This is a genomic window from Streptomyces sp. NBC_01384 (assembly GCF_045040035.1).
In the GTDB taxonomy this organism is placed as follows: domain Bacteria; phylum Actinomycetota; class Actinomycetes; order Streptomycetales; family Streptomycetaceae; genus Streptomyces.
Window position 1 is genome coordinate 229,352 of sequence record NZ_CP109560.1, and the last position, 114,573, is coordinate 343,924.

Here is a 114,573-nt window from a genome sequence, read left to right on the forward strand (position 1 = left end):
CCGCCGGTGCGCCAAGTTCGGCCAGGCCTACGCGAACGGACTGCGCCGCCGCCGTCCCCGGCCCGGGGATAAATGGCATCTGGACGAGGTGTTCATCAAGGTCAACGGGGAGCTGAAGTACTGAGCTTCCCCCGGTGTGTGGGAGGTACTGATCAGCTGGTCAGGGCGGGTTGACGGGGTTTCAGGTTCGTTCGTTTGGCCGTTGCCTGGTCGGCGTAGTGCTTCTCCTCGAATTCGACGGGGCTGAGGTAGCCGAGCCGTTTCTGGATGCGCCGGGAGTTGTAGAAGCCGTCGATGTACTCGAAGAGCGCGAGGTTGGCCTCGGAGCGGGTGGTGAAGGTGCGGCCGCGGATGCCTTCGGTTTTGATGAGCATCCAGAGGTTCTCCGCGAGGGCGTTGTCGTACGAGTCCCCGACCGAGCCCATGGACGCCGCAACTCCCGCTCTCAGTAGGCGAGTTGTCAGCTTCACGGACGTGTACTGACAGCCGTGATCGGCATGGTGCACGAGTTGTCCGGGCTTGACCTCCCGGCTGGCCAGGGCGTACTCCAGTGTGGTGAGGACCAGGTCGGCGTCCGCGCGGGCGGAGGTCTCCCAGGCCACCACTCTCCGGGAGAACGCGTCCCGGATCGCCGAGAGCCACAGCGGCCCTTCGCCGGTCGAGATCATCGTGAGGTCGGTGACCCACAGCCGGTTCGGCGCGGGCGCGGTGAAGTCGCGCTCGACCAGGTCCGGGGCGAGCGTGGCCTTGGGGTCCCGGCGAGTGAAGCCCTTCTGGCGCGGGCTGATGCCCGCAATGTCGGCCTCGCGCATCAGTCGCTCGACCCGTTTGCGGCCCACGTGGACGCCCTCGCGCCTGAGGACGGCGTGGACGCGCGGCGAGCCGTAGATCCCGCCCGAGCCGGCGTGGATCTCCTTGATCTGCTCGGTCAGTTCCGCGTCGCGGCGCCGGTGTTCGCACGGCTCGCGTTCGGCACGGCGCCAGCGATAGTAGGTGGAGGAGGCGATGTGCAGTTCCCGCAGGACGGGCTCGACCCCCAGGCGTGGATGCTCGTCGAGGAGCGCCGTCACCTGGGCCGGGTTGGGTCGAGCTGGGCCGCGAAAAAAGCCGAGGCCGTCCGCAGTACCTCGTTCGCCCGCTTGAGCTGGGCGTTCTCCTTGCGCAGCGCGGTGAGCTCCGCGCGTTCGTCGGTGGTCAGCCGATCGTCGCGCTCGCCGGCGTCGGCCTCGGCCTGGCGGATCCAGCCGCGCAGTGCCTCCGGGTGCACACCGAGATCGACGGCGAGCTTCTTGATCTGGGGCTTCGGGTCGGAGGTGCGATACATCCGCACCGCACGCTCACGCAACTCCAGCGAGTACTTTCTGGGGGCAGCCATGGTCGATGTTCCTCTCATGAGTCCCATCTGACCCTCTGTCAACTCACTCCGCATCTCGGGGGAAGCTCATACCTGTGGCGGGCCGTCGACCAGGACGGCAACGTGCTCGACATCCTCGTGCAGAACCGGCGGGACAAGGGCGCGGCCCGGCGCTTCTTCCGCCGTCTGATGAAGAGGACGCGTGCGGTGCCGCGGGTGGTCGTCACGGACAAGCTGCGTTCCTACAGCGCGGCCCACCGTGAGGTCATGTCCTCCGTCGAGCACCGCTCGCACAAGGGACTGAACAACCGGGCCGAGAACAGCCACCAGCCCACCAGGCAGCGTGAACGCGTGATGAAGGGCTTCCGCAGTGTGGGCGCGGCCCAGCGGTTCCTGTCCGCGTTCAGCGGCATCTCACCCCACTTCCGACCCCACCGCCACCTGATGACAGCCTTCGACCACCGAGCCGAGATGACCATCCGCTTCGCCATCTGGGACCAGATCACCGGCACTGCCAGCCGGCCCGCCACGGCCTGAACACAGGCCCGGACCGCAGACCCACCACACCCCGACGCACCATCAGACAGTCACGCACCCAACAACGTGACAACGCCCCTTGAGCCCCTACCGAGTCCGGCTGGGGTTTCGCCGCCTCCGCGCGAAACTCCCGAGGCTGTCGCACGACTTCCGCATGAGGGGAGTCAAGAGCGAGTTTCGGCTGTGTGGTTGAGGAGCTTGTTGAGGTTGTGGACTGTGCCGAGAAGCTTGATCTCGGTGTCCACTCTGTCGGTGCTCCGGTAGTTAAGGTGACGTCCGAATCGTTGGAACAGCTGGGCGAAGCCTGGCTCCACCAAGGCGCCACGCCGCTTGTAGAGAGTCCGGCCCGCAGGGGTGTCCAGCCGGTCGGCCATCTCGCGCTGGCCTGCGGGAATGGTGCTCTTGTCTTGTGGGACGGGGCCGCTGTCCGATCCTTCCCGGGCCACTGCGACGAGCAGGGGCAGGCCGGCGAGTGCTTCGAAGTTGGCGGCGGAGGCATATCCGCAGTCGGCGAGCCATGCCTGGACCTCGTTCACGATCCCGGCCGCGATGCAGTTACGCTGGATCTGCGTGACCATGGGGACGAGGGCCGTCATGTCGGAAGGGCTGTCCTGAATTTCGATCGCGAGCAGTAACTGGTTGCGTGCACAGGCGAGTTGCAGGTTGTAGCCCTGCAGGTAGCCTCCGCGTTTGCTGAGCATCAACCGCGAGTCGGGATCACTCAGGCAGGCACGGGACTCCGGTGAGGGGACCGGCCGCGGATTGCGGGCCCGCTCCAGCCAGGCCCGCGCCTTCACCAGCCTGGCCCGCTGCCGGACGAGGGCGGTCTTGTGCTCCATCGAGACCGGCGGGCGGCCGTTCGCCCCGCGGCGGCCTGCTGTCAGGTCTGCTGCCGCCCGCGCTTCGTACTTCCTCAGCTTCTCCTGGTGAGCAGCGGTCTCCGCGGCCAGGCGCTCCTTCGCCCGGGCCACCATCCGCTCCGCGGCCTCGACCTTGATCCTGATCTCGCCTGGTGAGGGCAGGGCTCGGTCATACACCTTGTCCCGGGCCGACCGGGCCCGCGTGAGCCGGTCACACAGGCGGGACAGACGAGGCCAGCCATCTGACCCGGTACCGCTCTCGGTTCCTTCGAAGTCGTCGGCCTCGACGGTTCGCGCATGCTCGAGTGCGTCCTCCAGCAGCGCGTCGATCTCGCCTTCGCACTGGGAGATGATCGCCTCAAGGCGATGCAGGCGCCGGTTGGAGTCGCGGGATGCGTTCGCGTCCATCGGTGAGCCGTCCACGGCCACTGCCGAGAGATCCACCAGACCGTGCCGGTCGCACAGCGCGAGCACCTGCACGAACATCGACTTCAAAGCAGCACGGTGGCGCCCGACGAACCGCGCGATGGTGGAGTGATCCACTCTGCGGTTCGCGGTGATGATCCGGCAGCCCACATCATCCCAACAGGATTGCTCGATACGGCGGGTGGAGCGCACTCCCTTGCTGTAGCAGTACAGGATCAGCGCGACCAGGTTCGCCGGAGGGTAGGCCGCCCCTCCCTGCCCGTCGGTGCGATAGCCGCTCTCGAACGCTGAAAGATCGAGTTCTCCAACGACGTCCAGCACCTTCCAGCACAGGTGCTCGGGAGGCAGCCACTCCCGGACATCCCGCGGCATCTCGAGGTCACGTTCACGGTCGCACAACAGGAAGTTCCGCCCCACGAGCCAAGATTCCAACACCCGCGTGAGAGCCGGAACCGAACATCAAATCGCTCTTGACTCCACCCATGTGGAAGTTGTGCGACAGCCTCTCCCCGCGATCACCAAGCCGCCGAAACCCCGGCCCGCAGGGCCCGGCCGCCCCAAAGGCTCACGGAACAGACCGAAACATCCCCGCCCCACCTACAGACCCCCGACCAGCCCCTGTCCCCCAGAGTGACCGGGAACTCAAAATGCAAGGAAGCCGAACGCGTTGCGGGCGACGAGCTTGATCACGCGGTTGATCCCTTCGCTCTTGGCGTTGCTGTGTCCGGTATCGATGAACGCGGCGACCTCGGGCCACCAGCGGTCGACGGTGGCGGCGAGGGTACGGACTTCGGGGATGTCGGCGTCCGCGCACCAGGTGAGGAACTTCCAGCGGGCGTTGCCAACTTGGTGGCGGTCGGCTCCGGTGCGGGCCAGGGCGAGGAGGGTGCGCAGGTTCTCCTTGGCTATCCAGGCCGTCAACAGTGTCTGCCCCATCTTCCCCTCGCCCAGGAGCGTGTTCCACATCGTGGCGAACTGGTCGTCGGTGAGGTCCTCGCGGCCCAGCAGAAGCCGCCGTCTGGCCTTCCACTCCGGGTCGCTCGCCCGTCCGCGCCGGCCGCGGGTCTCGGCGGTGGCGCGGCGCCTGACCATGGACAGCATCTTGTTGGCGAGCTGGACCACGTGGAAGTGGTCGACCACGACAGTGGCGTGCGGCAGGCCGATACGGATCGCGGCGCGGTAGGTGGCCGACATGTCGAGGGCGATGTGGCCGATGCCCCTTCTCCAGTCCAGGTCGGTGGTGGCGAGCCAGGCCAGGACGTCGGCGACGGTGCGGCCCTCGACCTGTCCGAGCAGTCCGCCGTGACCGAGGGCGTCGACGAAGCCGGTGTGCCACCGGTCCCGGGTCAGGCGCCACTTGCCGGTATCCGCATCCCGTTCCCAGCGGGGCCGTCCGCGCCGGGTCTCGTCGATGCCCAGGACTGTGACCTGCGGCAGTGGTGCCTCGGCGACGTCGCGGGCCTGCGTGCGGAAGGCTTCCATCACGGTCGGCCAGGACAGATGCAGATCCCGCGCGGCCTGGATGACCGTGGAGCCGGCATCGCGTATGCGGCGCCCGGCCGCACCCCGCAGCCGGGCGGTCAGCCTGGCACCGGCCGGGATCTGCGGGATCTGCTCGGTGAAGGACCGGCGAGGGCAGCCGGCCTCGCGGCACCACCAGCGGCGCTTGTGCCAGCGCAACTCCAATCCGCTCTCGCCGTAAGGGAGATCGCGCGGGCGGGTCACCGCCGAGCCCTTCACCCGGGTGGCGAACACCCCGCAGGCCGGGCAGGCCCTGGCTGTCTCGTCGGCCGTGACCAGGTGAACTCGGCGCCTTCCGTCGGCCAGCCGCTCAACCCGCGCGACGGACACCCCGTCGAGGTCGAGCAGCAACGTCGTATCGTTGAGCAAGCCCGTGGCTCCTGCATGATCGTTCTGCGTCGAGAACAGGGATGATCACGCAGGTCCACGGGCATCCTGCATCCGGGGCCGTGCCCGAATGCGTCACGACAATCGGCCGGGTGTGGTTCGCTGCTGGGGTGACTCAGGACTTGGAGATCGTCGCATTCGAATCCGCCGAGGCATTCCAGGCATGGCTCGGCGAGAACCACGCCGTCTCGTCCGGCATCTGGCTCAGGCTTCGCAAGAAGGGCCCCGGAATCGTCGCGCTGGACTACGCCCAGGCGCTCGACGTGGCACTCTGCTACGGCTGGATCGACGGCCAGAAGGCCAAGTTCGACGACCAGTGGTGGCTCCAGCGGTTCACCCCGCGCAAGCCGCGCAGCAAGTGGTCCAAGGCCAACCGGGACAAGGCGGCCGCCCTGATCGAGCAGGGCCGGATGCATCCCCAGGGGCAGGCCGAGGTCGACCGCGCCAAGGCGGACGGCCGCTGGGAGGCGGCCTACGACGGCGCGAAGACCGCCACGGTGCCGGACGACCTCGCGGCGGCCCTGACCGCCGACCCGGCCGCGGCGGAGTTCTTCGAGACACTGGACCGGCAGAACCGCTACGCGATCCTGTACCGGGTCCAAGACGCCAAGAAGCCCGAGACCCGGGCGCGCCGGATAGAGAAGTACGTAGCGATGCTGGCGAAGGGCGAGAAGCTGTACCCGTAGTCCCGGAGAGGGACCGCAGCCGTGTAGTGCCCCGGGGGCCCGGCGCGCCTGCGGCCCCGGCCGCAGCCACAAAGTGCCCTCACTGAGCGTAACGAAACGTCAGAGGCCCTGAGCAGGCGCACCGCTCAAGATCGAAGACCCAGATAAGGGGCGCCCTGCCGGAAGGTTCCGTTCCCGGGATCCACATCGCGATGTGCGAGCGGCTGGTGCCGAGCAGCTCGTCGGCGCCGACCTCGGCCGCAACGCGCACGAAGGCAGCGGCGACTTTCGGCTGCGCCCAGCGGGTTTCCGCGATCACAGCGGCCAGTTTCTCGTTCCGCTCGCGCCTCATCGTGCGCCCCTGTCCACAAGACGGTCTTTGACGGGTTTGACGGCATCGCCGACCGGTCGGGGATACCAACCCACCGTGATTCACGGTTCGCTCAAGGTCAACGAAACCATGAACGTCTGACCACGGCTGGGACAGGCCTTGGGCGCCTGAGAAGCCTGCCGCACGCGGCTTGTGCCGTACCCACCGACGGACCGCCGCTTTTCGTCCGGGGCGGGCGAAAGATGTGCGGCAGGGGGTGGTGCGCCGGGCCGGAGCGGGGCATGTTCCTGCGGATCCTGGCGGGCCCCCTGGGCATGGGGCCGTGGTGGGTGTGCTCATTCCGTCCCAGACGGAGGAGTGCTGCTGTCGTGGCACTCGTGTGCGGTGAGGGACTGGCAGGCCTGGCACAGTTCGTGCCGCCCCTGGAAAGTAATCACGCTTCCCCAGCCGTAACACAGCTCGTATCCGGCGGCCAAAGCGGTGTTGGCGCGGGGGTTGGAATCGGGAGCGGCCATCGCTCCGTAGGTCATGAGTTCTCCTGGCGTCGAGACTGTGCCGGTGGCGCACACCCTTGCTACACAATGCCCACTCCATACCGTTTCATGCCCGATTATGCAGACTTTATGACCGTTTTGCCTGTAGGTAGTGGCAGCCGGGCTCGCCTACGGCCAGGGATTCGACCCCTGAAGTGGTGCTGCGGCGGGGCGGTCGGCCGGTGGCCCAGGAGGTCAGGACGCCGATGGCGGCGAGGACAACGGACTGACATGCGCGATGAACGTGGCCCTTGCCACCGCGTGCCGCACCGGCACCCCGTTCACCACCGACCGCCACTTCCGCATGATCCGCCCCTGCCGGCCACACCGCCTTCCGACTCCCCGCCGGAGGGCCTGTAGCCAACCGACCCGTCCCTGCCGACGGGTTCGAAGCTGGGGATATGGACGGGCGGCAGGGTAGTGTTTAAGAGCATTTGCCTGATTTGCGGAGCCGTCCGTCACCGCTTGTACAGGTCCGCGAGCTATAAGAGTGAGTAGGAGACGAGTTGGCACCTGGGGCAGCCAAAGCCGGGAGTCACTCTCAGCCGTCAGGGCTGAGCTTTCCTGCCGCCTCGTACAAAACGCTTCGGGGCGCGGAGACACTGACGCTGGCCCTCAAGGCCACCGAGTGCCTGGATGGCCGGGGCGCGTTCCTGCACTGGTGGGACCCTGCTGCTCGCCGGCTGCGCCTGATTGCGGCCAGCGGGTTGGCCGCAGAGAGCGCCGAGGCGTGGGCGGATCTGTCCGATGAGCAGGACGTGGCGCCCGTACGCGCCATGCGGCGCGGTCACTATGCCTGGGTGGCCGGGGACAGCCTGGGTATGGGGGCGGCCGGCACGGCAGCAGTGCCCCTCCTCGGCGCCGACGGGCCGGTTGGTGTGCTGTCCGTGATCACGGCAGGGCCCGGCGAGCCGGAAGAGGCACAGCGATCCTTTCTGCGGTCGGTGGCGGGATGGGCCGCTGCGCGCCTGGAGGACTTGCCCAGCACGCCACCCGTCCGTCGTTCGGTGGCCGGCTCTGAGCGGACGGTCCGGATGGGCAAGCTGACCTCGGCGCTCGCCGAGGCCGTCACCTCCCGGGAGGTCGTGCAGGCCGTCGCGGCGCACGTCCTGCCCCCATTCGGCGCCGACGGGCTCATAGTCTGGGTGTTCGAAAGCGGCCGACAGCATGTGGTCGACTCCGCCGGATACACACAGGAATTCCTCAGCCTGCTTGACGGGCTCGCGGTCACCGACTACCCCGTGGCCGCCGACGTGTTCGGGACGTGTGCTCCCCGGTTCATCGAATCGGCCGCAGAGTACTGCCAACGCTATCCAACACTGAAACCCATACCGGCGTCGTCCCAGAAGAACGCGTGGGCGTTCCTGCCCATGATCGCCTCCGGGAACGCCATCGGCATGTGTTTGGTGTCCTTCACCCGGCAGCGCTCCTTCACCGACGAGGAGCGCACGCTGCTGACTGCCTTGAGCGGTCTGGTCGGCCAGTCGCTGGCGCGGGCCCGCTTGTACGACGTGGAACACGCCCGGGCACAGGAGCTGCAGCGTGGCTTGCTGCCCCGGACACTGCCCCGCTTGCCTGCCGCCTGCGCTGCCGCACGCTACCTGCCTGCGGGCCGGGGCGAGCAAGTCGGTGGCGACTGGTACGACGTGATCCCGCTGTCCGCCGACAGGGTCGCCATGGTGATCGGCGACGTCATGGGACACGGCACCCCCGAAGCGGCCACCATGGGCCAGCTGCGCACCGCGGTGCGCACCCTCGCCGACCTGGACATACCCCCTGCCGAGCTGCTCAGCCGTCTCAACGACCTGGTCAGCGACCTGAGCGAGGACTGCTACGCCACCTGCCTGTACGCCGTCTTCGACCCGACCACCCGGATATGCTCGTTCTCTCTGGCCGGTCATCCCCCACCGGTCGTCGTCCATCCCGACGGCACTGTCCACAGGCCCGACCTGACCGCCGACCCGCCACTGGGAGCCGCCGAGCCACCGTTCGAAACGCACCAGATGCTCCTGCCCGACGAGAGCCTGCTGGTCCTGTACACCGACGGACTCGTCGAATCCGCCACCCGCTTCATCGACCAAGGACTGGCCCGACTGCAACAGGTCCTCGCCCAGCACGCGGTGCCCACCTTCACGGCATCCGACGAGGACGACGACGTCCGGCGCCTGGACGACCTGTGCGACACGGTGGTCTCGGCCCTGCTGCCCGACCATGGCCGGACGAACGACGACGCAGCGCTGCTGATCGCCCACACGCGGGCCATCCACGCCAGTGACGTCGCCTTCTGGATCCTCCCGGAGGATCCCCGCGCGGCCAAACAGGCCCGCGAACACGTCCGAAACCAACTGGCCGCCTGGGAACTGGACGAGCTAGCGATCACCACCGAGCTGCTCGCCAGCGAACTGGTCGGCAACGTGATCCGGCACGCCAAGGGCCCCATCCGCCTGCGCCTGCTACGCAGCCGCTCGCTGACCTGTGAGGTCTACGACGGCAGCCTCAGCACCCCCCGCATCCGCCACGCCGCCCACACCGACGAGGGCGGCCGCGGCCTGCAACTCGTCGCCGCCCTCTCCAAACGCTGGGGCGCCCGCTACCACCACGACGGCAAATGCATCTGGACCGAACAAGACATCCCGCACCGCGCCGCATGACGGAACTCGAACACAAAGTCCAGACCGGAAAAGCTCACCAAGGACCAGCTCACGCGGCCCGCCGAACCCGGACTCAGCTGACGAAGCCGCGTCGTCGCGGGCGGCGCCGTGATCATCGCCGGCATCGGCTTCGCCGGTTCCTACGCCGCGGTCCGCGCTCTGGCCATCAGACATGGTTTCGGCACCTTCAGTTACGTCTTCCCCATCGGCATCGACGCGGGCATCTGCGTCCTCCTCGACCTGCTCCTGGCCTGGAGCCGCATCCCCTTTCCCTTCCTGCGCCCCACGGCCTGGCTCCAGACCAGCCGGCCACCGTCGTCGCCGCCCGCCGGCGCGGTGTGCTGCCGCCCGTCGACCAGGACGAGAACGAGGAGCTGGTCGGCGCCGCAGAAGCGGCCCGGATCCTCGGCTACAGCAACGCCGACAGCTTCTTCAGCGCACTCGGACACGGGCTCCTGCCCGATCTCGAGCAGCCCGACGGGTTCGCCTACCGCCGCGGCAGCGCCGGCCGCCCCCGCCAGCAGAGGCGGAAACGCTCCCACCTCGACGCCCTGACCACAGCGCACCGAACCGCATCGCGAGCGGGATACCGTAAGACCGCGGCCTCTGGTCGAAGGGATCGACGAACTCCCGGCGGGCCAGACGCCGCACGATGGCCGGTATGGAGAGGCCAGCCCGGGCGTCCAGGAGCGTGGTTGCCAGACGGTAGGTGCCCTCGAAGTTGCTGCCATCGATGCAGGTGACGCTCACCCGGGCTTCGATGATGCGCACCGGCACGCCGCCGATGACTGACAGGTAGGAGGAGTCGGCGAGCGCCTGGAGGACGGGTGGACGCCGGCGCTGGGAGATGCGGCCCAGGACCTGTGCTCCGGTGGCGTGCACGGCGGCGAGGAAGTCGTTGCCGTCGAAGCCCCGGTCCCACAGCACCAGCATCTCGGGGCCCAGATGGTGCAACAACCGGGTGGCGTAGGAGGTCTCGCCTTCCCGGGTGGGGCCGAAGACCGCTGCGATCACGGCCCGGGTGCCCGTTTCGACCAGCGTCATCAGCTCGACCTGGGGATAGCCGCCGTGCGGGCACCGCCCCAGCCAGCCCCGGTTGCGTTCGCTGTCCGGCACCTTGATGGAGCTGCAGCCGTCGAAGGTCACCGTCCGATACGGGCCGAACCGCACCCCCGGCCTGGTCGGCTGGGCCAACGGCCCGGCCAGCACCTCGAACAACGCCCGCACCGGCGCGCTGCCGACTCTGCGGCGCAGATCACGGAGCGCTTTCGTGCTCGGGCAGACGATCACCATCCCCGGCAGGCCGACGGTCAGCTTGTCCCAGACCAATCGATAGCCGATCTCAGGGAACAGACACATGGCCAGAAGGAAGTAGACGCCGACTCGCGAGGGCAGATCACGCAACCGCCGCTGCACGGTCCTGGTCTCGGACAAGACCGCGTCGACCAGCTCGAACGGCATGACCGGCGTCAATTCTCCCAGATGTCCGGGAGCGAACCGGCCGGCGGCCACACTCACCGTACGGGTGATGTCCGTCAGCCCCGATGGCGAGACACAATGAACAGGCAACGGAGCTCCTCGCGGGACAAGCTGTCCTGGACGACTGCCCGTACCAACGAGCTCCGTTGTTCTACGTCAGGAATCCTTCAACGCCCCTTGCGTGACCTGCGAGAACGCTAACTACCCGGCATTGGGGGAACTTCAGCCGCCATTCTCCGAACTACTGAGGTTGAACTCGTGGTGTCGTGTGGATGGTCAGGTCAAGGGAGCCGCGTGGCCCGAACCGAGACGGCTATATGCCCTCGGTTGTTGGCTGACTCCTTCAGCCAGGACGTTCCCGGTTCAGCAAGTGGTCACCGCGCCGCATAGGCGCCGCCGTTGACGTGGATCACCTGGCCGGTCAGATGGCCGGAATCGGGCCGGCCGAGGAAGAAGATCGCCTCCGCGATCTCGTTCGGGGTGCCAGGCCGCCGGTTGAACGCGGCGGACACCCGTGCCGCGACCCACTCCTCGGACACCGTGCCGGCGAAGAACTCGGTGTCCAGAGTGACCCCCGGTGCCACGACGTTGGCAGTGATCCCGCGGGAACCCAGCGTCCTCGCGGTCTCGACGTTCCACGCCTCCAGGGCAGCCTTGGCTGCGCCGTACGAACCGGATCCCTGCTTGGCAGCCACCGAACCGACGGTGACTATGCGTGCTCCGTCCGCCAACCGCGGCTTGAGCGCCTCAGTGACCAGGACCGTGGTGAGCACGTTGGCCTCGAAGTTGGCCCGCCACGCGTCGGCCACGCCGGCAAGGTCGCCTGCGGCGACGGGCGGACGGCGACGGTCGGTGTTGCCACCAGCATTGTTGACCAACACGTCGATGGTGGTCGGCAGCTGGTCCAGCGCCGTCTGAACGGCGGCCGGGTCGGCGGCGTCGAACGCTGCGTGGGTCACCCCCAACCGCTTGGCGGTGGTGGCCAACACGTCACTACGTCGACCTGTGATCGTGACGTCGTGCCCGGTCTTAGCGAAAAGTTCTGCGGTGGCGGCGCCGATGCCCGTCCCGCCACCGGTGATGACGACGCTGCGCTTCGTCGTAGGGGTCATGGGTCAGAAGTCTCGACTCTGAATGTTCGAGATGTCAATAGATATTCGAACATCTAGGACCACTTCGAAGTTGTGTATCCTGCCGTCCATGTCAACCAGTGCGAAGACCCGCACGGACGAGGTGCACGCTCGGCTGCGGGCCGACATCCTCGCCGGTCGCTTCGCGCCGGGCGAGCGGCTTAAGTTCACGCCGCTGTGCCAGGCCTACGACGCCAGCGTCGGGCTGATCCGGGAGGTGCTCAGCCGGCTGGCCGAGCAGGGATTGGTGCTGGCCAACCCGCAGGTTGGTTTCCAGGTCACGCCGATCTCCGTCGATGACCTACTCGATCTGACCCGGACGCGGACGGACATCGAGTGCCTGGCCCTGCGGCGTGGCATAGAGCGGGGCGACATGGCCTGGCGTACCCGGCTCGTTGCGACCCATTTCATCCTTGCCAACACGCCTCGCCGCGACGTGTCCGCTCCAACCCGCGTCACCCCGGCGTGGGAAGCCGCCCACGCGAACTTCCACGACGCCCTGGTCTCCGGGTGCGGCAGCCCTCGGCTCTACGCGATCGCGAGGGCACTGCGGGACAGCGCCTGCCTCTACCGCCGCTGGTCGGAAGCGATCGACCCGTCCGACGCCGCGCGCGATCCTGCCCAGGAGCACGCCACCATCTTTCAGCACGCGATCGACGGCGACGCCGACTCCGCCGTTGCCGCGCTGGCTGCGCACATCGAGCTGACCACCACGTTGATCGTGGCCTCGCGCGCCCCGTTGTGAGCCGGAGTGCGGGGTTCCAGGTGATCTTCCTGACGAGTAGATCCTTCTCGCGCCAGGGCGACAGTCTCCACGCCAACACCGCACGCCGCGTCCAGGACGCCACTTCCGGCGGGCAGTCCAGCGAAAACGGCCGCATGCTGCTGAAGGAAGACTTCTCAAGTCATCCACTGCGGCGGGAGCAGTCATGGATAGTCCTCCGCAAGGCCGGGCTCGCCTACGTGACCAGCGATCACTACGAGAGCTTCTATCAGCTGCCTAACTGGACAGGGCGGCTTCAAGTTCCCGGTAGGAGTGGGCTGTCGGTGATGCCCCAGATCCAGAGAGCGTGTTCGGGTGCGTCCCGGATCGCTCGGGTGGTCTTGGCGATGTTGTCCGCTCCCAGCAGCCGCAGCCTGCCGATGGCCAGGTTCCGCAAAGTGGCCATCGCCCGCGGCGCGCTGCCGGTGTGGGCGGTGGAGGCGTCCTCGGCGAACACCACATCTCTGACATGGTGGCTGGAATTTTCGATTCCCCAGTGGCCGCGAACGTATCCGCCCAGGTCGGCAGGGCTGGCCTGGTGGGTATCGAGGCTGGTGACGGCGTAGACGGTCTCCCGGGTCTGCTGCTTGCCGTTCTCCTGGCGGCGCCGGTGGATGCGCAAGGCCAGCCGTGCTTCCGGGAAGGCGATCCCGCCCAGGTTCGCCGCGACGGCCATAATTTTGATCGAGCGGGACTCCCGCCGCCCGTGCCCGGTGCCCGAGACGGTGTGCGCTACGGGCACCTGCTCCCACGGCAGGGCTTTGACCTGGGCCGATGCGGTCGGCTGATTTCCTTTGATCACCGCGATGTAGTGGGCTTTCTTCTCCTGCACCAGCCAGCGCACCTGGTCCTTGACGCTGTGCAGGGCGTCGAAGGTGACCACGGTGCCGGCCAGGTCGAGTGGTTCCAGCAGCGGACGGAAAGCGGCCGTCTCGTTGGTCTTGGCCCCCACCTCCCGCTGGGCCAGGGTGACGGTGGGGGCGTGGGTGACAGCGGACAGCAGGTGCCGGTGGCGCTGCTGCCGGTGCGCGGAGCCGGACAGCGCCTTGCCGTCCACCGCGATCGCCGGCCGCAGCGCAGAGCCGGTGCCGATGAGCGCGGTGTGGTCGCGTTCGGCCAGGTAGGCGCCGATCGCGCTGTCCAGGGCATCGCCGTCGAGGGCGGCCAGGAGCCGGGTGAGGGTGGAATGGGACGGCGCGCGTCGACGTCCGGGCAAGTGCCTGCGGATGCCGAGTCGTTCCAGCACCGTGGTGGTGGCACGCTGTCCCCACTCGGTGATCTCGGTGATGGTCCGGGCGCCGGAGACGACTGCGCAGGCGCAGACCAGCAGCAGGCCGGCCAGGGGATACCACCGCCCGCGGCGCGAACGCGGGTCGGGTACGCGCTGGAGGTGGGCACGCAGTCGGCCGGTGTCGTGCTGGTGCAGGGGGCCCAGTTTCGCCAGGACGGCAGGGATCGGGGAGGATGGAGCAGCGGGCACGGGACCTCGATGTGATCAGCTGGCGTAGACACCCTGATGATCACCGGTCTCGTGCCTGTGCTGTTGCCACGTCAACTCCCACTGGGTGCGGACGATCTACGCGATCCCGGAACTTGCAACCGCCCTGACTGGAAGTGAGAACTCGTGATAGTTGAAATCGATGGCGCGACAATTCATACCGAGAGCGATCTTCATGAGTTCTTGTCGCGAGCTCTAGAATTCGGTCCCCACCATGGAGCCAACCTGAGCGCTCTGTGGGATCGACTGTCGACGGACGTAGAACGACCGATCGAGATCGTCTGGAAGGAGTCAGAGCTCAGCAGAATGGCGCTGGGTGAAAGTAAATTCGAGAGGATTCGCGATCTCCTTCTCCGAGTTCAGTCACGGGATGAATCCTTCGGATGGTCCGATCGATTCTCCGTGACATTCGAATAGCACCTGACATGCCCCACCGGATTCCGAACCCGATGGGGCACCTCGGCTGGCGCAGCCCGCAGTGCGACCCGGGCCAGGTCCACGCCGGACACCTGGAGGGCCGCGCCGCGCGGTCCCCTCGGACGGCGGCGGCACCGGCAAGAGTGACGGCAACGACTGACGACCGGGAGCCCTGACGCGCTGACGGATGTGCCCATCGCGGCATGCCTGGGCTGGCGGTCCATCGCGGCCAGCAACACCTGCCCGGCGAAGCATCAACCAGCCTGCTCAAGCCAAACACCGAACAGTTGAAGACCCTGCGATGTACAGCGCACTGATCTGATCCGCTCACCCGCCCGCGAACAGTTCCGAGCTCGCCTATTCGTCCTCAGAGAACCAGCCTGGGGAGGTTTTCGCGGACGACGCGATGTGGATCAGGACGAGGATGTCAGGCACCTTTGCCGTGCGGATCAGGATGGGCCGCCGCCCCCGCAATGAGACGGTGGCCACGTCCTGCGCGACACCGATCTCGTCGATCGTCGCCCACGGCAGCGTCTCGTTCCGGTACACCAGGCCCGCCGTCGGGGTGGCTGTCAGCGGCCCGAACGGCACCGCCTTGCCCGAGCGCAGGAGGCGGACGAGTGCGGGCGTGCGCCCGGCGGTGGCCAGTTCCCGCATGATCCGGCCGGGCCCGGTGTTGCGCAGCTCACCGTGCCGCAACAGGGTCCTGCCGTCGGCGACCAGCCGGTAGAGGTCCCGCAGCGGGCCGGTCGCGTTGGGGCCGGTGCGCGTGATCTCCCAGTACAGCTGGAGGTCCTCCCAACGCGCCGACAGCGCGATGCGCCCCGAGCTCTTCGTGGCCACGATCCCCTCGCGGTACAGGTAGAACGCGCGGTTGCGCTTGATCCGCTCGCCCAGCAGCACCAGCCAGACCGAGATCGCCAGCAGGGGAATCGCGACCGGGACGGCGGCGGCGTCGCCCCCGGTCGCCCCGCCGAGAACGGTGCCGAGGAAGCTGATGCCGAACACGCCGCCGTACACGCGGCACTGTACTAACAGGATTCGGTTGATCGCCTGTGGATACCGCCCGATCAGCGCGCCCAACTCGCGGTCCTCGACCGCGCTCGCCACCTGGGGCGGGATGTCCACAGCCATCTGAGACGCCCTTCCCGCGGCCCGTGCGACCGCCGCCACCGTCCATGATGTGCGGGATCGGCCCGCACATCCAGAGCCGGTCCCGCGTCATCGCAATATTCTGCTGATCCGCGCCGCGCGACCTCGCCGCTCAGCCCGGATCCACCGGCGTGATTCCGGTGTGGGGCCTTGACTCCGGAGTTTGAACACGTCTATGCGGCTCGGGTCAGGGTAGTTGAGGACTGGCAGGGCTACCTGGACGAGCAGAAGGAGACCAAACAGGCGATCACCTTGATCCAGCACGTCTCGGCGATCCGCAGACTGCACCAGTTCACGGCGGTGATGACCGGCGGCGGGCTGACCGCGGACCCGTGGCCCGGCAAGTCCGACAGCGAGGTCGCCGAGGCGGTCCACTCGGCCGACCTGGCGACGCCATCGGTGGCGCCACAGACATGGTGGCCCCTGCTGAGGGCCTCCTGGGCCTACATCGACCGGTTCGCTCCGAAGATCCTCGACGCGCGGGACGAACGGGCGGAGGCTTCCCAGCAGCGGGGTCCGGTCGGCACGGTCTACCTGGAGTCCGACGAGATCGACGCCATGCTGACGCGCTGGCTCGACGATCCCGCCAACCTCGTCCCCGTCCATGCCGAGCCCTCATGCTCCGCAAGACGATGTCGGTCATCACAAGCATGCAGCCGGACGGCGAAATCGCCCTGGACATCCAGCTCAAGCACGCCGCCCGCCGGGCCTTGGCCAACCGGGTCACCGCCGGTTACGGCAAGGCCGATCCGCAGTGGGCCAAGGAGTTCGACAACCAGCTCCAGCTGGCGGCCGCCCGCAAGCTGGGCCACCTCCTCAAGGCCCGCGGGCAGGGCGAGGAGGTGGCCATCGGGCCGGGGGCGGCCCGGTTCCAGGCGGGGTTGGACAACGTCCTCGCGACACTGGGCTCCGACCCGGTTCTCCAGGCCCAGATCGCGGATGAACGCCTCCAGGTCAGCCTCCTGCGGGACGAGTTCGCCGATCTTCACCTCGGGACGGTCAACCACTGCCTCTGGCAGCCGTCCACGGCCGAGTGCCAGAAACAGCTGCCGGTCGAGCGGAGGGGCGAGGCCCCGCTGATCGGGGCCTGCCAGCCCGCGAAGTGCCGAAACTCGGTGCTGACGCGTTCGCATGCCCCGATCTGGCTGGCGGAGGAAGGCGACCTGCGGGAGGTCCTCGCGAGGCAGAAGCTGTCGCCACCGAGGCGGTAGTTGGTCACGGCCCGGCTGGCTGAAGTCCAGACGGTGACCGCACAGTTCAAGGAAGGGGAGGGTGATCTGTGATGGCCGTGTCTGCCGCCACGGAGGCGAAACTGCGGGAGGCCATGGCCCGGCTGGGCTGCTGGCCGGCGAGCCCCTGCACACGGATGGTGCCCTGACCAAGGAGAACCTCGCCCGGGAGGCGAAGGTCAGCCATGCGGGGTCTTCGAATTTAGTGGGGGTGCGCCTCCCGTCGGCTCCGCCGAGTGGTTGCACAGCGTGAGCGCAGGCGTTGGTTCTCTCGGTTCCTGAAGCCGAAGGCGTTGCGCGCTTCGAGCTTGATGAGGCGGTTGTTGCCTTCGGAGGCGGCGTTGGTGATCCCGGTGGTCAGGTAGGTCTCGATGCCGTCCCACCACTGCTCGACGGTCTCGGCAAGGGTGACGAGTTCGGGCAGGTGGGCGTGGTCGGCGACGTGGGAGAGGAAGCGGTGGCGGGCGGCGGAGATCGCGGAGCGGTCGGGGGCGTGGTGGGTGCGGCTGACGGCCAGGTGGAGGAGGTCGCGCAGCAGTTCCTTGGCCTGCCAGGCCGCGTAGATCTGCCGGCCGTAGGTGCCCATGTGGTCCAACTCGGCCTTGAGTAGAGCGAGTTGGTCCTCGCTGAGGTCCTCTTTGTTGCGGCGCAGGAGTTTGCGGACGGTGTAGATGCCGTCGCCCTTGCGGGCTCGGCGGCCGTGTTGCTTCCAGGTGAGGCGTCGGCGCAGGTCGGCGAGGTGGCGCTGGGCGAGTTGCACGATGTGGAAGCAGTCCACGACCACGGTCGCGTGCGGCAGGGCACGCTGGACGGCGGCGCGGAAGGTGGAGCACAGGTCGATGGCGACGTAGCGGACCTGCTCGCGCCAGGTCGCGGGCTGGGAGGTGAGCCAGTCAGCGACCGACGCCGCGTTGCGGCCCTCGACCTGGCCGAACAGGCCGCGTCCGCCGATCGCGTCGACGAAGCCGATGTGCCAGGCGTCCGCGAGGAGTTCCCACTTCCCGCTGGCCGGGTTCTGCTTCCACGCCGGCTTGCCCCGCCGGGTCTCGTCGATCCCGATCGCCGAGGTCGCGGGCGGGGTCTCGGGCAGGGCTTTCGCAGCGTAGTTCTCGAAGCAGTGCTGCACGATCGGCCAGCTCAGGTGCAGGTCGCGGCCGGCCTGCACGACGGTGCGAGAGCCGTCGCAGACCGCGGCCCCCGCCGCCCGGCGCAGGGTTGTGGTGGTGCGCATCCCGGCGGGGACCGCGCGGATCGCCTCGGTGAACGAGCCGCGTGGGCAGGCGGGTTCGGTGCAGCGCCAGCGCGCTTTGCGCCACCGGATACTCACCGGGCGCCCACCACAGGGCAGGTGCCTGGGTCGGGTGGTGCGGTAATCCTTCAGCCGGGTGGCGAAGACCCCGCACGAGGGGCAGGCCCGGGCGGAGTCCTCGGCCGTGACGACGTACACCGTCGAACCACCCGATCCATCGTCCTTGACCTTGATCACACTCACCCCCTCCAGCCCCAGAAGTCGCGTGGCCGCCTCGTTGGTCCCGGTATCGTCGATGTTCAAGCCCGTGGGGTTTCATGATCGGTTGCGTAGAGAACAACCATGATCACGAAGACCCGCGGGCTCCTTGCGTCCGGGGTACCGCCACCCCAACTACCTCACGCAGAGTGACCGGCGAACCCGCCCGTCACCGCCGCACCCCCATCAAGTTCGAAGACCCGCCATGCGTCCGTCCACCGGGCCGAGGAGGTCCTGGCCGAGTGGGACGCCAAGGTCGCCCGGCCAGTCCTTCGCACCCCGGGAGAAGTGCAGCGGGACGAGTCGATCGCCGAGCTTCGCAGGAAGCTGCGGGAGGCCAAGGCCCAGGTCACCGAGGTCCAGGGCAAGCTGGATGCGCTTGGCACGGTCGCCGCGAACCTTTACCACGAGAACCTCGCGCTGAAGAAGAAGCTCGGCAGTCGTCGACGTCTGGCCTCCCTTCCGGCGCCCGCCGCGGAGCCCGACCCCGTTCGAACGGACGGCTGAGCACACAGATCCGTACGCGATGGTGCACGAGGCAGTCGTACGCGGCTGGGGACGTTCGCCGGTGCTTTCCCCCCTCGAGGAGGGGGAAAAGTCGTCTCAGGCGGCGATTCCGAGTTCGGTGCGGGTGCGGTGGATGAACTCGCGGACGGCCGGCTCGCGCCGCCAGGGGGCGAGGGCGGTGTTGAACTCGCGGACGTAGTCCTTGGCCCGGGAGGACTGGACGCGGGCGAGGATGTCGACGGACCGGTTCCCGAGGTCCAGGCCCTGGTCGAGGTCGCGGGCCTGGAGATGGGCGGTCCCCACGATCGCCAGCCGCATCCCGACCGAGCGGGTGAACACCCCGGACGGCATCGCGGCGGCCCTCTGGTTCCAGGCCAGGGCCGCCTTGGGGTTCTTCAGGTCACGGAAGACCTCGGCGGCGTCCGCCGACAGCCTCGCGTGGTGATAGAAGTCGATCCAGGCGGGCTCAGAGCCGCTGGCGGCGTCAGCCTGGCCCAGGAGGTCCTCGGACGCCGCCAGGGCCCGTGAAGCGGCCCTGGCATCCCTCTCGCGGGCATGAGCGCGGGCCTCGATCAGCTTGGTGAACGCCAGCACCCGAGGGGCGGCCTGGCCCTTCGAGCGTTCGAAGGCGCCCTGGGCCATATCGACGGCCTCGGAGCCGAAGCCCCGCAGCAGCGACTGCATGGCCATGGTGGTCAGCACATAGCAGCCGAGCTGGACGTCTCCGCCAGCGCGGGCCAGGCGGAGTGCCTGGATGAAGTGCCGCTGGGCGACATCGTGCTGGCCGACGTCGAAGGCCGTCCAGCCCGCGAGCCGGGACAGCTCGGCGGTGACGGAGAACAGGTCGCGGCCGACGTTGTCGGAGAAGGAGCCCCGCAGCAGCGGGGCGGCCCGCTCCTGAAGGCAGACGGTGACGGAGTTGGCCTTCCAGTTCCCGCCGCCGTATTTGGAGTCCCAGCGGCGGGCCTCGTCGGCCGCGTCCCTGAGTTCGTCCAGGTCCGCCTTGCCGACCTGCTTGCCGCCGGCGAGGTCGGCGGCCTCGTCGGCGGGGGTGACCAGCCAGCGGGTCACGGGGGTGGTGAACGCGGACACGGCGAAGCCGGATCCGGTCAGGAAGTCGCGGCGGTTCACGAAACTCCAGAACGACGTGGCCACTCGGACCGCATCAGCACGGTCCCGCGGGAAATCCAACCCCACATCGGCGTCCGGTGTCTCCGCATCGCCCATACCGATTTCAGACAGAGACACGGGCCGCCCAAGTCGCTCCCCGAGGGCCTGCGCGAGGAACGTGGGCACCGGCCACTTGGGGATCATGCCCCGCTGGCACCAGTTCGCGAGCGAGGTATGCGAGTAGTCCGTCTCCATCCCCGCGTGCTTGGCGAGCTGGTTGACCCGCAGGGCCAGGGACTTGTGGCTCGCGCCGCAGGTCTCGATGAGCCGGGCCAGGTCCGCGTTCGGCGGACGCTTCCGACGGCTGGTCGACGCCACCCGATTCCCCTTTTCACCAGGCCAGCAACAGGGCTGCTGACGAGGAAACGCCATGGGGCCGGTCCGCGTCGACTGGGCATTTTCAGTCGTACGCATTCCGGCTGGGCACGGAAAGCCAGTCCGGCTTCCCGCGTCTTGAGGCACTGAGGGTATTGCCCTGCGGACCCTGGGTGAACCTGCTTCGCAAGTTGTGAGCCCCCCTGCGAGCCCTCCCCGCCACCCGGGCCGACCGGTGTGATGAGGGCGCAGGCCGCCGCCGGGACGCCAGGAAGGGCTCCCGGCGGAGGCCGCCGCCAGGCACCACGACTTCACGCTCGGGGGTGAACCAGATGTGCGGAATCGCAGGACTGGCCGGAGGCGACGCCATCCGGCACGAGAAGACCATCGCCGCGATGGGGGCCATGCAGCACTACCGCGGCCCGGACGGCACCATGCACGCCGCCGCCGGCGACGGGCGGGCGGTGCTGGCCATGAACACGCTGCTGATCGTCGACCCGCAGGCCATGCCCGGCCCCTACCTCGACCGGGCCACCGGGCTCCTGCTGGCCTTCAACGGGGAGATCTACAACTGGCGGCAGCAGGCCGCCGCCTGGGGCATCGAAGTCCACGACCGGGAGTCGGACGCCCACTTCCTGCTGCGGGCCTGGGCCAAGATCGGCCCGTCCTGCCTGGACGGCCTGGACGGCATGTTCGCCCTGGCCCTCTACGACCCGAGGATCGCGAAGCTGTTCCTGGCCCGTGACCGCCTCGGGGAGAAGCCGCTTTACTGGCGGCTCGACGGCGGACGGCTCGCGTTCGCCTCCGAGGTCACCACCCTGACCCGCTGCGGGCCGGCCCCGCTGGTCTTACGGCCGGAGGTGACCGCGATCGAGACGCCCATCGGGGTCGACACCCCGTTCCAGGGGATCCAGCTGCTGGCCCCGGCCGCGCTGCTGACCTTCGACACCACCACCAGCTCGATCGACCAGATGACCTGGTGGCACCTGGAGGACCGGGCCCCCTTCACCGGCACCTACAACGAGGCCCTGGCGAAGTTCTCCACGATCCTGGCCGAGCAGATCCCGCTCAGGTCGCCGGACTGCGACTTCGCCCTGCTCCTCTCGGGCGGGCTGGACTCGGCGGTGCTGGCCTACCTCATGCGGCCGCCGGTCTGCGTCACCGTCCGCTACCGCGGCCAGGACCGCCTGGACGAGTCCTCCACGGCCGCGGTGATCGCCCGCGACATCGGGGCCGAACTGATCGTGGTCGAGCCAGACCACGTCGACTTCACCACCGCCCTGCCGCACATGATGCGGGCCCTGGACTACCCGATGGGCAACGCCAGCACCTTCTCCGAGCACATGGCCTGCCGCAAGGTCTCCGACCTCGGTCTGCGGGTCGTGATCGGCGGGCTCGGCCCGGACGAGTTCCTGATGGGCTACGTCCGCCAGGCCCTGGTCCTCTTCGGACCCGAGGCCGTGCTCGGCGCCGGGATGGACGCCTACCGGCCGCTGGCCGCCAAGCTCCTGCACGCCGCCGACGAACCCCTGGACCCGGCGGAGGCGGTTACCCGGCTCATCCTGCGCGGCCCCGACCCGCAGGGACGCGTCCGTGACCTCGTCGCGGACGCGTTCGACCGGGCCGGCGGGGACCTCGCCCGCGGCCTGACCCTCGCCGACCTCGCGACGGCCTGGCGCCCGCTGGTGATGACCAGCGACAAACTCGCCTCCGCCTACGCGCTGGAGCGCCGGTCCCCCTACCTCGCCCGGGACCTGGTCGAGCTGTCCTACCGGCTGCCGACCGACTACAAGATCACGGATCCGGCCCAGGGAAAGCGAATCCTGCGGGACGCCGCGAAAGCGCTGGGGCTGCCGAAGGAGGTCTGGGCGAGCCGGGACAAGCTCGGCTTCGCCTCCCCGGTCCCCAGCTGGCTCAACGGGCACCTGACGAGCTGGGCCAACGAACAGATCCACGCAGCCCTGGCCGAGGCACCCCCGGCATTTCGCCCCCTCCTCGAGGGGGGTCTGAACCCCGGCGGCCGGTTCGACCGGACCCGGATGCAGGCCCTCATGGCAGCCGCCTGGTTTTCTGACCAGACGGTGAGGGCTGCCGCATGATCCCCAACACCCTTACTACGGTGGTCGGATGCACTCCGACACCCCAACCGGCCAAGAGCCGGCCGCCGCCCGCGGAGCCGTCGCGATCATCACCAACCGCCGCGGGGAACTCCTCCTCCACCTCCGCGACGACCTGCCCGGCATCGCCTGGCCCGCCCACTGGAGCCTGCTCGGCGGCGGTGCCGACCCCGGCGAGAGCCCGGCCGAAGCGATCGTCCGCGAGCTCGACGAGGAAGCCGGACTGCCCGCCCGGCAGCTGACCGAGCTGTTCGAGACCCTCGACGAACACGGCTCCGGGCAGATCATTACCTTCTTCGCCGCCGCCTGGGACGGCGACGAGAGCACCCTCCCGCTCAGCGAGGGCGTCAAGCTCCAGTTCTTCGCCCCCGAGCACCTCGACATCCTCACGATCCCCCCGTTCATCCGGGCCGGGATCAACCGCCATCTGGCCGCCCGGCCCTCCTGACCACCCCGCCCTTCCGGACGGGGCAAGGGTGGGGCCGCCCGCGGCGGCCCCACCCGAAGGGACACCCCGCTCATGAAGATGACCGTCATCGGATGCGGCTACCTCGGTGCCACCCACGCGGCCTGCATGGCCGAGCTCGGCCACGAGGTCCTCGGCATGGACTCCGACATCGACAAGGTCGCCATCCTGGCCTCCGGCAAGGCGCCGTTCTTCGAACGCGACCTCGACGCCCTGATCGCCAAGCACACCGCCACCGGCCGCCTGAAGTTCACCGCCTCCTACCAGGAGGCCGCCGCCTTCGCACCTGCACTTCATCGGCGTCGGCACCCCCCAGCAGCCCGGCAGCGAAAGCTACGATCTCTCGCACCTGTTCGACGCCACCCTCAAGCTCGCCCCGCACCTGAGCACGCCAGCCGTGGTCGCGGTCAAGTCGACCGTCCCGGTCGGCACCGCACCCCGCCTCGCCGAACTCCTCCAGGCCGCCGCCCCCGCCGGCGACCTCGTCGAGGTCGCCTGGAACCCCGAGTTCCTCCGCGAGTCCTTCGCTATCGACGACACCCTCCGCCCCGACCGCCTCGTCCTCGGCTTCCAGAGCGCCCACTCCTGGGCCGAGAGCCTGCTGCGGGAGGCATTCGCGAAGATCATCGACTCCGGCACCGCGACGATCGTCACCGGCTGGGCCACCGCCGAGCTCGCCAAGGGCGCCGCGAACTCCTTCCTCGCCACCAAGATCTCCTTCATCAACGCGATGGCCGAGGTCTGCGAGAAGTCTGGCGCCGACGTCACCGCGCTCGCCGACATCCTCGGCCACGACCACCGCATCGGCCGCCACGGCATGCGCCCCGGACTCGGCTTCGGCGGCGGCTGCCTCCCCAAGGACCTCCGCGGCTTCATCGCCCGCGCCGACGAACTCGACGTCGAGGACGCCGTCGGCATCCTCCGCGAAGCCGACGCCGTCAACACCCGCCGCCGCCAGCACGTCATCGATCTCACCCACGAGGAAGTCGGCTCCGACCTGCGCGGCAAGCGGATCACCATCTGGGGCGCCGCCTTCAAGCCTGAAACCGACGACATCCGCGACTCCCCGGCCCTGGCCGTCGCTCAGAAGCTCCACGACCTCGGCGCCTACGTCACGGTCACCGACCCCCAGGCCCTCGACAACGCCCGCAAGCTCCACCCCGAACTCGACTACGTCGAAGACCCGATCGTGGCGGCCGAGGACGCCGACCTGGTCCTGCACCTGACCGAGTGGCACCAGTTCTCCCACCTCGACCCCAAGCGGCTCGCCACCCGCACCACCAGTCGCAAGATCATCGACGCCCGCGGCACCCTCAACACCGACCAGTGGCGCGAGGCCGGCTGGCTCATCCGCACACTCGGACGCGCCTGACCGGGAAGGCCCTGGAGACGCGGGTGGCCCGCCAGCGATGCTGGCGGGCCACCCGCGTTCTGGACCTCTACGAGTCGGAGACTCGCCGCCCGTTCATCCACTCCACCGCGGCCGTCTCCTCGCGGGGCAGCATCGCGTTGACTTCTGGACCGAGCCAGCTGAACCATTCACGCTGATCATCAGTGAGCGGCCCCTCTGGGCCACGCCAGTCCGAGACGAAGGCCAGCAGGCGGGCGGCCAACACGTCCGGCTGGAAGCCGCCGTCGGGTTCTGGATCCCACGGACCGACTCCTGACACGACGAACGGCAGACCACCTTCGAACGGCTCCGCCCGGTCTTGCAGACCGAGCCGGAAGGCCGCCGCATCGCCGTAACCGGCGTCCGCGATGGCCAGCGGCACCTCGATCCCCCACGACCGGGTCTCATCGAGCATGTCGAGGGCGAGCTGCCACTTCTCCACATGTCCGGTGCCGTCGGGGATGCCACACGCGGCGCGGCGGGCGACCTTGCCCGGATCGGCCTGCGCGGATCCGGGATCCCAGGTCTTTGGCAGGAACAGCCGCCAGTCGACCGCCGCCGACGCGTGGTCCGAGGCCAAGTGCAGGGAAACGCCCACCTGGCAGTTGGTGACCTTGCCCGCGGTGCCGGTGTACTGCCGCGACACGCACGCCGAGGCGTCACCGTCCTTGAGGAACCCGGTGTCGTCGAAGACCACGGCAGTCGGCCGGATCGCTGCCTCCGTCATCCACGCCAGCCGGGCGCGAACATGGGCCGGATCCCACGGGCTGGTGGTCACGAAATGGGCCATGGCCTGGCGGTTCCCGTCCTGCCCGAGTCGCGCTGCCATCGGCTCCACCGACTTACGCCGCCCGTCGGTGAGCAGTCCACGCAGGTAGACCTGCCCCCACCGACGCTGATCGTCGCGCGCGAACGGCTCGAAGATCTCCGCCGCGAAGCCTTCCAACTCACCACGTACAGACGCAATTTCATCCGGTGTCACACACACTCAACGCCACACCGAACCCAAAGGACACGCACCACCGCAGCCGACCTGACCAAGCCCTACTAGGGCGCGTATCTGGTTTCGATCAATCTGCCGGATCTGGCCCGCGCGGTGGGGTGGATCCGGTAGATCGTCGTGTATGACGCGTGCGCAACTGACTGATGCCGAGTGGGCGTTGATCGAGCCGTACCTGCCGGTCGGCGAGCGGGGTCCGTACCCGGAGCGGCTGCGGCAGCAGTTCGAGGGAGTGATCTGGCGGTTCAGGGCGGGTGCGCAGTGGCGTGAGGTGCCGAGTGAGTTCGGCGCCTGGACGACTGTGTCCAACCGGTTCCGGCAGTGGCGGGACGCCGGGGTCTTCGAGGCGCTTCTGGAGGGGATGATCGCGGAGGCCGCGAAGCGGGGTGAGGTGGACTTGTCCCTGGTCAGTGTGGATTCCACCACCGCCCGGGCTCACCACGACGCTGCCGGGATGCACCTCGGTCAAGAGGTCATGGCCGCCTTGGAGAAGGCGGCCGCCGAGGAGGAGAATGCCCGCCAAAAGGGGGCAGTCCGGAAGGACAAGACGGGCAGGGTGCTTTAGCTGATCCCGAGCGGGAGGAACGGCGACGTATCCGGCGCCGGCACAAGGCCCGCCTGAAAGCAGCCCTGCTCGGACGCTCGAGGGGCGGGCAGACCAGCAAGATCCACGTCGCCGCCGACCGCAAGTGCCGCCCGCTGGTCTTCGTCCTGACCGCCGGCCAGGCGGCGGACAGCCCGCAGTTCATCCCGGTACTCAAGAAAGTCCGGGTGCCCGGGCCGGTCGGCCGCCCCCGGACCCGGCCCGACGCTGCTGCCGGCGACAAGGCCTACTCGTCCCGCGGCAATCGCTCCTACCTGCGCAAACGACGCATCAAGGCGGTCATCCCGGAGAAGAAGGACCAGGCCGCCAACCGCAAGAAGAAGGGCAGCCGGGGCGGCCGGCCCGTCAGCCACGACACCGCGCTCTACAAAGAGCGGAACACAGTCGAGCGTCTGATCAACAAGCTCAAGGCGTGGAGAGGCATCGCCACCCGCTACGACAAGACACCCAAGAGCTACCTCGCCGGAGTCCACCTGCGCGGCTCGATGATCTGGATCAAGGAGCTCGCGCGGGCCACCCCTTGATCAAAACCAGATACGCGCCCTAGTGTCCTGCGCCAGTAGTTGATCGTTAGTTGTGTGTGACTTCTGCTGCTGGTGCGTCAGTTCCTCGTCGGGGCCCGAAACTGGAGCCGTTGCTGCTGTCTGATGACGAGCGGGCGGAGTTGGAGCGGTGGACGCGTCGGGCGACATCGGCCCAGTCCCTGGCTCTGCGGGCGCGGATCGTGCTGGCGTGTGCGGGGCCGGAAGTACCGCCGATTGTCACGGTCGCCCGAGAGTTGCGGGTGACCGCGGACACGGTCCGCAAGTGGCGGAGGCGCTTCCTTGCCGAGCGGCTGGACGGACTGGTCGACGAGCCCCGGCCGGGCCGACCGCCCACCATCAGCGTCGATCAGGTGGAAGCGGTGGTGGTCACCACGCTGGAACAACTGCCGAAGAACGCCACTCACTGGTCCCGGAAATCGATGGCGCAACACAGTGGTCTGTCGAAGTCCACGGTCGGCCGGATCTGGCGGCAGTTCCAGCTCAAGCCGCATCTGGCGGACACCTTCAAGCTTTCGACCGACCCGTTGTTCGTGGAGAAGGTCTACGACGTCGTGGGCCTGTACTTCAACCCGCCCGAGGGTGCGGTGGTGCTCTCGGTGGACGAGAAGTCGCAGATCCAGGCCCTGGACCGGTCCCAGCCCGTGCTGCCGATAATGCCGGGCATGCCCGAGCGGCGCACCCACGACTACGTGCGCAACGGCCTGACCACCTTGTTCGCCGCCTTCGACGTCGCCACGGGTGAAGTCATCACGGCCCTGCACCGCCGGCACCGGGCCGTGGAGTTCAAGAAGTTCCTGATCAGGATCGACAAAGAGGTCCCCGCTCACCTGCAGATCCACCTGATCGTCGACAACTACGGCACCCACAAAACCCCTGCGATCAAGGCCTGGCTGGCCAAACACCCACGGTTCGAGCTGCACTTCACCCCGACCGGCTCTTCCTGGATCAACCAGGTCGAGCGGTGGTTCGGCTACCTCGCCCACCAAATGATCCGCCGCGGCGCACACAAGAACATCCAGGCCCTCGAAGCCGACATCCGCGCCTGGGTCAAGGACTGGAACGAAGACCCCAAGCCGTTCATCTGGACCAAGACCGCCGAAGAGATCCTCGACTCCCTTGCCCGCTTCTGCCGACGGATCTCTGGCGCAGGACACTAGGCACGTGGACGACGTCCTCGGAGGCGTGTTCCAGCCGGGCGCCGAACTCGTGGATCCGGCCTCTGACATTGATCACCCGCGGGGACACAGGGCCCAGGCCATGCCCCCGCTATGCCTCGTACGGCAGCAGCTCAGGTCGCTTCGGCGCGCGGTCGTCGCCGGACTGCAGCGCGACCAAGCGGCGCTTCGAGGCGCACTCGCACATCGCTGTCGTAGTGCTTGGGGTGGACGTCCTGCGCCTCGGTTGGCCGCGTCGTCGGTACGGATCAGGTGGTACGTGCCGTGGCGCCGTTGATCAGGCCCCACCCGTAGTCACCGCCGATGAAACCGCCCCCGATCTCGTTGATCTCGGTCTTTCCGTCGTCGGTGACGCCGATGAGGAGCACGTCGGTGCCGCACCGCTGCGCGGCGACGTTGCGGATGCCGCTGCCGTAGGTGAGGGCGTGCCACCCGCCGGTGTTGTAGCCGCCCCACGACACCTCGGTGTTCTGGTACGCCGCGTCACCGAAGACACCGAAGAACGCGAACTCCTGGTAATAGGTGGGGGCTACGGAGATGTCCGTGAGCACCCCCTGATTCGTGAACATCTGGGCCCAGGGCGACCAGCCGGACCCGGGGCTGGTGGCGTTGACGGTGGTCTGCCGGCGGTGGAACGGGGTGCCGTTGAAGTTGAAGCCGTCGACCTCGATCGTCCCGTCCGCGTGGGTTCCCGCGACGATCTTGTTCAGGAGGCCGTCCATCTGCTGCCAGCCGTTCCAGTTGTCGACCGAGGGCTGCAGTTGGGAGCGGGTGAAGATCGAGCCGGAAGAGTTGGTGCCGAAGATCTGGAGGGTTCCGTTCTGGTTGCGCGCCACGGAGATCGAATTGAGGATGCCGTCGATGTTCCTCCATGCCGACCACCCGCTCGATCCGGGACTCGTCTGCGCGCGCGAGTAGATCAGCCCGTTCCGGTCAAGGGCGAACAGTTCGATCCGCCCGTCGGCGTTGGCCGCCGCCGCCACGGACGTCAGTGGTGCGGGGGTGTCGTAGTCGGCGGTCCAGTCCGGGGCCGGTTGCCCCGGGACGATGTGGGTGGTGTGCAGCCCGCCTTGCGCGTCGTCCCGGATGCCCGTTCCTGCAGGTCAGACCCGGCGCCCGCCGCCTCGGCCGCCGTCGCGCCATTCGCGCCAGTCGACCCCTCCGACGTGCTGTGATGAGCCTCACCGCAAACATGAGGGCCCCCTCGAGTACGCTGAGCAACGTCGAACATGAGGGTCCCCTCCGGATGATCCTCACAGTTCGGCACCCGGCCGATCCGGATTCCCCGGATCACGGACAGGACGGCCGCCCGGTCAACGGAATCGCGGCACATCACAAGGAGATGACCATGAACAAGTGGACCAAGCGCGTCTCGACCGCTGTCGCTTCTACGGCGCTGGCAGGCGGAGCCCTTCTCGGAGTCAGCGGCACGGCGTCAGCGGCGACGACCTCGGCGCCCGGGGAGCACACGCAGTCCGCGATCACCGCCTTCGCCACCAGCGGCGACCGCGCGGACCGATACCAGAGCGCCCACCACGAGGCACAGGACGACAGCTGGGGCGCACCCCGCGGCTGGTACACGCACGACGACCGCCAGGGCCACTACGGGGAAGAGCGCTGGAACGGTAGCCACGTGTACGTCTGGGACGGGTACCGCTGGAACGAGGCGACCACGTACCGCGTCAGCGCCGAGCGCTGGCACCTGGACCAGGTCGCGTGGTACGCGGACCAGCGCTGATGCGGCCGCAGGCCGGCACGGTCGGTTTGACCGGCCGCAACGACGTGGCTTTGGGCTGCACCGTTGCGACTCGTCAAACCGACCGCTCGCCGAGCCGAAATCGAGCTCGAGCCGGTGACATCGCCCCCCGGCTGAACAGGGACAACACGCGGGAACCGTGTGGGCTGCTCCCGTCCAACGGCGCTTCCGGCTGCGCCGGCGGTACCGCCACCCCCGCGCCTCGAAGCACGCGGGGAGCGATCGCACTGCCGGGCGAGCGAGAACGTGGAAGTGAGGGACAGTGAGATCGATCAGAACCGTGGCACACGAGCTGCCCGTGCAGCTCGTCTTGTCGCACGACCTGTCGGTGTCGATACGTGCAGCACTGCAGTACGACGCGGATGATCCCTATGCGGTGCGTGCCGTCTTCCACACCCCGGACCAGAGCGGAACGGTCGAGTGGCTCCTCAGCCGCGACATGCTGGCTCAGGCTCTGAGCGAGCACACCGGGCACGGAGACGTGCACATGTGGCCGACCGGCGGCTCGGGACGCGATGTGGTGAGCATGGCTCTTCGTTCTCCTGCGGGATCGGCCCTGCTCGAGTTCCCCGCGCAGGGCGTGGAATCCTTCCTGCGCGAAACCTGGTCCGTGGTGCCGCCGGGGACCGAATCCAGCCGACTCGACCTGGACGCCAAGCTGGCACGGCTGCTGGCGGAAAACTGAACGCCATCCCCTGAATGGTGACGCCCCTCGCAGAACTGAGGGCCCGGATGCCGACCGCGGCACCGGGCCCGCCGCATGCCCCGCTGTATGGCGCGTTGCCCAACTTTGTATGCCCCGTTGCCCGACGTCGTCAGCCGCGGCTCATGCCTCCTCGCGGCACTCGCGGCACTCCTCTTCGGGGCACTCGAGAGTGGTGAGGGTCTGGTCGACCTGCCGGGCGGTCAGCGGAGGCTCCGGCAGCTCATGGGCACACTCGGCACGGAACCCGTCAAGCAGCAGGTGCAGGTGGCGGCGCCAGGCGTTGGGGGCGACAGCACGGGTGGCCTGGATGATCCCCACCTGGGACCAGATCACGAAAGTGATGTCCTCCGGAGTGACGTCGTCACGCAGGACGCCCTGCTCCTGGGCGTTGCGAAAGATCTGAGCAAGCCGTTCCTTCGAACGCTCGAACATTCCCCTGCCGAGCGCATGGACCGGCAGGCGAGCCGAGACCAGGTCATTGAAGGCGCGGTCACAGGCCTGCAGTTCGCAGAACTTTTCCAGGTAGTGGCAGAACCCTTCCCAGGCGTCGTCCATGGCTGCAGCCTCTTCGGCTGCGGCCAGCAGATCCGTGAACTTCGCGGTGAAGAGCTCTTCGACCAAGTCGAGCCGACTGGGGAAGTGACGATAGACCGTGCCGATCGCGACGCCCGCCTCGCGGGCCACACCCTCCAGGGACGCGTCCAGCCCCTGCTCGGCGAAGGCCTTGCGGGCAGCGGCCACGATCGCGTCCCTGTTGCGCTGCGCGTCGCGGCGCAGCGCCTTGGCCGGCGCCTGGGGCGCGGACGGAACGTGCTGGTGACTCATGCATCCAGGCTAACATGAGGGGACCCTCGAATTAGGTTGTAATCTTACTCACGGTCCGGACGGAACGTGGTCCAGAAGCACGCACGCAGGGCGCACCGAAGACGACGAGACTCCGGCACGGGCCACTAGCTAGCTAGTTCCGTAAAAGCCTGCACTGCAGGTCCGGGCCAGGTGCCGGGCGGCTGGTGTCGCGTACCAGCGGGTGCAGCCGCGCGACCGGCAGCGAGTCCAGCCCGGCCGCGGAGTGCCAAGTTAACTTGACACTTCCTCCCGTCGTCGGTCATCGCTGGCTGTTGCGGGGATGGCGTTGTCGATGAGGACGGCGGCGATGGCGGCGGCGGTGGGGCGCGCGACTACAAGAAAGCCGTCGCCGCGCGGCTCGCCGACACCGCCCGCGAAGCCGGCGCCGCCGACCCTGAACGGCTCGGCGAGCAGCTCGCGCTGCTCATCGACGGCGCCGCGGCCCGTACCCGGGTTCTCAATGCCGACGCCTTACTGGGATGCGGGGTGCTGGGGGTCGTGGAGTTCGACGGCGGCGGCGATGTAGGGGCACAGGGGGGTGGTGGGGCGTCGCCGAGTACCTGCGCCGGTTCGACCCCTCCGTCCTGTCCGGCGTGTTCGACCGCACCGACCTCACCCCCCGCGAACGGCTCCTCGCCGCCTTCGACATCCCCGGCGAGATCACCGAGGCCCAGTTCGACACCTGGTTCGGGCTCAACGCCCGCGGCACCCTGTTCACCGTCCAGAAGGCCCTCCCGCTCTTCAACGACGGCGGCTCCATCCTCATGACCGGCTCCAACGCCTCCCTCGGCGCCTTCCCCGGCTGGAGCGTCTACGCCGGCAGCAAGGCCGTCCAGCAGGCCTGGGCCCGCGTCTGGCTCAACGAGCTCAAGGACCGCCGCATCCGCGTCAACGTCCTGACCCCCGGCCAGGTCGCCACCGCCAAGCAGGCAGAACTCTTCGACGAGGCCACCAAGCGCCAGTTCGAGTCCCTCATCCCCCGCGGCCAGATGGGCCGCCCCGACGAAATCGCCACCGCCGCCCTCTTCCTCGCCTCCGCCGACTCCAGCTACGTCAACGGTATGGAACTCGTCGCCGACGGCGGCACCACCGCCATCTGAACCGAACAACCCACAACCAGGGCAGGGCATCTCATGAGCAACATCAGCATCATCGGCACCGGAAACATGGCCCGCACCATCGGCGCGCGGGCCATAGCGGGCGGCAACACCGTCGAGATCATGGGCCGCGATCAGTCCAAGGCCGCGGACCTGGCCAAGGCACTCGGCGGCGCCACGACGGGAGAATGGGGCACCGCCCCGGCCGGGGACATCGTCATCGTGGCCCTGTTGTACGACGGTGTCGTGCCGGTCGTCGCCCAGTACGGAGACGCTCTCGCGGGCAAGGTCATCGTCGACATCAGCAATCCCTTCAACTCCACGTTCGACGGGCTGGCCCACCGCGAGGAGACCTCGATCGCGCAGGAAGTCGCCAAGGCGGCCCCGGCCGGCGCCAGCGTGGTGAAGGCGTTCAACACCGTCTTCCGCCAGGTCCTGGAGAAGGGTCGGCCCGACGTCTTCATCGCTGGTGATAATGCGCAGGCCAAGGCAAGTGTGGAGGCGTTCATCGAGAGCCTCGGGATGCGACCGCTGGACGTCGGCGGCCTGAAAATGGCGCACTGGCTGGAGGGAGCGGGCGTGGTCACGGTGGGCCTCGCCAACCACGGGGTGGGGAACTTGGACTTCGCCCTCAGCATCACCGAACTTCCCGTCTGAGCAAACGGTTGACGGATTACCGAAAGGACTCGCCAAGTGAGCCCGTGGCGAGTCGGTGGGGTAGCGGTCCTGCACGTCCTTCTCGAAGGCGAAGATCACTTCCGTCAGGTCGATGACCGCTCCGTCCAGACGTGCCCGGCCGCCTCCAGCCCCCGGGCCGCCAGGCAGCCGTCGGTGAACTCGGCAAGCAGCCTGATCACGCGCGTGTAGGCCTGGCTGTTCGTCAAGGCCGTAGCCCGGTGGTGGGCGATCCAGGCGTGCGCCAACTGGGCGACCAACTGCGAGCACCGATAGTTCCCCGGGCGGATCACGCGCCGCATGGCCGTGCCCTTGGGATTGGTGTAGATCAGCTCACGCGTCCCGATCCGGGACACCTGCCTGCCCCGCTCACGCGGCTTCGCCGCCTACCGGGTCCGGCGTTCTCCTCGTCTGGGCATCAGACCGCCTGCCGTTCTGCCAGACGGCTCGCGTTGTCGGCGTAGGTCTTGTTCTGGTCGTTTCACTCCGCAATCGCCCTCGCAACCAGCAGGTTCGTCCGCCGGATGTAGCGCAGAGACCGCATCGTGGAGCTGGCGTGTCCGAGCAGCCGCTGAACGATCAGCAGATCGTCGAGGTTGGCGTGTTCGGCCAGCAAAGCATCCTGTCCGCCCTCGGCGATCTTCTCGGCGAGGGCGGACAGGATCATCTTGGTCAGGATTTCCAGCACGATCACGGCGTTCGCCGCCTTCTCTGGCAGCATCTCGACCGCGCACCCCCGGGCATCAAACCCGCCCTCACTAACGTGGCGAAAGGAGTGCCGTCGGCCGTTCCATCGCTGGCACCACTCTGAGGCGGTAGGGATCCCGGTCAAGTCGACGAATAGAAGTGTGTCCTGGACGGCAGTCATCAGCCGCAGGTCCATCCTCCTGGTAGCGTCTTCAGCCGAGCGGCAACACGCGTCAACTGTCTGCAGAACGTCTTTCGTATTCGGGGTGCTGTCTTTGCTGTTCGAGGCGGCGAACCAGTCGTATGTGCCACAGCTGGTGCCAAAAGAGCTGCTCAACGCGGGATACGCCCGTGTGCAACAGGCCGACGCGGTGGCCGGCTCGTCCGGCCCTCTGATCGCCGGGGTACTGATCAAAATCATGGGAGCGCCGCTTGCCGTGCTGGTGGACGCCCTCAGCTATCTGATATCCGGCCTGCTCCTTGCTTCGGTGAAGGCGCCCGACCCCGTCCCCGATCTCCGCATCACCGGCGTCACCAACATCGCCGCCGCCAACCGCCACCACGCCCGCGACCGCACCCGACCACTGGCACTACTCGGCATCATCTAACGACTTTGCCGGGGCCCTGGGTGTCCATCGCACTACTCAAGGTAGTGGATGTGGTCTCCCGGGGATACGGGCGGCGGCTGCTGCGACGGTTGCCAGGTCTTCGCTCGAGAAGCCGGCGCGACTCAGCACCGCCAGGGATTTGTTCGTTGCCAGCGTGCACAACGCCAGCTCTGCCGCCTCCTGATCATCGGCCCCCGCCGCCAGCAACGCCTGCTCCAGCATCGCCCGCAAACCGTCGATCATGGCGCGGACCATCGCCCGGCCCTCCGCGTCGAGGGCCGGGAACTGCGTTGCCGACACCGTGAGCAGGCAGCCATCCGGGACCGTCGGGTCGGCGATGCGGTTCAGGGTGACCTGCAGGTAGGCGGCCACAACGGCGCTCGGGCTCGGGTGGGGGCCGGACAGTGCCTGGTCGTACAGCGGGTGGTAGGTCTGCGCGTACCGTTGGAGGCTTTTCCGGAAGAGGGTGCTCTTGTCGCCGAAGGTGCCGTAGAGCGAGCTCCGGCCCAGGCCCGTGCCCTCGGTCAGGCGGTCGATCGAGGCCTCCGAATAGCCCCAGCGCCAGAAGACGTGCATCGCGCGTCGTAGCGCCTCGTCCACGTCGAATTGCTTGCGGCCCGCCATGGTTCGTCAGCCTACACATCTTGCACCGATCGTTTCAAGATGAGTATGGTCGTCGGCATGAAAAGTTGCACTGATCGTTCCATGATGAGTACGGCTGACGGCACGACAAGCTTGAGTTCGCTGCGGCTGCCCGACGGGTTCACCGACGTCTTCACTAGCCGGCTCGTGGAGCTGAACGGGCTGCGGCTGCACGCGGTCACCGGCGGGGAGGGCCCACCGCTGCTGCTGGTCGGCGGGTGGCCACAGACCTGGTACGCCTGGCGGGAAGTGATGCCCGCGCTCGCCCGCGAGCACACCGTCGTCGCCGTCGACTCGCGCGGGGCCGGGCTCTCCGACAAGCCCGACGACGGTTACGACGCCGGCACGCTGGCCGCCGATCTGGCCGCTCTGATGGCCGCGCTCGGGCACGACCGGTTCGACGTGGTCGGCCACGACATCGGCATGTGGACCGGATACGCCCTCGCTGCCGATCACCCCGAGCGGGTGGGCCGGCTCGCCGTCGTCGACGCCATTATCCCCGGTCTCACGCCGACCCCGTCGGTCTTCAGCCCGGCCGCGGTCAACCAACGGCTCTGGCACTTCGGCTTCAACCGGCTCACCGACCTCAACGAGGAGCTGGTCCGGGGGCGGGAGCGGCTCTTCTTCGGCTACCAGTTCGCCAAGAAGGCAGCCACCCCGGACGCGATCCCCGCGTACGCCGTCGACGTCTACGTCGATGCGATCGTCGCGGATCCTCGCGGGCTGCGGGCGAGCTTCGCGTACTACCGGGCGCTGGACGAGACGATCGCGCAGAACGAGCAGCGCAAGAAGACCCGGCTGACGCTGCCGGTGCTCGCCATCGGCGGCGCGCGGTACAGCGGCGCGATAGTCGCCGAGACGATGCGGCTGGCGGCCGACGATGTCACCGGGGTGGTCCTCGACGATTGCGGCCATTACGTGGCCGAGGAGCAGCCGGCGCGGTTTACCGAGATCCTGGAGGACTTCCTCGGTGGCAAACCGATAGCAGGCGTGCCGCACGGCTGACACATTCGTGGCGGAGTTTCGCCATGTCTGTCTTGCGCCCCCACTCATTCACGTTGCGGCGCCTCCCGCGTGCCAAGAATCGACGGCGATGCGTATGCCGTCGGTGGTGCGCGAGGAAGAATGTCGATGTCCACAGTCAGCTACCGCAGGGTCCCGGCCGCGATGATCGCGGCGTTGCTCCGCGCCGGCGCCGCCCCACCGTCCAAAGTCGACAAAGCGATGCGACAGGCCAGCGGGCGATCACCGTCGACGGCAAGGCGTTACGCGGATCTCGCACCGTCGACACTGCCGCCCGGCACGTGATGGCGGCCTGCGATCAGGTCACCGCCGTGGTCCTTGCCGACACTGACGTCGACGGCAGGACCAACGAGATCACCCGGTTCCGGCCGCTGCTGGACCAGATCGGAGACCTCGCGACACACCGTGATCACCGCGGACACGCTGCGCTGCCAGCGCGAGCACGTCATCTACCTCGCCGAACGCGGCGCACGCTGGATCCTGACCGTAAAAGGCAACCAGCTCCACCTGCATGCTCAGCTCGCCGCCTTGCCCTGGCGGGCCGTTCCGGACGCCACCAGCGGTCACGGCCGCCGAGAGATCCGCACTCTGAAAGTCCTGACGATCTCTACCGGCATCGACTTCCCGCACGCCGCCCAGGCGCTGCAGATCCGCCGCCGCAGACGCCGCATCGACCAGCCGAAACGCTTCACCACCGAAACCGTATACGCCATCACCGACCTGCGCGTCCACAAGGCCAGACCAGCACAACTGGCCGCCTGGATCCGCGGGCACTGGGCCATCGAGAACAAGATTCACTGGGTCAGCGATGTCACCTACGACGAAGACCGCAGCCAGGTCCGCACGGGCACCGGACCTGAAGTCATGGCCGCTCTGCGCAACGCCGCCATCGGCGCGTTACGCACCGCCGGAATCACCACCATCGCCGCTGGCACCCGACATCACGCCCGCGATAGCAGCCGCCCACTGGCCCTCCTCGGCATCACCTAACGACTTTGCCGGGGCCCTGACGGTCCCCACTTCTCGGAGCGCTGCTCGCGCTCGGCCCGGGCCCCTGAAACTTGACGAACCGTCAATTCCGTTCAGGAAGCCGGAACGGTTCGGGAGGGCTTGGTCCGGGCACTCTCGACGATCTCCAGGCTGCCGAAACGGGCTCCCGCCCTCCTATGCCCTGGGCGACATCATGGAAGGCCTGCTGGACGAGGCCCGGTCACCGTACGGGCCGCGGGTGTTGGCGGATCCCGTGGCCCTCTGCTGCTTCGCCTTGGCTTGTGCCTGCGAGCGCACGATTGGCTCTGACGTCGTTCAGCGGCCCCTCAATATTGGCCACCTGGCTCCACCGGGTTGAAGAGCGGCGCGTGACGTCTCGAACCGGCCCCACTGCCGCTCGCCTGCGGGTACGACCATGAGGTGGGGCCACCGCAGACCGTCATCGAACGCCTGTCGGCGCCAGCGATGCCCAATTCGATGGGGCCGATTGCCGACGTCGAAGCCACACACGATCGCCGCCTGCTGCCGCGCGGCCCGTGTCCGCCGGGCGCTGGCCTCCCCGCCCGCCTGGAAAGGATCGCTGCGGCCAAAGACCACGCACTGTCGTCCCCAAGCGCCACCCAGGCCCCATCCTCCTCTGCCCCGCCCCCGACCGTGACCACGGGACGCCAGGACTTCCCGCACTGGGTGGCACCGCCGAAATCCAGCGTCCGGTGCCGGTGCGTGGGCAGACCGCACTCCGGGCACGCCACCGTGATCCGGCGCCCCCACCCCGGCACGGCCACCGCCTCCCCGGCAGGGACGGCCGAAGGACGAGAGGCGGGCACATCATCAGGAAGGGGCAGCGCGTCCACCAGTGATCGCCTTTCCAGGATGGGGAACAAGAACTGCGAGTCCGTCAATGATGGCGGCAAACAGGGGCATTGGGTGCGTCGAGCGTGGAAAGGCTGCCGGGCGGGTGGCTGTGCGAAATGCGCTCCTGCGGCACAAGCCCAGCCTCCACAGGCTTCCCGAAGGACGCACTCGGACGTGGGCACCAGACGGTCATCCTTTGGTGGAGGGCGCCTGCTGCGGGGTGGTGGTGGCGGTCTCGTGCAACGGATGCTCGGCAGGCAGGAGGGCGCGCAGCCCGGCGACGCCGGCGGACAGCACGGGCGCGACGACGTCAACGGCGTGCCGGTTCCGCCCGATCACCGCATAGGTCATCGTGCCGAGCCCGACCGGGACGGTAGCCAGCAGAATCCAGGGCGACCACCAGGACACGGTGGCCACGCTCAGCACGGCAGCGGCCGTTGCGGCCGCGGCCCACGGCACCCGCAGCACCCGGACGAGGACCTCCCGGACTGTCAGATCCCAGACCACCGGCTCGCGTTGATCGGTGAAGATCCGCAGTACCCAGGGGCGGACCGTGTTCCAGGCGATGTCCCACGGATCGACCAGCAGGACGATCCCGAACATGACCAGCAGGTCGGGGAAGCCGAGCCAGTTCGACGACGCGGTGACCCACGTCTTGACCGTGTAGTACAGGACGGCGCCGGCCATCATCAGTACACAGCCGAGAAGGCGTCCGAGCAGCAGCGCCACGATCAGCCAGCCCTCGCCCACCTGCCGGGCCTCCAGCGGCCCGGCGGCATCCGAACCGAGGTCGTCCACGAGGTGGCCGCGCCGTTGGGCGCCCTCCTCGAGGAAGCCCTGGGCGGTGCGAAGCGCACGGTCGACATCGGCCAGGAAGAACTCCTCCTGGAACTCCTGCGGCAGGTCCTCCGGGGTCACCTTGAAGGCGAGGGCGATGCCGGACTGGGGCATCGCCGCGCGTAGCTGGGCGAGCTCTTCCTGAAGGGAGACCGTCTGCTGCTGGGCGCGGGCGGCCAGGAGCTCCGCCTCCTGCCGAGCGTCCCGGGCACGCTCCAGCTCCAGCGTGGCGGTGCGCAGCTGTTCTTCAAGAACGGCGAGCCGTTCCTGGGTGTTGGGGACGGCCTGCAGCTGGGTGACCTCGTTCTGAAGGCGGCCGACCAGACCGAGCAGGAGCAGCACCAGTTGGTGGGCGCCGGCCCGTTCACGCTCCAACTCCATCGTGTGGCTGTAGACGGAGACGAGCTCGTCGTGAGTCTTGTGGGCCAGAGCAATGGCGCCGCCCGCTGGGACCGGTGCCCCGGCCGGCGGCGCGATCGGTTTGTCGGCGTCCCGCCACAGCTGGCGGGCGCGGGCCAGGTCGATTTCCTGTTTGCGGGGCTCCTTGACGACCGCCTTCACCAGGTCGATGACGAACGACTCCGGCGGCACCCGTCCGTCAAGGTTGCTGCTGATCGTCGACTTCCCGTACGGCATTGCCTTCTCCAGCGCCCGCAGGGTGAAGCCGTGCAGGTCGACCAGGTTCCGCAGAAACCTGGCTAACTCCTCCGCCTGCGGCGTCTGCGCCCGCGGTGCCGCCCACCCTCGCCCCCGGCCCTTCGAGCCAGCCATCGCGCCCCCCGGCATTGTCCGGCTGTGTCCCGGACAAAGGCCTCGTTGTCCGGAGTTCACCAGGTCGAAGGGTACGGACAAAGCGTCAGACATACACCAGGGCGTAAAGCTCCTGACCAGAACCCTTCGGTCTTCCCCTCCCCTCCCTGGCCCCTGGAGTCGTCCCGCATGCCGAGCCCCACCACGTCCCCCGCCCGTTCCCCCCACGCCGCTGCGCCCGGCACCCCGCCCCGACTCCTCACCGACGCCCGGGCCCGCCGTGGCCGGGTGCGCAGTCCGCTGCCACGGATGGGCGAACTCGCCATCGACACCGCCGACGACGGCCGCATCATCGACCTGCGCCGCCAGGCAGATGCGCCGGCCCGGCTCCCGCGCGGCCGGGCCGGCGGGCGCTACCGCTGCTGTGCCTGCGGCGAGCCGCTGATATTCACCGGGCCCTCAACACCCGCATCTGGCTTCACCCCGCGCTTCAGGCACGCCCGGCACACCCCGGGCGCCGACCGGTGCGCCGCTCCCGCCACCCACCAGGCCGACGTCCAGGCCGACCTCACCGTCGTTCTCGCTCTCCACGACCAGCTGGTGCGCGTTCTACCCCGGGCGAGCGTCTGCCTGCAGATCGATCCCCAACTCGCCGGACAGCGCTGGGAGATGCCGCCCGCACTCGTCGTCCGTCGCGACGACGACATCGCCGTCATCGAACGGCCGCGCCGGCTGCTCGCCAAGCCCGCCGTCACCCGACGTCTGAGCGGGGTCCGCGCCCGCTACGGCGACGCGGCGGTGCACTGGTGGTTCTTCGACCGTGACGACACGCTGCACTTCGACCACGCCGGTGACGTCAACGTCCAGCCCTACAGCAAGCCGGTCAGCCACACCAAGGTCCGGCCCGCCCCCATCCAGCGGCAGATCGCCGCGGCAGGCGCCGCCGTGTGCTGGATCAGCAACGACACCGTGTTCATCCCCTACGGCGGCCACCCCCACATCCACACGCCCGAACCGGACGAGGACTGGAGCGGCGACATAGCCTCCTGGGCACGGGATTGGCGGATTTCCCACCCTCTTCCGGGCAGCGGCGCCACCTGGTGGGGACTGATCCCCCTGCCGCTGCGCGCGCTGGGCACTCACCGCGGCTTCCGCCCCACCTCCGCCTTCCAGATCATGAACGCGCTGGAGCGCGCCCAGGGCGGCCGCGAACGCCACCGCCGACGCCTCGCCCGCGAAAACGCCCACCAGCGCGCCGCCCAGGAACACTCCGAGCCGACGCAGCTCACGCTCACCATCCCCGCCATCTCGCCCGCCCCTGAGACGAACGTGGGCATCTGCGAGGACACCGCCCCGGTCGTCGACGACGCCAACGCGGCAGCAGAACCGGAGACGGCCGCCGCGCCACAGCCCCCAGACAGCGTCGTGCCACCGCACTCGCCGTACGCACCTGGCCCGCACGAGCCGGCGCTCTCTCCCCCCGTCGCCACGCGAGAGCGGCGCTTCACCTGGAGGGGTCTCCTCCCCCGCCGCTGGCGCCGCTGACTTGGGATACCGCTGCGCTGCAGCTGCGCTACGACGGTCTCGGCAAGAATCCAGCCGAAGACGGTGCGCGTCGGCGGGCAGTGGCATAAAGCCGTCATGATCTGCCGCCGTTCATGCGAGGTCGTCGCTGACCAGGCAGGTGACGACCCCGCTCAGTCGGTCCGCTCACTGCGCGGTCGCGGGGTGGCCGCAGCGATGCGGCCCCTCTCCAGCTCGCGCAGCTGCTCCAGCCGCGTAGCCAGCAGGTGATGGGCGGTACGCTCGCGGGCCTGCTCGGCAGCCTGCCTGGCGGCAGCGGCGGCGAGTGGCCCGTCGGGGTCGCGTCGGTACTGGCGGCGGCCCTGTTCGGTGGCGTACGCCCGCCGTGCTTCGGCCTCCGCCTCCGGCGTGCGCGCCGGCATCGCCAGCGCTTTCTGCCGATAGTCCGGAAGCGCGGCCTGGACGGCGGCGGCCACCGCCTGGACGTCGTCGGCGTCGCCCAGGGCGGCCGACCACGCAGCCGTGATCAGCCCCGCCTCAGCGGCCAGGCAGGGCGTTTCCCGCCGGTAGCCGCATGCCTCGCACAGCCCACCAGAGCGCTGCGCGCCGCAGTCCGCGCACGGCTCGGCCTGCAGGAGGGCTTCGGCGACGGCCGCGAACTTGTGCTCGGTCTGGACCCGGGCCTCCGCCGCAGCGCAGGCGGCTTGACGGCGGCCCTGTTCTGCCTCAGCCTTCGCACGCCGGATCGCAGCGTCCTCGGCCTCGATCAACGCCCGGCGGCGCAGCCCGGCCTCAATGACATCCCGGCGCGCAGCAGAGTCGGCGCCCGGCATCCGCTCATCGGCCTCAGCAGTGATCCGCGACCGCCACGCCCTCCGGACCTGGACCACGTCTTCGCACCTCGGGCAGTCGCTGCCGGTGTCCAGGCGGATCCCGTCATCACACCGCGGATCCGCGCAGGCCTGCCGCTGGACCAGGCCGCGACCGAGCAGCCAGCCCATCGGTTCGCGCACCAGGGCCTCGCCGCCAGCTTCCTGCAGCCGGTCGGTGAGGCGGTCGGCCAGCAGCTGCGGCACGACCCGCTCGTCGACGATCCCGGACAACGCCTCCAACGCCTGCAGAGCAGCCCGACGGGCGACAGCCTGCGGCCCGCGGCTGAGCCGGGCCCACAGATCCGCGACTGGAGCCAGGGTAACGTGCAGACGAAGATCCGGCAGGTCAGCCACTCCCCGCCCCTGCTGCTGCCGTCCACGGCCACCATTCACGCCTGAGCTACCCCCGCGGGCGCGGGGACGACGGGCCGTAGACCGTCACACGCTCGCCGCGGTAAAGAAGCTGGGCAGGAGGCGGTCAGCCGGGCGGGCTGCGACGGGTGCGCAGCGCCAGTACCAGGCAAACCGTGGTCGCGGCGATGGCGAGTGAGGCGGGCAGACGTGCCCATGAGGTGCCCGCGACCGGCGCCTGGGCGGCGAGCAGTACCACTGCGGTCGCGGCGGCGGCCGTCAGTGCGGGTGTTGCCTGCGGGTGGCCGGGCGGGGCGGTGACACCGGCTGTCCACGCGTCGGTGACGAGCAGGTAGGCGAGCAGCAGGGTGGCGATGCAGACGACCAGCCAGACCGCGGGGCCGGTGGCCGCCGCGGCCGCGATCGCCGCGGCCGGCAGCACGGTCGTCCTGCGGCGGGCCGCGAAGGTCCGCCAGCGCATGGAGGTCAGGACGGGGCGCGCGTCGACCATCGGAGCGGCCCACCACGCGGCCGTCGCCGCCCCCAGGACCAGCACCTTCACCAGCAGTGGTGCGTGCAGGGCGGCCGGCGGGTCGCAGGCGGCGACGGCAAGGGCCGTTCCGAGCAAGCGGTCGGTGATGCGGGAGGTGAGACGTGCGATGAGCAGGGCGGCTCGGCTGTCGGCCGGGCGCGGGCCTGGCCGGGCGCTCCGGGCGGGGGCGGTGGTCATCGGGTCCCCCCGTGGATGCGGGTGCGCAGCAGCGGCGCAAGGGCGAGGTCGAGGGTCTCGCCGGGCCGGTGGGCGACGACCGCGATGCCGCGTTCCACCAAGGCGAAGCGCATGGCGTTGCGGTCAGCCCGCCACAGCCGCAGCGCGAGTTCGCCCTCGGTGTCGCCAGGTTCCACGACCGGCTCGCCAGCGGGGATCTCGACCACGACCATCGGGTTGGCCCGTCCGCGCACCTGGTGCAGGACGTCGAAAATCCGCTGGTCGGTCAGCGGCGTGATGACGTACACCAGCGCTCCTTCGGGCAACGCGGGCGGTGGGAGCAGGCTGAGTCCCTCCGTACGGAACGCGAGGTCCTTGCGGACCTCCAGCACACTCTCGACGATGCGGTAGAAGTACCCCTGGCCGCTGCCCGGTTGCAGCCAGCGGGTCGCGCCACCGACCGACACGACGCCGACCCGGTCGTGGGTGCGCAGGTAGGCGCGGACCAGCCCGGCAGCGGCCCGGAAGGTCTCGTCGAGCGAGGACGCGCCGGTGACCGGGTCGACCACGTCGGCGAGCACGTCCAGCAGCACCACGGTGTCGGCGGTGCGCTCCGCGGCGAACTGGTGGACCTGCAGGGTGCCACGGCGGGTGGTGGCCGGCCAGTGGATCCGCCGCTGCCGTTCGCCGCGCACATACGGGTGCACGCCGGTGACCTCGACGCCCTCGCCGCGCTGCACGGCGGTGTGCTCGCCGAGCCGTTGCGGCAGCCGGACCGGGATGGGCGTGAGGCCGGCGTGTCCAGGCAGCGGGAAGACGGCGATCTCACCGAGTTCGACCCGGACGGTGCGCCGGGCCAGCCCGCCGCGGTCGTAGACGTCGACGTCGACCGTGCCGAGCGTCCAGCGGCCCCAGCGCTGCACGGTCAGGACGAGATCGACGCGGTGCGGGCCGACCGCCAGGTGGTCGAGCCGGACCCCGTGGCCGAGGGTGATGCCGGGGTCCAGGCGGCCGGTCTCACCGTCGCAGGCCACCGCGATCCGCACCATCACCTGCTCTCCCTCGAAGCACCGCCGCGGCTCCACCTCGGCCTCGGCCGTCACCGTGTCCGGGCGCGGCCCGCTCGGCAGGGCGAGGGCGAGCAGCACCAGGGGCGCGGCGGCGAGAGCAAGCACCCAAGGGCGCCCGGTGACCAGCGCGGCGGCCAGCGCGACGACGGCCAACGTGCCCAACCGCAGCGCGCGTTCACCGGTGCGCCAGCCGGGCGGGGGCGGCGGAGGAGGTTCGGCGGTCATGTCCGGGCGGTCGGCCAGGGCTCGTTGGACGGCGGCGGCCGCTCTGCGGGTCGGCACTGGCTTCGTCATGACACGACCGGCGTGCGCGGCAGGGTCTGCGGGGCGGGCACGGACTGCACGATCTCGCGGATCACGTCGTCGCCGTCGATCTGCCGGACCCACAGCTCCGGCTTGAGGGTGACGCGGTGCGCGAGGGCCGGCACCGCCACGGACTTGACGTCCTCCGGGGTCGCGTAGTCCCGCAGGTCCAGGACGGCACGGGCGCGGGCGAGCTGCACCAGGGCCAGGCCGCCGCGCGGAGAGGCACCGACCTGGATGTGCGGGTGGGCCCGGGTGGCGCCGACCAGCGCGACGACGTACTCCAGCAGGTCGTCGTCCACCTCGACGCGTTCGACGGCGGCCCGCATGGCCAGCACCCCGCTCGGCCCGCTGAGCCGGCGCAGCACAGCCTCGGGCGCCGCCCGGTCGACACGTGCGCGCAGCATGTCGGTCTCCTGGGACGCCGTCAGATAGCCCATCCGCACGCGCAGCAGAAACCGGTCGAGCTGCGCCTCGGGCAGGGTGTACGTGCCCTCGTACTCGATGGGGTTGGCGGTGGCGACGACCACGAAGGGCTCCGGCAGCGGCCGGGTGCTTCCGTCGATGGACACCTGGGACTCGGCCATCGCCTCCAGCAGCGCGGCCTGGGTCTTGGGCGGGGTGCGGTTGATCTCGTCGGCGAGCAGCAGGTGAGTGAAGACCGGACCGGGCCGGAAGACCATGTCGGCGGTCTGCTGGTCGTAGAACGGAGCGCCGGTGACGTCGGAGGGCAGCAGGTCGGGGGTGAACTGGATACGGCGGAAGTCCAGGCCGAGAGTGGTGGCGAAGGAGCGGGCCAGCAGCGTCTTCCCGAGTCCCGGCAGGTCCTCGATGAGGACGTGACCGCCGGCGAGGATGCCGAGCATCACCAGCGCCAGAGGCTCCGTCTTGCCGACCACGGCGGTGCCGATCTCGTCGAGCACGGCCGCGGCCCCGTCACCCGCCTGCCGAGGTGTCAGGATGTCGTGGTCCGGGATGGGCTGCGTGCTGGTCACGGTCGGATCCTCACGGGATGGGGGGCGGGGTGCGCGGGCTGCGGGGGCAGCCGCAGCGCCACAGGTCACAGGGCTTCCAGACGGTCGAGCAGGGAACGTAGGACGGGCTCGGGGAGAGTGGGCTGCGGAGCGGTCGCCTCGGGATCGATCCACGGCCACAGCTCGGCGCCGACCAGCGCCCGGGCCCGCTGCGGGTTCCGGTACATCGCCACGCCGTGCCGCTCGGCCAGCCGGGCGGCGAACAGCCGCTGCAACTGCGGCCTCATGACGGTTCGTAGGTGCACTTCGCTGTCGTCCGTGAGGGTCTTGGCCACGATGCGCCGCCACCCGCCGAGCGCCGGGGCCTGACTGTCAAGCAGGCGTACCCGCCTGCGGTGGTCGCTGTCCTGGGCGCCGCCGCCCGCGGCATAGCGCCCCAGGACCAGCGCGACAGCGGTGACGAGGGCGAGGCCGGTGACGGCCGCGGCGGCACCATCGGCCAGGGCGAGCAGCACTTCGGCCGCGACCACGACGGTGCTCAGTACGGCCAGCGAGTGCCGTACCGATCCGGGCGCCCGCAGCACGGAGCCGGCGAAGGTCCGGATCCGTGTGGGCACCTTCACAAGGCACCCGCCACGGCTTCGGGCCCGGACGCCCGTGAGCGCAGACCGTCGGCGATCTCGGCGAGAGCCGCCGTGGCCCGGTCGCGGTGGCCGCCGTCCATCGGGTGCGTGGAGTAACGGGCCTCGCGGAACAGGCCGGTGAGCTCGACGACGGCCGCCCCCGCGGGCAGGCCGCCTGCGACAGCCCGCTCCAGCAGGTCCTGCGGGCTGTCCGAGGCGCGCCGGGCCACGCCGGAGTCGGCGAGCGACTCCTCCATGGTGGCATAGCAGGCGATGACGGCTGCGCGGGCGTCGGTTCCGTCCAGCAGGGCACGGCGCCCGGAGTCCACGGCCTGGGCCAGGCGTTCCTGCTCGTCGTCGAGCGTCGCATACGTCGCCGGGACCTCGGGCGCCGGCGGCCGGGTCAGATACCGCCACAGGTGCAGCCCGGCGATCACGACGACCACGACAAGCAGGGCGATGCCGAGACCGAGCAGGATGCGCGTCAGCCCGAAGTGCATGCTGTGGCCAGCGTGCCCGGCATGTTGTGCGGGTGGCAGGGTGGGTACCGGGTCTTGCCGCGGGCTGGGAAGCGGTAACGACTCCTGGCCGCCCCCGTGGCCGCTGCCGGACAAACCGAACTGGTGCAGGACCAGGACGAGCAGCGGGACGACCAGCGACGCGGCCAGCAGGGCGCGGCTCACGCCGTCAACCACCCGCTGTTCCACCGGGTTGAGTTCCCGGGCGGCGCCGACCTGCTCCAGGTACTTCTCGCGCAGCGCCAAGCCGCCGAGGAGTGACAGCAGGGCGAGGCCGACCACGAGGACGGGGTTGCCGCCGAGCGGCCCGCGGCCCTTGGCTAACAGGCCCGTGTCGGGGTGCAGCAGCAGTGCTCCCAGGGCCGCTCCGCCCACCACCAGCACCGTCAACGCGGCCTGTGCGGCCCCGATCGTGCCGTGTCGCCGTCGCCCGCCCGCCGTATGCGCCCGCCCCACCGCCACACCCCTCCCTTGTGATCGGCAGCTTCGCACACCGGTCGACGGCGAGTCAGCAGGGGGTCACCGGTGGGGTGGCCGGGGCCGGACCCCAGCGCACCATCCACCACGTCACGTTGTGCGTGCGCTGCAGCCCGCGCCGCGATTCCCGGCTGTCGGTTGCACCAAGTGGCGAAGTGGCCTTCGTCGGGTACTGATTCCTAACCCCCCTGTTTCACATCGAGTGTCTGAGCTGGTGTGCAGTGGAGTTTGGCGCCACCCAAGCCGCGCGGCATGCTGATCCGACACGCTGGGCTTGCGCGGGGGCATGGCAACGGGGCTGGGAGAATCACGTTGATCGTCTGGGTGAACAGTGCGTTCGGCAGCGGGAAGACCACGCTGGTGGACGAGTTGCGTCCGCGCTGGCCCGAGGCGCTCGTCTATGACCCGGAGATGGTCGGCTATGTCCTGCGGGCCCTGGTCGACCCCGCGTATGCCGGTGAGATCTTCAGCGCGCTGAAGGACGCGGGCATCGACGTTCACCACTTCTTCCTAAAGGTCCCCCGAGAGGTCCTGGAGAAGCGGATCGACGGCCGGAGCTTCACCCCGGATAACCCCGAGCAGGACGAGCGGGTCCGGCGCTGGTGCAAGGACAGGATCGAACCGTGCATGGCCGCGGCCGACACCCTGCCCAGCGACACCGTGGTCCTGGACGGCGAGCTGGCCCCGCAGGAGTTGGCCGATCAGGTACTGGTTCGGGTTCGAGCCGGTGGGCCATCCGGCGCCTGATCGGCGGTGGCCTGGCCAACGTCGTTGTGCTGGAGTTCGGCTGCTCGACGCCTCGAGAAGCGTGGCCTCCAACCACCTCAGACCAGCGACGCAGCCTGGGCGAACGCGACTTCATCGCCCTGATCGACGGCGCCCACCAGCTGGTCAAGGCCCCGATCGTGCTGGTGTGGGACCGGCTGAACACCCACGTATCCCGCAGGATGCGGCAGTTGATCACCGAGCGGGAGTGGCTGACGGTGTTCCTGCTGCCTGCCTACTCGCCGGACCTGAACCCTGTCGAGGGCGTGTGGGCCCACGTCAAACGCAGCCTGGCCAATCTCGCCGTCGTCGCACTCGACCGACTCGAAGTCCTCGTCCGCAACCGCCTCAAGCGCCTTCAGTACCGACCCGACACCCTCAACGGATTCATAGCCGGAACCGGCCTGGACCTCGACGCGCCAACGTCACCCTAACCAGCCGAAGTCAGTATGTGACCTGTGGGGGTGTCTCAGCCCCAAGGTGTCTCAGGCGGCGCAGCTCCCATAGACGAGACGTGACGGGCGTCGCGGCCACGTGCCGCAGCGGCCGCTCAGAGGTGGCCGTCCAGGAACTTCCGTACCTCGGTGATGGTCATAGGCCCCGTGCCGTGCGCCACCACCTCTCCCTCCTTCAGCAGGACGTAGGACGGGGCTCCGGTGATCCCGTATCGCCTGGTCGCAGCCGGACAACGCGTGATGTCGGCGCGGACGGCCGTCAGGCGGCCCGTGTACTCGTCTGCGATGCCACCCACGACGAGGTCCATCACCCGGCAGGGCTCGATTGCCTTGGGCCATGTCCCGGTGAAGTATGCGAGGACCGGAACTCCGCTCATCCCGAGGATGAAATTGAACTCCGCGTCCTCACGGGGTCGGTGAACCTGCTTCGCCATGGAAGCTCCTGACCTCACATTCCGTCATTCCATCCCCATCATCCCTCGCGCGGTGTGCCAGGCCGACCCGGTCGGTCGTCCGGTTGACCTGTCGGAAGGGAGGCACGGGGCCGTCGCAGAACCACCGTGGTCCCCGGCGCGAGCGGCCCGGCCCCCGCCCCTGGTGACCCGGCCTGGCCGCCCCGCCGGTCACCCAGCTGCAGCCCGCCGCGCGCCCGTGGGTCAGCTCGTGCCAGGACAGCGCCCTCCACGACGACATGAAAGCCGTTTTCCAGGGCATAGCTGCCCAGATCACCGGCCAGATGCTCGATGAGCGCGTCGACGAGCGGGCCGGTGCGCATCGTCCACCGGATCCAGTCGAGCCGTATCCGCCACCGCGCTTCTCAGAGACAGCGCCCCCGACGGGCTTCCCGAGGCCTTGTCTGGTCTTCACATCAACCCCCGGTCTCAGCTGGCTAATACCGCTCTTCCCCGGGCCGCATGAGCCAGCTGATGGCACCGAGAACGAGGCACGATTCCTGGACCGCTCGCGGACGCGGTCGTGGATGGTCGAAGTACGCGTCAGCTGACCCGAAGCCCGACCGCCAGCGTCAGTTCAAGGACCCGGTGTGGCGATGCGAGATCCGGAAACAGCTCCCGCAGCTGCGACATCCGGTACCGGACTGTCTGGGGATGGACGAACAACGCCGCCGCCACCTCGTCCCGTCTGCCCTGGTGCAGCAGCCACGCCCGCAACGTCTCCTCCAGCCGCCGTGCGGTCGTGACAGGCAAGGTCCGCAACGGTGCGAGGGCTCGGGCACGCAGGTCTGCGAACGCGTCCATGTCGGCGCTCAGCACCAGCTCGGGCAGGTGGTCCTCGGTGTCGCGAATATCAGAGGAGAGGGAGCGCGCGCGTACGGCTCGTGCGTACGAGGCGGACGCACGAGTCCATGGCCGGGCCGGGCCGACCACGGCGGTGCGGTCGGTCAGCTGCCGCAAGAGATGTGATCGGTCGGCATCGGGGACGAGCAGCACACCGGTGGCGTCCGGCAGATCGTCGAGGACGAGGGTGCTCGGGTCGAGCGCGCGGTAGGCAGGCCGGGCCTGGGCGGCGGGCAGCAGAACCGCGGTCAGCGAAACCGGAGGCTGCCACCCGGCCCGTTGAACAGAGGCCAGCAGCACGTCCGGGCTCGCGCCGGCGAGGAGGTCGCGGGCCAGGTGTTCCAGGTGGCGCTCGTGGGCCCTGCCCCGGGCGGCCAGTTCGTCGGCGTGGCCCGCGGCGCTCGCGGCGGAGAGCTCGTCGATGTAGGCGAAGGTCAGCTCGGCGAACTTGGCGACCTCGGCGGCGGGCAGACCTGCGGGTACGGCACCCGCTGCCAGGCATCGCCAGGCCACGCGGGCGCCGACGCGGTAGGCGCTGAGCAGGGCGTCCATCGAACGGCCGTCGCGCACCTCGCCCCGGCCCAGCTCGTAGGCTGCGTCACCGGCGTCGCCGCCTGTGGCGTTCCCGCTCGCGAGGTCCAGGTAGTGCCCCAGGGCGGTGCGGACGGCTCGGCGGATGGTGCCGCCCATGCGGCCCGAAAGGGCGTTGGCGTAGGGAGGGACCTCGTCGATGATCGCCTGGACGACCTCGTCGGCGGTGGTCTTCAGCACGGCCCGAAGTGCGGTGACCGTCGTCTCATCCAGGGCCAGTTCGCTGGCCCTCCGGATTGCATGGCTCACGTTTTTGTTCCCTGCGAACAATTCAGCCGACCAGATTTACGTCCTGCGGTCAGGACTTTACGCCTTGAGGCGCAGCAAGCTGGAGTCATGACGAGTGCAGCCCTCCGCAGCAGGGCGTGGAAACTGCTGGAGATGGTCACGACGCCGCTGCTGCCGTCGGACTACCTCGACCTGGTCAGCCCGCTGCGTGCGGGCGCTGACCTGCGTGGGCGCATCGAGGCCGTGCACCCCGAGACGGGTGACGCCGCGACCATCGTGATCAGGCCGGGACGGGGCTGGCGCGGCCACACAGCCGGTCAGTACGTGCGGATCGGGGTCGACGTCGACGGGGTGCGCCTGTGGCGTGCCTACTCCATCACCTCGCCGACAAACCGCCAGGACGGCCGCGTCACGATCACCGTGAAGGCGATCCCGGACGGCAAGGTCAGCAACCACCTGGTCCGCAGGGCCAAACCGGGCACGCTGATCCAGCTCGACCAGCCGACCGGTGACTTCGTGCTGCCGCAGGCCAAGCCCGCCAAGGTGCTCTACCTGACGGCCGGCAGCGGCATCACGCCCGTGATGGGCATGCTGCGCGACATCGAGTTCGACGACGTCGTCATGGTCCACTGCGCGCCGCAGCCGCAAGACGTGATCTTCCGCAACGAACTGCACGACCTGGTCGCGGACAAGAAGCTGCGGCTCACCGAGGTGCACACCGACACAGACGGCATGCTCGACATCGCCCGTCTCGGCGAACTCGTGCCCGACTGGGCCGAGCGCGAGACCTGGGCTTGCGGGCCCGCGGGCCTGCTCGACGCCGCCGAAGAGCACTGGACCGAGCACGGCGTCCAAGAGCGCCTGCACACCGAACGCTTCCGCCCCAGCATCGTCGTCGCCGGCGACGGCGGCGAGGTCACGTTCAGCGCCACCGGCAAGACCGTCGACGCGGACGGCGCCACGCCGTTGCTGGACATCGGCGAGGAGGCCGGCGTGCTCATGCCCTCCGGGTGCCGCATGGGCATCTGCTTCGGCTGCGTCACGCCGCTCAAGGCGGGCGCCGTCCGCGACCTGCGCACCGGCGAGATCACCGAGGCCGAGCCGGGCGTCCTCATCCAGACCTGCGTGTCCGCCGCGGCGGGCCCCTGCGACATCGAACGGTAGGAGCACCTTGACCGCCATCGACCCCACCGCCCACCTGACCGCGGAGCAGATCGAGGAGCTAGGCCGCGAGCTGGACGCGATCCGCGACGAGGTGATCGCCGGCCGCGGCGAGAAAGACGCCGCCTACATCCGTAAGGTCATCTCGGCGCAGCGCAAGCTCGAGCTGGTCAGCAGGGGCGTGCTGCTGTTCTCGATCTTCCCGCCCGCGTGGCTGCTCGGCACCGCCGGGCTGTCCGTGGCGAAGATCATGGACAACATGGAGATCGGCCACAACGTCCTGCACGGCCAGTGGGACTGGATGCGGGACCCGAAGATCCACTCCACCACCTGGGAGTGGGATCACGTCTCGCCGTCCGAGCAGTGGAAGCACTCGCACAACGAACTGCACCACACGTACACCAACGTGATCGGCAAGGACAACGACCTCGGCTACGGCATCATGCGCGTCGACGAGGACCAGAAGTGGCACCCGTTCCACCTCGGCCAGCCGCTGTGGAACTTCATCAACGCCTGCTTCTTCGAGTACGGCATCGCAGCGTACGACCTGGAGCTCGGCAAGAACCTGCACAAGCGCCGCCGCAAGAACCCGGAGTTCCGCGCGCGGGCCAAGGCCGTGGGCCGCAAGATCCGCAAGCAGGTGCTCAAGGACTACGTGATCCACCCGCTGCTGTCGGGCCCGTCGTTCCTCCCCACGCTCGCCGCCACGTTCACCGCGAACCTGGTCCGCAACATCTGGTCCCACTCGGTGATCATGTGCGGGCACTTCCCCGAGGGCGTGCAGGTCTTCGAGCGCCGGTCGATCAAGGGCGAGACGCGCGGCCAGTGGTACCTGCGCCAGATGATGGGCTCGGCGAACATCAGCGGCAGCAGGGCCATGCACTTCATGACCGGCAACCTGTCGCACCAGATCGAGCATCACCTGTTCCCGGACCTGCCGAGCAACCGGTACGCCGAGGTCGCGGTGAAGGTGCGCGCGCTGTTCGAAAAGTACGAGCTGGAGTACGTCACCGGGCCGCTGCCCAAGCAGGTGTTCTCCGCGTGGCGCAAGGTCTTCCGGCTCTCGCTGCCGAACAAGAAGCCCAAGGTCAAGACACCGGATCGCGAGCAGGAGCTCGTCGCGGCCTGATCCCGGTATTGGTTCAGATCTTTCGGCCGTACCGGCGGCACCGCCGGGTTCGGTGAGATCCGTTGCGGACGGTGGGCGGCCGCGACATCAGACCGTACGACACGGGATCCGGGCAGCCCGGTGTCCGGCTGCGCTGCCTGGACGTGCGCCAGGAGCTCAGCACACAGCCCCCGGCGAGGTGTTGTAGTGCGCTGACCTGCCGTGGTCGGGCCGGTAGTCGGGTGCGTACGCGCACTCGGTTCGCCGACGGGCGGGCTGGGTGGAAGGCATGGGCTGTGACGTGGACACTGCCGGAACCGATGCTCGCCGCCCCTGTGTCCGACCCTGCGCTGCTGCCGGGATGGGCGGGTGAGCCGAAATGGGACGGGTTCCGGGCAGGGGTCTCCGTCGACGCGGGCCAGGTGGTGCTGCGCTCCAGGCGCGGCACCGACATGGCGCCGGCCTTTCCGGAGGTTGTGGCCGGGGCTGCGCAGCTGCCGGACGCGACCGCGCTGGACGGCGAGCTGGTCGTATGGGACGCCGCGGGCCGCCTCGCGTTCGAGCGGTTGCAGAACCGGCTTGCCCGGCGCGGTGCCGGGGCGGCCCGGGCGGCGGAGGAGTGGCCGACCCACTTCGTCGCGTTCGATCTGTTGCGGCTGTCCGGGACGGACACGACCGGGTGGCCGTACCAACGGCGCAGAGCCGCGCTGGACTCCGTGTTCGCCGCCCGCCGGCTGTCTGCGCCGTGGGCGCTGTGCCCGTCGACCACCGAGGCCGACGTCGTACGCGAGTGGCTGACATGGGCGTCGGTCGGGATGGAGGGCGTGGTCTTCAAGAGGCTGGCCGACGCCTACCGGCCCTCGGTCAGAGGCTGGCAGAAATACAAGGTCCGCGAGACGGGCGAGGCGATCGTCGGCGCGGTCACCGGCTCCCAGGCCGCTCCCCGCACGCTGCTGCTCGGCAGGTACGACGACCAAGGCCGCCTTCAGTACGTCGGCCGCACCACCACCCTCGCCCAGGCCAATGCCGTTGCTTGACTACTGAACCATCGCGGGCTGCAGCGTGATGACCTTGGCTGTGATCTGTCGCGTCGGCCGCCGGTCCCGGGTGTTGATCCGGTAGGAGAGCTTCGAGGAGTACTTCGAGTCCGGACGTGCTGACCCGCGCGCATGCCGGCCCGGAGACCACAGAGGCCAAGCCCAGGAAACGCACCCGCCGGGACAGGCAGGTGGCCGCCCACACCAAGGCCGCCCCGCCCGTCCCGACACCTCCTCTGTCTGCCGGTTCCGAGCCGTCGCTCGCCGAGGACGACGAGCCGCTGGCCGAGGTGATCCCCCTGGGGCTGTTCGATCCGCTCGAAGATCCGTGGAGACACAAGTGACCGAACCCGGCCCGATAGCCGGCGCCACCCTGGAGACTGTCGATGACGAAGCCGGGCTCCACCTGACCACACGCCAAGGATGGCGCCGCTTCACCGCCGATCCCCCGCCGCCGCCACGGCTGTTGACGTCGAAGGAGTACGCCGCACTCTCCGACCTCGAACGGGACGTCTACGACGAGGCACGTCTCGATCACCATGCCCGGCTGCTGGTCGTCGCCGCCTCCACCGTCCGCCACACCGTGACCTGCGGACGCCGCCTGGTGCTGCTGAACCGGCACGCGATCAGCGCCCGGCGCGGGCTGATCGTGTCCGGTCCGGCCGGCACCGGCAAAACGATCGCCATCACCCAGCTCGGACGGTCCCACGAACTCCTGGACCGGGCACGCCACCCGCACGTCCGCGACCGGATCCCGGTCGTATACATCACCGTCCCGCCCGCCGCGACAGCCCGCATGGTCGCCGCCGAGTTCGCCCGTTTCCTCGGTCTGCCCGTCCGGCGCACTTCCAACATCACCGACCTCATCGAGGCCGTCGTCGGCGTCTGCACCGACACCCGCGCCGGCCTCATCCTGGTCGACGAACTCCACAACATCTCACTGACCAGCCGCCACGGCGCCGAAGTCGCCGACACCCTCAAGTACTTCTCGGAGCGCATTCCGGCGACGTTCATCTACGCGGGCATCGACATCGAGCACAGCAACCTGCTCTCGGGAACCCGCGGCGCTCAGATCGCCGGCCGGTTCACGCTCATCCCCACCCACCCGTTCCCCTACGGCGCGGAATGGAAGGGCCTGGTCGCAACGCTTGAGGAGACCTTGCTGCTGCACGAGCACCAGCGCGGCACGCTGGTCGCTCTCGACCGCTACCTGCACGACCGGACCGGCGGCATGATCGGCGCCCTGTCTCACTCGATCCGCGGGGCCGCGATCGACGCGATCCTCACCGGCACCGAGAAGATCACGAAGAAGTCCCTCGCGGCGATACCTCTGGACCACTCCGCCCAGGCGGCTTCGTCCCCGGCCAAGGCGGCGGTGACCAGACGGTGACCGGGCCTTCTGCCGAACGCCTCGCCGAGCTTCCGGCCAATGTCCGACCCAAGCTCGGTGAGAGCACCGATTCCTACGTCCGGCGCCTGGCCCGCGCCAACCACCTCAAGCCCAGCGATCTGCACTGCTTCCTCGCCGGCCCGCCCAACTGGTTCGGGAAGCCCCGGATCGAACGGCTCGCCGCGGTCTCCGGCCGTTCCGAGGCTGCCCTGCAACGGGCCCTCTCGGACGCCAGCTCCGCCCGCAGCCGGGCGAAGCCCACCCCCAGAACCTTGCGCATCCAGACTCACAAGGCCCTCAAGCAGGGCAGCCTGGACATGACCCTGCCCATCCAATACGACGCGCTTGGGGGCGACGCGACCGTCCGGCAGATCGCAGGGCGGTGGAATGTTCCGCGCTGGCTGGTCCGCCGTGTCCTGGACTCCGCGATCTTTCCCGACCGCCAGACCCCCAAGAACCGATCCTCCATCACCGAGCCGGTCAAGGCTCAGATCAACTCGATGATCACGAGCGGGATGGGCCCGAAGGAGATCTGGACAGAACTGATGGACGTCCACGACATCTCGGTGTCCATGGGCAGCCTGCAACGACAGACCGCCCGCCGGCACCCTACGACGAGGCGCAGATGACCGGCTGTCCCATCTCGAAGGATCCGGCCCCCGTCTCAAGTGGCCTGGCCTGATTCATCGTTGATCTGGTTCGTCATCCTGATCACTCGACTACTGTGTCGGGCGATGAACACGGACGGCTGGTTGGCAGACACCCGGACCTCCTACGACACGGTCGCGGTTAACTATGCCGACCAAATACGCGAGGCTCTGGCCGAGAAACCGTATCTTCGGGCGACTCTGACGTTGTTCGCAGACTTGGTTCACGCCGCTGGCGGCGGACCGGTGGCGGACGTGGGCTGCGGGCCTGGACACGTCACCGCTCACCTCCACGAGCTGGGTGTGGATGCTTTCGGCATCGACCTTTCCCCCGTGATGATCGATGTCGCTCGGCGTGACCACCCTCGCCTGCGGTTCGAAGTGGGCTCGATGACGGACCTCGCCCTCACCGATGCTTCGGTCGCCGGCCTGCTCGCTTTTTGGTCGTTGATTCACATCCCCGACGATGCCGTCCCCACGGTCCTCGGGCACTTCCGGCGGGTGTTGCGTCCCGGCGGACCACTTCTGCTCGGCTTTCACGTCGGCAACGAGTCAAGGCTGAAGACCCAGGGCTACGGCGGTCACCCGATGAACGTTTACGTCCACCGCCGCCAGCCTGACAAAGTGGCGGCCTGGCTACGCGATGCCGGGTTCACGGTCGAGGCCCAGATACTGCTCGACCCCGACGACAGCGTTCCAGGGGCGGTCCTTTTCGCGCGCCGTCAGTTCTAGCCCCGTCAGTGGTCCGGCTGCGGCCGACCACATTCAGTGACAGTGCCCACCGGCCTCATCCTCACCGCGCCGACAACCGCGGACGCCGACAGTGACCGACCACCTGCCCTTGCCCCTCGCCCCGCTCCCCGTCAACGTCCGTCCCCGGCTCGGCGAGACCACCGACCACTACATCCAGCGACTGGCCCGCGCCAACCACCTCAGGCCCAGCGAACTCCTGCAGCACCTCACGCCTCCGCCCCACAAGACCGGCCGCAGGCCCCAACTGAGCCGTCTCGCCGCCCTCAGCGGACGCTCGGCAGACGTCCTGGTCAACACCCTCGCGGACGCCGGCCCAGCCGCCGAGCCGACTTCGTCCGGCCTTCGCCTTCAACACCACCCGGCGCTGCACGACAACAACGGCCACAACATCACGTCGCTGATCAAGCACAACGCCCGCAGGAACAAGAACGGCCTGCGGCAGATCGCCGACACGTGGAAGATCCCGCTCTGGCTCCTCAGAAGAGTCCTCAATCCACGCTTCCCCGACCCGAAGCCCCCACTGCGGGCCTCGATGTCGGAGGACACCTACCGCACGATCTGGGAGTACTACCTCCAGGGCGCGACACCCACACAGACCTGGCACAACCTCCTCGACGACCACGTCGACTGGATTCCGCTGACCACCGTCACGAAGCTCTTCCTGCGCTTCTCTGAAGAGGACGACGCGGCCGAACTCAACAAACGTGCTCCTCAGACGAGTTGATGGTTGCCGACGGGATCGTGAAGAAAACCAGCGCTGCGAGGACCGCCACACTCGCTGCGAGGGCCACGGCGACTGGAAGGGACCAGGCCACGAGCGGTCCGGCAACCGCCGTCCCCAGGGCGAATCCGGTGATTTTCAAGCTGGCGCCGGTGGTGAAGATCTGGCCACGCAGGTGGTCTGGAGCCTCCCGGTGGCGGATGTCGAACAAGGCGGCCAGCTGGGGTCCTTCACCGATCCCCGCTACGAGTGCGGCCACGATGAGCACGACGGGTGACCCCACGGTGGCCAAGGCCAGCGCGGCAGCCTGGACAAGGGCACTGGCCCAGATGATCGTGTCGGGGGCGACTGCACGCGGAAACCGGGCGAGTACGGCGTTGGCCACCAGGGCGGAGACCGCCGCGCAGGAAAGCAGTACCGCGCCGCGGCCAGCTCCGCCCAGGACACGCTCGCCCAGGAGTGGGATGCACGCCGTCAGCATGCCCTGGGCCAAACAGGAGACGACTGAGGTGAGGGTCGCCCGGGCCAGAGGCGGCCTTCCTGCGATGATGCGCATTCCGGCAGCAAGGTCGCTGATCACCGAAGTCGTCTGAGCGCCCCGCGCCCGACCCTGACGGGCGGGCAGCATCCATGCGGCGGGCAGCGCCAAGGCGATGAGCACCACGGAGACCACCACGGCCGACGGGGCTCCCAACGCCTCCGCCACGCCGCCGGCGAGAGCCGGACCGGCCAGACTCGCCACGCTGAACGTCATGGCATCGAGCGCGTTCGCCCGCGGCAGGTGCTCGCCAAGCACCACACGCGGCAGCTGGGCCGTCCATCCGCCCGACAGGGCCGGCCCCAGCAGTCCCGTCACCACGGCGATCAGGATGGTGACACCGAACGGCAACCGGCCCAGTCCCACGAGAATCATCCCCAACCCCGCCGCATACAGGACGAGGGCCCCGGCCAGCAGGCGTCCCGGCCGTCCTGCCCTGTCGAGGAGCGCCCCGATCACCGGCCCACCTACCGCGGCAGAGATCGTGATGCCCGCAAGCAGCGACGACGCTTCAACAGTCGATCCGGCCAGGGCAAATCCTGCCAACATCAGCGCCGGTCCTGACATCTCGTCTCCGGCTCGAGCTGCCACTGCTCCGGCGAGATACAAGCGGAGTGAGTAACGCCTTCTCATCAGCAAGACGTTACGGAGGTAACTCAAAACTCAGCAAGATGCGTTACATTCCACAGGTGCTCTCCAACAGCGACGACTGGTCCACCCGACACTCCGTGCTGACCACGGCTCGACGGACCGCTGCCCTGATCAACGCTCTCGCTGACGACCGCCCCGACCCGAACGACGTCGCCGACGTGCTCCGCGACTACGGCGAGACCGACCCCATCGACCTCACCACCCGCGATGTCGCCGGGATGCGCGCAGCCGCCGCACTGCTGCGGCAAGTCTTCGCCGCCGAGCACACAGATGACGCGGCAGCCACCCTCAACCGCCTCCTGCACGAACACACCGGACCACTCCGCCTGACCTCGCACGGCGGCAGCACCCCCTGGCATCCCCACCTCGACCGCGACGACAACGCACCCTGGGACGAGTGGCTCCTCGCCTCGTCCTGCATGGCCCTGACCGTCCTCGTCTGGGATCGTCAACGCCCGCCCGGCAGGATCTGCGCATCACCCAGCTGCCAGAACGTCTTCATCACCCAGGGCAGCGGTCCGGAGCGCCGCTACTGCTCCCGCCGATGCGCGACCCGCGAACGCGTCGCAGCCCATCGACGCTCCCACTCCACCGAGCAGTCGAGCGACATTGAGTAGGGCGCTCAGGATCCACCGCGACATCACTCAACCTTCGATGAGAATCGCTCAACCTTCGCTGCGACAGATCACCCGGCACTGACACGGCAAAAGCAACAGTGCTTATATAAGTGCTGTTACGATGCGCTGATGGCCGACCCCCATGCACTCGACCCCAGCCAGCAGAGCCTCTGGCGGCCCTTGCGCCTGCTCCAGGCGTCGATGGACGCCGACATCGCCCGGATTTACTCCGAGCAACAGATGGACGGGCTCAAAACAAGCTTCGTCATGGAACTGCTCCGGCTCCACGCCTGCGGACCCATGACCATCACCGAACTGGCCGAGTCGGTCCACCGCACGCATTCGGCACTCAGCCAGAAAGTCGCCGCAATGCGCACGGCCGGCTGGGTCCAGACCGTCCCGGGCGATGACGCGCGCAGCAAGAAGGTGACGCTCACCGACAAAGCCCGCCACGTCGTCGGTCGCCTGACGGCAGAATGGCGCGCCACCGAGGCCGCCCTTGGTGAGCTCGAGGCCGAGATTCCCTACCCGCTCTCCCGGGTTGTCGCCGATATCGAGCAGGCCCTTGAGCGCAAGAGCTTTCACGACCGGATCGCCGAGAAGCTGGCCGAGGACCCTGCATGGGGCTGAGGCACACGCTGATCGACGTGACCCCACTACGGTCGTCACCGCCGTTCCGGCGGCTGTGGCTCGGCCAGGCCCTGTCCGGTTTCGGCAGCCAGATGGCACTCGTCGCCGTGATGTTCCAAGTCTGGCAAATGACGAAAAGCACCATGTGGACGGGCGCAGTCGGGCTGGCACAGGCGATTCCACTCGTCGCGCTCAGTCTCTTCGCCGGGTCGCTCGTCGACCGAGTGGACCGCCGGAAGTTCTATCTGCTCACGACCAGCGGGCAAGCCGTGTGTTCGCTCCTCCTTGCACTCCAGGGCTTCCTCGGGCACCTTCCTGTCGCCGGTGTTCTGGGGCTGGTCGCAGTTCAATCCTGCTTCGTCGCCGGCGGCGGCCCGGCCGCACGCACCTTCATTCCGCACCTTCTGCCCAAGCACCAGCTGGCCGCGGGACTGGCCCTGAGACGCATCGCCTTCCAGTGCGCCATACTGATGGGCCCCGCGCTGGGCGGACTGATCGTGGGCGGGCTGGGCGTCGGCGGCTGCCACCTGGTCGACGCCCTGACATTCGTCGCCGCGCTCTACGGTGCGTTCGCCTTGCCGCAGATGAACCCCGGAGACGAGCCCGCACGGCCTGGCCTGCGCGGAGTGCTGGACGGTCTGGCCTTCTTGGGCCGCACTTCCGTCATTCGCGGGGCCCTGCTCACAGACCTGGCCACCACCGTGCTGTCGATGCCCATCAGCCTGTTTCCCTTGATCAACGCAGAACGGTTCGACGGCGACCCGCGCACTCTCGGACTGTTCCTCACAGCCGTAGCCGTCGGCGGCGTGGCAGCGTCTCTCTTCTCCGGGACCTTCACCCGGCTCCCGCGCCCCGGCCTGGTCATGCTTGGCGGATCCGCCACCTGGGGCGCGGCGTTAACGCTCTTCGGCATGTCACCCGACCCGTGGGTCGGTTTGGCCTTCCTCGTCATAGCCGGCGCCGCCGACACCGTCTCCGTCGTATCCCGGAGCACCGTGGTGCAGATGCACACCCCCCAGGAACTACTCGGCCGGGTCAGCGCTGCTGAGCAGATCGTCGGGCAAGCCGGCCCCGACATCGGCAACATGCGCGGCGGCCTCGTCGCAGACGCCACCTCGGGAGCAGCAGCCCTCGTCAGCGGTGGCCTGCTGTGTCTCGGCGCCGTCGCCGTGGTGGGCGCCACCACGGCGGACCTGCGCAGTTCCTCCGCACCGTCCCCGCCCCACACAGCCTCAGCCAGCCCATGAGCCCGGCTCCGGGGCGAAAAGGCAAACGCCTGGCCAGGCAGCGCCCTTCGGCGTCCCAGCTGGCCAACTATCAGTCGATGAAATGGCCAACTACGGATCGTCACAACGGGATGACGTGGGCTTCTTCGCGCGCCCCTGGCCATCTATCGCGCGAAGTCACAACGTTGATCGCGCTCGCTGTCCCACGACGCGGGGCGAGAGACGGGAGGAGCGCGTGCGAGACGAGGTTCTGCACCGGGATCCTTCCGGCTGCGCTGAAGGGCGCTGTGCGCCAAGACCGGCCGGTCGTCGTGATCGTCGGCGGCCAGCCCGGCGCCGGAAAGACCGCAGTCGCAGACCTGGTCCAGGCAGCGCTGGATCGCCGTGGCGGTGCGGTGCGGATCTGCAGCGACCTCCACAAGAGCGCGCACTGCCAGTACGGCGAGCTTTTGGCCGACGACGTCCGCACAGCCGGGGTGATGGTCCGGCCGGACACCCACCGGTGGCAGGCCGCGGTCGAAGACCATGTCCGCATGCACGGGTTCGACGCGGTGGTTGAGTCCGCCCTCGCCGACATCGAGGAGTTCCGGACGTCCGGAGCCGCGTATCGGCGGGCCAGCCACCGGATCGAGGTGGTCGCCGTGGCGACGCCGGAGGCGCTGAGTCAGCTCGGAATCCTGGATCGCTTCCTGTCCGAGGCGATCGCTGGCTGCGGGCGGTATGTGTCGTGGGAGAACCACGACGCCTGCGCGCGGAAGATGCTCGCGACGCTGGCGGCCGTCGAAGCCGAGCGGTTGGCCGACCGCATCACCGTTGTACGCCGGGACGGCGCGGTGCTGTACGACAACGAACTCGTCGACGGTTCCTGGCGCCGTCGGCCGGCGGCGGACCGGGCGGTGGCGTACGAGCGCTCCCGGCCCTGGACCGCGCGGGAGACAGCTGTCGTCCGTCGTGATCTGGCGCGGGCCGATCAGCGGTTGCACCGCGATCTCGACTGTGAGGACCGCCGCTTGGCCGTTCAGCGGGATGTCGAGCGCGCTGCTGCTCTGGCGGAACCGGTCCGCCGTATCGCCCAGCCGCGCAGGCAGGCTCCGGGTGTGGATTACCACCGGCTGTCGGCCGAGGAACACCGGTGGGTCTTCGATGAGCTGATCGCGCCGTCGTACCTGAGCGGGATCGTCAGCCGCGACGACCCACGGGCGGTCTACGTGCTGGGTCAGCCGGGGGCGGGGAAGTTGCTGGCCGCCAGGATGGTGAAGCGGGCCATGCGGCCGGGGACGACCCGCCTGGTCGGTGACGACTTCAAGGCGTCGCACCCGGACTATCTGCGGCTGCTGACCGAGGATCCCCGCAACGCCGGGGCCGCGATCCGGGCCGACTACCGTGCCTGGTTCGCCGAGGCCGAAGAGTACGTGCGCCGGTGCCGCGGCGACGCACTGATCGAGGGCGCGCCGGGCAGCGTGGATGAGTTCCTCTCCAGCGCGCTGCCGTTCGCGGCCGACGGCTACCCGGTCGAGCTGGTAGTACTGGCGGTGCGGGAGGCGGACAGTCTGCTGTCCACGGCGCTGCGGTACGCCCGCTCCCTACAGGCAGGCGGTTACACCCGCTTCACTTCACGCGCGGGGCATGACGTGTGTTTCCGCGCCCTGGCCGACGTCGTCGACGCCGCGCAGCGGCATCCGGCGATCACGGCCGTGACGGTGATCCGTCGGGACGGCGAGGCCCTGCTCCGGCAGGAGCAGGGCGGGGGTCGGCGGGCGGCCTGGGTGCTCGCCGCGGAACGGATGCGGCCGTACACCGATCAGGAGGCCGTGCAGTTCCTCCGGCTCCACCAGGCGCTGCGCCGCGCGCTTCCGCAGCACCGGTGGGAGCTGGACGCGGTTGCCGCGCTGGCGCGGCCGTTGATGTCCGCGCGGGTGCAGCCGGCCCGGATCGACCGGCCGCACCCGTCCGTCTGGCCCCTGCCTGTACGGCGCACGGCCTCGGGCTACGGCTCCCTGAGCTCCTTCAGCCGGGCGGCGTAGAGCGCTGCGATCCGCTCGGTCTCCTGCGGGTCGGCGGTGTCGAGGCGCCGCTGGTCCTCAAGCGCGGCCTGACGGCCGGCGGTCAGCTCTTCGATCCGGTCCTCGTCAGGAACCGGGGTCCTGCGCTCGGCAGCGATCTGGGTGCTGTACCAGGTCACCACGTCCCGGACGAGGTCCGCTGCATGCTGATCACTGCCGCCGTCCAGGCCGGAGAAATCGCTGCTGGGAGTGTCGGACACGGCCTACCGCCTTCGTATTGATCTTGATCGGAAACGGCCATTGTCTCCCTGGCCGAATCCGGTGACCCAGTGCCGCGACGCGCCGCGAGCTGCGGGAGGGCTCCTTCGCACCCCGCTGCCTGGGGGAGATGCTTCTCCAAGGGGCCTGTTGCGGGCATAGGTTGGGCCCAGGTGATCATCGTTTCGGGGGTGGGACGTGGCAGGTCGGGATCTGCGGGCACTGTTCAGCACGAACGACCGGGGCCTGGAGGCCGTGGAGGCGTTCACGAACCGGCAACTGCAGTGGGAGCTGGTCGCGGCCGCACTGTCCGAGCATCTGCGACTGATCACCGAGTCCGCGTTCGATGTCGAGGACCTGGAGCGCCCACGTCACAACGTGATGGTGTTCCACGGGGTCGGGGGAATCGGCAAGACGACCTTGTCCCGCAAGCTGGAGGCCGCGCTCGCCGGGGCCGATCAGCGGCCTGCCCAGTGGGGTGAGCCCGCCTGGTCCGGACAGCGGATCCTGCCTGTACGCATCGACCTGGCTCGCTCCGTCGGAACGTCCTTCGAGGACGTCGTCCTCACGATCCGCGCGGCGCTGGCCGAACTGGGCCGCCCGCCTTCGACATCGCCCTTCGCCGTTACTGGGAGACCCAGCACCCCGGTGAACCGTTGGAGGAGTACCTGCGCCGCGGTGGCCTCGCAGGCCGGTTCGGCAAGGCTATGCCGCAGCAGATGCAGTCCGCTCTCGCGGACGTCGCCCAGGCGCTCCTCCTGCCGGGCACCGTCGGTACGGCGGCCGGTGCGCTGGCCGGCTCCCTCACGAGGGCGCTGCACGAGCGTCGGCAGACCGTGCGGGCACTCGCTGGGTGCGCGCGGCTGGCGGATCTGCTGGAGGCCGACCCGGACCTGGAGGCGCTGAGCTTCTACCCGCACCTGCTTGCGTGGGAGCTCGCCCATCTCCCGGCGGACAAGCGCGTCATGCCGGTGATCCTGCTGGACACCTTCGAGGACGTCGGCGACCGTACGCACCGCGACCTGGAGCGCCTCATCCAGCGGGTCGTGTGGCTCATGCCGAACTGCTTCTTCGTCATCACCGGCCGCTCGCGCCTGCAGTGGGCGGATGCTGCTCTACAGGGGCAGCTCGACTACACCGGCCCGGCCGCCTGGCCGGGTCTGGCCCTCCCCGCAGCCGTCCCGGCGGCCCGCGCCGCCCGGCCTCCCCACAGCCACGCGCGGCAGGTCCTCATCGGCGACTTCTCCCCCGAGGACTGTGACGACCACCTCGCCCGCCGGCTCACCCGCGACGGCGAACCACTTATCAGCGAGGAGATCCGCCAGGTCATCACCGACCGCTCCCACGGCCTGCCGCTCTACCTCGACCTGTCGGTGATGCGGTTCCTCGAAATCCGCCGTACCGGCCGTAGCCCCGCCCCGGCCGACTTCGACCACGACTTCCCCGCCCTGATCGCCCGCACCCTCTCCGACCTCACCGCGCCCGAGCGGAACGTACTGCGCTCTGTGTCCTTGCTCGACGCCTTCGACCTGCCGCTCGCCGCGCGAGCCGCCGGCCTGACCCACGAGGCGCCGGCACTGCGCCTGATCGAACGTCCTTTCGTCCGGCAGGATCCCTTCGGCCTGTGGCCCTACCACCTGCATGGGCTGATCCGCTCCACCCTCCGGGGCGCCGACGATCACACCGACGACCGATGGTCTCCGCGCGACTGGCACCAGGCCGCCCAGCGGATCCTCGCCGCGCTGGGCGAGCAGTGGACCGCCGGCACCAGCCGCGACCGCCGGCTCCTCGTGGGCTGCCTGCGCCAGGGCCTCGCCATCGCCCGGGACCACAACCTCGACCTCGACTGGCTCACCGACGCCGTCTGGACCTACGTCGGCGATTCCGTCTGGGAGCCGGTCACCCCACCCGCCCCCGGCGCCCCGGCGCCCAGCACACCCGCCGACGCCCTCGTGGAACTCCTCAGCACCCTCACCCGCCGCCAGCACGAACACCGCGCCCGCACCGTCAGCCGACTCACCGCCGTCCTCGACGCCGACCTGCTGCCCGCCGACCTGCAGGAGATGGCGCTCTACTACCGGGCCAAGTCCCTGCGCGACACCGGCCAAGCCGCCCCATCCCGCCGCGACTACCAGCAGGTCGCCGACCAGGGCGGCCGCCTCGCCCCGGCCGCCCGCCGCGGCCTGGCCCACGCCGCACGCCTGGCAGGCGACTTCCCCACCGCACTCGCCGCCGCCCAGAACCTCGGCTGGGAAGGCCGCCACCACCGCGTGCTGGGTGACCTGTACTGGCTTCAAGGCCAACCCGAGCGCGCCGCCGCGGCCTACCTCGCCGGACGCACCGAAGCCGAACTGCACGGCAAGACCGGCGAAGCCGCCCACAACCAGGCCCTGCGCGCATTCGCCATCGCGCTCTACGCCCCCGACCAGGCCACCGCGGAAATCGACCTCGCCCACCAGCTCCTGACCGGCCTCAACCTGCGCGCCACCACCATCAACGTCCGCCGGGCCGAACTCATCCGCGATGCCGGCAGCGACAGCGTCGACGACCAGATCGCTACGCTGCGCACCGAACTCGACATCGCGGGCCTCACCTCACTGACACCCGCGATCGAGCTGGCCTGCGCCTTTCACCAGGCAGTCCTCGACGACCACACCGCACTGCACGCCACGCTCGCCCGGCTACGAGAACAGACGTCCGACGAAGATCACGCCTACTTCGTCGACATCGCCCAGTTCATGGCCGACCTGCCTGCCGATCAGACTTCCGCAGTCCGGTGGCTCGACAGTGAACAGCACACCCGCAGCCGCTGGCGTGGCCTGGTCATCGCCCGGCAGGCGCACCTGCACGCCGGGCGATGACGAAAGAAAGGGGGCCGTTTCCCGCAGGAAACGGCCCCCCTTCGTCCGAGGCGGCGGGGGTCAGGTGGGGTTCAGCGGAGTGATGCCGGTACCCGCGTACAGCTCGGGTTCCAGCGACAGGACCGTGAGCGGCTCTCCCGCCTTCACCGCGTGCCAGGCGATCGCAGCAGCGTGGGCCACCGGCCAGTCCACGTTTCTCCAGTCCATCGCATCCACAGCATGAGCTGCAGTGAACGGAACGTTCTCCGCGAACCGCAGGGATGCCGCGTGCCTGCCCGCGCCCGCAACCTGCCGTTCGGCAGCCAGCACGGACAGCGAGGGGATGATGACCCGGCCGGTGCCGCGCGAGGCCTCGATGTACAGGCCCGTGAAGAAGGAGTCCGCGCGGTACAGAGCGCCAAGAGCGGTGTGGTCCAAGACGGCCGTCAGGTTCATGCGGCGGCGCCGCCCTGATGGGCGCGGATCTTCGCCCAGGCGTCCTGGCCGGCTTGCTGGACCTGGTCGGTGTACTCGATGCCCAGCTCACCGGCAGCCTCAACAGCCCGCTGCTCGCGTTCGGCTGCCGTGGGTTCACGGGTGGCGAGTTCTGCCAGCAACTCGGTGATCGTGGTGCCGCGCTCGTCAGCGAGGATGCGCAGACGGTCACGCACTTCCTCGCTGGTCTTGATGCTCGTCGGCTTGCTCATAGAGCCGATTCTACCGCCGGTAGACATCGGCGGGAGTCGCTTCCCTGAGCATGTCGCCGTCCCCGCAACTCCGCCCCGTCCCCTCACCGCAGCTCGGCGTCGACCTCGCGGGGCAGCAGCGGCCGGTCCTTGACCCGTCGGTGCGAAAGCGCCGGCGGGCGGCGCACCGCCTTCAGGATGCGCCGCTCGGCCGGGGGGGGCCGCCTGAACTGCAAGAACGCCGCAGTTCAGGCCCTTTTCGGCTTGGCCTCGGCCTCCAGGGCGGTTGCAAGTTCCGGGATCGCGTAGATCGTCCGCACCCAGTGGGAGTTGACGTGGCAACAGCACAGGCACGAGACCGGTGATCATCAGGGTGTCTACGCCAGCTGATCACATCGAGGTCCCGTGCCTGCTGCTCCATCCTCCCCGATCCCTGCCGTCCTGGCGAAACTGGGCCCCCTGCACCAGCACGACACCGGCCGACTGCGTGCCCACCTCCAGCGCGTACCCGACCCGCGTTCGCGCCGCGGGCGGTGGTATCCCCTGGCCGGCCTGCTGCTGGTCTGCGCCTGCGCAGTCGTCTCCGGCGCCCGGACCATCACCGAGATCACCGAGTGGGGACAGCGTGCCACCACCACGGTGCTGGAACGACTCGGCATCCGCAGGCACTTGCCCGGACGTCGACGCGCGCCGTCCCATTCCACCCTCACCCGGCTCCTGGCCGCCCTCGACGGCGATGCCCTGGACAGCGCGATCGGCGCCTACCTGGCCGAACGCGACCACACCGCGCTCATCGGCACCGGCTCTGCGCTGCGGCCGGCGATCGCGGTGGACGGCAAGGCGCTGTCCGGCTCCGCGCACCGGCAGCAGCGCCACCGGCACCTGCTGTCCGCTGTCACCCACGCCCCCACCGTCACCCTGGCCCAGCGGGAGGTGGGGGCCAAGACCAACGAGACGGCCGCTTTCCGTCCGCTGCTGGAACCACTCGACCTGGCCGGCACCGTGGTCACCTTCGACGCCCTGCACAGCGTCAAGGACCAGGTGCGCTGGCTGGTGCAGGAGAAGAAAGCCCACTACATCGCGGTGATCAAAGGAAATCAGCCGACCGCATCGGCCCAGGTCAAAGCCCTGCCGTGGGAGCAGGTGCCCGTAGCGCACACCGTCTCGGGCACCGGGCACGGGCGGCGGGAGTCCCGCTCGATCAAAATTATGGCCGTCGCGGCGAACCTGGGCGGGATCGCCTTCCCGGAAGCACGGCTGGCCTTGCGCATCCACCGGCGCCGCCAGGAGAACGGCAAGCAGCAGACCCGGGAGACCGTCTACGCCGTCACCAGCCTCGATACCCACCAGGCCAGCCCTGCCGACCTGGGCGGATACGTTCGCGGCCACTGGGGAATCGAAAATTCCAGCCACCATGTCAGAGATGTGGTGTTCGCCGAGGACGCCTCCACCGCCCACACCGGCAGCGCGCCGCGGGCGATGGCCACTTTGCGGAACCTGGCCATCGGCAGGCTGCGGCTGCTGGGAGCGGACAACATCGCCAAGACCACCCGAGCGATCCGGGACGCACCCGAACACGCTCTCTGGATCTGGGGCATCACCGACAGCCCACTCCTACCGGGAACTTGAAGCCGCCCTGCGCGGTTCCTCGGCTACGAGATCCATGTCGCAAGCACCGACCGCAGAACGATGCCCCGCTCTACGCGTCCACGGCGCAACGCCCGGACCCTGAGCGGGACCATCGCTCTCAAAGTGCCTGCGGCAGTGGTCAAGGCCAAGAGCGCCCCGTACTTGTCACGCGGCAAACCCGAGTGCCGGAACCCGATGGTCAAGGAGAGCGATTACACCATCGTCAACCGATTCGGGGCCGAGTACCGGGGCGTCGTCCAGTACTACCTACTCGCCCATGATGTCCACCGGCTGCATCGGCTGCGGTGGATCATGGAGACCTCCATGATCAAGACCTTGCAAGCACCGCTCCTCGGTGTCGAAGATGGCGGCCCGCTACAAGGCCAAGATCCTCACTCCGTACGGTCCGCGGACCTGCTTCGAGGCACGGATCGAGCGAGGAGGGAGCAGCCCGCTGGTCGCACGGTTCGGAGGTGTTCCCCTCAAGCGGCAAAAGAGAGCGGCCCTGTTGGACCGTACTTCCCCTGTCCCCGTCTATCCGACGAAGGAGCTGGTCAAGCGACTCCAAGCGGGCGAATGCGAGCTGTGTCAGCAGGCGGATGCGGACGTTGAAGTCCATCACGTCCGTCAGCTGGCCGATCTCGAACGGGCCGGGAACCCGCCACCGGAATGGGCACGGATCATGACGTCCAAGCGCCGCAAATCCCTTGTGGTCTGCGGAGCTTGTCATGACGGTATCCACGGGAGGCGGGCCGCAGAAACACTCACGTCGTAGTCACTGGAGAGCCGCGATGCCCGGAAACGGGCATGTCCGGTTCGGAGGGAGGCCACGCGGAAAAGGGCCAGCTCACAGCTGGTACCTCGCCGCGTGGTCGACCCTACCCGCCATCTGATCGCCGACCGACTCGACATCTCCGGCGCCCGTTGGGGCCTGGCCGGCGCCGAAGCCGTCCTCAAACTCCACGCCGTCCACAGCAACAACGACTTCGACGCCTACTGGCGCTACCACGTCACCCGCGAACACGAACGCCTATACCAAACCGCTGACCAGGCCGAATACACTCTCACCGCCTGATCACCCGCCGGAAGGGATCAGCTGCTCAGATGCTCATGGAGCATCATCCACACGCCGTTCCGCCGCACGATGACGTTGGTGCCCCGCCCCTGACCGGAGCGTGGTTCGCCTTCAACGACACCGGTCCACGCGAACCGATAGCGGCACACGGCCACATCGGTTGTAAGCACGGGCCACTCCAAGTCCCGGACCTCATACACCTCGTCGAGGATGGTCGAAAACGTCTTCTCGACCGCGGATCGAATCTCCTCTATACCCTGATATGAACCGTCCGAGAACCAGTAGCTGGCGTCCTCGGCAATGAACGGCACGACACACTCGATGTCGTGGTTGTTGTTCGCCGACTCGTACTCGCGCATGAACGACACGAGTTCAGATTTCAGAGACATCCGATCCATCACGGCATCCATCATCTCGACACTCGCGCGCGGCCGTCACAACTTTACCCATCTCCACCACCCAGGTGGCAGCCCGACTCATCCTCCCTCAAGACGAGCCACACCCATCGGCTATTCGGGTCAGTACTGGCGGTGGACCGGCACCACCAACACGTCCTCGACACTCCAGAACTACACATGGGGCCACTGCCTCGACAGCAACTCGGCCGGGGACGTCTACGCCAACGGGTGCAACGGTGGGAACAACCAGCTGTGGCAGGTCGTCCAACCCGCGGCGGGAAGTGCAGTCCTGCTCCGAAACACGGCGACCCGCCTCTGCCTCTACCAGGCCGCTGGCGGCCTCTACCGGACGACGACGTGTGACCGCAATGCGCGTACACAGCGGTGGACCATCGGCTGAGCTGGGCGATGGCCTGAAGGCGCGGGTAAGGTCCGGGCCGAACGCAGTCGGTGCGGACCCGCTGCGCGCTCTGGCTCCACTGGCCGGCAGCATCGTCTGCCCGGCACCCCGCCCCGCCGCAGACCGTTTTCCCTTGACGAACTACAAAGGGGCCCCAGTAGCGGGCGTGGTCGTCCAGGACCCGGTGGAGGTCGCCGACATCGGCCGTGACGATCTCGAACGGCATGCTCCGATCCTCGCAGACGCCCATGGCCACCGGGCCACGCTGGTCAGCCCCTGCGGCGGCGGGCGAACAGCACCGCTCCGACGCCGAGCACGGCGAGGGCCCCGGCAGCCGCGGCGAGGGGGACGGTGGCGTTCGAGGTGCCGGTCGCGGCCATCTGCCCGTCGGTGTCCGACGGCGCGGCGGGCGGAGCGGACGTGGTGGCGGGCGGCGACGTCGGGGCGGCCGTTGCCACGTCCGTCGGTGAGGGCGTCGAGGTCGGCGCGCTGGCGCTCGGCGTCGGCTTCGCGGTGGTGGGCTCCGGGGTCGGGCTGGTGGCTGTCCGCTGGATCCGGAAGGTGTCGTTGCCGTGGGCGACGCCCGCGCAGGCGACTTCCTTGCCGCTGTCCGGGAAGCGGTAGACGTCCGCGAAGGCGCCCGTGAAGGCGAACTCGGAGCCCCCGAGCGCCTTCGGCACGTCCTTGACGACGCGCACGCGCAGCTCGTACGTCCTCGTCTCGCCGGGCTTCAACGAAGGCGCGTCGATCCTGCCGGAGCCGTCCAGCGGCTGCCACCCGCCGTCCGCGGTCCGTGCCTCCACCTTCACGAAGTCGCTCATGTCGGCCAGCTCCGGGTCCTCGGTCTCGAGCCAGGGGTAGGCACTCGCCACAACCGCCGGCAGGTCCCGCTTGCCGACGTTCGTCACGGAGCCCCGGGCCGGCTGCCAGTCGCCGCCCGCCATCAGCACGGTGGCCGCCACGTCGACCGAGACCGTCACCTCGTCCTGCTCGTAGCCGCCGTAGGCGGTCGACACATCGGTGCACTTGGGCAGGGACCCAGGGTCCTCCGCCGCCCGGGCTGCGGGCGAGCCGGCGAGCAGGGCGGCGGAGGCGGCGGCCGCGATCACGGCCGGACGGAACTTCATGGAAGGGGTCCTCACGGTGTGAGTGGAAGCATCGGGACGTTGCTTGCCGTACACGGTGAAGACATCCCACAAGTGCCCAGGGTTGTACGCTCACCCCTCGGCGAGCAGCGGTCCCCAACGGATCGACACTGTTTCCAGAAGACAACGCCTCACACCAGCGATCACCGAACCTGATCCCTGATCAACACAGATGACAGGGCCTGATCACCCAGCCCACTACCTGACAAAACCGCAGATCAGACCCACACACCAAAGCCCGGCCCACACACGCCCACCATCGAGGCACTCGCACCAGTGAACCGCACCAACACACCAAACTGATCAGCCCAGGGCAACCCACCAACCACTGATCACGAAAACCGCTCCCCGACAGCCGCACTCGCCGCGCTCGGGCTCGACTGGGTATGAGGGTGCCGGAGGTGAATGATCCCAGCGATGAAGCGGCCGGTCCGAGTAGTCGTTGGACCGCCGCTTCATATGTTCAGCTCAGCCCCAGTGCTGATCGAGGTTGTAGATGCCGCTGAATTGCCGGGCTTCCCGGGCAGTGAGCTGGTGTGGAACGGCAGCGGCTTCGTTCCCCAGTGATCTCGTCCCAGGCTCAGACGGCCTGGTACGCCATGTACCGAGACCTCGCCCACGTCCCGGCCGCGCATGACACCGCCGCACAGCGGCGGCGTCTGCAGGAGTTGCTCAAGAAACTCTCACGGTGGCAGGCCTACGCAGGACGTCACCGAACGTCAGCCTGCGGCGCGGTGCGCTGCTGCGCGCCCACCGCGAATGGGTCGCTGCATACGGCGAGGAGCTGTCGGTACGTGAACTCGCGGCAGCGGTCGGGGGTCCTCATCGGCAGTGAGCCACTACCTGACCCTGATGCGGGCCGCGGGAGCTGAGGTGGCAACCCGTGGGTGGCGCAGCCGCCGGTGTACGCACTGCGGCCGCTGACCGTCTCTTTCGGCCCTGCCGTCCACGCGGCCCGACCCCCGGTACCGCGTGACGGTCCGGGCCTGACGTCGTTAACCTCGCGCTTTCACGAGCTCGCTCGTCCATGCCTTGATCAAATAAGCGGAGAGTACTCCTGACTTGCAACGATAGGACTTGTCTAGGTCCTGTTGGCTGCGCGGAAAGAAGCACTCTCCAGGTGAGCAAGCGTATCGGGTTGTACCCGCGTGTCCGCGTCGAGAGCGGTGGCAGCGGGGCGGTCTCCCAGGCCGGGGCGGTGCTGCTGGTCGAGACCTTCCGCAAAACCGGGCTGAACGGGCAAGCCGCTGGCCGTCCATGATCCATGCAAGATCCTTCTGGATCTCTCGCTGGCTGTCGCGCTCGGCGGGGACTGCCTTGCGGACATGGCCATGCTGCGGGCCGAGCCGGCCATCTTCGGCCCGGTGGCGTCCGACCCCACGGCCTCCCGGCTCATCGACACCCTCGCCGCTGCAGGCGAGAAAGCACTGACGGCGATACGCGCCGCACAGTCCGAAGTCCGCGCTCGAGCCTGACTTCGCCGACGCGTGCCGGGAACCCCAGCTTCCTGTGGCGCGTCCCTCTCTCGAGAGGGGGGATCTTGTGACTGAGGATCTGACGATCGGCGAGCAGATCGTGCTGCTCGCACTGGACGAAGAGACCGGCACCCTGCGCGAAGCGCCGCTGCGGGTGTCCCTGGCGGTTTCGGCGGCCGCCTTGCTGGAGCTGAGCTTCTCCGGGTACCTGACGGAGCGTGACGGCACACTCGTCGTCGCTGGAGCGTCGACACCAGTGGATCCGGCGGCCGCGGCCATGACCGAGCACATGCAGAGCCATCCCGAGGAGACGCCCCGGGAGTGGCTGCTGGCCGTACGCGAGCAGGCACTCGACACGGCGTACCAGGGGCTGTCGGAGAAGAGACTGGTACGGAAGCAGGGACGACGGGTCCTCGGCGCCTTCGGATCGGTGAAGTACCCGGTCACGGGCCTGTCGGAACTCGCGGCGCTGCGAGGGCGGCTGGCAGCCGTCCTCGCGCAGGGCCAGGACCCCGAGGAGCGCACGGCGGCGCTGATCACCGTGCTGCACCACGCGGGCCTCCAGGCCGTCATGCCGCAGGGCCCCGGGGCGGAGGCACCCGAGTACCGTCTGACCGCGATCGCCGAGGGGCAAGGCCCGGCCGCGGTCCTCGGAGACGCGATCCGCACCACGGTCGCCGCTCTCACCGCGGTCATCGCCTCGTCCGCTCTGTAGGGAAGGCGCCACCCGAGGCGTCGGCGGACCCGCCGGCCGGGTCCGCCCGCCGGACAGGGCGACCTATTCGCTCCTTCGCTTCTATGATTGACAGTCACATGCACTAGGGCGCATATCGAGTCGTGATCAATGGGTGGTCCGGGTGAGGTCTTTGATCCAGATCATCGAGGCGCGCAGGTGGAGGCCGGCGAGGTAGCTGTCCGGGGTCTTGTCGTATCGGGTGGCGATGCCTCGCCAGGCCTTGAGCTTGTTGATCAGGCGCTCGACGGTGTTCCTCTCCTTGTAGAGGTCGGCGTCGTGGCTGACGGGCCGGCCGCCCCTGGAGCCCTTCTTCTTCCGGTTGGCGGCCTGGTCCCTCTTCTCCGGGATCACTGCCTTGATGCCGCGTCTGCGCAGGTGGGCCCGGTTGCCGCGGGACGAGTAGGGCTTGTCCCCGGCGACCGCGTCCGGCCGGGTGCGGGGGCGGCCGACGGGGCCGCGGACCCGTATCTTCCCCAGCACGGGGATGAACTGCGGGCTGTCCGCGGCCTGACCCGCGGTCAGGACGAACGCCAGTGGGCGGCACTTGCGATCGGCAGCGAGGTGGACCTTGCTGGTCTGCCCACCCCTGGAGCGTCCGAGGAGGGCGGCCTTCAGCCGGAGTTTTCGCCGACGCCGGATGCGTCGTCGCTCCTCCCGCCCGGGATCGGTTTCTACGTCCTGCCCGGTTTGTTCTTCGAGGTCGCCCCTTTTGACCTGGCCTTCTCCTCCTCGGCGGCGGCCTTCTCCAGGGCGGTGATGACATCCTCGCCCAGGTGCATCCCGGCAGCGTCGTGGTGAGCGCGCGCGGTGGTGGAGTCGACGCTGACCAGGGACAGGTCCACCTCACCCCGCTTCGCGGCCTCCGCGATCAGGCCCTCCAGCAGGGCCTCGAAAACGCCTGCGTCCCGCCACTGCCGGAAGCGGTTGTGGACGGTCGACCAGGCGCCGAACTCCTGCGGCATCTCCCGCCACTGCCCACCCGTCCTGAACCGCCAGATCACCCCCTCGAACTGCTGCCGCAGCCGCTCGGGGTACGGGCCATACTCGCCGATCGGCAGGTGCGGCCCGATGAACTCCCAATCCTCGTCCGTCAGTTGCGCTCGCGTCATGCGAGAAGATCTACCGGTTCAGGCCCCGCCACGAGAGCGAATCCCGCAGATTGATCACGACTCGATACGCGCCCTAGTGACCTCCCGGGCCTGCGTCGCGCTGAGCGGCGGCCGCGCGGGTTCGGTGGCGACGTCCTGGTCGTGGTCGTCCTCGCCCATGACTCCATCGTCCTCCGCGTCGGCGGGTGTCCCGTCTCAAATGATCTGCCCCTTGCCCAGACCTGTGACTTGCGGCGACCAGATCAGTTGAGACGTGCGGATGCTGGGAATCCCGGTTGATCTGGTCCTGCGCGAGTGGATGCCGGATGTTGTCTCAGCTGTCCTGGTCCGGCTCCGCTGTTTCGAACCGCCGCCCTGCTTGGCAGCGGCTCGGAAGTCCTCGGATGCGACCCTGTTCGCTCCGCCGGCCACAAGTGGGGGCCGCCTGCAAATCTTCCTGTACCCACAGGACCCCGCCCGTCACGCGCCTCGGGGATCAAGGCACTGCTCTCCGAACGCCTCCCGAAGACCTTTTGCGGCTGCCCGACCCGCTCGCCTCGGCGAGCGAAGCGGTTATCCAGGTCATGCAGGCGACCGACGAACCGGTCCACCACCGCGTCGAAGGACAAAAACAAAATCTCGCATGCGCCGTGCTGTACGCAAGGAGGCTTCAGCTTCGCAGCGGGATGTCCAACGACCGTACGAGCTGGGTCACTTCCTCCCGGAAGAGCTTGTCCGGGTTGGTCGTCTGGGTACGCAGATGGCCGTAGATCTCCAGCGAGACAAGGCCGTGCAGGCGCCCCCAGAGGCGCAGGGCGAGCGCGACGGCAGCGGGCGGCAGGCCGGGGAAGTCCGTGCGGACTTTGTCGACGAGCCCGGCGTCGAAGTCGGGCCACCCGAACTCGCTGCTCTCATGGAGGTGTTCAGCGTGCGGCCAGGCGGCTGCCGCGAGCGCGGTGAGTCCCGCGCAGACCCGGTGGGCAGCCTCCGGGGCGGCGCCTCCGTGGGGGGTGTTGTAGCCGGGAACGGGATCACCGTAGACGAGCCGGAAGCCCTCGGGGCTGGCCAGGGCCCAACTGCGGAAGGCGTCGGCCCAGCCCTGGATCCGGGCGGCCGGACCCTCGGCGGAGGCGCTCTCCCAGGCGGTGTCCACGGCGTCGGCCAGCTCGGTGTACACGTCGTTGATGAGCACGGTGATCAGGTCGTCGCGGGTGGCGAAGTAGCCGTAAATGGCGTTGGCCGTCATGCCCATCTCGCGGGCGATAGCCCGCAGGGTGATGGCCTCGGGCCCGCCCGAAGCCATCAACTCCAGCGCCACGTCCTTGATTTCGGCCGTCGTCTCGGCCCGCAGCCGCTCGCGTCGCCCCGTGCTTCCCGCCCTGCTCGCTGTACCTGCCACCCGGGACACTCTACAGCGTCACCAAGATTGGGTGCCGTGAAGAATCTTCACGGCGTATAGTAATCATACGGCGTAACCAATTTGATTGGTTGCGCCTTCACATCCGCATGAACAGGGGGGAACCATGCACATCGGAGTCGTCGGAGCCACGGGGACCATCGGCAGCCGGGTCGTTACCGAGGCCCTCGACCGGGGGCATCACGTCAGGGCACTGAGCCGTGACGCCTCGCGGCCGCAGGCCGACGAGAAGCGGGAGAACATCACCTGGGCGAGCGTCGACGTCCTGGACGCGGCGAGCATCACGGCCGTACTGCCCGGCCTCGACGTTCTCATCAGCGCCTACCAGCCCGGCAACGCCGCCAAAGACTTCGAGGACACCGTCCGGCGTTCGATCGCCGACCCCACGACCCACTCCACGGTGGCACGCGCCTTGTTGAAGGCGCTGGAGAGCCACCCGCGGATCCGGCTGATCGTGATCGGCGGCGCAGGCAGCCTGGAGGTCGAGCCCGGGCTGGTGCTCGCCGACTCGGACGAGCGCATGCACGAGATCCTCGACCAGCTCGGGCTGCCCCGCGCCTACGCGGCGGCGGCGCGTGGTGCCCGCGACGGTTTCAACGTCCTGCGCACCTCGAACCGGCTCTGGACCTACTTCAGCCCCGCCGAGGAGATCGCCCCCGGCGAGCGCACCGGCCGCTTCCGCACCGGCGGCGACCAGGCGGTCCGCGACGCGGAGGGGCGCAGCCGCATCTCGGCGGAGGACGCGGCGGTCGCCCTGATCGACGAGGCGGAGCTGCCGCAGTTCGTGCAGCGGCGCTTCACGATCGGATACTGAAGAGACGTGTTGCCCCAAGGTCCCGGCCCGCCACAGCGGCGGCCGGGGCCTTCGTCCAGGCGGTACCGCAGTGTCGGTTCCCGTCGGTGCCGCGGTGTTGTCCGCCTTCGGGCAGGTCGGGTCATCGAGTGAGCGGGCGAAGCGGCCTGGCGACAGGGGACTTCATCCGTGCACGGCTGAGAGCCACAGCGGTGCGCCGACACCGCGTCACACAAGTTGGCGAGCCAGGCCACCTGAGACCACCAGAGAATTGGACCAGTTCACTTGAGACGGGGGCCAGTTCCTCGGAGACGGGACAGCGGGCCCGGCCAGGGCGTAGGGAGGCACGGGTGTCCTGTGACAGCGGAGTTGGACCGATTGCCACCGAAGTTGGACCAGTGGCCTTTTGTGACAGTGAGGATGGATCGCCGCAGGTCGAGAGGGCCAGCCAGCATCACCTCGACCAGGTCGGCGCTGCACCGGTCAACGCCGGGCTGGCGTAACAGAACCGGCAGCACTGGCGGGCCCACACCATTCCACAGCGTCCAGCTGCCCGAACAGCCCTACTGGGCGCACGAGCTCGCCCTGGGCAACCCGTCCACCCACACCCGGGAGTCCGGCGCCGTTCCTCTGCTTCCGCGAGTTACCGACGTTTTCCCGACGGGCCTTTACTGGCCATGAGTACAAGATCGATGCTGGACCGGCCTTCGCGGCCGGGCGCCGGCGTCGTGGCGCCGGGCCGCGAAGAGGGGTCAGGGGTTGTGCGAGCGGGTCATCGGGAGCTGCAGGAGCTGGGCGACGGCCTTGCTCGGCTCTCCGACCGGGGCGAACTCCACGGGCTGCTGGAGCTGGTAGACGGCGCCCTGCGGGGGGAAGACGGTGAGGCTGTCGTTCAGGGTGGTCATGGTCTTGGTGTTGGACAGGACCAGCGGGCCACTGCCGCCGCCCGGGGGCTTCTCGATGGTGAGGGTGAAGTCGTGGAACAGGGTGTTCTTGAACTTCGGGGGCATGTTGCCGAGGACTTCGAGCAGGCTGAGCGGGGTGGTGTCGATGTCGGCCTGCGAGAGGGTCACGCGCCCGAGGGTCGGGTGGTCGGCGCTGTACTCCTCGCCGATGATCTTCAACTTCACGCCGCCGAGGCCGCCGGCGATGTTGGCCTCGACCCGGACCCTGATGCCGCCCCTGAAGTCCAGGGTGACCAGGCCGAGCGCATCGAACTTCATCGGCACGTCGACCGCATAGCTGGAGCAGGGAATCTCCAGGCCGATCGGGGGGAGCAGACCGCCGAGGGGCACCATCAGAACGCCTCCACATCGCAGGGCAGCCCGCGCGAAGCGACGCGGACATGCAGTCTGTAACTGACGTGCTGCACGTTACTGATCACCGGGCGGCTGAACGGGCTGCCCGGGCCGTATGGCCCCGTAATGATGAATCGGCGCTGGTCGGAGCGTGTCCGGTTGCCGTCGCTCGGGGGGTGACCGCGTCGGGCGGCCACGGGCCGGTCCCCTCTGGCGGTCCGGCCGGATCCGGTGCCAATGAGCCGCCTCAGGGTTCGGAAGCAGGTTGTCACTTCACCGAAGGTTGACCGTGCAGGTCAACCTGGTGATGAGCGGCTTCGGCGCGAGGTGGTAGGTAAGCGCCCCCGAGGCGGACGCCCTTCCTGATCCGGGCCACCGCAGAGGGCTGGTCCTCTTGACCTGCGGCGATCCATCTTCACTGTCACAAGCGACGGTTGGTCCAACTTCGGTGGCAATCAGTTCAGCTTTCCTGTCACTGATGGTCGGGTCGCCCGGGGGAATCTCACCCCCGGGCTCCCGCAGAACCGTGCGTAACAGTCTCCCGTTACACGGCTCTTGTCCTCCTGATCACCAGAACCCCGGTGTCCATGCCCACTGGGCGAAGAGCCTCGGGTATTGACGTGTGACTCGCTGCCGGCACGCTTTGGCCTTCTTGAACGTCCGGAGCCGTCGATACTTCTTGCGGACCCAGCGCATCAGGTAGGCGTTGATGCGCTGGAGGAGGGGATGCCAGGGCCCCGGCGTTTGCCTCGGATGTCCGGTTGATCATGTGATGCCGTAGAGGGCGAGGACGCGGTGGCGTTCGGTGTGGGCTCGGCGTCCGGCGGCGGTGTTGACGTACCCGGCGAGCTTGAGCGTGCTGCGGATAAGGTCGCGGACGGCGGCGAGTACGGCCGGTGTATTGCGGGTCCTGACCTGGGACTTGTCCTCGCCGAAGACAACATCGCGTACCCAGTGGACGGTGTTTTCCACGGTCCAGTGCCCTCGAGCCCAGGTGGCGATCTCGGCCGCGTCGGCCTGTTCGGCGGGCAGGTCGGTGATGGCGTACTTGGTCTCGCTGGAGCACTTCTTCGCCCCGTACAGGCGGTGTCTTCGCTGGATGCGCAGGACCTGGCGGGCGTGCGGGAAGAGCAGGCCGTCCACGGTGACGACCTGCACCAGGCGTCGCTCGTGGCGGCCGTGGCCGCGGGCGTCGTCACGGTGGATCGCGGGGACCTCTTTCCAGGGCAGCCTGTGGAGCTGGCGGGCCTGACCGCGCTGGTTGTTCTTGATCGTAAGGAGGTAGTGGGCACCGCGTTCGCGCAGGTAGGTGGCGTGGGCGTGCTGAGCGTGGAGAGCGTCGGCGGTGACGACCACCCCAGCGAGGTCCACGTCGTCGACCTGGTCGAGCAGGGGCTGGAACTCGGGGATCTCGTTCGTCTTCGCGCCGATCTCACGCGAGGCCAGGGTGATGCCGTCGCCATGGCGGACCGCGGACAGCACGAAGACCCGGCTGCCGTCAGGGCGTCTGGCGCCGCGCAGGCACTTGCCGTCCACCGCGATCGCCTGGCGCCAGCGGCGCACCGGATCGGCCTGGGCGGCCGCCCGATGGGCCCGGCGCTGTTCGCGCTCTGGGCCGCCATCGGGCGTCAGCGGCAAGGGAGTTGCGGGCGCGGCGGGCAGCAGGGACTTCAAGTAGGCGAACCCGGCCGCGCTGAGCTCGGCCGGATCAAGGCGCCCCAGCACACTGCGCAGGGTCTTCTCGCTCGGCACCCGGTAGCGGCCCAGGAGCGGGTGGTAGGGCAGGCCGAAGGCGGCCAGTTCCTCGGGGACCGCACGCCGGCACCACTCCGCTGCCGCGGTGAGCGAGTCGTGGCCCGCGGGTGTCATCGCACAGACCACCAGGGCCAGCAGGGAGGAGAGCCGGTAGCGCACGCCGCTGGCTCCGCGCGGGTCGGTGAGCGACTCGAACTCGACGACCAGGCTGCGGACTTGATCCTGCGCGGCATCCTCGCGCAGGGCTTCCAGACGGGGCGCGGGGCAAGCGGGGGCATCGATGGGAGATGATGGTGGGACGAACACGGCACCTTCGTGGATCTTGAAGCGTAGAGAACTCCATGATCCACAGGCGCTGTGTTCGCCTGCCTCTGGGGCTCACCACCAACATCAACCGGCCCAAGTTCGAACAAGCCAGGCAAACGCCGGGGCCCTGCCTCCGAGCGAGCAGCAGGACGCCGACGCAGACGAGTCCCGGCACGGCGTACCGGAACGGCGCGCCGATGATGGTGGCGATGACCATGGCGGCCGGCAAGCAGGGCAAGACAGACCCCTGTCGGCACGTTCCGCCCCCGAGCACGTACCGCTGGCTTGGTTCACGACTCTCGCGTATTCGGGCTGCAGTAACCGCGCCTGGACGCCGCGTTCTTCGGCAGCGGTCGGCGGCAACGCTGGTACGCGCACCGTCGGCGCTTCGGCTTGGCGAGCGGCATCGCAAGACACCTCCGGTGCCCAGCGTCAACGGCTGCGCAATCGGTGCGCAACCACTGCGCAGCGCTGTGACCTGCCGTGGTCGGGGGCGTGTTGGCCGTGGTCCGGCGTGCGCAATGCGGCGCAGGCCCGTATCGGTGAGCAACACACTGCGCAGCGCCGTGACCTGCCGTGGTCGGGCCTGTGGTCGGGGTCGTGGTGGCCATGGTCGGGCCTGCGCAATGCCCATCGCACCCGCCGATCCTCCCGCAGGAGGGGCGACCCTGCGGGAGTGGGTGCTGCGGGACCGCGACCGCCGTGGCGTCACCGCCACGGCTGAAAAGCCGACCGTCCAGGCGGGGGCGGCGGTGCCGTCCGACGCTCCGGACGAGCGGATCCGGCAGCTGGAGGCGAGGGTGGCAGAGCTCGAGGCGAGCGAGCGGAAGCTGGCGACCGAGCGGGACATCCTCCGCAAGGCGGCCAAGTATTTCGCCGGGGAGACGAACTGGTGATGAGCCGCTTCCAGTTCGTTGACGACCACCGGGACACCTACGAGGTGAAGCGGCTCTGCCAGGTCCTGGGGGTGAACCGGTCCAGCTACTACAAGTGGCTCGCCGGCGCCGAGGCCCGGGCCGCCCGGCAGCACAAGGACCGTGTCCTGGCCGAGGAGATCCGCGCGGTCCACGGCGAGTCCGGCGGCGCCTATGGCTCCCCGCGAGTGACCGCCGAGCTCCGCGGAAAAGGGCGGCGGATCAACGAGAAACGGGTCGCCCGGATCATGCGGACGTTCTCCATCACCGGCATCCGCCTGCGCAGACGCGTGCGCACCACCGTCCCGGACCCGGCGGCCCATCCGGTTCCGGACCTGTTCCAGCGGGACTTCACCGCCACCGAGCCGGGGCGGAAGTACATGGGCGACATCACGTATCTCCCGCTCGCAGGCGGGGAGTTCCTCTATCTCGCGACCGTGCTGGACTGCTTCAGCCGCAAGGTCGTCGGCTGGTCCATCGCCGACCACATGCGCACCGACCTGGTCGCCGACGCACTGCGGATGGCAGCCTCGATCCGCGGCGGCCTGGAGGGCGCCGTGTTCCACTCCGACCACGGGGCCCAGGGCGGATCCCGGGCCTTCGCCAGCCTCTGTGACCAGCTCGGGGTCACCCGATCGATGGGCGCGGTCGGCACCAGTGCCGACAACGCGGCCTGCGAAAGCTTCCACGCGTCCCTGAAACGCGAGACCCTTCAGGGCGCCCACGACTACGGCGCCCCCGGCACCTGCCGCAGGACCGTCTTCGCCTGGCTGACCCGCTACAACACCCGCCGCCGGCAATCCGCCAACGGCCACCTCAGCCCCAACGAATACGAACGCCGACACCACACCGCTAAACTCACGCTCGCCGCGTGATCAATAACCGCGTGCCCACCTTCATGGGGGAAGGCCCCACACAGACATGCGGATGCCCTCCCCGGAGCCTGCTGGGGAGGGCATCGCTCATCTCAAAGCCATACGGTTTCAGTACCCTCGCCAGGGTTCCGAAGTCTTGTTGGTATAGATGTTCCAGACCTGCCAGTCGTTGACGCAGCCGCCAGGGAAGCCGTAGACACCGATGCCGCCGTCCAGGCACACGTTGTAAGTATCGCTGTGGAAGTTGATGAAGTGCTTCAGCCCCGCAGGGTTGCCAACGTTCTGCGCCGGAGCGGCGGTGATCATGGTCCAGACCTGATCCCAGTTGTTGCCACCGGTCTCGCAGGTTTCCCAACGCGTACCGAGCGAACCCTGGATCTGAGAGGGGCCCTGGCCCGCGACTCCCAGACACAGCGATCCGCTGGGGCCGTTGGTGATGATTTGGACGCGCGCGTGGCCATCGGCGTCCGGTTGCGCGCTCTCAAGCCGGATCCAGCTGGTGCCTCCAGCCATGCACCCGGGCACCATGCCCTGCACGTCCAAGCACTGCTGGGATGCCTGGTTGACGAGCTGGACGCCGGGGTTGTCCCAGTAGATCGCAGCGTTGGCCGTGCCGGTGGTGCCCAGCAGCAGCGCGAGCGCTCCTGTCAGAGTCGCGGCCAGCTTCACGAGGCGGCTGGAGAGGAGTTTCCTGATGCGGATCAAGCCGCTTTCGCCGAGTCTGAGCATGCTTCCCCCTGATGGCGGTCGCGGTTGGGCCGCCCGTAGTGAGTGTGAGTCGCCCGGACTGGTGCCGGGCGAAGCAGAACCTACGACAACTGCAGGCGGAGCGAAGGCGCGGTTTGCACTGCGAAGGGGCCCCTCCGGTGTCGGCCTGCACAGTGAGCCTGTTGTGCTCCTGCCAGAACTGATTACTCTGTGACCGAATTGGCTTGTCTCTCGGGGGGACGGTATGCACGGCGATCTGGCAGCGGACGCTGGTGCTGTCACGCGGATTCGGCGGGCCGACGACGTGTTGGATCTGCAGCGTGCCGCCCGCAAGGGAGGCACCGAGCCGGTGCTCCGCTGGCTGGCTCGCCGCACCGGTGCCAAGGTCCTCCTGTTGACCTCCGAGGGCACCTTGGCCCACCAGCTCCAGCCTCCCCTCAGTGACACCGAGCGCGGTCTCGCGCTGCGCGGTGCAAGAGAGTTGGCCGGACGGCGGGGGTCCGTGGCCATCGACCAGGACGGTTTCACTTGCATCGTCCTTCCCCTCGACGGACCACAAGGCGCCTCAGCGCCGCTGCTAGCCGCTGTGGCTCCTCAACCGACGCCACATGAACTGCCGCTCCTGCTCGCGGACGCCACATCGGCGTTGCGCCTCAGCTGGCTGGCAGAGCACCTCGGTCGGCAGCAGCGTCGACTGACGCTCGCCGAAGCCGGAACCCGCGAAGCAGTCGTCCATCTGCTGCTGAACGGTCATACGTGCGCCGCGCGCCAAGTCGCGGGGGCCCTTGGCCCGGCCCTGCCAGCGATGGTGCGGGTGTACGTCATCGAGGTTCCGCCTCAGGACCGCGCCCAGCGGGCCGAGGAACTGGCCGAGGCGACCGACGACGACGTGTGGATCGTGCCGTGCCCGGTCTACGCCGATCACATCTTCGTACTCGAGGCCGGTGACGGTGCCCCGACGCGGGTGTGGCCTCCCACTCTGGCGGCCACCTGCTGGATCGGAGAGAGCAACGCCGTGCCGTTGCGAGAAACCGCCACCGGCTACGCTCAGGCGTTCCACGCCCTCGCCTCCGCACGCGCCGGTGGCGAACGGCAGATCTCGTTCGCGGCCAACCCCGACCTGGCCCTGGCCATCGGTCCTGCCGCGGCGGTCTGGGCGGAGGCGTTCCTGGCGCCGATCCGTGCCCACCGCCCTGGACGGCCCCAGGATCCCGACAGCACAGAACTGCTGGCCACCGCCGCCTCATGGATCAGCTTCCGCTCGGGCGCGACAGCCCACCTGAAAATCCACCGCAACACACTGAGCGCACGCCTGACACACATACGAGAGATACTCGGCTTGAACCTCCATCGACTTGCCGACCAAGCCGCACTCTCGCTCGCCCTGCGCTCCATCGCCACAAAGTTCCCGCCCCCGCCAAAGTACGGGACCGTGGGGACGGGCGCGTCGCCCACCCTGGACAAGCTCCTTCGGCTGCCTCACATCACGGCATGGGCCCAAGATCAGTTCCGTCCCCTCGCAGCGCCCGACGTGCCGGCGCACATCGGGGAGACCCTCACTGCCTGGCTGCGCCTCGACGCACGCATCGAGCCAACCGCGGCCGCGCTGTCCATCTCGACATCCGCCGTACGCAAGCGTCTGACGCACGGCGAGGCACTACTCAAACGGTCGCTTCTACGCCCTCCCAGCGCTGTCCACGACTTGTGGCTCGCACGACATGCCCTTCGCCACATCCCGCTGAGCCGCGCCGAAGAAAAGCCTGGCGCCCGCGGTCTCGCCGAGGTCCAGCGCCGCATGGAACACCTCTACGCCATCCGCGACTTCCAGCTGCAGCAGCCCGCGGAGATGTTCCTCAACCCCCGACTCGGCTGAGCACCCACTGCTAGTTTCCGCTCCGGTACTCCCCAAAGGCCAACGACTGGCGGTCGGAGCTGGAGCGGGCGGATGTCTTCCACGTCATGGCCACCACCCGGCACGACACCGTGGTCACCCGCTGGGCGATCGACCATCCCGTCCACGACCTGTTCAACGGCCTGGCCCGGCAGAAATGGAAGCGCCGTTCCTGCGGCACCGGGGCTCACGGCCTGCGGATCTACGACTGGGCGCGCGTCGAAGTACGGCCCTGGCACCGAGCCGACCGCCGCCACTGGGTGATCGCCCGCCGCAGCGTTGCCCGCCCGCAAGAGGCGTCGACATGGCACAGACCTGATGGGCCGGAAGGGACAGACGATGAGCGATTTCCAGGCCATTGACGCGCTGCTCGCGTCGGCGCCGCCCGACCGGACGCCGCTGCCGACGGCAGAGGAACGGCGGCAGCGGCGCGGCGAACTCGGACTCTCCCGCGCTCAGGTGGCGCGCGCCCTGGGGGTGAGCCCGTCGACGCTCGGAGGCTGGGAAGCCGGCCGGGACCCGAGCGGTGACGTGCGCGAGAAGTACGCGTACTTCCTGCAGCAAGCACAGGAAAAGGTCCGCCACCGCACCGCACCCGCCCCGCCGGCTGCTGCCGCGGAATCCGCGGACGACTCCGCCGCACTCGAGGCGGCGGCCGCCGTCGACGACCAGGCGGAGCTCGCCACCCCGCAGCCGTGCGTGCTGTGCGGGCAGCCGGCCCGGCATGAGGTGGCCGGCTACCCGCAGCATCTGGATCCCGCCGAGTGCGCCACCTCCACCCCAGCCCCCGCTACCGCGCCTGCGGCCACGCCCGTGGCTTCCTCCCCGGCGCGGCCGGCCGCCGTACGGCCGGGCAAGGGCGTGCGGATCGTTGCGGCCGGGCGGCGCGCGCAGCCGGCCGACGCGGAACCGGACCTGATCCGCCAGGCCGTGACCGAGGCCCTGACCCAGCACTCCGGCGATGTCGAGGCGGCCACCGCGGCACTGGTCAAGCGCGCGATCCCGGACGCGATGGCTCTGCTGGACCACACCCGCAAGGGCGGCCGCTACGACGTCGTCGCCCACCCGTGGCTGCCGGACGTCCTGCGCAAGCAGTCCGCCCGCGGCGCCGACCAGGTCTGGGAGGCCCGCCCCAAGTGGACCCGGCCCGAACTCCCCGCGGGCGAGCACCAGGTGACCGCGCTCGACGTCAACGGGGCCTACCTGTCGGCGCTCAAGACGCACCTGCCGATCGGGCAGCTGGAGCACTCCACCGGCTTCGACCACGACCGGCGCCGCGCCGGCATCCACCTGATTACCCCGCCCGCCTGGGAGCACGACGCGGTGCTGCCCAACCCGATCGGCAGCCGCGACGAACCCGGCCCGCTGTGGGTCACCGAACCCACCCTGCGCCTGCTGCTGCGCCTGTCCGGCCCGAAGTACCACCTGTGTGACCCGCCCGAGATCCACGAGTCGTTCACCTCCGGCGCCACCGAGAACCTGCTGGAGAAGTTCCGCATCGCGCTCAAGGACGCACGGGACCGGGCCATCGCCGACGGGGACGAGGTGACGCTGGAGTACGTCAAGGCGATGTACTCCAAGTTCGTCTCCACGCTGGGGGAGTCGAACTACAACCGGGAGCTCTACCGCACCGACTGGATGCACCTCATCCGCTCGCAGGCCTTCGCCAACCTGTGGTGGAAGGCCCACCGCGCCCACGACGAAGGCCTGATGGTCGTCCGGGCCATGGGCACCGACGAACTCCACGTCACCGGCGACTGGCGCAAGGTGTTCCCCGAGGGCCGCGGCGTCACCGAGGTGAAGGTCAAGGACGTCTACACCGTCGGCACCGATCCCGCCCCCACCGATGACAGCTGAACCGGGCCAGGAAGCCCCTCAGCACCCCGCAGAGCGCCGATCACCTGCCCCGGCGTCAAATCCCACGCCGGGGCGGGAGATCGGCCCCCACAACCCCCGTACAGTGATCCACACCTCGCAGATCCGGAAGAGACGAGATGCCTGAGCGGAACATCGAGTTCGGCAAGTACGGCGCCCGCGGCATCAAGGGCCACGAAGCCGTCGCCCGCCAGCTGGACGCCCTCGCCGGCTACATCGCCACGCCCGTCACCGCCCGGCGAGGCCTGCTCGCCCGCCTGCACTACCTCACCCGCACCCACCACGCCCGCGAAGCCGCCCGCGCCGCCGGCCTCACCGTCACCGACCGCACCCTGCGCGCCTGGCTCGACGGCCGGCGTGTGCCCTCACGCAGGAATCTGGAGCGCATCGAGCAGGCCTACCGCACCGTGCGGCGGGAGAACATCGCCCGCCACCTGGCCGCCCGCCTCAACCGGGAGGGCCGCGGCACCCGGGTGGAGATCCACCCCATCAACCAGTCTCAGGTCAACCGGCCGCGCCAGCGAGTCGTGCAGTTCCGCACCCTCAACGTGCGCCGCTGGGACCGCATTGTGCAGGCGTGGGCGGCCGGCGACGACCAGGAGCTCGACGACGCGTGGATCGACCAGGTCATCGACCTCGGCTCGGAGTGGGGCCAGTACGAGTACGTCACCAACGTCGGCTTCGCCGCCTGACACCCAGACGTTCAAGCGCTGCCTGACGGACCTCTCAGGCCCGGCCTCGATACGTGGTGCGAAAGACCAACAAGGCCCAGAAGCGAGGACCCGCGTCATAGGGAAGAGGCTCTGTGTACCTGGGGACGTCGATTATCTAGGGTCAGTGGGCACTTCACGCAGGTCAGGCAGCATATCCCGGGGTGAGGCAAGTAAGGCAAGGAGCGGCCCCGGAAACGGTTCGATCAAACCGTTTCCGGGGCCGCCGTTCATTAGGACGGGAGCCGTCCGGGGCCGCAGAGCGGGCAGGCCCAGGTGCCGCATCTGTTCGTGCTCCTCGGGCAGGCTCCGGGCCATTCTCCGCACCAGGTCAAGGCCGAGGCCGAGGCGGTCACCGGGGGTGAACCGGGATGCCGTGAGGCCATCGCGCACCTCTCGCTTCAACGAGCTTCTCTACTCGGAGAGTTGCGCGATGGCCGCCGCATGACCAGGGGTTACGCCAAGATCCCTGCTACACCACTCCACGGGACGCCATCCGGCAGCGCGGGCACAGAGGACGCTCCGGGCCCGACGTGCCCGGCTGGAATCCCCAGCCGTGGCAGTGCGGGCACAGGTCGCGGTCAGGCGGTGGACACAAGCAGGTGGTCATGTCCGGTGAACGCGGGTGGGTGACGGCGCGTCACGGCTCGCGGCCCGCCGCTGTCCCCGTACCACCGTCAGCGCTGGAGCAGGCCCCACCCGTACTCTTCCCGGCTCGCTGTGCACTGCGACACCGGAACCCCCGCTTCACCGTGCAATTAGACACCCCACACCATGGGTCGCCGGCCCTACATTCGGTGAGCCGACAGGGGCCGACCGGGGTGTGTGGACTTGTGTGGGAAACGAGACTCCACGCGGCCACGCCGGGCAGCCTGGTCGGGCCGCTTCGCGCAAGGCTGGCCCAAGCGGCGAAACAACTCGAACGTCCGGCGGCCATGACAGGCCGCCACCACAAGCAGGGGGAACACATCATGAGCTTCACTTTCGGACGCCGGGTGGCGATGGTCGCCACCGCCGCCGCGCTGAGCGTCGGCGCGCTCACCGCGACGACGGGGACCGCCTCCGCCGACGACGCCGTCCTGCTCACCACCGGCAACTGGGTCGGGCTTTACAACGCCCCCAACACCACGGACGGCAAGATCGGCTGGCATGACGTCCCCCCGGGCGGCCAGGTCATGGCCCAGTGCTGGACCGTCGGCCAGAGCATCGGCAACTGGGGCGACACCTGGTACCGGGTGGTCGGGGCGGACTATCGCTACGGGTTTGTGGCCACCCCCACCGCGTACGTCTTCGCCGGGTACGCCGACAACAACGCGAGCAGCGTCAACCGGGACCCCTACATCCCTGAGTGCTGATGCCATAGACACGCCAGGACAGGGCGTGAACCGGGAACCATGCAGGAGGGGAAAAGCACATGCCTGGCGGGCTCGCTATGTGGGCAGCCTGACTGGGCTTCGTCATGGCACTGCCGTCATGGGAGGGGACGCAATGCGTATCAGGTTCGGGCGGCGCACCGGCAAGCTTGCGATCGTGGGAACGCTCACGGTCGCCGCGTTGAGCTTGGCCACGGGAGGCGCTTTCGCCGCCACGCCGCCGACGGGGGCCGAGGCCTGCCCGAGCGGGAACGTGTGCTTGTACTTCAACTCGCCGCAGTACGGCTGGGGCGCGTGGGAAGACTGGTCGCCTGGCCAGAGCCTCAGTCTGTCGGACTTCAAGTTCGCTCACTGGGGGAACGGTTCTGGTTACGGGCAGACGGTGTACGACAAGGCTGCCTCGATCGTCAACAACACCGGCCACACGGTGGTCGTTGAGTCGGACCTTGGCCACGACGACTACTACGTCGCGGGCTACGCCGGATCCCTGGCCTCCTTCACCTACAACCACGACGCTCTCCTGTACTGCTGACGCCCAGCGAAGCATCGCGAGTGCCCCCTCTGCACCGACATGGTGGAGGCGGCCCGTCCCTTCGCCGACCCCGCTAGCGCAGCCCATGAGCGCCGGACCAGGCCGGGCTGCGCAGCCGTGGCTTCGACGATGCCCGCCTCAGCAGCAGCAACGCCCGCACGGCGCCGTCCTGCGAGCACCCGCCTGTCCAGGCTGGCGTCGACCGCGGCAACGGTTGATGACCGCGTACAGGTCGCCGCCGGTCTGGGCCAGGGAGTCCGGGACGCCGGCCAGGACCAGGGCGAGTTCGGGGTTGCCGACCGGCGGCATCGGGGCCCGGCCCACCCCCTTGTCGCTGCTGCTCATCTCGTAGGCGGACAGACCCCGGTCCCGGCTCCACTGGGCGAAGCGACGGTAGAGGTACCAGCCGAACGCCTCCACCAGGCGCTCCAGCGGACGCGGGCCGACTTGGAGGCCGAACTCCGACGCTGGAACCGGGAGAACCCGGACCTTGCGGCAGACCTCGCCCAGGCCGCCGAGCACGCCCGCCGCTGACGTGCCGTACGTGCCTGACGAACCCCCAGATATCTGTAAGGCACGGACCGATCAGGCCCACTTGCCTTACCTGCTGCCTTACAGCTCCTGAGCACCCCAGATAAAGGCAGCTCCGTACGTACTCATACTGTCCAGCTGCCATCCCTGACCCTCGACGCCCTCGATCGCCGCTGCCAGCAGGTGTTCAGGAACCTCTTGCGGGGCGTCCGGATGGTTCAGCGGCACACTCACGGAGAACACCCTCGACTGGCTCTTGCGCGCCTGAGCCGTGATCTCGCTCAGCCACGCATCCGGACCGAACACGTCCCAATGCATAGCGCCCCTTCCCCGTAGCGTGCCCCGAGAGTCCATCAGCGTGTCCGACGACGCGCCACTCTCCAGCTTCCTATCCGTGGACACGACTCCTCACACGAGACTCCGCGAAGGCGACCCAATCTAAAAGTCCCTTTGAAATTGCCGTGGTTTCGAACCCGCCACTGTGATGCGACCAGACTGACACTGTCGCAGCGTTCTCCTGCGCCTCCTACTTCGTGCTGTAGTGGAGGTCATGGGCTACGTCTTTGCGGGCACCACCCTCCAGGTCTTCGGCAGGGCCCCGGCGAGTGCCTGGATCGTCCGGTTTGATCATGTGATGCCGTAGAGGGCGAGGACGCGGGGGCGCTCGGTGTGGGCTCGTCGTCCGGCGGCGGTGTTGACGTAGCCGGCGAGCTTGAGCGCGCTGCGGATCAGGTCGCGGAGGGCAGCGAGTACGGCGGGCGCGTTGTGGGTCCTGACCTGGGACTTGTCCTCGTTGAAGGTGACATCTCGACACCAGTGGACGGTATTTTCCACGGTCCAGTGCCCGCGAGCCCAGGACGCGATCTCGGCTGCGTTCGCTTCCTCGGCGGGCAGGTCGGTGATGGCGTAGACGGTCTCGCTGGACCATTTTTTCGCCCCGTAGAGACGGCGACGGCGCTGGATCCGCAGGACCTGGGCCGCGTGCGGGAAGAGCAGGCCCTCGACGGTGACGACCTGCACGAGCCGCTGCTCGTGACGGCCGTGGTCCCGGGCGTCGTCGCGGTGGATCACGGGGATCTCCTTCCAGGGCAGGGCGTGGAGTTGACGGGCCTGGCCGCGCTGGTTGTTCTTGATGGTCAGCAGGTAGTGAGCGCCGCGTTCGCGCAGGTAGATGGCGTGGTCGCGTTGGGCGTGGAGGGCATCGGCGGTAACGACCACCCCCGCGAGATCCGCGTCGTCGATCTGGTCGAGGAGAGGTGCGAACTCGGGGATTTCGTTGGTCTTCGCGCCGATCTCGCGGGAGGCGAGAGTGACACCGTCGCCGTGACGGACGGCGGACAGGACGAAGACCCGGCTGCCGTCCGGGCGCCTCGCGCCACGCAGGCACTTGCCGTCCACCGCGATCGCCCGCCGCCGGAGCCGTACCGGCTCGGCGCGGGCGGCCGCCCGGTGGGCCCGGCGCTGTTCACGCTCGGTGCCACCGTCGGGCATCACCGGCTCCGGCCGGCGGGGCTGTGCGGACAGCAGAGGCCGAAGGTAGTCGTAGCCGGCCGCGCCGATCTCACCGGGATCGAGCCGCCCCAGGACGCTGCGCAGGGTCTTCTCGCTCGGCACCCGGTAGCGGCCAAGGAGTGGGTGGTAGGGCAGGCCGAAGGCGGCCAGTTCCTCCGGCGTCGCACGTCGGCACCACTCCGCCGCCGCGGTGATCGAGTCGTGGCCGGACGGGGTCATCGCGCAGACCACCAGGGCCAGCAGCGAGGAGAGCCGGTACCGCACTCCGCAAGCCCCTCTCGGATCAGTGACCGACTCGAACTCGGCGACCAGGCAGCGGACTTGATCCTTAGCGGCACCCTCGCCGAGGGCTTCCAGGCAGGGCGCATGAGGCACGGGGACAGCGACAGGGGATGATGGAGGAACGAACACGGCACCTTCGTGGATCTTGCAGCGTAGAGAACTACATGATCCACAGGTGCCGTGTTCACCTGCTTCCGGGGCCCACCACCAAGATCAACACCCCAGGCCGGGACGATCCAGGCACTCGCCGGGGCCCTGGGTCTCCCCTACCGTCGGCCACCAGCTACCGGGCTGCTTGGCCACTACCCGGACCGGACTCACACCGGCAAGTCCACGACGACTTATCAGGACACACCCCTCTCCAGTTCCCAGGACAACCTTCCGACCGTTCCACGCCCCTTACGCCGAGAGGTTCTTCAGCGCCCGCTCCAGGTTCCCGGACGCCTTCCATGGCCTTCGCCCTACGCATACGGGCTCGGCACCTCCTTGGCCCGCCCGACCGGGCGGGGTTTGCATATCGACGCTGCAGGCTTCACTTGATGTTGCGGACCGGTCGGTCGCACGCCCCCGAAGGACGCTTGTCACTCCACTTCGACGCCGTCCTCTCGAACGACGCCGGGAGTCAGCTACCGGGGACCCTGGCGTCTCCCCGGACCGGACTTACACCGGCTGGCTGCCCTGAGCTTGGCGTCCGGTTACATCCCTCCACTTCTTTCAAGTTGGGGCGATGCCCGAACTCCTGGACGTACACGCGTAGTGCATGAACAAGTTCGCCAGCACTGGCGAGAGCGGAGATCCCTGTGGGGTCCCTTTCTCCCGCTTCAACAGCCCGCCGCGCGGGTGCGCCAGCGGGGCGCTCAGCCACCGCTCGACGTACAACTTCACCCAGACGGCGTCGGTGTGCGCCTCCACTGCCTTGACAACGAGACTGACGATCCCGCATCCCGGCGCCCTTTCCCCGGCTGGTACGACCGGTCGCGGCTGCATAGCGTGATCACATGACCACAGAAACGGCCCGGCCCGCTCTCGACGACCGGCGGTGGAAAGCGCTCGCGGTCTGTCTGACCGCGGGATTCATCTCGCTGCTCGACGTCTCGATCGTGAACGTGGCGCTGCCTTCCATGGAGCGCGGGCTCGGTGCCTCCGCAGCCACCCAGTCCTGGGTGGTGTCCGGGTACGCACTCGCCTTCGGGCTCGCGCTGGCACCGTCGGGACGACTGGGTGACGTGCGGGGCCGCCGCCAGGCGCTGTTGTTCGGCCTCGCCGTGTTCACGGCCGCATCGGTGGCGTGCGGCCTCGCCACCGGCCCCACCTGGCTGGTGGTATGCCGGCTGATCCAAGGTGCGGCCGCCGGTGTGGTCGCACCGCAGACCTCGGGGCTGATCCAGCAGATGTTCCAGGGTGCCGAGCGGGCCCGGGCGTTCGGCTTCCACGGCAGCGTCGTCGCCGTGTCCACCGCGGTGGGCCCGCTGGCGGGCGGGCTGCTGATCCACGCGTTCGGCACGGCAGACGGGTGGCGCTGGGTGTTCTTCGTCAATGTGCCGATCGGTGTGGCGGCCCTCGTCGCGGGGAACCGGCTGCTGCCCCGTCTCCCGGTGCAGAATGACGGACGGGAGAAGTTCGACCCGTTCGGCGTACTGCTGCTCGGTGCGGGCGTACTCGCCCTGCTGCTGCCCCTGGTGCAGGAGCAGCAGTGGCAGGGCCGGGCCAAGTGGCTGCTGATTCCGGTGGCCGCACTGCTGCTCGGGGCCTTCTGGGTGTGGGAGAGGACCCAGGGACGCCTGGGGAAGGCACCGCTGGTCGACCTCGGGCTTTTCTCCCTGCGCTCCTTCACGCTCGGCGCTCTCATCAGCCTCATGTTCTTCGCCGGGCTGACCACCATCTTCTTCGTCCTGTCACTGTTCCTGCAGAACACCGCGGGATACAGCGCGCTCGCCACGGGTGTGACGATCCTGCCGTTCGCGGCCGCCTCGGCGGTCGGCGCGGCCATAGGGGGCCGGCTGGTGATGCGCTACGGCCGCAGCCTGGTCGTCATCGGCCTGAGCGGGGTGGCTCTCGGGCTGCTCGGTGTCGTCGTCGCCGTTCAGCTGGTGCCCGGGGACGGCGTGGGCTGGGCCATGGCGCTGCCGCTGGTCATCGGCGGAATCGGGTCCGGACTCACGGTTTCACCCAACACGACCCTCACGCTCACGCTCGTGCCGGTACGAGGTGCCGGTGCGGCGGGTGGGGTGCTGCAGACCGGCCAGCGCATCGGCTCGGCCACCGGTATCGCCGTGGTCGGCTCTGTCTATTTCGCCCATGTCGCCGACCACGGCCGCTCCACGACAGCCCTTCAGCTCGGGCTGCTCACCGCCATGGCGATCATCCTCGTCGCCCTGGTCCTGGCGGTGGCCGACCTACGGGAGCGCCGGGCGCATCCCGGACGCGACGACCTCGCGGCGGCGGTGCCGCGGGGCCTCGGGGAGAGCGGGGCCGGCGAGAAGGTGGGGCGCGGGGCCTGACACCGGGCGGGGACCGAAGAAGTGCGCCGCCCAAGGGACAGGCGCCCCGAGCCCGAAGAAGCGCCCCGCCGCGGGATGACGGAACGAAGAGGGGCGCCGATCGTCAAACCTTCGACGTGCAAGGCCGCCGACGCGCTTCGAACAGGACCATCGAAATCTTCACCGCGGTCGAAATGGTCAAGGCCTGCATGAAGGGCATACCCATGAGCCACAGTGCCACCATCATGGCGGTGAGGACCAGGAACACCGGCAGCAGCATGGTTTCCTTGACCGCGGAACGCAGAACACTCCGGAGCGTTCGGGGCTGATCCGCCGTATCGATTGCGCTGACGCGGATCTCTTCCTCGTCTACCTGAGGCATTCTGTGTCCTTCCCGCGAACTCGTTTCCGCTAGCGAGCCTAGGTACGGCCGGATCGGGCTGCCACCGCTGCTACTTCGACACCGCCGGTACGCGGCCGGTGCGGCCGGTGATGTGAACCTGCACGCCCGACCGGAGGCATGTTGGGTACGCCGCGTTCGTCGCCGTACTCCTCGGTGTGGGCGCCGGTGCCCTCCCCGCCGCCGCGTCACCGCGAACCCTGACGGTGCACCCGGTCGAGTCGATCCAGAAGGCGGCGAACGCGGCCCGTGCTGGTGACACGGTCTTGGTGCAGGCCGGCACGTACCGCGAGAGCGTCACCGTCAAGACCTCCGGGCTGACACTGCGCGGCGTCGGTCCCCGCCCGGTGATCGTGCCTCCCGAGAAGAAGTCCGCCCCGAGCACCAAGGGAGCGATCTGCTGCGTGGAGGGCGGAAAGGGCGTCCGCGTGGTCGGGCTCAGGAACAAGCCCGTCGCGAACGTGACCGTCTCCGACCTGAAGGTGCCGGGCTTCTCCAGCGCCGGTCTGTGTTCCCTGGCCACCGACCGCCTGACCGTGCAGCGGCCAGGGCCGAGAAGAACGGCAGGTGGGACATCTCGCAGGAGCGCCGGCCTGATCGTGATCGGTGACGAGAACAAGCCCCGTGCCGGCGCTCTCACCATCAACGGCAACCAGGTGCTCACCACAACAAGTACTGCGCCAGGACGGCTCGGTTGCCGTTCGTGCAGGGCTTGGGCATCCTGCTGGCCGGTGACGCATGACGTGGTCGCGGGCGACAGCGGCTGGTCCTCGCTGTCGGGCGGAATCGTGCCGTTCAGGAGCTTCGTCGGCGCGGTCAACGAGAAGAACCGCGTCGACGAGAACTGGATCACCGCCAACGTCCCCGCCGGCCTGGTCAGTCGGAACGCCGCCAAGGGGAGCAATCTCTTCCGCGGCAACTTCCGCCGAGTCTCGATCCCGGCGGGACTGTGCTGAGGTGAAACCGCGCGTCGGCCGTGCGGCTCGGTGAGACGAGCCGCACGGCGAACGTCCGTCCGAGCGCCGAGCGAGCCGGGCAGCGATTCTCCGTGGCACCCACACACGCGGCACGAGGACGACCCACCGTGCGTGCTCAGGCCGACGCGAGGGCGGGCAGGAGACGCAGGGCGTTCCCGCGGTTGATGTGACCGCGCTCCTCGTCGCCGAGGGCGGGATCCCTGTCCAGAGCGGGAGTTGTCACATCGGCGACCACCCGGGTGGGGGTCGGCGGCCAGTCGCTTCCGTAGAGGATGCGGGAGGAGCCCGCGGCGGCCAGAAGAGTGGGGGTGGCCGACGGCGACATGGGCGCGGCCGTGTCGTAGTAGAAGCGGTGCAGGTAGTCGCGGACGCGTCCGGGATCGACGGCGGGGACGAGCTGGCGCCCGAAGACCTCGATCCGGCTCGCGATGTAGGGGAGGTACCCGCCGCCGTGCGGGAGGATGAACGTGAGCCGCGGGAAACGGTCCAGAGTGCCGTTCATGATCAGGCTCAGTGCGGCGCGGGTCGTGTCCATGAGGAAGTCGCACACGAACGGCGGCACACCCTCGGGGGCGCCGGAGGTGTTCACCTGCATGGGGTGCGTGCTGATCACAGCGGCGCGTTCGTCGAGTTCCGCCATGATCGGGTCGAGCCCGGGGTCGCCCAGATACGTGCCGCCCGTGCTGGTGCGCGCACTGACGCCCACCGCGCCGAGCTGGTCCATCCCATGAGTGACGGACCAGCGGGAGAGCTCGGCGTCGTCGAGGAAGACGGGTGTGAAGAAGGCGAAGCGGCCGGAGTGCCGGACGGTCAGGTCGCCCGCGGCCTCGAGGGCGATGCGCGTGCTCTCCTTACGTGTCGCCGCGTCCTGGAAGCGTCCCAGCATGGCGACGGTGAGGATGCTGGTGCGCGTGCCGGTCAGATCCATCAGGTCCAGGGCGGCGGCCTCGTCCCACCGGGTCCACGGCGGCAGCCTGTCACGGTCCGCGATCCCGTTCTTCTCGGCCCACCGCACCCATTCGGGGGCGGTGTAGTGGTGGTGGACATCTATTCGTTCGTGCCGGGCGTCGTCGGCGCTCAGCGCGGTGCGCAGGCCTATGTCGCCCGGAGCCTGCGCGGCGGTGGTCTCGGCGGCGTGAGGCATGGAAGGGCTCCCTGTGGTGGAACGGTTCGAGGGTGTCGGAGAGCGGGATCAGCGGCTGAGGAGGCCTTGCAGAACGTGCGTCAGCTCGTCCTCGGGGTTCGCAGGGAGGCCGCCGGAGCGCCAGGCGACCATTCCGTCGGGGCGCACGAGCACCGCGCCCTGCGGGGTGACGCCGTGCGTGGCGGCCCAGTCCTCGGCACCGGCGGCCAGGGCGGGCGAGGTGTCGACGTCGAAGTCCGGGCCGGCGCCGGCGCGGTAGGACACCAGGGGCACGCCGAGCCTGGCCGCCGCGGCATGGGCGGCCGACGGCCACGGCCCGTCCGCAAGACCGCAGAGGAGGACGAAGCACCGCTCGTACAGGTCGATGGTCGACTTGGTGTCCCCGTCGTGCACGACGGTCATGTGCGGGGCCCGGGTGCCGGGGTCCGCCTGCAGGCGAAGCTTCTGCGGGATGGTGGGCGCGTCGGTGTCGGCGCCGGACACGGCCGAGGAGACATAGCGGTAGCCCAGGGACACGGTCATCAGGTCCGTGCTCTGGCCCGCCCCCTGCGCGGCGGTGTAGCCGGGGTGCTGCTCGCGTGCGGCCTGCTCGATGGCCCGGGCACTCGTGGCCAGTGCGACCGGGCGCCGTTCGTTCTCGTAGGTGTCCAGCAGGCCCTCTCCCGCCCAGCCGCGCAGTACGGCCGTGATCTTCCAGGCGAGGTTGTGCGCATCCTGGATGCCCGTGTTGGAGCCGAAGGCGCCGGTGGGGGGCATCTCGTGGGCCGAGTCACCGATGAGGAAGACGCGTCCCTGCCGATAGCGGTCGGCGACCCGGTCCGCCGCGTGCCACGGGGCACGTCCCGTGACCTCGACGTCCAGGTCCCGTACGCCGGCGGCGGCCCTGATGTGGTCGGCGATGCGCGTGTCGGTGAAGGACTCGAGCGTCTGGCCACGCTCGGGGAACCACGGGACGTGGAAGACCCACTTCTCCTCGTTGTCGACGGGCAGCAGGACCCCTTCGCCCTCGGTTCCGTTCAGGTAGCACACGAGGAACCGCTTGTCCCCCACCACCTGACGCAGGAGCTTGCTGCGGAAGGTGACGCTCACGTTGTGGAACAGGTCGCCCCCGCCGCTCTGCCCGATGCCCAGCCGCTCGCGCACGGGGCTGCGCGGCCCGTCGGCCGCCAGGAGGTAGGCCGTGCGCATCGAGTAAGTCCGGCCGCTCTCCCGCTCGCGCAGTTCGCACGTCACGCCGTCCCGGTCATCGGTGAAGGAGATCAGCTCCGTACCGAAGCGCACGTCCCCGCCCAGTGCACGGGCGTGTGCCAGCAGGACCGGCTCCAGGTCGTTCTGGCTGCACGCGCACCGCCGGGTGGAGCACACGTTCGTCTCGGGGGCTCCGCCGGTGAGACGGGCCGAGAGCCATCTGCTCTCACCGCCCGACAGCTTGTCCGTCTGCATGATGCCGTGATTGCCGGACAGGACGGCCGCGGCCTTTCTGATGTCCGGTTCCAGCCCGGCGGTGCGGAACAACTCCATCGTCCGCATGTTGTTCCCCCGGCCCCGGGGATGTTCGGAAGTGGCGGCCCGACGCTCGGCGACCATATGGCTGACGCCCAGTCTTCCCAGAAACACCGACGCGGACAGTCCGACAAGCGAACCGCCCATGATCAATACCGGCACTATTTCTCTGTCGCGCGTGTCCACAGCCCGTCCTCCTCCAGAGACCCAGCGGTAGTTCGGGCAGCGATTCGCATTCATGGCGGCCCTGAATCCGAACCTGTCACACGCCCCCGGGGTCGGCAATCGAGCCTTCCCCCGGACGGCACACTCTGCTTTTCCGCTTCCGTACCGTGCCGACGACTTGGGTCCGCGTCAGGGTGAATCGCGTTTCCCCTTTCCGAGTGGCGTCAATGCATTCCAAGCTTGCAGCCGACCTGTGCCACCGTGGGAAGAGAAGAAGGACCGTCGATGACTCAGATGCAGGAGCAGGAGATCGCGGACGAGACAGCCCGGGCGGTGGACGCGGCATCCCGTGGTTGCCCGGAGTACCGGGCCAACCCGCACCCCCTCTACCAGCACCTGCGGGAGAACGCGCCGGTCTGCCGCATCACCCCGCCCCACGGTGTGCACTCGTACCTGATCACCCGGTTCGAGGACGCGAAGGCCGCCCTTGCCGACCCCAGGATCAGCAAGGACATGTACGCGGCCATCGACGCCTACCGGTCCATCTTCGGCGACTCCTCCATCGCCCTGGACGACAACATGCTGTTCGCCGACCCGCCGAAGCACACGCGGCTGCGCCGACTCGTCAACCGTGCCTTCGTGCCCCGCCGTATCGAGGCGCTGCGCCCACGGATCCAGGAGCTCACCGACACGCTGCTCGACAACTGCTCCACGCTGCAGCCCGTCGATCTGCTGTCGGCCTTCGCCTTCCCACTGCCCCTGCAGGTGATCTGCGAGCTCATCGGCGTCCCCGAGGAGGAGCGGCCGGAGGTCCAGCAGTGGTGCAGTGTCGTCGCGCGGACCGGTTTCAGCAAGAAGGACAAGGATCGCCTGGCCGAGGCGGAGAACACTCTCCGGGAGTACTTCGAGGTCCTGATCGCCCGTAAGCGCAAGGCCCCCGAGGACGACTTGCTCAGCGTCCTCATCCAGACGCGGGACGAGCAGGAGTCGCTGACGGACGGTGAGTTGCTGTCCACGCTGTGGGTGCTGCTGTTCGCGGGCCACAAGACGACCGCCTACCTCATCGGCAACGCCGTCTACACCCTGCTCACCCATCCCGAGCAGCTCAGGCAGGTGATCGACTCGCCCGACCTCCTCCCGAACGCGATCGAGGAGATCATCCGCTTCGAGGGCTCGGTCGAGAACGCGACCTTCCGGCACGCCCTCGAGGACATCACCATCGCGGGGACGCTCATTCCCAAGGGTTCGTTGGTACAGATCGCGGTCACCTCGGCCAACCGGGACGCCGCCGCGTTCGAGAACCCCGACACCTTCGACATCGCCCGGCCGGGCGTACAGAGCAAACACCTGGCCTTCGGTACGGGGCCGCACTTCTGCCTCGGCGCACCGCTGGCGAGGATGGAGATGCAGATCGCCCTGGCCTCGCTCTTCCGGCGCTTCCCGAAACTCTCCCTGGCCCAGCCGGTGGACGAGGCCAAGTGGCTCACCGTGCCCTTCCCCGCCTTCCGGGGCCTGACCGAACTGCCCGTCGTTCTGGACCCCACCAGGATCCTGGACGACTGGGCGTCCGGGATGGTCGACCTCGCGTGACACCACGGGCGTAGCCCGCGACCCCGGCGAAGCACGCTGCCGGCGCGACGCCGGGGTCGCGGCGCACTCGCATGCCCGATCACGAGAACGGCGCGGCGCTCCTGCGCGCACTGTCCGCCTGCGCACTGTCGCCCTGGCACCCCAGCCACCGCGGTATGGCCAGCCGGCATCAAGCGCGGCAGCCCCGTCCCCCCACTGTCCGACCACCCCTCCTGCGCAGCTCGCAACCGACGTGGTGGGGCCTGGTCTCCGTACCGCTACGGGCCCTGACCGCCCCCACCCTGCTGGCTGCGCCCCCGAGCGCCTTTCGCCTCAACCCTCGATAAGCGCCTCGGCAGGTGCAGGGGGTGTGACTGCCAGTCTGAGCCGAACGGTGTAGGTGCCAGAAACCTCATCCGCGCTGGTCAGTGGGCATGTGGGTGCTGTCGTGAGGCCCGGCCAGTCGAGCGTGACGGTGGAGGTCTCGCTTGGTGATTGCCTGCTGGTTCCGGTCGGCATCAGGATGGTCCGGTGCTGCTGCGACTGCCCTACCTGGCTTTGACAAGCATGTTCACCTTGATACGGCTCCTGCCGATGAGCGACCGTGACAAGGACGCTGAGATCCTGGCACTGCGCCACCAACTGGCCGTGTTACAGCGGCAGATCGACAAGCCGAAGCTCACGTGGCCGGACCGCGCGCTGCTCGCCGCGCTCCTGCACCACCTCCCCCGGGTACACCTTCGTCAACTCCATTTGATCGTCTCCCCCGACACGCTGCTCCGCTGGCACCGCGACCTGCTGCGCCGACGCCACGCCAAGGTCTCCCGCCCCAAGCGCCCCGGCCGACCGCGCACCGTGCGCTCCGTCCGCGCCCTGGTGTTCAGGCTCGCCGACGACAACCCCAACTGGGGCTACAGGCGCATCCACGGCGAACTCGCGGCCCTCGGCGCCAAGGTTGCCGCCTCCACCGTGTGGAACATCCTCAAGGAACACGGCATCGACCCCGCACCCGAGCGCGACCACACCACCTGGGCGAGCTTCCTGCGCTCCCAAGCACACGCCATCCTCGCCGCCGACTTCTTCGAGACGAAGACACCGACCGGGGCGACCCTGACCGTCCTGGCGGTGATCGAGCACGCCACCCGTCGCGTGCGGATCCTCGGGACGACCGCGCACCCGACCGCAGCCTGGATGACCCAGCTCGCCCGAAACATGGTGATGGACCTTCCGGACACGGGCGCCAGGGTGAAGTTCTTGATCCGCGACCGGGACATCCGCTACCCGGCCGCCTTCGACGCCGTCCTGCAGGCCGAGGGCATCAAGGTCGTCCAGACCGGCGTCCGGATGCCGCGCATGAACGCAATCATGGAGCGATGGGTGCGCTCATGCCGAACCGAGCTCCTCGACCGCACCCTCGTGTGGAACCAAGCCCACCTGCTCCACGCGCTACGCGAGTAAGAGTCGTTCTACAACGAGCACAGGCCCCACCGCAGCCTCTCCACCGCCGCGCCGCTACGCCCACTTCCCGAGCCGATCACCGAACCCGACCGACTCACCCATCTCGACGTCCACCGACGCGACCGCCTTGGCGGCATCCTGCACGAATACCAACATGCAGCGTGACCAGCACGGACGTGGTTCTTGGCACCTACAACGCTCAGCCAACCTGAACACCCACAACACACACGCAGGTCAAGCAGCCACCGTCCAGTTCACACCAGCCTTCCGAAGCACCCACACCCCCCAGAGACCACTCAGAAGAACTGCGAAATCTCAGCTCACGAACCCCAGAACAGCGCAGAAAAACCGAGCGGCGACACGCTGTCCGCGTCCCTCAAGATCCCTCCGGCAACGGCTTTCTGGATCTACGACGACCGACAGGTGATCGTGGAGAACTGGCACGCCGAGCTGTGGATCGACGACGAAGCCAGCGTCGAAACTTATCTGCGCACTTGGAAGACCCTCCGGGAGTCCGCCGTCTACGGCGCTGACGCCCACGACGTCATCAACGCCGCCCGAAGTGCCCTGAACCCGCGTTGAAGTGTGTGTGCCGCGGGCTTGATCGAAATCGGCGTGCTGTTTCACCGCCCCAGGAAGATCGGGTTCGTCAGCGCCGCCAGGGCGCCGGGCACCGGCCCCGCCGCCGTCTCGTGGCGCACCTCCGCGCGGACGTACGCCGCGTACGACGGGGTCGTCCGCCACTCGACGACTCCCGAGCCGGCCACCGGCAGCGGGTCGCTGGTCAGCAGGACGCCCTGGTCGGTGACGAAGCGGACCGTGCAGCGCGGGACGCCGGAGGCCTCCAGGCGGACGGTCACCGGGGTGTCCGCGTCGACCGCGAGACGCTCGCCGATGCCGGCCTGCTCGCCGCGCCCGCCCGTGGCCGTGAAGCTCAGGGTCACGTTCTTCGACTCGGCGATGTAGGAGCGGCCCGCGCGCAGGCCCTCCTGGATGGCCTCGCGGGACAGGTCGTTCGCGAGGACGACAGTCTGGGGCATGCCGACCGCATCCGGGTCCCGGTGCGCGTCGCTGTTGCCCATGCCGGGGAGCCACTGCCTGTTGTCCCGCACCGACGCCACCAGCGTGGCGTCCCACGCGGCCAGGGCCACCTCGTCGTCGGGGGTGTACGGCCCGTTCCACACCTCGACCGCGTCCGCCTCCCCGAACCCGAACTTCCAGGCGCAGCCCACGCACGTCGCATGCGGATGCGCCGGTACGACCAGGCCGCCGGCCTTGTGGATCTGCTGGGCGAAGCGGCCGAAGCGGTTGTCCCGAGCCCGGTAGCGCCAGTCGACGAAGGTCCCGGGGTCCGTGCCGAGGGCGACGACGTGGCCGTTCCGTGTCGTGACCTCCTCGCCCAGCATGATCAGCAGGTCGTCGCCGGCCTGGTCCGCCCAGTGCGCGTGTGACGAGTGCGTGTTGTGCTCGGAGGAGTTGATGAAGTCCAGGCCGGCCGCGCGGGCCAGCGCCGCGATCTCGGCCGGGGTACGGCGGCCGTCGGAGTACCAGGAGTGCAGATGGCAGTCGCCGCGATACCAGGCGCGGCCGCGGCCCTTGGCCCGCTGCGGCGGGTAGACCGAGCGGACCGGCGTGCCTGGCTCGCCGTAGGTCAGGGTGATCGTCAGCTCGTACGTCAGGCCCTGCGGGGCGACCGTGTAGGGGCCCAGCGCGATGTACCAGGTGCCCGCGCCGACCGGGCCGGGGAGGTAGCCGGGGGTCGCGTCGTCGGCGCGGACGAAGAACTCCGTGCGCGCACCGCCCGACCAGCCCCGGAAGCCCTTGCCGCCCAGCTCGGTGCCGTGCTGGTCGAAGATGCCGATGTCGAGCGCGTTGCCGGTGGTGCCGGCCGGGACGCTCGGTCTGTCGTAGGTGTAGGAGACCTTGATCTCCCGTACGCCGGTGGGTACTTCGACCGGTACGTACACGAAGTCCGGGGAGCCGGGCGGCAGGGTGCCGCTCACCGTCGCCGTCTTCTGAGTCCCCCGGTCCTGCCCGTCCGCCGCTGCGAAGCTCACGGGTCCCAACGTAAGGGCTGCCGCCGCGCCCGTCACGAACAGCGCGCGTCTGCCGATGCCGTGCGTGTCCTCACACATGCCAGTCGCTCTCCTCTCCGGACGTGAACTCCCTCGGAAGGAAAGGGATTCCACAGGCATCCGTATGTCATGTGCATAGCCATGTGAAAGGCGGGGCATGTGATGCCGACCAGTCGGTATGGACATATCCGGCCACCGCCAGTACAGATGGGTCATGCGTATAGCCGTCACGATCTTCCTTACCGACGAGACCATCGCCCCCGTCCGGCTCGCCCGTGAGCTGGAGGCACGCGGTTTCGCCGGCCTGTACCTGCCCGAGCACACGCACATCCCCGTCGAGCGGACCACCCCCTACCCCGCCGGCGGCGAACTGCCGCGCGAGTACGGCCGTACCCTCGACCCCTTTGTCGCCCTCGGCCAGGCCGCGGCCGTCACCGAGCGCCTCGGTCTCGGCACGGGCATCACGCTGGTCGCCCAGCACGACCCGATCGACCTCGCCAAGCAGATCGCCACCCTCGACCACCTGTCCGGCGGCCGCTTCACGTTCGGCGTCGGCTTCGGCTGGAACGTGGAGGAGGCCGCGGATCACGGCGTGGCCTGGCGGACGCGCAGGGAGCTGGGCCGGGACCGGATGGCCCTGATGCGGGCGCTGTGGGCGGAGGAACCGACCGCATACGAGGGGGAGTTCGGGAGCGTCCGGGCCTCGTCCGCCTTTCCCAAGCCGGTACAGAAGGCGCGCGGGCCGGTCGCCGGTCCGCGCACGCTGATCGGCGGGGCCGCGGGGCCGAAGCTGTTCGCGCACATCGCGGAGTATGCGGACGGGTGGATGCCGATCGGGGGACGTGGGCTGACCGAGTCGTTGCCGGTGCTCCGCTCGGTGTGGGCCGATGCGGGGCGGGATGCGGGGGCGCTTCAGGTGGTGCCGTATGCCGTGTATCCCAGCGCCGGCAAGCTTGCGCACTATGCCGGGTTGGGGGTTGAGGAAGTGGTGGTGCAGTTGCCTCCGGCGGGGGAGGCGGAGGTGTTGGGGGTGCTGGACGCTTACGCGGAGTACCTCTGAGTGGGGAGCACCTCTGAGTGGGGGTGCCGACTCCGGGCTTCAGGCCCGCCGTCCTCATCGCCTCCGGCCGCCGCGCCCCCTCCACGCACCGTGCCGAGACCGTCCACCCGCGCGCCGACGACTGCCTCGTCGGCGAGATGCGCGGCCTCGGCGGCACCACCCCCCGGCTGCCGGGCGCCGAGGAAGTCCCGCGCATGCCCCTCCCGGCCGTCCGGGCGGACCACCGCACAGCCGAGACCTGAGCCTGGGAACCCGGTCACGCTGACGGTCTTCCCCGGCGGCCACGCCGCACAGTGAGGCCCCGCGCAGCGCGGCGGGCCGGCTGCCGCACGCTGCCATGGCCTGCCGGGAACCGGTCGTCCCGCAGAGCCCGACCAGACGAAAACGGGCGGATGCAGGGCACTCTGCCGCTGGGGCGGGGGCCGTCCGGAGGGTGAGCCGCGTCGCATCGGAGCGGGCGAGGCTTGCTATGCAACGAGTTGCATAGAAGGATCGGCGTCATGGCGCTCGAACACGCGATTTTGGTGTCGCTCTTGGAGAGGCCGGGTTCCGGCTATGAGCTGGCCCGGCGCTTCGAGCGGTCCATCGGCTACTTCTGGACCGCGACCCATCAACAGATCTATCGCGTGCTCAAGCGCATGGACAACGACGGTTGGGTCGACGTCCGGGACGTCCCGCAGCAGGGCCGGCCGGACAAGAAGGAGTACTCCGTCACCGACGTCGGCCGGGCCGCGCTGTCCTCCTGGTTGCACGATCCGATCGAGCCGGAGAGCGTCCGCCACGACCTGGCCGTCAAGATCCGGGGCGCCGCCTTCGACGACCCGGCCGCCCTGATCCGCGAGGTGGAACGGCACCGGCAGGCGCACCGGGACCGGCTGGCGCACTATCTCGCGGGAGAGACACGGGACTTCCCGTCGCCCGAAGCAGGCACGCCCCGTCCGCAGGCCCCGCTCGACGCCGAGCGGGAGCTCCAGCACGCCGTACTGCGCGGCGGCATCGCTTACGAGCGGATGATGATCGATTGGCTGGACGACGTGCTCGCCACGCTGGCCCGCTTCGGTCCGGGCCGCTGATCGCCGACGTACCCGCCGCCGTTCCACCCGATCCGGCCCGTCCAGCCGTCGGACCTCCTGATTCCCACCCCTCCACCAGTCGAAAGGCGTCCTCACCATGGCTGACCAGCTGCTGTTCAACCCGCGCACCTACGACCCCGCGCACTTCGACCCCGAAACGCGCCGCTTGCTGCGAGCCACCGTCGACTGGTTCGAGGAGCGCGGCAAGGGACGGCTGATCGAGGACTACCGCACCCGCGCGTGGCTCGGCGACTTCCTCGCCTTCGCAGCGAAGGAGAACCTGTTCGCCACCTTCCTGACGCCGTCGTCCGCCGCGGGGGAGGGGGAACCGGACAAGCGGTGGGACACCGCCCGGATCGCCGCGCTCAACGAGATCTTCGGTTTCTACGGGCTCGACTACTGGTACGCCTGGCAGGTCACGATCCTCGGTCTCGGCCCGGTCTGGCAGAGCGACAACGCCATCGCCCACGCCCGCGCCGCGGAACTCCTCGCCCAGGGTGAGGTGTTCGCGTTCGGCCTGTCCGAGAAGGCCCACGGCGCCGACATCTACTCCACCGACATGCTGCTGGAGCCCGACGGCAACGGCGGCTTCCGCGCCATCGGCTCCAAGTACTACATCGGCAACGGCAACGCCGCCGGACTCGTCTCCGTCTTCGGCCGCCGTACCGACGTCGAGGGCCCCGACGGCTACGTGTTCTTCGCCGCCGACAGCCGTCACCCGGCTTATCACCTGATCAAGAACGTCGTCGACTCCTCGAAGTTCGTCAGCGAGTTCCGGCTGGAGGACTATCCCGTAGCAGCCGAGGACGTCCTGCACACCGGACGCGCCGCTTTTGACGCCGCCCTCAACACCGTCAACGTCGGCAAGTTCAACCTGTGCACCGGCGCGATCGGCATCTGTGAGCACGCGATGTACGAGGCCGTCACCCACGCCCACAACCGCATCCTCTACGGCCGCCCCGTCACCAGCTTCCCGCACGTGCGGCGCGAGTTGACCGACGCGTACGTCAGGCTCGTCGGCATGAAGTCGTTCAGCGAGCGCGCTGCCGACTACTTCCGCTCCGCCGGCCCGGACGACCGCCGCTACCTGCTCTTCAACCCGATGACGAAGATGAAGGTGACCACGGAGGGGGAGAAGGTCATCGACCTGATGTGGGACGTCATCGCCGCCAAGGGCTTCGAGAAGGACAACTACTTCGGCCAGGCGGCCGTGGAGATCCGCGCTCTGCCGAAGCTCGAGGGCACGGTCCACGTCAACCTGGCTCTGATCCTCAAGTTCATGCGCAACCACCTCCTCGACCCGGCCGAGTACCCCGACGTGCCGACCCGCCTCGACGCGGCCGACGACGACTTCCTGTTCCGGCAGGGGCCGGCCCGCGGCCTCGGCTCGGTGCGCTTCCACGACTGGCGACCCGCCTTCGACACGTACGCGCACCTGCCCAATGTGACCCGCTTCCGCGAACAGGCCGATGCGCTCTGCGCGTTCGTGGCCACGACCGCCCCCGACGCGGAGCAGAGCCGCGACCTCGACCTCGTCCTTGCGGTCGGTCAGCTCTTCGCGCTCGTCGTGCACGGACAGCTCGTCCTGGAGCAGGCCGCTCTGACCGCACTCGACGAGGACGTGCTCGACGAACTCTTCGCGGTCCTCGTGCGGGACTTCTCCGCGCACGCCGTCGAACTGCACGGCAAGGACTCGGCGACCGAACAGCAGCAGGAGTGGGCACTGGGTTCGATCCGTCGGCCGGTCGTCGACGAGGCACGTACGGAGCGGGTCTGGCAGCGGGTCGAGGCGCTGTCCGGCGCGTACGAAATGGCTCCGTAGACGCGCCTGCGCATCACCGGTGGGTCGGGGTTCGGCGCTGTGTCCCTTCCCGGCGGCTGTGCGGACAACCCGTACGCGCGGTGTGCCCTGGTGTGCCCTGGTGGGTCTGCCACCAGGACACACGAAGGCGGCCTGCTGAACTGCCGGGTCAGCTGATGGTCGTGGAGGTGAGCACCGGGTTCGGTGACGGGTAGCAGGATGTCGGCACGCTGGCGGTGACAATGAGGATCGGGACGCTGGCGGTGAAGGTGAGGCCGGGGCTGCTGTAACTGGTGCCCCCGAGCTGTGTCTCGACGACACCGCCGGACGCTCCGGCCGTCAGGTTCAGGGTCAGCGCCGGCAGGGTGAAGGTCTGCCCCCCACTGATCGGGCCGGGCACCGACAGGACGATCTGCCCGCCGCTCACGGTGACACTGGGGGTCCCTGAGCCGATCCCGGAACCGCCGGAGAGCTGGACCCCGGTCAGCGTCGCGTTTGCCGGGACGGGGGCTTTGAGGGTGATGTTCTTGATCGACTTGACCGTGTAGCCGCTCACGGATGAGGGCACGGTCATCTGTTCGGTGGCCAGGCTGGCGGTGAAGGAGCTTCCGGATGTGACCGTGGCCGGCGCGCTGGCGTCGACGCCGGCGGAGAGGCTGAACGTCTGTGCGGAGCCGATCGGCGGGGTGGCCTGGCAGGCTATGTTGAGGGTGGTGGTGGCTGCCGATGCGGGGCTCATGATCAGGCAGGTGAGTGCCAGAGCCGCAGCCGCTGTCATCGGCAGACGTAAGCGTGCTGTTTTCGTCCTCATGACCGTTCTCCTCGGGGTTCAGGGGCACGTCGAGCGGAACGCATGTCTGTCGTGTGCATGACAACACGTCGGTTGTCGCGGCGTATAGGGGCATGCACCGCTGCCGTTGACACCACACGCGCTTCTTACCCGCCGGAACGAAGAACGAAGGGACAGCCGGGTGGTGGGCGGTGCTGGTGGGGAACTGCGCGACCAGCCACAACGAACCCGCACTCGGCCATCCACCCGCAGCCCCAGGCCCCCCGCCCCCGCCGAACCGGTGGAGCCCCTTCGTATGCTCAAAGAATGACGACTTCCGCGACCTCCGGAACCGGCCCCACCGAGAACTCGATGCGTCGCGCCCTCAAACGCGCCCGGGACGGCGTCACCCTCGACGTCACCGAGGCCGCCGTCCTATGTCCGTTTCGCTCTTTCGGGATGGGCATGTGCGCTGGCCGCGGCGTCGTCGGGCGGCTATGACCGCGGCTGGGTGAACAAGCCCTGCTCGGTCTCGACCAGGATGCCGCGCTCGGTCAGCCGCTTGAGCTTCAGGCGGGTGTTGTTGATGCTGTTGGGCGCGATCTCCATGTCCATCGCCTCGCACACCTGCCGCGCCCGCAGCGGCGCGTCGGCCGCGGCGAACACCGCCATGATCTGCTGGTAGGCCGGATGGTCCGGCAGCTTCGGGGCCGGCGGCGCGGGCGGCTGCGGATCGGGCAGCTCCAGCAGTGTCTTGCGGGTGGTCCGGACTTCCTCATGCGACGACCGGGCACGGCGCCGCTCGGAGCGCCGGATCAAGGCGGCCGGTTTTCCGCGCGAGAAGTCGATCCGGCAGTTCGACTTCGACGCCAACCCGGTTATCGACGCGGCTGCCATCCACACCCTCGCCAAGTGCGACTGGGTCAAGAAGGGCTTGCCGCTGTGTCTGATCGGCGACAGCGGAACCGGCAAGTCGCACCTGCTTATCGCGCTGGGCACCGAGGCGGCGATGCACGAGTACCGGGTGAAGTACGTGCTGGCCACCAAGCTCGTCAACGAGCTGGTGGAGCCGGCCGACGAGAAGCTGCTGGCCAAGACCATCGCCCGCTACGGCCGCGTCGATCTTTTATGCATTGATGAACTCGGCTATATGGAGCTTGATCGTCGCGGGGCGGAGCTGCTGTTCCAGGTATTGACGGAGCGTGAGGAAAAGAATTCTGTGGCGATCGCCTCCAATGAATCCTTCGGAGGCTGGACCAAAACCTTCACGGATCCAAGGCTCTGCGCGGCCATAGTGGACCGATTGACGTTCGGCGGCAACATCATCGAAACCGGCACCGACTCCTACCGGCTGGCCGCCACCCGCGCCCGCGCCGAACAGCGGGCCGCCCGGGCCGCCGCGGTCGCCGCGGGCTGACGAAGACGGCGCCGTCCTACGGGGCCGGGCACGTCGGCGCCCTTTTGCCCGGCCGGCGAGGCGTTGACGCGCACGCCCGGGTGTTCACGAGTGCCTCTGATCAGGGACGTCTCGGCGCTTTGTAGGTCGTTTCCCGTGAGGTGTGTGATCGTTCCCCGTCAAGCTGGGTCAGCTGCCTCGGAGGCCCCCTTCATCGAGGTGTCCGTATCTGTGGGCCGTGCGGCACTGACCCCAGTCAAACGGCAAGGTCGAACGACTCAACCGAACCCTGCTCGACAACTCAAGAACAAGTTTTCAGGCGTTGCGCGAGCAGTGGCGTGGCTTCGGCGGGATCGATGTCGCAGACCAACAGCCCGGGCCTTCCGTAAGGCTGATGGCTAAGCAGCATGCCGTCCGGCCGCACTACGGCGGATGTCGTGGGCGATCCCGGGCTCGCGCAGTTGACGGCGGCGACGTAGCAATTGTTCTCGGCGGCGCGACATAGAAATGCCTTCTCGTGGAAGGAGTTTCTCGGGTCGGCGAATTCAGTTGGCTGAAACGCGCCGGGCTCTGCTTCGTTATAGTGGGTCTTCGAATTTAGTGGGGGTGCGCCTCCCGTCGGCTCCGCCGAGTGGTTGCACAGCGTGAGCGCAGGCGTTGGTTCTCTCGGTTCCTGAAGCCGAAGGCGTTGCGCGCTTCGAGCTTGATGAGGCGGTTGTTGCCTTCGGAGGCGGCGTTGGTGATCCCGGTGGTCAGGTAGGTCTCGATGCCGTCCCACCACTGCTCGACGGTCTCGGCAAGGGTGACGAGTTCGGGCAGGTGGGCGTGGTCGGCGACGTGGGAGAGGAAGCGGTGGCGGGCGGCGGAGATCGCGGAGCGGTCGGGGGCGTGGTGGGTGCGGCTGACGGCCAGGTGGAGGAGGTCGCGCAGCAGTTCCTTGGCCTGCCAGGCCGCGTAGATCTGCCGGCCGTAGGTGCCCATGTGGTCCAACTCGGCCTTGAGTAGAGCGAGTTGGTCCTCGCTGAGGTCCTCTTTGTTGCGGCGCAGGAGTTTGCGGACGGTGTAGATGCCGTCGCCCTTGCGGGCTCGGCGGCCGTGTTGCTTCCAGGTGAGGCGTCGGCGCAGGTCGGCGAGGTGGCGCTGGGCGAGTTGCACGATGTGGAAGCAGTCCACGACCACGGTCGCGTGCGGCAGGGCACGCTGGACGGCGGCGCGGAAGGTGGAGCACAGGTCGATGGCGACGTAGCGGACCTGCTCGCGCCAGGTCGCGGGCTGGGAGGTGAGCCAGTCAGCGACCGACGCCGCGTTGCGGCCCTCGACCTGGCCGAACAGGCCGCGTCCGCCGATCGCGTCGACGAAGCCGATGTGCCAGGCGTCCGCGAGGAGTTCCCACTTCCCGCTGGCCGGGTTCTGCTTCCACGCCGGCTTGCCCCGCCGGGTCTCGTCGATCCCGATCGCCGAGGTCGCGGGCGGGGTCTCGGGCAGGGCTTTCGCAGCGTAGTTCTCGAAGCAGTGCTGCACGATCGGCCAGCTCAGGTGCAGGTCGCGGCCGGCCTGCACGACGGTGCGAGAGCCGTCGCAGACCGCGGCCCCCGCCGCCCGGCGCAGGGTTGTGGTGGTGCGCATCCCGGCGGGGACCGCGCGGATCGCCTCGGTGAACGAGCCGCGTGGGCAGGCGGGTTCGGTGCAGCGCCAGCGCGCTTTGCGCCACCGGATACTCACCGGGCGCCCACCACAGGGCAGGTGCCTGGGTCGGGTGGTGCGGTAATCCTTCAGCCGGGTGGCGAAGACCCCGCACGAGGGGCAGGCCCGGGCGGAGTCCTCGGCCGTGACGACGTACACCGTCGAACCACCCGATCCATCGTCCTTGACCTTGATCACACTCACCCCCTCCAGCCCCAGAAGTCGCGTGGCCGCCTCGTTGGTCCCGGTATCGTCGATGTTCAAGCCCGTGGGGTTTCATGATCGGTTGCGTAGAGAACAACCATGATCACGAAGACCCGCGGGCTCCTTGCGTCCGGGGTACCGCCACCCCAACTACCTCACGCAGAGTGACCGGCGAACCCGCCCGTCACCGCCGCACCCCCATCAAGTTCGAAGACCCGGTTTGGCAGGATGCTCATGCCGTTGATGTAGCGGCCATCACCGAGCCTCGCTAATTAGCGCCTCTGACAGCACGCACGAAATCCACAAGGGCCGCGCCAATCACATCTGGCGCGTCCTCCTGAAGGAAGTGGATGCCCGGAACCGTGATCTCGGTTTGGTTCGGCCATGTGCGGCAGAAGTCACGGTGACGGCCAGTGGTAAGAAGCCCAGGGTCGCCGTTAATGAAAAGTTTTGGAACGTCCGATTCGGCAAGCCAGGAGGAGTATTCGTTGACGATCTGAACCACATCTGCCGGCTCGCCCTCGATTGGAAGCTCGCGCGGCCATGTCAACGTCGCGCGTCGACTTTCGCCGGGCTTCACATACGGAGCACGGTAAACCGCCATCTCCTCATCGGAAAGATCCCGCAGCATACTTGCCGGCAACACATGCTCAACAAACGCGTTGTCTTGCAGCACCATCGCTTCACCTGCAGGCGAACGGAAGCCTTGGAATACCTTCATGGCTTCTTCGTTGTTCCAGTCATCCCATACCTGCGGCATCACGATTGACTCCATGTAGGCGATGCCGGAAACGAGATCCTGGTGCTGGTAAGCCCAGTTGAACCCGAGGGCCGAGCCCCAGTCGTGCAGTACAAACACGATGTTTCCGTCGATTCCCAACTTGTCCCAGAGGCGGAACAGGTACTCGCGTTGTTCCTGGAAGGTGTATCGGTCGGGGCCCGAGTCGGGAAGTTTGCCCGAGTCGCCCATGCCGACCAGGTCACACGCGATGAGACGCCCCATCCCTTCCAGATGCGGCATGATGTTGCGCCAGAGATAAGACGAGGTCGGATTTCCGTGTTGGAAGACGATCGGGTCCCCTTCACCCTCGTCGATGTAGGCCATCTGGATGCCGTGAACCTCGGCAAACTTCTTCGGCGCGTAGGGTGCGTACGTTGACATTCTGCACCTTTCTTTCGGTGTTCGGCGGACAACGTCTGTGGCCACAAGCCACAGACGTTGTCTTGCTGAGCGGCCGGTAACCGCGCGGTTGGGAATGGCGGGGCTCTGTAGATCAAGAAATCGCGATGTCACCCTCGATCCTGCACAGGAGTCCGTATCGGTTGTCGGGGCCGCCGGGCGCCGACGGTTATCCCAGGGCGCTGAGGACCTGGTCGGCGGTGGGTGTCTCGCCGAACCACTTTTGGATCACGTCGAGCGAGCGGGCGTGGGCCGCGTCGCTGTCGGCGGTGCAGGCGTCGGAGACGACAGTCGTCCGGTATCCCAGGTCGCATGCACCGCGCGCGGTGGATTCGACGGCGACGTCGGTGGCGATGCCGACGAGCACGAGGGTGTCGACGCCTGCCAGGCGGAGAATGGTGTCGAGTTCGGTGCGGTCGAACCCGCTGGTCGCCTGTCCCCTGACGACCGGTTCTTCGGGCCGGGGGGCGATATCGTCGATGACCTCGACCGCGGGAGTGCCCTCCAGCAGGCAGCCACTGTCGATGAGCGTGCGAAACAGCGGGGAGTTCGGCCTGACCCCGGGGAACCCTGGCTGGTATGTGACCAGGGTGTAGACCACCTTCGCCTTTGCCGTGCGGAACCCGTCCAGCAGCCGTGCCTGAACCCCGATGAGCCCTGTCTCCTCGGCCCGGTGCCGGAAAAGCCGGTTGAAGGGGGTGTCGACTTCCCCGGCCACCCCCTTGGCCATATGCACCACCATCAGAGCCGTCCGGGCCGGATCAAGCCTGTCCATCGGTGCGCCCTCCTGGCGTCGCGCGGTAGGTACATGGGCCTGCTGGCGCTACAAGGTGCAGACATCCACAGCACCATGAGCGCACAAGCCAGGAGCAGCCGCTACGTTTCATTGCCCCAAAGGAGTGGCTTGGGGTGTCGGCATCAGACACAAGCACTCAAGTACGTGTATCCGACCTTGCCGGTGCCGGGACCGGTGCGTTTGGAGGCGCGGGCGGACTCGGTGCCGACGCCGTGCATCCGCCAGCCGCCGCCGGTCGGGATACGTCCGAGCTTCTTGACGTCGACGTGGACCATGTCGCCGACCCGGTCGTGCTCGTAGCGGATGACCTCGCGCAGCTGCTCGCCGGTCGGTGGATCGAGGTCCCGGAGCCGGTTGAGTCCTCGCCTCACCAGGATGCGGTGGACGGTCGCCGGCGCGAGTGTGACGCCGTGCAGCCGCTGTAGGTCGGCGGTGAGCCGGGCTGGCCCGTGCTTGGTCTGCCGCCGCAGCGCCTCCACCAGGTCGGCGATGTCCTCGGGGGTGCGGGCGGGGCTGGTAGCGGGGCGGGAGGAGTGGTCAAGCAGGCCGTTCTCGCCGTGCGCCCGCCAGCGGGCGTACCACTTGGCCAGGCAGCGGCGCGATAGCCCGGCCTCCGCAGCCACGTGCGCGATCGGACGTCCGGCGTCGATCCGCAGACACAAGCGCAGACGTCCTTCGGGGGTCAGCGGTGCGTTCCCGTGCCCCCTGCTGGTGGCGCTCCTGGACTCGGCGGCCGCGTTCACCGGGAGCCCTGGGATCTCAGGGCTCCCGCGTGAGCGGCAGTGCGTGGCGTCAACGTGCGAACTTTTCGATTGCCGCCGGGGTGACGGGCGTGAAAAAGTTGACGAGGTTGCCGTCGGGGTCACGGAACAGCAGCGACCGGTTGCCCCAGGGCATCGTGGTGGGCTCGGTGACGAAGTCGGTGACGAAGCCGGTCAGGTTCTGGTGAACGCGGTCCACGTCGTCGACGAGGAACTCAGTGATCACGCTGTGGTTGTCCGCCGGGCGGGCAGAGCCCGGGGCGAACAGCGGGACGGTGCGGGTGCCGGCGATCGCGAGGGTGGCGCCCGCGGTGTTGAGTTCGGCGAAGTCCTCGGTGGCCCACGTCGCCCGCGCCCCTGTGGCTCGCTCATAGAACTCGACGAGGCGCGCTACGTCGCTGGTGATGATGCGGATCGAGACGAACTCCATGGGGATCTCCTTGGCTGTGCTGGAGGCGTGCACGTCGCAGGCTAGGAGAAATAGTGGACAGAATCGGTCCTGTATTCGCGTTAGGTTGTGCACATGCCTCGACCCACTGGCCGCGTGCTGACACTCCTGGAGCTGCTGCAGTCGGGCGGCACCCGGACGGTGGCCGAACTCGCCGACCGGCTCGGCGTCGAAGGGCGCACCGTGCGGCGGTATGTGGAGCAACTGATCGACCTCGACGTGCCCGTGGAATCGGTGCGCGGCCGCTACGGCGGGTACCGGCTCGCCCCCGGGTACCGCTTGCCTCCGCTCATGCTCAGCGACGACGAGGCGCTGGCCGTGATGCTCGGCCTGGTCGCCGGCCGCCGAGCAGGGCTGACGACGACGCAGCACACGGCAAACGAGACGGCCTCGGCCAAGATCCGGCGGGTGCTGCCCAAGCACATCGCCCGCCGGCTCGACACACTCCTGGAATCTCTCGCCTTCACGGATCAGCCCGGCGAGTTCGCCACCCCGGACGCCGGGGTCCTGCTCACCATCGCCGATGCGGTACGCCACCGCCGATCGGTCTCGATCAGATACACCGACCGCGACGGCCGGCGCAGCGAACGCACGCTGCACGCGTACGGGATCGTCGCCCATTCGGGCCGGTGGTACGTCACGGGCACGGACCCCGAGATCGGCGAGGACCGAACCTTCCGGCTCGATCGCA

General features: G+C 68.8%; 103 protein-coding genes and 17 pseudogenes (2 of these 120 only partly in view). 66 read left to right on the forward strand and 54 right to left on the reverse strand.

What is annotated here, in order from left to right; translation table 11 throughout:
* A pseudogene (locus OG747_RS48445) lies at window positions 1–109 on the forward strand (IS6 family transposase) (its annotated part extends 155 nt beyond the left edge of the window); the annotation flags it as partial.
* Between the two features lie 43 nt (window positions 110–152).
* On the opposite strand, the gene OG747_RS48450 reads toward OG747_RS48445, so the two are convergent.
* Window positions 153–1,070 (reverse strand): IS3 family transposase, encoded by a 918-nt coding sequence (locus tag OG747_RS48450; protein WP_331744719.1) that lies wholly within the window; start codon window positions 1,068–1,070, stop codon window positions 153–155.
* Window positions 1,067–1,375 carry a transposase gene (locus OG747_RS48455; protein WP_331744722.1) on the reverse strand — a complete coding sequence of 103 codons (309 nt, stop codon included), beginning with the start codon at window positions 1,373–1,375 and terminating at the stop codon, window positions 1,067–1,069. Before OG747_RS48455 ends, OG747_RS48450 begins: the two co-directional genes overlap by 4 nt.
* A gap of 57 nt (window positions 1,376–1,432) precedes the next feature.
* Between OG747_RS48455 and OG747_RS48460 the strand changes: the two are divergent.
* Window positions 1,433–1,891, forward strand: a pseudogene (locus OG747_RS48460) (transposase); the annotation flags it as partial.
* A 164-nt stretch (window positions 1,892–2,055) separates the two neighbouring features.
* Here the strand turns inward: OG747_RS48460 and OG747_RS48465 are convergent.
* Window positions 2,056–3,594 carry a transposase gene (locus OG747_RS48465; protein WP_405886225.1) on the reverse strand — a complete coding sequence of 513 codons (1,539 nt, stop codon included), beginning with the start codon at window positions 3,592–3,594 and terminating at the stop codon, window positions 2,056–2,058.
* A gap of 225 nt (window positions 3,595–3,819) precedes the next feature.
* Window positions 3,820–5,067 carry an ISL3 family transposase gene (locus OG747_RS48470; protein WP_331764992.1) on the reverse strand — a complete coding sequence of 416 codons (1,248 nt, stop codon included), beginning with the start codon at window positions 5,065–5,067 and terminating at the stop codon, window positions 3,820–3,822.
* A gap of 110 nt (window positions 5,068–5,177) precedes the next feature.
* Between OG747_RS48470 and OG747_RS48475 the strand changes: the two genes are divergently transcribed.
* Window positions 5,178–5,771, forward strand: coding sequence for a YdeI/OmpD-associated family protein (locus OG747_RS48475; RefSeq protein ID WP_331765397.1), 594 nt, complete (start codon window positions 5,178–5,180; stop codon window positions 5,769–5,771).
* A gap of 79 nt (window positions 5,772–5,850) precedes the next feature.
* Here OG747_RS48475 and OG747_RS48480 read toward each other — a convergent pair whose 3' ends face one another.
* The gene (locus tag OG747_RS48480) at window positions 5,851–6,069 is read right to left on the reverse strand and encodes a hypothetical protein (RefSeq protein ID WP_331764993.1); all 219 of its coding nucleotides are present in this window, start codon (window positions 6,067–6,069) and stop codon (window positions 5,851–5,853) included.
* Between the two features lie 347 nt (window positions 6,070–6,416).
* A complete protein-coding gene (locus OG747_RS48485) occupies window positions 6,417–6,611 on the reverse strand; it encodes a hypothetical protein (protein WP_331764994.1) in 195 nt (64 codons plus the stop codon).
* A gap of 509 nt (window positions 6,612–7,120) precedes the next feature.
* Between OG747_RS48485 and OG747_RS48490 the strand changes: the two genes are divergently transcribed.
* Together OG747_RS48490 and OG747_RS48495 are read left to right on the forward strand one after the other, a co-directional pair.
* Complete coding sequence (locus tag OG747_RS48490; RefSeq protein ID WP_331764995.1) at window positions 7,121–9,265, forward strand: SpoIIE family protein phosphatase; 2,145 nt, start codon at window positions 7,121–7,123, stop codon at window positions 9,263–9,265.
* 108 nt (window positions 9,266–9,373) lie between these two features.
* Window positions 9,374–9,571 (forward strand): annotated as a pseudogene (locus OG747_RS48495) (DUF2637 domain-containing protein); the annotation flags it as partial.
* A gap of 126 nt (window positions 9,572–9,697) precedes the next feature.
* Here OG747_RS48495 and OG747_RS48500 read toward each other — a convergent pair.
* A complete protein-coding gene (locus OG747_RS48500; protein ID WP_405886530.1) occupies window positions 9,698–10,783 on the reverse strand; it encodes a transposase domain-containing protein in 1,086 nt (361 codons plus the stop codon).
* Between the two features lie 335 nt (window positions 10,784–11,118).
* Complete coding sequence (locus OG747_RS48505) at window positions 11,119–11,856, reverse strand: SDR family oxidoreductase (protein ID WP_331744611.1); 738 nt, start codon at window positions 11,854–11,856, stop codon at window positions 11,119–11,121.
* An 88-nt stretch (window positions 11,857–11,944) separates the two neighbouring features.
* Here OG747_RS48505 and OG747_RS48510 point away from each other — a divergent pair, with 88 nt between their 5' ends.
* Window positions 11,945–12,619: a GntR family transcriptional regulator gene (locus OG747_RS48510; RefSeq protein WP_331744609.1), complete on the forward strand. Its 675-nt coding sequence runs from the start codon at window positions 11,945–11,947 to the stop codon at window positions 12,617–12,619.
* Between the two features lie 274 nt (window positions 12,620–12,893).
* On the opposite strand, the gene OG747_RS48515 is transcribed toward OG747_RS48510, so the two are convergent.
* Complete coding sequence (locus tag OG747_RS48515; RefSeq protein WP_331744486.1) at window positions 12,894–14,117, reverse strand: ISAs1 family transposase; 1,224 nt, start codon at window positions 14,115–14,117, stop codon at window positions 12,894–12,896.
* 144 nt (window positions 14,118–14,261) lie between these two features.
* Here OG747_RS48515 and OG747_RS48520 point away from each other — a divergent pair, with 144 nt between their 5' ends.
* Window positions 14,262–14,552 carry a barstar family protein gene (locus OG747_RS48520; RefSeq protein WP_331744607.1) on the forward strand — a complete coding sequence of 97 codons (291 nt, stop codon included), beginning with the start codon at window positions 14,262–14,264 and terminating at the stop codon, window positions 14,550–14,552.
* A gap of 357 nt (window positions 14,553–14,909) precedes the next feature.
* On the opposite strand, the gene OG747_RS48525 is transcribed toward OG747_RS48520, so the two are convergent.
* Entirely contained in the window at window positions 14,910–15,686 is a 777-nt protein-coding gene (locus tag OG747_RS48525) for a DUF6585 family protein (RefSeq protein ID WP_331744605.1), read from the reverse strand.
* 635 nt (window positions 15,687–16,321) lie between these two features.
* Between OG747_RS48525 and OG747_RS48530 the strand changes: the two genes are divergently transcribed.
* Window positions 16,322–16,915 (forward strand): hypothetical protein, encoded by a 594-nt coding sequence (locus tag OG747_RS48530; protein ID WP_331764997.1) that lies wholly within the window; start codon window positions 16,322–16,324, stop codon window positions 16,913–16,915.
* Between the two features lie 220 nt (window positions 16,916–17,135).
* On the opposite strand, the gene OG747_RS48535 is transcribed toward OG747_RS48530, so the two are convergent.
* Window positions 17,136–18,485, reverse strand: coding sequence for an ISL3 family transposase (locus OG747_RS48535; RefSeq protein WP_331744418.1), 1,350 nt, complete (start codon window positions 18,483–18,485; stop codon window positions 17,136–17,138).
* A gap of 243 nt (window positions 18,486–18,728) precedes the next feature.
* Between OG747_RS48535 and OG747_RS48540 the strand changes: the two genes are divergently transcribed.
* The gene (locus tag OG747_RS48540; protein ID WP_331744597.1) at window positions 18,729–18,947 is read left to right on the forward strand and encodes a hypothetical protein; all 219 of its coding nucleotides are present in this window, start codon (window positions 18,729–18,731) and stop codon (window positions 18,945–18,947) included.
* 96 nt (window positions 18,948–19,043) lie between these two features.
* On the opposite strand, the gene OG747_RS48545 is transcribed toward OG747_RS48540, so the two are convergent.
* The gene (locus OG747_RS48545) at window positions 19,044–20,435 is read right to left on the reverse strand and encodes a sporulation protein (protein WP_331744595.1); all 1,392 of its coding nucleotides are present in this window, start codon (window positions 20,433–20,435) and stop codon (window positions 19,044–19,046) included.
* 329 nt (window positions 20,436–20,764) lie between these two features.
* Between OG747_RS48545 and OG747_RS48550 the strand changes: the two genes are divergently transcribed.
* From OG747_RS48550 to OG747_RS48560, 3 genes and pseudogenes are all read left to right on the forward strand, one after another.
* On the forward strand, window positions 20,765–22,531 hold the full coding sequence (locus tag OG747_RS48550) for an asparagine synthase-related protein (RefSeq protein WP_331744592.1): 1,767 nt from the start codon (window positions 20,765–20,767) through the stop codon (window positions 22,529–22,531).
* A gap of 28 nt (window positions 22,532–22,559) precedes the next feature.
* Entirely contained in the window at window positions 22,560–22,997 is a 438-nt protein-coding gene (locus OG747_RS48555) for an NUDIX domain-containing protein (RefSeq protein ID WP_331744590.1), read from the forward strand.
* A gap of 72 nt (window positions 22,998–23,069) precedes the next feature.
* Window positions 23,070–24,387: pseudogene (locus tag OG747_RS48560) on the forward strand (UDP-glucose dehydrogenase family protein).
* Between the two features lie 67 nt (window positions 24,388–24,454).
* Here the strand turns inward: OG747_RS48560 and OG747_RS48565 are convergent.
* Window positions 24,455–25,351 (reverse strand): IS701 family transposase, encoded by an 897-nt coding sequence (locus OG747_RS48565; protein ID WP_405886231.1) that lies wholly within the window; start codon window positions 25,349–25,351, stop codon window positions 24,455–24,457.
* Window positions 25,352–25,529: 178 nt separating this feature from the next.
* On the opposite strand from OG747_RS48565, the pseudogene OG747_RS48570 reads away from it, so the two are divergent.
* Window positions 25,530–26,533, forward strand: a pseudogene (locus OG747_RS48570) (IS5 family transposase).
* A gap of 56 nt (window positions 26,534–26,589) precedes the next feature.
* On the forward strand, window positions 26,590–27,711 hold the full coding sequence (locus tag OG747_RS48575; protein WP_405886173.1) for an IS630 family transposase: 1,122 nt from the start codon (window positions 26,590–26,592) through the stop codon (window positions 27,709–27,711).
* Window positions 27,712–27,977: 266 nt separating this feature from the next.
* On the opposite strand, the gene OG747_RS48580 is transcribed toward OG747_RS48575, so the two are convergent.
* Entirely contained in the window at window positions 27,978–28,712 is a 735-nt protein-coding gene (locus OG747_RS48580; protein WP_331744588.1) for a tectonin domain-containing protein, read from the reverse strand.
* A 365-nt stretch (window positions 28,713–29,077) separates the two neighbouring features.
* On the opposite strand from OG747_RS48580, the gene OG747_RS48585 reads away from it, so the two are divergent.
* A complete protein-coding gene (locus tag OG747_RS48585) occupies window positions 29,078–29,467 on the forward strand; it encodes a hypothetical protein (protein WP_405886233.1) in 390 nt (129 codons plus the stop codon).
* Window positions 29,468–29,765: 298 nt separating this feature from the next.
* A complete protein-coding gene (locus OG747_RS48590) occupies window positions 29,766–30,170 on the forward strand; it encodes an SsgA family sporulation/cell division regulator (RefSeq protein ID WP_405886235.1) in 405 nt (134 codons plus the stop codon).
* A gap of 141 nt (window positions 30,171–30,311) precedes the next feature.
* Here OG747_RS48590 and OG747_RS48595 read toward each other — a convergent pair whose 3' ends face one another.
* Window positions 30,312–31,016, reverse strand: coding sequence for a helix-turn-helix domain-containing protein (locus OG747_RS48595; RefSeq protein ID WP_331744581.1), 705 nt, complete (start codon window positions 31,014–31,016; stop codon window positions 30,312–30,314).
* Between the two features lie 345 nt (window positions 31,017–31,361).
* On the opposite strand from OG747_RS48595, the pseudogene OG747_RS48600 reads away from it, so the two are divergent.
* The 3 genes and pseudogenes from OG747_RS48600 to OG747_RS48610 all read left to right on the forward strand — a co-directional run.
* Window positions 31,362–31,547: pseudogene (locus OG747_RS48600) on the forward strand (TetR family transcriptional regulator); the annotation flags it as partial.
* Window positions 31,548–31,585: 38 nt separating this feature from the next.
* Window positions 31,586–32,137: pseudogene (locus tag OG747_RS48605) on the forward strand (SDR family NAD(P)-dependent oxidoreductase); the annotation flags it as partial.
* Window positions 32,138–32,170: 33 nt separating this feature from the next.
* Entirely contained in the window at window positions 32,171–32,791 is a 621-nt protein-coding gene (locus OG747_RS48610; RefSeq protein ID WP_331764999.1) for an NAD(P)-binding domain-containing protein, read from the forward strand.
* A gap of 104 nt (window positions 32,792–32,895) precedes the next feature.
* Here the strand turns inward: OG747_RS48610 and OG747_RS48615 are convergent, their stop codons facing one another.
* Complete coding sequence (locus tag OG747_RS48615) at window positions 32,896–33,165, reverse strand: hypothetical protein (protein ID WP_331765000.1); 270 nt, start codon at window positions 33,163–33,165, stop codon at window positions 32,896–32,898.
* 125 nt (window positions 33,166–33,290) lie between these two features.
* Complete coding sequence (locus OG747_RS48620; RefSeq protein ID WP_405886562.1) at window positions 33,291–33,692, reverse strand: hypothetical protein; 402 nt, start codon at window positions 33,690–33,692, stop codon at window positions 33,291–33,293.
* Window positions 33,693–33,747: 55 nt separating this feature from the next.
* Here OG747_RS48620 and OG747_RS48625 point away from each other — a divergent pair.
* Window positions 33,748–34,011, forward strand: a pseudogene (locus tag OG747_RS48625) (MFS transporter); the annotation flags it as partial.
* A 129-nt stretch (window positions 34,012–34,140) separates the two neighbouring features.
* On the opposite strand, the gene OG747_RS48630 reads toward OG747_RS48625, so the two are convergent.
* Window positions 34,141–34,728, reverse strand: coding sequence for a TetR/AcrR family transcriptional regulator (locus tag OG747_RS48630; protein WP_331744574.1), 588 nt, complete (start codon window positions 34,726–34,728; stop codon window positions 34,141–34,143).
* Between the two features lie 81 nt (window positions 34,729–34,809).
* Here OG747_RS48630 and OG747_RS48635 point away from each other — a divergent pair, with 81 nt between their 5' ends.
* On the forward strand, window positions 34,810–35,751 hold the full coding sequence (locus OG747_RS48635; RefSeq protein ID WP_331765002.1) for an alpha/beta hydrolase: 942 nt from the start codon (window positions 34,810–34,812) through the stop codon (window positions 35,749–35,751).
* A gap of 260 nt (window positions 35,752–36,011) precedes the next feature.
* On the opposite strand, the gene OG747_RS48640 is transcribed toward OG747_RS48635, so the two are convergent.
* Window positions 36,012–36,182 (reverse strand): hypothetical protein, encoded by a 171-nt coding sequence (locus OG747_RS48640; protein WP_405886237.1) that lies wholly within the window; start codon window positions 36,180–36,182, stop codon window positions 36,012–36,014.
* On the opposite strand from OG747_RS48640, the gene OG747_RS48645 reads away from it, so the two are divergent.
* Entirely contained in the window at window positions 36,175–36,759 is a 585-nt protein-coding gene (locus OG747_RS48645; protein ID WP_331765004.1) for an ISAs1 family transposase, read from the forward strand. The genes OG747_RS48640 and OG747_RS48645 overlap by 8 nt on opposite strands.
* Window positions 36,760–37,803: 1,044 nt before the next feature.
* Here OG747_RS48645 and OG747_RS48650 read toward each other — a convergent pair.
* Window positions 37,804–39,222 carry a hypothetical protein gene (locus OG747_RS48650; protein WP_331744569.1) on the reverse strand — a complete coding sequence of 473 codons (1,419 nt, stop codon included), beginning with the start codon at window positions 39,220–39,222 and terminating at the stop codon, window positions 37,804–37,806.
* Window positions 39,223–39,390: 168 nt separating this feature from the next.
* Between OG747_RS48650 and OG747_RS48655 the strand changes: the two genes are divergently transcribed.
* Window positions 39,391–40,746, forward strand: a complete 1,356-nt coding sequence (locus OG747_RS48655) for a hypothetical protein (RefSeq protein ID WP_331744566.1) — start codon at window positions 39,391–39,393, stop codon at window positions 40,744–40,746.
* A 152-nt stretch (window positions 40,747–40,898) separates the two neighbouring features.
* On the opposite strand, the gene OG747_RS48660 is transcribed toward OG747_RS48655, so the two are convergent.
* From OG747_RS48660 to OG747_RS48685, 6 genes are all read right to left on the reverse strand, one after another.
* Window positions 40,899–41,951, reverse strand: coding sequence for a hypothetical protein (locus tag OG747_RS48660; RefSeq protein WP_331744563.1), 1,053 nt, complete (start codon window positions 41,949–41,951; stop codon window positions 40,899–40,901).
* Window positions 41,952–42,075: 124 nt separating this feature from the next.
* A complete protein-coding gene (locus OG747_RS48665) occupies window positions 42,076–42,678 on the reverse strand; it encodes a hypothetical protein (protein ID WP_331744560.1) in 603 nt (200 codons plus the stop codon).
* Window positions 42,675–44,021 carry a DUF58 domain-containing protein gene (locus tag OG747_RS48670; protein ID WP_331744557.1) on the reverse strand — a complete coding sequence of 449 codons (1,347 nt, stop codon included), beginning with the start codon at window positions 44,019–44,021 and terminating at the stop codon, window positions 42,675–42,677. Before OG747_RS48670 ends, OG747_RS48665 begins: the two co-directional genes overlap by 4 nt.
* The gene (locus tag OG747_RS48675) at window positions 44,018–45,025 is read right to left on the reverse strand and encodes an AAA family ATPase (protein ID WP_405886240.1); all 1,008 of its coding nucleotides are present in this window, start codon (window positions 45,023–45,025) and stop codon (window positions 44,018–44,020) included. Before OG747_RS48675 ends, OG747_RS48670 begins: the two co-directional genes overlap by 4 nt.
* Window positions 45,026–45,090: 65 nt before the next feature.
* Window positions 45,091–45,621 (reverse strand): hypothetical protein, encoded by a 531-nt coding sequence (locus OG747_RS48680; RefSeq protein WP_331744555.1) that lies wholly within the window; start codon window positions 45,619–45,621, stop codon window positions 45,091–45,093.
* A 2-nt stretch (window positions 45,622–45,623) separates the two neighbouring features.
* The gene (locus tag OG747_RS48685; protein WP_331744552.1) at window positions 45,624–46,601 is read right to left on the reverse strand and encodes a DUF4129 domain-containing protein; all 978 of its coding nucleotides are present in this window, start codon (window positions 46,599–46,601) and stop codon (window positions 45,624–45,626) included.
* A gap of 333 nt (window positions 46,602–46,934) precedes the next feature.
* On the opposite strand from OG747_RS48685, the gene OG747_RS48690 reads away from it, so the two are divergent.
* Window positions 46,935–47,369 carry a TmrB-like protein gene (locus OG747_RS48690; protein ID WP_331744549.1) on the forward strand — a complete coding sequence of 145 codons (435 nt, stop codon included), beginning with the start codon at window positions 46,935–46,937 and terminating at the stop codon, window positions 47,367–47,369.
* A gap of 26 nt (window positions 47,370–47,395) precedes the next feature.
* Entirely contained in the window at window positions 47,396–47,821 is a 426-nt protein-coding gene (locus OG747_RS48695; protein ID WP_331744546.1) for a transposase, read from the forward strand.
* 116 nt (window positions 47,822–47,937) lie between these two features.
* Here the strand turns inward: OG747_RS48695 and OG747_RS48700 are convergent, their stop codons facing one another.
* Window positions 47,938–48,276 carry a thioredoxin domain-containing protein gene (locus OG747_RS48700; protein ID WP_331744543.1) on the reverse strand — a complete coding sequence of 113 codons (339 nt, stop codon included), beginning with the start codon at window positions 48,274–48,276 and terminating at the stop codon, window positions 47,938–47,940.
* A gap of 561 nt (window positions 48,277–48,837) precedes the next feature.
* Window positions 48,838–49,977 (reverse strand): helix-turn-helix domain-containing protein, encoded by a 1,140-nt coding sequence (locus tag OG747_RS48705; RefSeq protein ID WP_331744539.1) that lies wholly within the window; start codon window positions 49,975–49,977, stop codon window positions 48,838–48,840.
* Window positions 49,978–50,064: 87 nt separating this feature from the next.
* On the opposite strand from OG747_RS48705, the gene OG747_RS48710 reads away from it, so the two are divergent.
* From OG747_RS48710 to OG747_RS48745, 8 genes are all read left to right on the forward strand, one after another.
* Window positions 50,065–51,120 (forward strand): ferredoxin reductase, encoded by a 1,056-nt coding sequence (locus OG747_RS48710; protein WP_331744537.1) that lies wholly within the window; start codon window positions 50,065–50,067, stop codon window positions 51,118–51,120.
* Between the two features lie 7 nt (window positions 51,121–51,127).
* Window positions 51,128–52,246, forward strand: coding sequence for an acyl-CoA desaturase (locus OG747_RS48715; protein WP_331744535.1), 1,119 nt, complete (start codon window positions 51,128–51,130; stop codon window positions 52,244–52,246).
* A gap of 275 nt (window positions 52,247–52,521) precedes the next feature.
* Window positions 52,522–53,262, forward strand: coding sequence for an ATP-dependent DNA ligase (locus tag OG747_RS48720; protein ID WP_331744532.1), 741 nt, complete (start codon window positions 52,522–52,524; stop codon window positions 53,260–53,262).
* Window positions 53,263–53,378: 116 nt separating this feature from the next.
* On the forward strand, window positions 53,379–53,606 hold the full coding sequence (locus tag OG747_RS48725; protein WP_331744528.1) for a hypothetical protein: 228 nt from the start codon (window positions 53,379–53,381) through the stop codon (window positions 53,604–53,606).
* A complete protein-coding gene (locus OG747_RS48730) occupies window positions 53,603–54,652 on the forward strand; it encodes an ATP-binding protein (protein WP_331744525.1) in 1,050 nt (349 codons plus the stop codon). Before OG747_RS48725 ends, OG747_RS48730 begins: the two co-directional genes overlap by 4 nt.
* Window positions 54,649–55,281, forward strand: a complete 633-nt coding sequence (locus tag OG747_RS48735; RefSeq protein WP_331744523.1) for a hypothetical protein — start codon at window positions 54,649–54,651, stop codon at window positions 55,279–55,281. Before OG747_RS48730 ends, OG747_RS48735 begins: the two co-directional genes overlap by 4 nt.
* A gap of 105 nt (window positions 55,282–55,386) precedes the next feature.
* Entirely contained in the window at window positions 55,387–56,031 is a 645-nt protein-coding gene (locus OG747_RS48740) for a class I SAM-dependent methyltransferase (protein ID WP_331744520.1), read from the forward strand.
* Window positions 56,032–56,122: 91 nt separating this feature from the next.
* Window positions 56,123–56,776 carry a hypothetical protein gene (locus tag OG747_RS48745; RefSeq protein WP_331744517.1) on the forward strand — a complete coding sequence of 218 codons (654 nt, stop codon included), beginning with the start codon at window positions 56,123–56,125 and terminating at the stop codon, window positions 56,774–56,776.
* Here OG747_RS48745 and OG747_RS48750 read toward each other — a convergent pair.
* Window positions 56,748–57,944 carry an MFS transporter gene (locus OG747_RS48750; protein ID WP_331744514.1) on the reverse strand — a complete coding sequence of 399 codons (1,197 nt, stop codon included), beginning with the start codon at window positions 57,942–57,944 and terminating at the stop codon, window positions 56,748–56,750. The two genes, OG747_RS48745 and OG747_RS48750, sit on opposite strands and share 29 nt — an antisense overlap.
* 38 nt (window positions 57,945–57,982) lie before the next feature.
* Here OG747_RS48750 and OG747_RS48755 point away from each other — a divergent pair, with 38 nt between their 5' ends.
* The 4 genes from OG747_RS48755 (at window position 57,983) to OG747_RS48770 (ending at window position 62,459) form a co-directional block, all read left to right on the forward strand.
* The gene (locus tag OG747_RS48755; RefSeq protein WP_331744511.1) at window positions 57,983–58,579 is read left to right on the forward strand and encodes a CGNR zinc finger domain-containing protein; all 597 of its coding nucleotides are present in this window, start codon (window positions 57,983–57,985) and stop codon (window positions 58,577–58,579) included.
* 129 nt (window positions 58,580–58,708) lie between these two features.
* Entirely contained in the window at window positions 58,709–59,209 is a 501-nt protein-coding gene (locus OG747_RS48760; RefSeq protein WP_331744508.1) for a winged helix DNA-binding protein, read from the forward strand.
* Window positions 59,200–60,456, forward strand: a complete 1,257-nt coding sequence (locus OG747_RS48765; RefSeq protein WP_331744505.1) for an MFS transporter — start codon at window positions 59,200–59,202, stop codon at window positions 60,454–60,456. Before OG747_RS48760 ends, OG747_RS48765 begins: the two co-directional genes overlap by 10 nt.
* Window positions 60,457–60,722: 266 nt before the next feature.
* Window positions 60,723–62,459, forward strand: a complete 1,737-nt coding sequence (locus tag OG747_RS48770; RefSeq protein ID WP_331744502.1) for a zeta toxin family protein — start codon at window positions 60,723–60,725, stop codon at window positions 62,457–62,459.
* On the opposite strand, the gene OG747_RS48775 is transcribed toward OG747_RS48770, so the two are convergent.
* A complete protein-coding gene (locus OG747_RS48775; RefSeq protein WP_331744499.1) occupies window positions 62,423–62,698 on the reverse strand; it encodes a hypothetical protein in 276 nt (91 codons plus the stop codon). The genes OG747_RS48770 and OG747_RS48775 overlap by 37 nt on opposite strands.
* A gap of 717 nt (window positions 62,699–63,415) precedes the next feature.
* Here OG747_RS48775 and OG747_RS48780 point away from each other — a divergent pair.
* Window positions 63,416–65,557, forward strand: a complete 2,142-nt coding sequence (locus OG747_RS48780; RefSeq protein ID WP_405886246.1) for an ATP/GTP-binding protein — start codon at window positions 63,416–63,418, stop codon at window positions 65,555–65,557.
* Window positions 65,558–65,617: 60 nt separating this feature from the next.
* Here the strand turns inward: OG747_RS48780 and OG747_RS48785 are convergent, their stop codons facing one another.
* The gene (locus OG747_RS48785) at window positions 65,618–65,992 is read right to left on the reverse strand and encodes a PIN domain-containing protein (protein WP_331744493.1); all 375 of its coding nucleotides are present in this window, start codon (window positions 65,990–65,992) and stop codon (window positions 65,618–65,620) included.
* On the reverse strand, window positions 65,989–66,243 hold the full coding sequence (locus OG747_RS48790; RefSeq protein ID WP_331744489.1) for a hypothetical protein: 255 nt from the start codon (window positions 66,241–66,243) through the stop codon (window positions 65,989–65,991). The genes OG747_RS48785 and OG747_RS48790 overlap by 4 nt, the downstream gene beginning before the upstream one ends.
* Before the next feature lie 384 nt (window positions 66,244–66,627).
* Here OG747_RS48790 and OG747_RS48795 point away from each other — a divergent pair, with 384 nt between their 5' ends.
* From OG747_RS48795 to OG747_RS48810, 4 genes and pseudogenes are all read left to right on the forward strand, one after another.
* Window positions 66,628–67,851, forward strand: a complete 1,224-nt coding sequence (locus tag OG747_RS48795; RefSeq protein WP_331744486.1) for an ISAs1 family transposase — start codon at window positions 66,628–66,630, stop codon at window positions 67,849–67,851.
* A 195-nt stretch (window positions 67,852–68,046) separates the two neighbouring features.
* Entirely contained in the window at window positions 68,047–68,463 is a 417-nt protein-coding gene (locus OG747_RS48800; RefSeq protein ID WP_405886532.1) for a group II intron reverse transcriptase/maturase, read from the forward strand.
* A complete protein-coding gene (locus OG747_RS48805) occupies window positions 68,360–68,626 on the forward strand; it encodes a hypothetical protein (protein ID WP_405886248.1) in 267 nt (88 codons plus the stop codon). Before OG747_RS48800 ends, OG747_RS48805 begins: the two co-directional genes overlap by 104 nt.
* A 108-nt stretch (window positions 68,627–68,734) precedes the next feature.
* Window positions 68,735–68,926, forward strand: a pseudogene (locus tag OG747_RS48810) (ISKra4 family transposase); the annotation flags it as partial.
* Window positions 68,927–68,943: 17 nt separating this feature from the next.
* Here OG747_RS48810 and OG747_RS48815 read toward each other — a convergent pair.
* Window positions 68,944–69,324 (reverse strand): YybH family protein, encoded by a 381-nt coding sequence (locus OG747_RS48815; RefSeq protein WP_405886534.1) that lies wholly within the window; start codon window positions 69,322–69,324, stop codon window positions 68,944–68,946.
* On the opposite strand from OG747_RS48815, the gene OG747_RS48820 reads away from it, so the two are divergent.
* Window positions 69,284–69,724: an RICIN domain-containing protein gene (locus OG747_RS48820; RefSeq protein WP_331765007.1), complete on the forward strand. Its 441-nt coding sequence runs from the start codon at window positions 69,284–69,286 to the stop codon at window positions 69,722–69,724. The genes OG747_RS48815 and OG747_RS48820 overlap by 41 nt on opposite strands.
* A gap of 269 nt (window positions 69,725–69,993) precedes the next feature.
* Here the strand turns inward: OG747_RS48820 and OG747_RS48825 are convergent, their stop codons facing one another.
* Window positions 69,994–70,851, reverse strand: a complete 858-nt coding sequence (locus OG747_RS48825) for a hypothetical protein (RefSeq protein WP_331765008.1) — start codon at window positions 70,849–70,851, stop codon at window positions 69,994–69,996.
* Window positions 70,852–71,557: 706 nt separating this feature from the next.
* Between OG747_RS48825 and OG747_RS48830 the strand changes: the two genes are divergently transcribed.
* The 3 genes and pseudogenes from OG747_RS48830 (at window position 71,558) to OG747_RS48840 (ending at window position 73,059) form a co-directional block, all read left to right on the forward strand.
* A complete protein-coding gene (locus tag OG747_RS48830) occupies window positions 71,558–71,704 on the forward strand; it encodes a hypothetical protein (RefSeq protein ID WP_331765010.1) in 147 nt (48 codons plus the stop codon).
* Between the two features lie 285 nt (window positions 71,705–71,989).
* Window positions 71,990–72,338, forward strand: a pseudogene (locus OG747_RS48835) (transposase); the annotation flags it as partial.
* A 73-nt stretch (window positions 72,339–72,411) separates the two neighbouring features.
* The gene (locus OG747_RS48840; RefSeq protein WP_331765012.1) at window positions 72,412–73,059 is read left to right on the forward strand and encodes a GPP34 family phosphoprotein; all 648 of its coding nucleotides are present in this window, start codon (window positions 72,412–72,414) and stop codon (window positions 73,057–73,059) included.
* Window positions 73,060–73,185: 126 nt separating this feature from the next.
* Here OG747_RS48840 and OG747_RS48845 read toward each other — a convergent pair.
* Together OG747_RS48845 and OG747_RS48850 are read right to left on the reverse strand one after the other, a co-directional pair.
* Window positions 73,186–74,189, reverse strand: a pseudogene (locus tag OG747_RS48845) (IS5 family transposase).
* Window positions 74,190–74,838: 649 nt separating this feature from the next.
* A complete protein-coding gene (locus OG747_RS48850; protein WP_331765014.1) occupies window positions 74,839–75,567 on the reverse strand; it encodes a TetR/AcrR family transcriptional regulator in 729 nt (242 codons plus the stop codon).
* A gap of 124 nt (window positions 75,568–75,691) precedes the next feature.
* Here OG747_RS48850 and OG747_RS48855 point away from each other — a divergent pair, with 124 nt between their 5' ends.
* On the forward strand, window positions 75,692–76,399 hold the full coding sequence (locus OG747_RS48855) for an NAD(P)H-binding protein (protein WP_331765016.1): 708 nt from the start codon (window positions 75,692–75,694) through the stop codon (window positions 76,397–76,399).
* Window positions 76,400–77,130: 731 nt separating this feature from the next.
* Here the strand turns inward: OG747_RS48855 and OG747_RS48860 are convergent.
* Both OG747_RS48860 and OG747_RS48865 read right to left on the reverse strand, forming a co-directional pair.
* Complete coding sequence (locus tag OG747_RS48860) at window positions 77,131–77,676, reverse strand: hypothetical protein (protein ID WP_331744468.1); 546 nt, start codon at window positions 77,674–77,676, stop codon at window positions 77,131–77,133.
* 765 nt (window positions 77,677–78,441) lie between these two features.
* Window positions 78,442–79,737 (reverse strand): ISAs1 family transposase, encoded by a 1,296-nt coding sequence (locus OG747_RS48865; protein ID WP_331765019.1) that lies wholly within the window; start codon window positions 79,735–79,737, stop codon window positions 78,442–78,444.
* Between the two features lie 665 nt (window positions 79,738–80,402).
* Here OG747_RS48865 and OG747_RS48870 point away from each other — a divergent pair.
* Window positions 80,403–81,526 (forward strand): annotated as a pseudogene (locus OG747_RS48870) (IS3 family transposase); the annotation flags it as partial.
* A gap of 108 nt (window positions 81,527–81,634) precedes the next feature.
* On the opposite strand, the gene OG747_RS48875 reads toward OG747_RS48870, so the two are convergent.
* The gene (locus OG747_RS48875; RefSeq protein WP_168500483.1) at window positions 81,635–82,255 is read right to left on the reverse strand and encodes a hypothetical protein; all 621 of its coding nucleotides are present in this window, start codon (window positions 82,253–82,255) and stop codon (window positions 81,635–81,637) included.
* 223 nt (window positions 82,256–82,478) lie between these two features.
* On the opposite strand from OG747_RS48875, the gene OG747_RS48880 reads away from it, so the two are divergent.
* The 6 genes and pseudogenes from OG747_RS48880 (at window position 82,479) to OG747_RS48905 (ending at window position 88,615) form a co-directional block, all read left to right on the forward strand.
* A complete protein-coding gene (locus tag OG747_RS48880; protein ID WP_331765023.1) occupies window positions 82,479–84,107 on the forward strand; it encodes a helix-turn-helix domain-containing protein in 1,629 nt (542 codons plus the stop codon).
* A 47-nt stretch (window positions 84,108–84,154) separates the two neighbouring features.
* Window positions 84,155–84,427, forward strand: a pseudogene (locus OG747_RS48885) (IS701 family transposase); the annotation flags it as partial.
* Between the two features lie 37 nt (window positions 84,428–84,464).
* A complete protein-coding gene (locus tag OG747_RS48890; RefSeq protein ID WP_331765025.1) occupies window positions 84,465–85,982 on the forward strand; it encodes a helix-turn-helix transcriptional regulator in 1,518 nt (505 codons plus the stop codon).
* 137 nt (window positions 85,983–86,119) lie between these two features.
* Entirely contained in the window at window positions 86,120–86,692 is a 573-nt protein-coding gene (locus OG747_RS48895) for a transcriptional regulator (RefSeq protein ID WP_168500485.1), read from the forward strand.
* Window positions 86,693–87,681: 989 nt separating this feature from the next.
* Window positions 87,682–88,065, forward strand: a complete 384-nt coding sequence (locus OG747_RS48900) for a hypothetical protein (protein WP_164331610.1) — start codon at window positions 87,682–87,684, stop codon at window positions 88,063–88,065.
* A gap of 133 nt (window positions 88,066–88,198) precedes the next feature.
* Entirely contained in the window at window positions 88,199–88,615 is a 417-nt protein-coding gene (locus OG747_RS48905) for a peptidase inhibitor family I36 protein (RefSeq protein WP_168500487.1), read from the forward strand.
* Between the two features lie 138 nt (window positions 88,616–88,753).
* Here the strand turns inward: OG747_RS48905 and OG747_RS48910 are convergent, their stop codons facing one another.
* The 4 genes and pseudogenes from OG747_RS48910 to OG747_RS48925 form a co-directional block, all read right to left on the reverse strand.
* Window positions 88,754–89,137 (reverse strand): hypothetical protein, encoded by a 384-nt coding sequence (locus tag OG747_RS48910; RefSeq protein WP_331765029.1) that lies wholly within the window; start codon window positions 89,135–89,137, stop codon window positions 88,754–88,756.
* 90 nt (window positions 89,138–89,227) lie between these two features.
* Window positions 89,228–89,464 carry a hypothetical protein gene (locus OG747_RS48915; protein WP_331765031.1) on the reverse strand — a complete coding sequence of 79 codons (237 nt, stop codon included), beginning with the start codon at window positions 89,462–89,464 and terminating at the stop codon, window positions 89,228–89,230.
* Between the two features lie 309 nt (window positions 89,465–89,773).
* Window positions 89,774–91,069, reverse strand: a complete 1,296-nt coding sequence (locus OG747_RS48920; protein ID WP_331765033.1) for an ISAs1 family transposase — start codon at window positions 91,067–91,069, stop codon at window positions 89,774–89,776.
* A gap of 621 nt (window positions 91,070–91,690) precedes the next feature.
* Window positions 91,691–91,867: pseudogene (locus tag OG747_RS48925) on the reverse strand (group II intron reverse transcriptase/maturase); the annotation flags it as partial.
* A gap of 71 nt (window positions 91,868–91,938) precedes the next feature.
* Here OG747_RS48925 and OG747_RS48930 point away from each other — a divergent pair.
* Window positions 91,939–93,441 carry an MFS transporter gene (locus tag OG747_RS48930; protein WP_331765035.1) on the forward strand — a complete coding sequence of 501 codons (1,503 nt, stop codon included), beginning with the start codon at window positions 91,939–91,941 and terminating at the stop codon, window positions 93,439–93,441.
* A 103-nt stretch (window positions 93,442–93,544) separates the two neighbouring features.
* Here the strand turns inward: OG747_RS48930 and OG747_RS48935 are convergent, their stop codons facing one another.
* Window positions 93,545–93,802: a hypothetical protein gene (locus tag OG747_RS48935; protein WP_331744456.1), complete on the reverse strand. Its 258-nt coding sequence runs from the start codon at window positions 93,800–93,802 to the stop codon at window positions 93,545–93,547.
* Between the two features lie 176 nt (window positions 93,803–93,978).
* Here OG747_RS48935 and OG747_RS48940 point away from each other — a divergent pair, with 176 nt between their 5' ends.
* Window positions 93,979–94,776, forward strand: a complete 798-nt coding sequence (locus OG747_RS48940) for a hypothetical protein (RefSeq protein WP_405886252.1) — start codon at window positions 93,979–93,981, stop codon at window positions 94,774–94,776.
* A 136-nt stretch (window positions 94,777–94,912) separates the two neighbouring features.
* Here the strand turns inward: OG747_RS48940 and OG747_RS48945 are convergent, their stop codons facing one another.
* Both OG747_RS48945 and OG747_RS48950 read right to left on the reverse strand, forming a co-directional pair.
* Window positions 94,913–95,941, reverse strand: a complete 1,029-nt coding sequence (locus tag OG747_RS48945; RefSeq protein ID WP_331744447.1) for an amidohydrolase family protein — start codon at window positions 95,939–95,941, stop codon at window positions 94,913–94,915.
* Between the two features lie 48 nt (window positions 95,942–95,989).
* A complete protein-coding gene (locus OG747_RS48950) occupies window positions 95,990–97,684 on the reverse strand; it encodes an FAD-dependent oxidoreductase (protein WP_405886254.1) in 1,695 nt (564 codons plus the stop codon).
* 210 nt (window positions 97,685–97,894) lie between these two features.
* On the opposite strand from OG747_RS48950, the gene OG747_RS48955 reads away from it, so the two are divergent.
* From OG747_RS48955 to OG747_RS48965, 3 genes and pseudogenes are all read left to right on the forward strand, one after another.
* A complete protein-coding gene (locus OG747_RS48955; RefSeq protein ID WP_331744444.1) occupies window positions 97,895–99,199 on the forward strand; it encodes a cytochrome P450 in 1,305 nt (434 codons plus the stop codon).
* A gap of 510 nt (window positions 99,200–99,709) precedes the next feature.
* Window positions 99,710–100,801 (forward strand): annotated as a pseudogene (locus OG747_RS48960) (integrase core domain-containing protein).
* Window positions 100,802–100,999: 198 nt separating this feature from the next.
* Window positions 101,000–101,218: pseudogene (locus OG747_RS48965) on the forward strand (Scr1 family TA system antitoxin-like transcriptional regulator); the annotation flags it as partial.
* Between the two features lie 41 nt (window positions 101,219–101,259).
* On the opposite strand, the gene OG747_RS48970 reads toward OG747_RS48965, so the two are convergent.
* A complete protein-coding gene (locus OG747_RS48970) occupies window positions 101,260–102,771 on the reverse strand; it encodes a CehA/McbA family metallohydrolase (protein WP_331744440.1) in 1,512 nt (503 codons plus the stop codon).
* A 154-nt stretch (window positions 102,772–102,925) separates the two neighbouring features.
* On the opposite strand from OG747_RS48970, the gene OG747_RS48975 reads away from it, so the two are divergent.
* From OG747_RS48975 to OG747_RS48990, 4 genes are all read left to right on the forward strand, one after another.
* Entirely contained in the window at window positions 102,926–103,771 is an 846-nt protein-coding gene (locus tag OG747_RS48975; protein ID WP_331744437.1) for a TIGR03619 family F420-dependent LLM class oxidoreductase, read from the forward strand.
* Window positions 103,772–103,788: 17 nt separating this feature from the next.
* Complete coding sequence (locus OG747_RS48980) at window positions 103,789–104,013, forward strand: thioesterase domain-containing protein (RefSeq protein WP_331744434.1); 225 nt, start codon at window positions 103,789–103,791, stop codon at window positions 104,011–104,013.
* Between the two features lie 258 nt (window positions 104,014–104,271).
* Window positions 104,272–104,844, forward strand: a complete 573-nt coding sequence (locus OG747_RS48985; RefSeq protein ID WP_331744430.1) for a PadR family transcriptional regulator — start codon at window positions 104,272–104,274, stop codon at window positions 104,842–104,844.
* Window positions 104,845–104,941: 97 nt separating this feature from the next.
* Entirely contained in the window at window positions 104,942–106,666 is a 1,725-nt protein-coding gene (locus OG747_RS48990; RefSeq protein ID WP_331744427.1) for an acyl-CoA dehydrogenase family protein, read from the forward strand.
* 148 nt (window positions 106,667–106,814) lie between these two features.
* Here OG747_RS48990 and OG747_RS48995 read toward each other — a convergent pair whose 3' ends face one another.
* The gene (locus OG747_RS48995) at window positions 106,815–107,456 is read right to left on the reverse strand and encodes a cyclase (RefSeq protein WP_405886257.1); all 642 of its coding nucleotides are present in this window, start codon (window positions 107,454–107,456) and stop codon (window positions 106,815–106,817) included.
* A 219-nt stretch (window positions 107,457–107,675) separates the two neighbouring features.
* Between OG747_RS48995 and OG747_RS49000 the strand changes: the two are divergent.
* A pseudogene (locus OG747_RS49000) lies at window positions 107,676–107,864 on the forward strand (hypothetical protein); the annotation flags it as partial.
* Window positions 107,865–107,909: 45 nt separating this feature from the next.
* On the opposite strand, the gene OG747_RS49005 reads toward OG747_RS49000, so the two are convergent.
* Window positions 107,910–108,086: a hypothetical protein gene (locus tag OG747_RS49005; protein ID WP_405886259.1), complete on the reverse strand. Its 177-nt coding sequence runs from the start codon at window positions 108,084–108,086 to the stop codon at window positions 107,910–107,912.
* Between the two features lie 88 nt (window positions 108,087–108,174).
* Here OG747_RS49005 and istB point away from each other — a divergent pair, with 88 nt between their 5' ends.
* Window positions 108,175–108,831 (forward strand): IS21-like element helper ATPase IstB, encoded by a 657-nt coding sequence (gene istB / locus OG747_RS49010; protein ID WP_405886261.1) that lies wholly within the window; start codon window positions 108,175–108,177, stop codon window positions 108,829–108,831.
* 576 nt (window positions 108,832–109,407) lie between these two features.
* Here istB and OG747_RS49015 read toward each other — a convergent pair.
* From OG747_RS49015 to OG747_RS49035, 5 genes are all read right to left on the reverse strand, one after another.
* Window positions 109,408–110,757: an ISL3 family transposase gene (locus tag OG747_RS49015; RefSeq protein WP_331744418.1), complete on the reverse strand. Its 1,350-nt coding sequence runs from the start codon at window positions 110,755–110,757 to the stop codon at window positions 109,408–109,410.
* Between the two features lie 208 nt (window positions 110,758–110,965).
* Window positions 110,966–111,859, reverse strand: coding sequence for a haloalkane dehalogenase (locus OG747_RS49020; RefSeq protein ID WP_331744415.1), 894 nt, complete (start codon window positions 111,857–111,859; stop codon window positions 110,966–110,968).
* A 187-nt stretch (window positions 111,860–112,046) separates the two neighbouring features.
* Window positions 112,047–112,652, reverse strand: a complete 606-nt coding sequence (locus OG747_RS49025; protein ID WP_331744413.1) for an isochorismatase family cysteine hydrolase — start codon at window positions 112,650–112,652, stop codon at window positions 112,047–112,049.
* 143 nt (window positions 112,653–112,795) lie between these two features.
* On the reverse strand, window positions 112,796–113,539 hold the full coding sequence (locus OG747_RS49030) for a helix-turn-helix domain-containing protein (RefSeq protein ID WP_405886263.1): 744 nt from the start codon (window positions 113,537–113,539) through the stop codon (window positions 112,796–112,798).
* Window positions 113,466–113,864, reverse strand: coding sequence for a VOC family protein (locus OG747_RS49035; protein WP_328924047.1), 399 nt, complete (start codon window positions 113,862–113,864; stop codon window positions 113,466–113,468). Before OG747_RS49035 ends, OG747_RS49030 begins: the two co-directional genes overlap by 74 nt.
* Before the next feature lie 93 nt (window positions 113,865–113,957).
* On the opposite strand from OG747_RS49035, the gene OG747_RS49040 reads away from it, so the two are divergent.
* A protein-coding gene (locus tag OG747_RS49040; protein WP_331744402.1) for a YafY family protein crosses the window boundary here: on the forward strand, window positions 113,958–114,573 show its 5' portion. Its footprint extends 374 nt past the window's final position; the window shows 616 of its 990 coding nt (coding positions 1–616); its start codon is at window positions 113,958–113,960; the stop codon falls past the right edge of the window.

Coding starts and splice junctions, on each gene's coding strand:
- OG747_RS48455 (WP_331744722.1), bottom strand. CDS start 1,375: ATGGCTGCCCCCAGAAAGTACTCGCTGGAGTTGCGTGAGCGTGCGGTG.
- OG747_RS48485 (WP_331764994.1), bottom strand. CDS start 6,611: ATGACCTACGGAGCGATGGCCGCTCCCGATTCCAACCCCCGCGCCAAC.
- OG747_RS48505 (WP_331744611.1), bottom strand. CDS start 11,856: ATGACCCCTACGACGAAGCGCAGCGTCGTCATCACCGGTGGCGGGACG.
- OG747_RS48510 (WP_331744609.1), top strand. CDS start 11,945: ATGTCAACCAGTGCGAAGACCCGCACGGACGAGGTGCACGCTCGGCTG.
- OG747_RS48525 (WP_331744605.1), bottom strand. CDS start 15,686: ATGGCTGTGGACATCCCGCCCCAGGTGGCGAGCGCGGTCGAGGACCGC.
- OG747_RS48530 (WP_331764997.1), top strand. CDS start 16,322: ATGCTCCGCAAGACGATGTCGGTCATCACAAGCATGCAGCCGGACGGC.
- OG747_RS48550 (WP_331744592.1), top strand. CDS start 20,765: ATGTGCGGAATCGCAGGACTGGCCGGAGGCGACGCCATCCGGCACGAG.
- OG747_RS48555 (WP_331744590.1), top strand. CDS start 22,560: ATGCACTCCGACACCCCAACCGGCCAAGAGCCGGCCGCCGCCCGCGGA.
- OG747_RS48585 (WP_405886233.1), top strand. CDS start 29,078: ATGAACAAGTGGACCAAGCGCGTCTCGACCGCTGTCGCTTCTACGGCG.
- OG747_RS48595 (WP_331744581.1), bottom strand. CDS start 31,016: ATGAGTCACCAGCACGTTCCGTCCGCGCCCCAGGCGCCGGCCAAGGCG.
- OG747_RS48610 (WP_331764999.1), top strand. CDS start 32,171: ATGAGCAACATCAGCATCATCGGCACCGGAAACATGGCCCGCACCATC.
- OG747_RS48620 (WP_405886562.1), bottom strand. CDS start 33,692: ATGGACCTGCGGCTGATGACTGCCGTCCAGGACACACTTCTATTCGTC.
- OG747_RS48630 (WP_331744574.1), bottom strand. CDS start 34,728: ATGGCGGGCCGCAAGCAATTCGACGTGGACGAGGCGCTACGACGCGCG.
- OG747_RS48635 (WP_331765002.1), top strand. CDS start 34,810: ATGATGAGTACGGCTGACGGCACGACAAGCTTGAGTTCGCTGCGGCTG.
- OG747_RS48650 (WP_331744569.1), bottom strand. CDS start 39,222: ATGGCTGGCTCGAAGGGCCGGGGGCGAGGGTGGGCGGCACCGCGGGCG.
- OG747_RS48655 (WP_331744566.1), top strand. CDS start 39,391: ATGCCGAGCCCCACCACGTCCCCCGCCCGTTCCCCCCACGCCGCTGCG.
- OG747_RS48665 (WP_331744560.1), bottom strand. CDS start 42,678: ATGACCACCGCCCCCGCCCGGAGCGCCCGGCCAGGCCCGCGCCCGGCC.
- OG747_RS48670 (WP_331744557.1), bottom strand. CDS start 44,021: ATGACGAAGCCAGTGCCGACCCGCAGAGCGGCCGCCGCCGTCCAACGA.
- OG747_RS48700 (WP_331744543.1), bottom strand. CDS start 48,276: ATGGCGAAGCAGGTTCACCGACCCCGTGAGGACGCGGAGTTCAATTTC.
- OG747_RS48710 (WP_331744537.1), top strand. CDS start 50,065: ATGACGAGTGCAGCCCTCCGCAGCAGGGCGTGGAAACTGCTGGAGATG.
- OG747_RS48740 (WP_331744520.1), top strand. CDS start 55,387: ATGAACACGGACGGCTGGTTGGCAGACACCCGGACCTCCTACGACACG.
- OG747_RS48750 (WP_331744514.1), bottom strand. CDS start 57,944: ATGAGAAGGCGTTACTCACTCCGCTTGTATCTCGCCGGAGCAGTGGCA.
- OG747_RS48755 (WP_331744511.1), top strand. CDS start 57,983: ATGCGTTACATTCCACAGGTGCTCTCCAACAGCGACGACTGGTCCACC.
- OG747_RS48760 (WP_331744508.1), top strand. CDS start 58,709: ATGGCCGACCCCCATGCACTCGACCCCAGCCAGCAGAGCCTCTGGCGG.
- OG747_RS48765 (WP_331744505.1), top strand. CDS start 59,200: ATGGGGCTGAGGCACACGCTGATCGACGTGACCCCACTACGGTCGTCA.
- OG747_RS48780 (WP_405886246.1), top strand. CDS start 63,416: ATGCAGTCCGCTCTCGCGGACGTCGCCCAGGCGCTCCTCCTGCCGGGC.
- OG747_RS48785 (WP_331744493.1), bottom strand. CDS start 65,992: ATGAACCTGACGGCCGTCTTGGACCACACCGCTCTTGGCGCTCTGTAC.
- OG747_RS48790 (WP_331744489.1), bottom strand. CDS start 66,243: ATGAGCAAGCCGACGAGCATCAAGACCAGCGAGGAAGTGCGTGACCGT.
- OG747_RS48800 (WP_405886532.1), top strand. CDS start 68,047: ATGGTCAAGGAGAGCGATTACACCATCGTCAACCGATTCGGGGCCGAG.
- OG747_RS48820 (WP_331765007.1), top strand. CDS start 69,284: ATGAACGACACGAGTTCAGATTTCAGAGACATCCGATCCATCACGGCA.
- OG747_RS48815 (WP_405886534.1), bottom strand. CDS start 69,324: ATGGATCGGATGTCTCTGAAATCTGAACTCGTGTCGTTCATGCGCGAG.
- OG747_RS48825 (WP_331765008.1), bottom strand. CDS start 70,851: ATGAAGTTCCGTCCGGCCGTGATCGCGGCCGCCGCCTCCGCCGCCCTG.
- OG747_RS48855 (WP_331765016.1), top strand. CDS start 75,692: ATGCACATCGGAGTCGTCGGAGCCACGGGGACCATCGGCAGCCGGGTC.
- OG747_RS48860 (WP_331744468.1), bottom strand. CDS start 77,676: ATGGTGCCCCTCGGCGGTCTGCTCCCCCCGATCGGCCTGGAGATTCCC.
- OG747_RS48875 (WP_168500483.1), bottom strand. CDS start 82,255: ATGCTCAGACTCGGCGAAAGCGGCTTGATCCGCATCAGGAAACTCCTC.
- OG747_RS48880 (WP_331765023.1), top strand. CDS start 82,479: ATGCACGGCGATCTGGCAGCGGACGCTGGTGCTGTCACGCGGATTCGG.
- OG747_RS48890 (WP_331765025.1), top strand. CDS start 84,465: ATGAGCGATTTCCAGGCCATTGACGCGCTGCTCGCGTCGGCGCCGCCC.
- OG747_RS48895 (WP_168500485.1), top strand. CDS start 86,120: ATGCCTGAGCGGAACATCGAGTTCGGCAAGTACGGCGCCCGCGGCATC.
- OG747_RS48900 (WP_164331610.1), top strand. CDS start 87,682: ATGAGCTTCACTTTCGGACGCCGGGTGGCGATGGTCGCCACCGCCGCC.
- OG747_RS48905 (WP_168500487.1), top strand. CDS start 88,199: ATGCGTATCAGGTTCGGGCGGCGCACCGGCAAGCTTGCGATCGTGGGA.
- OG747_RS48915 (WP_331765031.1), bottom strand. CDS start 89,464: ATGCATTGGGACGTGTTCGGTCCGGATGCGTGGCTGAGCGAGATCACG.
- OG747_RS48930 (WP_331765035.1), top strand. CDS start 91,939: ATGACCACAGAAACGGCCCGGCCCGCTCTCGACGACCGGCGGTGGAAA.
- OG747_RS48935 (WP_331744456.1), bottom strand. CDS start 93,802: ATGCCTCAGGTAGACGAGGAAGAGATCCGCGTCAGCGCAATCGATACG.
- OG747_RS48945 (WP_331744447.1), bottom strand. CDS start 95,941: ATGCCTCACGCCGCCGAGACCACCGCCGCGCAGGCTCCGGGCGACATA.
- OG747_RS48950 (WP_405886254.1), bottom strand. CDS start 97,684: ATGAATGCGAATCGCTGCCCGAACTACCGCTGGGTCTCTGGAGGAGGA.
- OG747_RS48955 (WP_331744444.1), top strand. CDS start 97,895: ATGACTCAGATGCAGGAGCAGGAGATCGCGGACGAGACAGCCCGGGCG.
- OG747_RS48970 (WP_331744440.1), bottom strand. CDS start 102,771: ATGTGTGAGGACACGCACGGCATCGGCAGACGCGCGCTGTTCGTGACG.
- OG747_RS48975 (WP_331744437.1), top strand. CDS start 102,926: ATGCGTATAGCCGTCACGATCTTCCTTACCGACGAGACCATCGCCCCC.
- OG747_RS48985 (WP_331744430.1), top strand. CDS start 104,272: ATGGCGCTCGAACACGCGATTTTGGTGTCGCTCTTGGAGAGGCCGGGT.
- OG747_RS48990 (WP_331744427.1), top strand. CDS start 104,942: ATGGCTGACCAGCTGCTGTTCAACCCGCGCACCTACGACCCCGCGCAC.
- OG747_RS48995 (WP_405886257.1), bottom strand. CDS start 107,456: ATGAGGACGAAAACAGCACGCTTACGTCTGCCGATGACAGCGGCTGCG.
- OG747_RS49005 (WP_405886259.1), bottom strand. CDS start 108,086: ATGGCGGTGTTCGCCGCGGCCGACGCGCCGCTGCGGGCGCGGCAGGTG.
- OG747_RS49020 (WP_331744415.1), bottom strand. CDS start 111,859: ATGTCAACGTACGCACCCTACGCGCCGAAGAAGTTTGCCGAGGTTCAC.
- OG747_RS49025 (WP_331744413.1), bottom strand. CDS start 112,652: ATGGACAGGCTTGATCCGGCCCGGACGGCTCTGATGGTGGTGCATATG.
- OG747_RS49035 (WP_328924047.1), bottom strand. CDS start 113,864: ATGGAGTTCGTCTCGATCCGCATCATCACCAGCGACGTAGCGCGCCTC.